Raw genomic sequence first — 112874 nt, forward strand, 5'->3', positions numbered from 1 at the left:
GTGACGACGGTGACCTCGTGGCCGGCGTTGGCCAGGGCGACGGAGAGGGCGTGCACGTGCCGGCCCAGTCCTCCCACCAGCACCGGCGGGTACTCCCAGGACAGCATCAGGATCCGGCGTCGGCCATCGGCAGCGGCGTCACCGGCCGCGGGCCGGGGCGGGTGCGGTCGTGCAGTCGGGACCGGACGGCACAGACCGTCCTGGGTGACCAGTGCGTTGGCGAACTGATCGCCGACCCGCAGGGTCATCGCAATCTTCTCCATCCATTGGAACGTGTGCGGGTGTGCCGGCGCCGACGCCGGCAGGGCATGGTGCGGTTGCTGCGCGTGATGGCAGTGCAGGCCGACGGCCTGGTGGTGCGGAGGAGGTGGTGGCCGACGGCCGGGGTATCGGGGAGAGGCGCCGCGCAGCGGTGCGCGACGGGTCTCGCAGTCAAGCAAACGGCATGGAGCGCGGATTCGCATCCCGGAACCGGCCGGAGGTGACCGAAGACACGGCCGCTGGCGGTACCCGGTCGGTCCGGTCAGCGGCGGGGTGGCGCGGTCGCGTTCAGCGCCGACACAACGCCGGTGTGCGGGGCTGGCTCACCTTCGGCTCCACAGCGGTGCCGCCCCGGGGCGCGGCCGCCGGTGGCGACAGCAGCACGATGCCGGCGCTGGCGGCGCTGGCGGCGACCACCAGCAAGACCATCGCGAGCGGTCCGTCGCTGAAACGTTCGCCGAACAACACCACGCCGATCACGGCCGAGGCGACGGGGTTGGCCAGGGTGACCGTGGCCAGCGGGGCGCCGAGACCACTGCCCCGGTAGGCGAGTTGGGACAACAGCACACCAGCGATGGCCATCGCCGCGATGGCGGGCACCGTCGGGCTGAGCAGGGTGGCGGCTCCGGTGGCTTCGTACTGCCGGGTGACGGCGTGGGTCAGGGCCGAGGCGACCGCGAACGCCACCCCGGCACCGATGGCGTACATCAGGCTACGAGGCACCGTTCGTCGCACCATGGCCGTCCCGGCGATCATGGCGGTCAGCACGAGGGCACTGGCGATGATCAGCGTGGTGGTGTCGGCTGGGTCCATCCCGTCGCCGCTTCCCGGGACGGTCAGCATCAGCAACAGGAGCAACCCGACGATGGTCAGTGCGGCACCGAGCCACTGGCGGTTGGCGACGCGTCGGGCGGTGAACGCGGCCCCGATCGGCAGCGCCAGCACGAGGGTGAGTGCACCGAGTGGCTGTACCACCGACAACGGTCCGTAGGCCAGCGCGGCGACGTGCAGCAGGGCACCAAGGGCGTTGAGCGCGACGGAGAGCCACCAGCGGCGGGCCCGGAGCAGCGCGTGGAGCATCACGCGCCAGGGGGTACTCGCGCCGAGACGTACGGCGAGTCGCTCCTGGACGACCGCGCCGAGGGCGTAGGCGCCGGAGGAGGCCAGCGCGAAGGCGACGGAGATCAGCAGATGGGTCACGACCCGGCCTGTCGGCACGGCAGGTGCGTCATCGCTCCATGATCCCGTATCCGCAGCTTGCCGACCTCGGCCCGGCGGTGGTGGATCGACTCCGTCTCACGCAGTACTCCCCGCGATCAGGTCATCCATCAGGTGGAGGTGGCCATGAGGTGGATCACCCAGTGGTACCGGCAGGTTCAGCGCAACATGATCACAACTGCGACGAGCGCGAGGAGGGCGAGCACTCCGAGGACCGCCTGGAACAGCAGCGCGGGACCGAGATGCGACCGCAGGGTCGGGGTACGCGGGGTGAGGAACTGGCCGGTGGTCAGGTTGACGATCCGTTCGACCCGTGGCGGCAGCTCCGGGTCCTTCTGCCGGCGGACCGTGACCTGAACGTGGTCGGCGGGGTCGAGGGCGCTCTGCGGCACGTGCCCGTGGATCTCCATCTCGCACAACACGCCACTGGTGTCCCGGATGTGCAGCGGGGTGACCAGGTACTCGGGCCCGGTACGAAGGTCCTTCCACTTGCGCCGGGCGGCGGAGGAGCCGCTGCCGGCCAACCGTACGGAGGACAGGGCGGCGCTCAGCGTCCGGATCACCCCGGCGGCGGCGAGGACACCGATCAGTACCGGTTGGCCGACTTTGATCGGCCGTGAGTAGCCGGCTACCAGACGTACCACATGTCCGGTGATGATCGGTCCGGGTCGGTGTGCGGCGCGCTCCGGGAAGAGCTCGGGATCCATCTATCACCACCGAATGTTTGCGCTTGTTCACGCATTGTATCTATGGATCAGCGTGAATGCCATGAATGAATGGGGCTCATGGGGCGATTGTGGGCTTGATCTGCGGTGATTTGGGAGGCAAGCCGGGTATGTCGGCGTGGAGAGGAGGGGGTACTGGCATGGATCTATCATTTCTGCGGCCGCTGTACGCCCGGCCCGGACCGTGGGCGTCGGTCTATCTCGACGCCTCACATGACACCGAGGACGCGGCGGAGGCACTCGAGTTGCGCTGGCGGGCCCTTGCCGCCCAGCTCGGCGACCGGGGTGCCGATCCGGCGACGATCACCGCCCTGGGCTCGTCCGTGCTGCGGCACGTGCCCCGCTCCGGTGAGTACGGCCTGGCGCTGAGCGCCGCCAACGGCGAGGTGGTCCTGCACGACTACCTTCCCGCGCCGCCCCAGCGGGACCTCGCGGCGGTGGGACCGCTTCCGCACGCCATGCCACTGGTCGCCCACCGCGGCGAGGAGATCAGCTGGATTCGGGTGCTGGTCAGCCGGACCGGTGCCGAGATCGACGCGGTCAGTGCCGGTGGTCTGCCCCGGCAGCTGGGCGTCGACGGTTCGGCGACACAGCCGATCCGCAAGGTCAAGCCGGGTGCCTGGTCCCAGGCGCGGTTCCAGCGCGCGGCCGAGACGACCTGGCATCGCAACGCCGGAGAGAGCGCCGCCGCCACCGCGGCGCTCGCTGAGCAGGTGGGCGCGGAGATACTGGTCGTGGCCGGTGACCCGCAGGCACGGCAGTTGCTCATCGGTCGGCTGCCGCAGCACTGGCAGTCACGTACCGTGCAGGCGGATGTCGGATCCCGGGCGGTGGGGGCCGACCCGGAGCCGTTGACCGAGTCGACCATCCGGGCGATAGCCGAGGTGGCGGCCAGGCACACCGATCAGGCGCTGGACCGGTACGGCTCTCAGCACGGTCGTGGCGACGGACTGCCGGCGGTCATCGGTGCCCTGCAACGGGCCCAGGTCGAGACGATGCTGCTGGTCGACGATCCGTCCTCCACGCAGCGGGTGTGGATCGGGCCGGAACCGACCCAGATCGCGCTGGACCCCACCCAGTTGACGGCCATGTCGGTCGCCGAACCGCGTGAGGTGCGCGCCGACGCGGCACTGCTGCGGGCGTTGGCCGCGACCGACGCGGATCTGGTGCTGGTCGGCCAGGAGGCCGAACTGGACGGCGGCGTCGGCGCGGTCCTGCGTTACGCGGACCCGGTCACGGGTTGACCGGTCGTGGGTCCGCTGACCGCGCACCCGTGGAAATTTCGCGGCATTTAGCGCCTATGGATTGGGTTGTGTCGTCACTGGCAGTAAGGTCCGGCGTAGGGAGTGGCGGCCCGGCAAGGGGGGACCTGACCGGCGGCCCGCGCCCTGGATACCGGAACGCGTAGCTCGAAGCCGGATTACCCGGGAGGGGCGGAATGTCCGGACCGAAACGTACTGCGACTCGATCAGAACACGCACTGGAAGACCTGGACGGTGCCGCCCTGTCATACGCTGCCCGGTTCGCCGGTCAGCCGGAAAGCCGGCGTCGAGATCTCCGGGAGGAACTGGTTCAGCTCGCGCTGCCATTCGCCGGTCGGCTGGCCCGCAGGTACCGGGGTCGTGGCGAGCCGTTGGAGGATCTCGAACAGGTGGCTCGACTCGGCCTGGTGAAGGCGGTCGACCGCTACGATCCGGAGCGCGGCTCCTTCACCGCCTATGCGGCGGTGACCATCACCGGTGAGATCAAACGTCACTTCCGTGACCGGACCTGGGGCGTGCACGTACCGCGCCGGCTCCAGGATCTCACCATCGAGGTCAGCCAGGCGACCGCGGTGCTGACCAGCGAACTGTCCAGGTCGCCGACGGTCGCGGAACTGGCGGCGCGCCTGGAGACCTCCGAAGAGGACATCCTGGCCGCGTTGGAATCGGCCGCCGGCTACACCCCGGCCTCGCTCAACGGCCCGGTCGGAGACGACGGTCCGGCCGAACTCGGTGACATGTTCGGTGCCCTCGACGCGGACCTGGAGTCGGTTGACGACCGGCTCACCGTCAGTGGCCTGCTCTACCGGCTGCCTGCCCGGGAACGCCGCATCCTCGCGATGCGCTTCTACGGCAACTACACCCAGTCGGACATCGCCGCCGAGTTCGGCATCTCCCAGATGCACGTTTCACGTCTGCTGTCGCGCACGCTGACCTGGCTGCGTCAGGCGATGCTGACCGACGCCCCACCACGCTGGGAGTCCGGGGGGGTCGGCCAGGGCGACACCGCCGAGACCCTGACGATGTCGGTCGAGCGCACCGCCGGAAAGATTCTGGTCGGAGTCCACGGTGAGCTGGACCGCGACGCCGCCGAGCGGGTGCGCGTCGGGCTGACGGAGGCGGTCTGCACCGCCGGAGACGACGAGGTGCTCGTCGACCTCGACGGAGTGGGGTTCATCGACGCCGCCGGCATTGCCGCGCTGCTGGCCAGCCACGAGGCGGCCCGCCGGGCGACGGTCCGGTTGCGGTTCGCCCGCGCGCAGCCGTACGTACGGCGGAGCCTCACGGTGGCCGGGCTGTCCCCGTTGTTCGGCTGAGCGCACCGGCACCACCGACGACCGACCCGTCCCCCGTTCGAGGGAGAGTCGTTCGCCGTGCCGTCTCGCCAGCGTCTCCACTCGTAACCTGCCCAGCGTGAAGCAACGTGGGAATCGTCTGGTGGCCGCGGTCGTAGCCGGTGCCGTGACGTTCGCCTTCGGCATCTCCGGCGCCGGTGACGACACGTCCAACTCGGGCGCGATCGCCCTGGTCGGGGTGATCGTCGGACTCGTCGTGTTCAGCGCGACCAAACCGAGCGCCGGCAGCAAGAAGTAGCCCGGTGGCCCCGGCGGCGACACCACTGGGGCAGTTCGGATCGCCGGTGGCGGTGGGAATCAGCCCGCCGCCGACGATTCAACCGCTGGTCGCCGTCGCGAGGGACCGGCGGTGCTGACCGAGCGGAGGGCGCTCCTGGACCGACACGTCACTGACCACGATCTCCCGTTCCAGGCTGCTCATCGCGGCCGCGTCTCCCCGCCGGAACTGGGTGAGCAGACTCCCCGGCGGGCGTTCGGAGATCACCCATCCCTTGTGGTAGAGCCGGGACCACGCGGTCAGCAGGATCTGGGCGGACATCCGGCCCAGCGCCTCGGTGCTCTGGTGCCGGTGCCGTCGCTCGCCGAGATCGACCTGGGCGAGCGCGTCGAGGCCACACAGGTCGAGCAGGTCGATCAGCATCGCGGTCTCCACCCCGTACCCCGACACGAACGGGATCTGTTCCAACACCGACCGCCGTCCGGCGTACTCGCCCGCGAGTGGCTGGACGAAACCAGCGAGGTCGGGCCAGAACAGGTTGAACAGCGGTCTGGCCATGATCTCGGTGACCCGGCCACCCGCGTCGGCCTCGACGTCGGTCGAGCGCACCAGCGGGCGGTGGTAGAAGCCCTTGACGAAGGTCACCGAATCGTCGGTGAGCAACGGTCCCAGCAGCCCGGTGACGAACGCCGGCTGAAACTCCCGCAGGTCGGCGTCGACGAAGGCGACCAGGTCGCCGTCGGTCGCGGCCAACCCGGACCACAGTGCGTCGCCCTTGCCTTCCAGCCGAGGTAGTCCGCGGGTCATCTCGTCCTGTCCAACCACTCGGGCGCCGGCCGCGACCGCAACGGCCGCCGTCGCGTCGTGCGACCGGGAATCGACCACCAGTACGTCGTCGACCAGCGGCACCCGCTCCACCAGATGCTCCCGGATCGACCGGACGATCGGACCGACGGTGGACTCCTCATTGCGGGCCGGGAGGACGACACTCACCCGCCGTCCGTCCTTGGCCATGGCCAGCTCCCACGGCGTCCACCGCCCCGCCACGGCGGTACGCCGGGCGGCCCAGTCACCCACCGTGGGAGCGATGGTCGTTCGCGCGTACCCCATGATCCACCCCCGTGCCGACGGTCAAACCGCTACCGGCTACCCGCCGTGACCACGGGTATGCCTGAACGGGGTCGGTGGCACCGCCGCAAGCCACACCGACCCGACGATCCAGGGCCGGGCGGGGCACCGTGCCGTCGGCGCGTCGCGTAGCGTTGACCGTCATGGGTGTGTCGCAGCGTCTGAAGAGTCGGTTCCGGCGTTTCCTCCAGCGGCCGGGCAGCACGGTCGATCTCGCGCCGTTGGCGAAGTTGCTTCCCGCGATCGCCGCGCGCGAGGAGGACCTACGCGCGCTGGACGACGCCGAGCTGACGGAGGCGGCCGCCCGCGCCGTCGAGTTCGTCGACGTCTGCGCCTTGGGGCGCGAGGCGGCTCGCCGGGCCATCGGCGAGCGGCCGTTCGATGAACAGCTGCTCGGTGCGATGTCGCTACTGGCCGGCAAGGTCGCGGAGATGGCCACCGGCGAAGGTAAGACCCTGACCGCCACCGTCGCCGCGTACGGGCACGTGCGTCGGGGCAACGGGCCGGTGCACGTGCTGACGGTCAACGACTACCTGGCGCGTCGTGACGCGGAGTGGATGGCCCCGGTGTACACGCTGCTCGGCCTGTCGGTCGGCTGGGTCACCGAGAGCAGCACCCCCGCGCAGCGGCGCCAGGCGTACCAGCAGGACGTCACCTACGTCTCGGTGAGCGAGGCCGGTTTCGACTTTCTCCGCGACCAGTTGGTGACCGATATCGCCGACCGGGTCCAGCCCGCCATGTCCACGGCGATCGTCGACGAGGCCGACTCGATCCTCATCGACGAGGCGCGGGTGCCGATGGTCCTGGCCGGTGCGGTCGCCGGCGAGCAGGATCCGGTGCACACCGCGGCCGCGCTCGTGCGGGGTCTGCGGCCGGGCCGAGACTTCGACGTCGCCGACGACGGCCGCAGCGTGGCGTTCACCACAGACGGGCTGGCGGCGGTCGAGGCCAAGCTGGACGGCATCGACCTGTACGCCGACGACAACGTGGCCCAACTGTCCGCGGTCCACGTCGCACTGCACGCGCACGCCCTGCTCAAGCGCGACGTCGACTACATCGTCCGGGACGGTGTGGTCGAGTTGGTCGACGAGATGCGTGGGCGGGTGGCACAACGCCGTCGGTGGCCGGACGGTCTGCAGGCCGCGGTCGAAGCCAAGGAGGGGCTCAACGCCACCGCGGAGGGCGAGGTACTCGCCACCATCACCGTGCAGGCCTTCGTGGCGACGTACCGCACGCTGTGTGGGATGACGGCCACCGCGGTCCTGGTCGGCGACCAGTTGCGGGAGTTCTTCAAGCTCGAGGTGGCGGTCATCCCACCGCACACGCCGTGCGTCCGCGTCGACGAGCCGGACCGGATCTACGCCACCCGCGCCGAGAAGGACGAGGCGCTCGTCACCGAGATCAAGGCGGCCCACGCCACCGGCCGGCCGGTGCTGGTCGGCACGCTGGACGTCAAGGAGTCGGAGAGCCTCGCGACGGCGCTCGGCGAGGCGGGGGTGCCCTGCGCGGTACTGAACGCGAAGAACGACGACGAGGAGGCGGCGATCATTGCCGAGGCCGGTGCCCTCGGCACGGTGACGGTCTCCACCCAGATGGCCGGTCGGGGCGTGGACATCCGGCTGGGCGGAAGCGACCAGGCAGACCGTGACCAGGTGGCTGAGCTGGGCGGGCTCCTCGTCATCGGCAGCGGCCGGCACGACAGCCGGCGGGTCGACAACCAGCTGCGCGGCCGGGCCGGCCGTCAGGGTGACCCGGGCGGCTCGATGTTCTTCGTGAGTCTGGAGGACGACCTGGTCGTCCGGCACGCTCCGGATGCGATTCCGCCCTCGCCGAAGATGACTCCCGATGGCATCGTCCAGGACGATCAGGTGGACTTCGCCATCGAGTACGCCCAACGGATCGCCGAGGGTGTCGACTACGAGATCCACCGCAACACCTGGCGGTACAGCGTGGTGATCGAGCAACAGCGCAAGGCGTTGGCCGAGCGGCGCGAGCGGCTGCTCACCACGGAGATCGCCGCGCTGATGCTCATGGAGCGGCTCCCGGACCGCTGTGCCGAGATGGACGAGGACCTGTTGTCCCGGGCGGCGCGGACGATCGCCCTCTACCACTTGGACCGGCTCTGGGCCGAGCACCTCGCGGAGCTGTCCGAGGTCCGGGAGGGCGTGCACCTGCGGGCGCTCGGCCGGCTCGACCCGCTCGACGAGTTCCACCGGTCGGCTGTCCCCGCGTTCAACCAGCTGATCCCGGAGATCGAGGCGCGTACGGTCGCGACGTTCACCGAGACCGAGTTCGACGAGGACTGGCAGCCCGACGACGCGCAGCTGGTACGACCGAGCGCGACCTGGACGTACCTGGTACACGACAACCCGTTCGGGTCCGAGCTGGACCGGCTGATCTCGTCGGTGGGGCGACGCCTCGGCGGCAGCGGCCGGGGCTGAGGCGACCGTCGGAAATCGGGCACGCCAGACGGTGGCCGCCGGTAGGCTCGGCCGGCTGCCGGTGGTTGCCGAGCCTCGCCCGCCGGCGCGGATGACGGGAGTGACGAATGGCTGTGGTACCCGCCGGCACCGGTGGGACGCCTACAGCGGCGGTCGGACCGGTGCTGGCGCCGTGAGCCGGCCCGACCAGGTCGGGAACAGCCGGCTTGCGGTTCTGGAGATCGCCGCGACACTGCGCGAGCTGACTGCCGGGATGATCCGCTGTACGGACTTCGACCAGGCGCTGCAGCATCTCGCCCTGACCACCAGGTTCGCGTTGCCTGGGCTCAGCTACGCCAGTGTCTGTATCCTGCGTGCCGGCCAGCCTGCGTCGGTAGCGGCCTCCGACCCGTTGATCAAGGATCTCGACGAGCTGCAGTACGCGGCGGACGGGCCGGCGATGACCGCGATCAGGGACCGGGAGATCGTGCTCGTCACCTCGCTGGCCGAGACGTCGCGCTGGCCGGACTGGAGTCCGGCGGCGGTCGACGGTGGGATTCGTGCCGTGTTGTGCGCACCGGTCGACGTCGACGACGAAGTGATCGGCTCGATCAATCTCTACGCCGACCGCGACGGTGCTCTCGCTGATGGTGAACAACTCACGGCGATGCTGCTCGCCGAACACGCCGGGCTGCTACTCGGCGCGGTGCGCGACCGTGGGGGTGACCAGCGAGGTTCCGACCTGGCTGGCGACGGTTGGCACGACAGCGACCTGATCGGCCCGGCGATCGGCATCGTGATGACCCAGCGGCGCTGTCGGGCCGGAGAGGCACTCGACGTGCTGCGCGACGCCGCGCAGGCGACCGCGATACCGCTGTCCGAGGTTGCCGAGCGATTGGTCGCCTCGGTGCAACGCCTCGACGGCTGACCGGCTGCTGGCGACGGCGTTTCTCCGGCGCGATACTCGGGTAGTGCCGTTCACCACGACCGGTGTGACCAGTGGGGGAGGCGGGACGGCCGATGCGAGGGCAGTCAGGTGGGTCCGGCCATCCGCTGCAGCCGATGCTGGTCACGCTACCGTTCGGGCTGTTCGTCTGCGCCACGTTGTTCGACGTCTCCGCCGTGGTGGGAGCACCGCGGCTGTTCGGTGAGGTCGGTTACTGGACCGCCGTCGCCGGACTCGCGGCGATGGGGCTGACCACCGCGGTCGGCTTGATCGATCTGTGGGACGAACCGGCCGGGCAGACCAGGTCGGCGCTCGTCCGGTTCAATCTGATCAGTGGCGGGATGGCGGCGGTTTTCCTGATCGTCTGCCTGATCCGCAACTCCAGTCCGACGCCGCAGTCCGGGATCGCGTTGCTGCTGGTCGAGCTCGTCGGGCTTGCCATCGGCGGTCTGGCTCTGCGGTACGGAACGGCCCTGCTGCGCTACGCCGGGGACGCCGCGGCCGCCGGGGAGCGTGCGCCTGTGCTCGACGCGCTCGCCCGGCGGTAGGTGCCCGATCACATGTCGATCAGGTCACGCATTCTGTCGATCTCGATTGCCTGCTCAGCGGCGATCGCGGTGGCGAGTTCCTCGATCGTCAGATCACTGCCGCCGATGAGTACTCGGGTCGACATGTCGACCGCGCCCTGATGGTGCTCGGACATCATTTCGACGAATCGCCGGTCGAACTCGGTTCCTCGGGTGGCGGCCAGTGCCCGGGCGGCCTGCTCGGTCTGCATGCCGGGCATCGTCTGGTGATCGTGGTCGCCGGCGGGCAGGTCCCGCTCCCGCAGCCAGTTCCGTAGGACGTCGATCTCAGCGGACTGGCCAGACCGGATCCGGTCCGCGAAGGCGCGGATCCCGGGGCTGTCGGTGCGGGTGACGGCGAGCGTCGCCAGCTGAACCGCCTGAGTATGGTGTGGAATCATCATCTGGACGTACCAGGTGTCCAGCGAGTTGTACTGCGGCGGGTCGATGGCCACCTGCGAGCCCGGCCGGATCTCGGACTCCTCGCCGGGTCGGCCCGGCAGGATCACCGGCGGATCGCTGCCGGCTCCGGCGGTGGTCGGCCCGGTGGCACCCGGGCCGGTCGCACTGTCGTCGGTGGTCGATCCACTCAGGTGGACGACGGTCGCGACCAGTGCGACCACCACGGTGATCCCGATGGCGGCAGCCAGTCTCCGACGCGTGCTGTGCCGCTGCTGGAGCATGGGCATCCGTTACCTTTCGGTGAGCAAACGTGCCTCATGATTGGCAGTCGTCCGTTGCCGGGCGACGTTGACCGGATGAACCGGTCTTGACGCTTCACGGCCCGCCGCCCCGCCTGCGGATGCAGGTCTTACGGGTCTTACGTAGGCTCCACGTCCTGTTTTTACGTCGCCCGGCAACTCCAGGTCGACGTGCCGCACGAGCGCGGCAAGATTACGTGCCGCGTTGACGTCCCGGTCCAGGGACAGTCCGCACGCGGTGCAGTGGAACACGCGTTCGGCCAACGACAGCTTGGGTTTCACCGTCTCGCAGGCGGAGCACGTCTTGGAGCTGGGGTACCACCGGTCGGCGACGCACAGCGTGCTGCCGTACCAGCCGGTCTTGTAGCCGAGGTGCCGTCGCAGCGTCGCCGGGGCGGCGTCGGTCAGGGACCGGGCCAGCTTGCGGTTGCGGACCATCCCGGCCACGTGGAGGTCCTCGACCACGACCGTGGTGAACCGCTGCGCCAGGCGGGTGGTGAGGTGGTGCCACGAGTCGGCGCGGACGGCCGAGACCGTGGCGTGCAGTCGAGCCACCGCGTCCTGTGCCCGCCGCCACCGGTTGGACGCGGTCCGTTCGCGTCTGGCCTGCGGGTCGTAGGGGCCGATCCGCCGGGCGGCCCGGCGTTGGGCCTTGCCGAGTTTGCGCAACGCGGCCTTGAACGGCGCCGGGTTCGGCACCATCTCACCGGTGGACAGCACCGCCAGATGTTGGATCCCGGCGTCCACCCCGACGACCCGGCCGGCTTTCGGCGCGTGCGCCGGCCGCCTTCCGACCGTGCGTCCGACCGCGACCTGGAACGAGCAGAACCACCTGCCGGCGGTCTCGGTGACCGTGGCGGACAGGATCGTCGCGGTGCCCGCCCGTACCCGGCGGGCCAGCTTGCGGGTCGACTCGTGGGTGCGGACGCGACTCAGGCGGGGCAGCACCACGTGCCGGTGGCCGGGGTCGACCCGGATCGCGCCCGTGGTGAACCGGGCCGACCTACGGCCGTTTTTCTTTTTGGCACGGGGCCAGCCCACCCGGCGGCCCTTGCGGGTGCCGGTGCGTGACGCGTGCCAGTTGCCCAGTGCCGCGGACAGGTTCGCCAGGCCGGTGTTGAACGCCTCCTTGGAACACTCCGCCCACCACGGCGCCACCCACTGCTTGATCTCGTTCCAGGTGCGTCGCAGGTCCGGCAGGGACCAGCCCTGCCACGGCGTCAGGTCCGCCTCGGCCACTGCGTAGCTGGCCTCGGCGGCGCGCTGTGCCTTCACCGCGCTTACCCGCGCCAGCATGTGGTTGTACACGAACCGGGCCGCGCCGGTGTTCCGGCGCAGACCGGCAACCTGTGCGTCACTCGGTTCGAGGGCGAACCGGTACGCCTGCACGGTCCAGCCAGCCGGCGGCTCGTACCGCTTCACGACCCGTCCTCGGCGGTGGCGGCGGCCACGGCACGGCTGGCCCGGTTCGCCGCCGCGCGGCGGCCGTACAGCCGGGCGCAGAACCTGGTGAGGATCTCCGTGACGTCCCGCACGAGGTCGTCGTCCACCTCGGCCGGATCGACCACCACCAGCTGACGGCCCTGCGCGGCCAGCGCCGCCTCAATGTACTCGGCACCGAACCGCGCGAACCGATCCCGGTGCTCGACCACGATCGTCGACACGGCCGGGTCGCGCAGCAGCCCGAGGAACTTCTTGCGCCGCCCGTTCAACGCGGACCCGACCTCGGTCACCACCCGCGCGACGGCCATGTCCCGCTCGGTGGCCCAGGTTGTCACCCGAGCGACCTGCCGGTCCAGGTCGGCCCGCTGGCCGGCCGACGACACCCGGGCGTAGACGGCGACCTGACCCTGCCGGGCGTCGCCGGTCACCTCCACCATGATCGTGCCGGACGGAAGACGCCGAGCGGGCACCGGCATGGTCCCCTCGCGGAACCAGCGGTACGCGGTCTGCGGGTGCACATCGTTACGGCGCGCCCACTCGGCAAGCTTCACCAGACGATACTAACACTCACAAATTCGCATATTTGATCACGGAAGAGAGTGAGCAGTTGTCAGCCCCCGGCGAGAAATGCCGCGATTATATCTGCTCAGCTAGATAGATCGATGTGATGACAGTCACATCGATCGCGGGAACTCGGCGGTATCGTCGTCTCATCATCAATCCCTTTCGAAGGGTGCCGCACATGATCAAACGCTCCCCACAAGGGCCGCGGCAGTTGCGGACCGTTGCGGTGACGGCGATCGCCGTCCTGCTCGGCAGCACCGCGATGGCGACTCCGAGTCACGCCGGAACACCGTTCGATGTCGACTGCACCGACACCACCGACGCGCTGGCGATCGAGCTGTGTCTGGCGCAGCCCAACTCCTCCGCCGTTGACGACCCCGGCCTCGGCGTCGATGAGATCGACAGCAGCCCGAACCTGCGCCAGATCGCCAACCTGCCGAAGTCCGCGCCGTTCGACACCGAGTCCGCACTCAACTCCGACCTGGCCTTCCAGGGCAGGTACGCGTTCGTCGGCAACTACAACGGCTTCGTGATCTACGACATCGCGAACCCGCGTAGGCCCCGGCTGGTGTCGCAGGTGGTCTGTCCGGGCGCGCAGAACGACATCACGGTCCACGGCGACCTGCTCTTCCTGTCGACCGACTCCTCCCGAAGCGACGACTCGTGCGCGAGCGCCTCGCAGTCGGCCTCGGTCAAGGAGTCCTGGGAGGGCATGAAGATCTTCGACATCCGGGACAAGAAGAATCCGCGATACATCAAGTCGGTCGAGACGAACTGTGGATCGCACACGCACACCCTGGTGCCGGCGAAGGACCACCGCTCGGTCTACCTGTACGTCTCCTCGTACAGCCCGTCGGCGAGCTTCCCCGACTGCCAGCCCCCGCACGACCTGATCTCGATCATCAAGGTGCCGTTGCGGAAGCCGACCGACGCGGCGGTGATCGCCACTCCGAACCTCTTCCCGGACGGCGGCAATCCCGGCGGCAACGGCAGCTCCACGACCAGCGGCTGCCACGACATCACCGTGTACCCGCAGAAGGACCTCGCCGCCGGCGCCTGCATGGGCGACGGTGTCCTGCTGGACATCGCCAACCGGGAGGCGCCCCGGGTGATCCATCAGGTCAGGGACACGACCAACTTCGCGTTCTGGCATTCGGCGACGTTCAACAACTCGGGCACGAAGGTGGTGTTCACCGACGAACTCGGGGGCGGTGGCGCGGCGACCTGCAACGCGACGATCGGCCCGGATCGCGGCGCGAACGCGGTCTACGACATTACCGGCAAGGGTGCCTCCCGCACGCTCGTCTTCCGCAGCTACTTCAAGATCCCCCGGACCAACGGTCCGACCGAGAACTGCGTGGCCCACAACGGTTCGCTCATTCCGGTGCTGGGTCGCGACATCATGGTGCAGGCGTGGTACCAGGGCGGCATCTCGGTCTGGGACTTCACCAACTCGGCCGAACCGGTGGAGATCGCCTACTGGGAGCGCGGTCCGGTCTCCGACACCCGGATGGTCACCGGTGGGCCCTGGTCGACCTACTACTACAACGGTCACATCTACTCCAGTGACATCCAGAAGGGCCTGGACGTGCTGGAGATCAAGGACTGGCGTACGGCCAGCGCCAAGCTGGTCCGGATGCCTGAGCTGAACGTGCAGACCCAGTCCTGGTATCTCAGCTGGTGAGTCCGCTGTTCGATCGGTAGCTCGGTACGGTCGGCCCGACCCGCCACCACGATGGCGGGTCGGGCCGACCGGACTCTGGCCGCCGCGTCATCCAGGGCTGCCAGGCGACTGTGACGGTGACCGACACCGGTGGTGTCGGTCGGATTCTTCGGTAGCGGCTCGGCCGGCGCGTTGCCCGCTGGCGTGAGCGCTGAACGGTTCGCCCTACAGCTGACTGCGCTGGAGGATCCGTACCGTCGGGTGTGGTGTGATGGTCCCGAGCACCACACCACCGACCCGTCAGATCGATCCGGTGCGCGGGTCAGGGCGTCGCGCAACTCACCGTCGGCGTCGGGTTGCTCTGCTGCCAACTGGCCAGAAGACCGAAGGTGGTGGCGCCGTTCGGGGCCAGCGTCGCGTTCCATCCGACGTCGGTGGCGGTGACCGTCGCGCCGGTCTGCCTGACGGTGGCGTTCCAGGCCTGGTTCACCTGTTGACCGCCGCTGTACGTGAGTTGAACGGACCATCCGCTGAGCGCGGTGGTGCCGATGTTGCTGACGGTGACCTCGCCCTGGAAACCGCCGGACCACTGGCCGACGACCCGGTAGGCCGCGGCGCACGAACGCTCCACCGGCGGTGCCGTGGTGGGCGGTGCCGTGCTGGGCGGCGTACTGGGACTGGGCTGTCCGCCGGTCAGCGCCGCGGTCAGTGCCGGGTACCACCGGTCGGAGATCTTCTGGTCGCCGGCTGCGTTCGGGTGTACGCCGTCGTAGGTGTCGGTGGTGGTGCTGAAACCGGTCCACTGGTCGACGACGACCACCGGCGACTGGCTGGTGTGCTTGCCGGCGGCCCAGCCCGGCATGGCGGCGTTGAGCGCCGCCACCCGCTGAGCGCACCCCCCGCAGGTGGCGGGGGCCATCGGGATGAGCTGGGCGACCAGCACCGTCATCGCCGGGTTGCTAACGCGCATCTGGTCCACCAGCCGGTCGTACGCCGCCAGGATCGATTCCGTCGTCCGGTTGCTCCACACGTCGTTGGTGCCGAAGTGCATGAGCACCACGTCCGGGCGGGTCGCCGACAGCCAGGTGGGAAGCTGGTTCTGGGCGGCCACGGTGGTGACGAGCGCCCCGCCGTGGCCTTCGTTGTCGCCGTCGTACGGCAGCCCACAGCCCTGTGGACCGAGGGTGCCGACGAAGTCGACGTCGCGGTATCCGGTGTTCTGCAGCTGATTCCACAGGTCGGCACGCCAACAGCCCGGCGAGCCGGTGATGGAGTCACCGAGTGGCATGATCCGGGTCGTGGCGGCAGCGGCGGGTGCGGGTGCGGCGGTGCCGGCCGGGACCGCTCCTACCGCAGCGATGATCGCGGTGAGGCCTGCGGCCAGCGCGCGGGCAAGGCGACGTCGGGGTCTACCGGGCATGGGTCTCTCCTGTCGCGACGATGAGCGGACGGTGCTGTCAGACCTCGGTCCGGTCACCGGCAACGGGTGCGGTACGCCGAGGTTCGGGAGTCCGCGGCCCGGCTCCGCCTACATTGAAGCAATTGGATGCGGTCCGGGCAATGTCGCTGATCTTGTTCCGGCTGGTGTCTCACCTGTCGCCCGGACGTCGAGATGACGGACGGGTGGTTTCGGTCGGCGTCAGCCGAGCAAGGCCGAGATCAGCAGCAGAGTGCCGGCGGTGGCGATGGTGGACAGCACGACGGCATCGCGGGCCAGTCGTTCGCCGCGGTGGTACTGGGTGGCGAAGATGAAGACGTTCTGTGCGGTGGGTAGCGCGGCGGTGACCACTGCGGCGAGTAGCGCCGGCCCGGTCAGGCCCACGCCGTGCCGGCCGATCAGGTACGCCGCGACGGGCTGACCGACGACCTTGAGGGCGACCGCGGTGACGCGTTCCACGGACTGGGCTCCGGCGGCGAGTGGCCGGCTGCCGGGTAGGGACATGCCCAGGGCGAGTAGGGCGAGCGGCACCGCTGCGGCGCCGAGCAGTTCGAAGGGGCGCAGGATCTCGGCTGGCGGATGCCAGTCGGCCAAGGCCACCGCCAGCCCTGCCCCGGACGCGATCATGATCGGGTTGCGCGCCGGCAGCGACAGCAGCCGTCGAGCCGAGGGGCGTCGGCCGCCTGCGGTGAGGTCGAGTACCGCGAACGCCGTCGGGGCGGCGACGAGTACCTGGAACAGCAGGATCGGTGCGACCACCGAGACATCGTTCAGCACGTACGCGGCGACCGGTGTGCCGAGGTTGGCGGCGTTGACGTAGGACGCGCCGAGCGTGCCGATGGCGACCTCGCCGGCGGGCCGGCGCCACCACCAGCCGGCTACCGCAAGGTAGCTCGCGGCGACCACGATGGTACTCAGCAGGTAGACGCCGAACGCCGGGGTGAACACCTGCGCAGGGGTGGTGGTCGACAGGGTGGTGAACAGCAGCGCCGGGGTGGCGATGAGGAACGCCAGGCGGGCGAGAACCGTCGTGGCGTCCGGACCGAGCAACTCGTACCGGCTGATCAGGTACCCGATCAGAGTGACCGACCAGATAGCGGCGAACCCGGCGAGGATGACGCGCATGTGATCATCCTGCCCGGTCGCCGTTAGCACTCAGAACGGGTATTCAGCGCAAGCAATCGATTACGCTATGTTTGTCAATCATCACATTTACGCAACGCCGTCTGGTATTGACCGCGGCCTCCCGGGACGGCAGCATCGGCGCGTACGGGCTCGGGCGCACCAGTGTCTGCTGTGTCCGGTGCAGGCCGCCCTGTCCCAACCGGGACGCCCTCGCGTACGGAGACCAGACGGCTGCGGGAACCCCCACCTCAGCCGGCACTGCCTAGGAGGACCATGTCGGTCAGCCCTGCCTCGCCACGCGCCGGCTGGTCCGCCACGCCGCCATCCGGAGCTGCTCGGCCACCCGCGGCGCCCCGTCGGGGTGCGGGTCCGGTCATGGCGACCGTCACCGTCACCGTGTCTATTCCACTCGCCGCGGGCGAGGGTGCGTTGTCGCCGTCCGCACGGCGGCTGCTGGACGCCGCCCGAGAACTCGTCGAACAGGGCGAGGCGACGGTGCAGCTGCCCCCGGGTGAGCTGTGGCGCGGCGACGTCGAGGCGGTGGACCCGATCGGGGTCGCCGGGGAGCCGGATCAGTTGTTCCTTCGAGCCGCCGCGGCCAGCCGGGGCGAAACGACCGGGCGTACCGCCACGGTCACGGAGCCCGAGCTGCACGTCATGGTCGCCTCGCGGACCGTGCTGCTGGACGGGCAACCGTTGCCACTGACCCGGCTCGAGTTCGACCTGTTGCTGCACCTGGTGCAGAACCCACGCCGGGTGTACACCCGGATGCAACTGCTCGCCGCGGTGTGGGGTTACGAACACACCGGCGTTCGCACCGTCGACGTCCACATCCGCCGACTACGGGTCAAAGTCGGAGAAACGCCGCTGGTCACCACGGTCTACGGAGTTGGCTACCGGCTCGCCGACGAGGTGCGGGCCACCATCGATCCGGCCGGCTGACCTGGCACGGACCGATCGGCGGATCGGAGCGGTTTGCCGGCCGGTATCCCCGGGTAAGACGCGATCTTCGCGGCGGATCGCCGATCGGCTCGTTCATGCCGGTGGCCGGCACGCCGTACTCGATCTGAAGGGGGATGGGCGCATGCTGATGCATGACGTGGAACAGCGGGCCGGTCTGGGCACCGCGGTCGCCGCCGACAGCGACCGGATTCGTACCGCGTTGACCAGTCGGTACGAGGAGCTCACTGCCGAGTACGAGCAGGCGATCACGCAGAGCCAGCTGCTGCGGCTGATCGAGGGGGGCGACACCGCTGGCGACGATCAGGTCGACAGCGGTACCAAGACCGCCGAGCGGGACGCCGCGCAGTCGCTCATCCGGACCATCCTGGAACGCCGTACCCAGTTCGAGCACGCGCTCGCCCGACTCGCCGCCGGTGACTACGGACACTGCGAGGGCTGCGCCGCCCCGATCCCGCTGGAGCGGCTGGAGATCTATCCGGCGGCCACCACCTGTGTCACCTGCAAGGCCTCGCGGGAGCGGCGGACGGCCTGACCCGCCAACATGGCGCTCCCGCGTCGGAGTCCGAGCGGTGCTCGCGGCAGACGTCAACGACGGCGCTCACCCGGCAGGAATGGTCACGTTCATCCTCGACCGGGCGATGATGGGTGCGCCTTCCCCCCCGTACTTGAACACGTCGAACACGAACCGGGGGTACTAGCATGGCGACCGCCCAGCTTTCCGCGATCGACAAGACCGTGGACAAGACGAACACGCTGCTCAGGGAGATCGAGCAGGAATTCGGTTGGCCGGCGCACCGGCGCCAGCAGTCCTACGCCGCGCTCGCGGCCGTGCTGCACGCGTTGCGTGACCGGCTGCCGTTGGCTGAAGTGGTGCAGTTGGGAGCACAATTCCCGACGTTGGTGCGGGGGCTCTACTACGAAGGCTGGGACCCGGCCACGACGCCAGCTAAGCTCGACCGCGCCGGGTTCGTGGCCCGGGTCCGTCGGAACTTCCAGTACGACGTGGAAGGCGGTGCCGAGCAGGTGGTCGTGACTGTGAGTCAGGTGCTGCGGCGACACGTCAGCGCCGGTGAATGGCGCGACGTCCAGGCCACCCTGTCGGCGGACCTACGCGGACTGATAGCTGCCTGACGCCACCGTCCGCGCGGTGGCCGGTACGGGCGGTCGGCGTGCCGGCACCCGGTCGGCGCCAGCGGGTGCGCTCACCGCAGCGTTACCCGCGTGGTCAGCCTGCGGCGGTGGTCGACCTGACGGTACGGGCCCACCAGCCGTAGCGGAACCTGGTAGCGGGTCGCGGTGCTCGACGTGGCGAGCCGCAGGCGCAGGTCGCCGGGCTCGACGATCCGACGCCCGTCGCGACCGGTGAAACAGGACAGGTCGGCGGACACGTCGAACTCGACCTGGCGGGCCTGACCCGGTTCGAGCGAGACCCGGGCGTACCCGATCAGCCGGGCGACCGGGCGGGTCACCTGAGCAACCGGATCGTGGAGGTACAACTGGACGATCTCGTCGCCGGCCCGGTCGCCGGTGTTGCGGACCTCGACCGATACGCGAACCGCACCGTCGGTGCCGATCTCGACCGCAGCGGTGTCGTCGGGATCCGCCGCCGAGCCGTCGACGAGCGGTGGTGACCACTCGAACGACGTGTAGGACAACCCGTGTCCGAACGGGAATAGCGGGCTGGGGTCGACCTTGCTCACCTCGGTCTGGTGGCCCAGCGGCGGGCTCAAATAGCTGGCCGGCTGCCCACCGGGCAGCTGTGGCACGGCGATCGGTAGCCGGCCCGACGGGCAGACCCGGCCGCTGAGTACCCCGGCGACCGCCGGGCCGCCCTCCGCACCGGGGAAGAACGCCTGGACCACTGCGGCGAGCCGGTCGGCGTAGCGGCCCAGCGCGTACGGCCGCCCTGCCAGCAGCACGAGCACCACCGGCGTGCCGGTGGCGACCAGCGCCTCGACGAGCTCGCCCTGCCGCCCGGGAAGCTCCAGGTCGGTGGCGTCGCAGCCTTCTCCGGAGGTGCCGTTTCCGAACAAGCCGGCCCGGTCACCGACCACAGCCACGCAGACGTCGGCACGGGCGGCGGTGTCTGCGGCCACCACCATGCCCGGGGTGTCCTGCCCGTCCACCGGGCCGGTGGAGACATGGTCGATCTGTGCGTCGGGCAGCTCGGCGCGCAGCGCGGCGAGGACGGTCCGCATGTGAGGGTCGCCGGCAGCGGCAGCCGGGGTGGTGCCGACGTGGCCGGGGAAGGTGTAGCAGCCGAGCAGGCCGGTGACCGAGTCAGCCAGCGGCCCGACCACGGCGACCCGCGCCTGTGGTGGCAGTGGCAGACTGCCGTCGTTGGCCAGCAGCACCACCGATTCCTCGGCGAGTCGGCGGGCCAGTGCCCGGTTCGCCGGCGAATCGAGGTCGATGTGCGCCGCGCCGTCGTTGACGAGCGCGGGTGGCGTCGGATTCCAGTGCGGATCGAGCAGTCCGAGTTCGCACTTCTGGCGGAGCACCCGGGTGACCGCCCGGTCGATCACGGACTGCGGCACCGCGCCCGCACGGACCGCTTCGACGAGCGGGCTCCCGTAGCAGCGGACCGCCGGGAGCTCGACATCGACCCCGGCGGTGAGCGCCAGCGCGGCCGCGCCGGACGGGCCGTCGGCCACCCGGTGCAGCAATTCGAGGAAAGACACGCCGAAGTAGTCGGCCACCACCGTGCCGGTGAATCCCCACCGCCCGCGCAACAGGTCGGTGAGCAGCCCGCCGTCCGCAGCCGCCGGGACACCGTCGACTTCGGCATAGGAGTGCATCACCGAGCGGGCTCCGCCGTCGCGTACCGCCATCTCGAACGGGGGGAGCAGTACGTCGGCGAATTCCCGCGGGCCGACCGAGACCGGGCCGAAGTTGCGGCCGGCGCGCGAGGCCGAATATCCGGCGAAGTGCTTCAACGTCGCCACGATGCCCGTCGACTCCAGACCCCGCACATACGCCGTGCCGATCGTCGCGACGAGGTAGGGATCCTCGCCGATGGTCTCCTCGGTCCGGCCCCAGCGTGGGTCCCGGGCGACGTCGAGCACCGGTGCCAGGCCCTGGTGCACTCCGACCGCGCGCATGTCCTGTCCGATCCGGGTGGCCATCTGCGTCACCAGGTCCGGGTCGAAGCTGGCACCCCAGGCGAGTGGTGTCGGGTAGACGGTGGCCCCCCAGGTCATGAAGCCGGTGAGACATTCCTCGTGTACCAGCGCCGGGATGCCGAACCGGTTGCCGGCGACGATTTCGGCCTGCAGCCGGGCCAGCGTGTGGGCTCCGTCGGTAGGGGTCACCGCGGCGGTGCCGAATGGTCGGGTCAGCTGGCCCAGCCCGGTGTGCAACAGATCAGCCCAGTCGACCGTGTCGTCGACCAGATCGTGCTGCAGGGGGGCCATGTCGTCGACCGTGGCGTTCGCGCCTCGCCAGAAGCTGTACAACTGTGCGATCTTCTCTGCCAACGACATCCGATGGAGAAGGTCGAAGACCCGTTCGTCGACCGGGAGGCCGGGATCGCGCCAGGGAGCGGACCCGGACCCGGTTCCGCCTGCTGCCGGACCGGTCGCACCGCCCGGATGGCGAGCCAGGCCGATGCTGGTCACGCTGACGTCCGGGGCGTGGTCCTTGCTGCTCACAGGCAGTCTCCTGTCGGTCGTCGCCGGCCAGCCTGGTCCCTGCACCCCCGGGCCACCCGACCATGCTTTCCGCCATGTTTCCGGAAATTTGCGGTCTCGTCGAGGTCCATCGGTCGACAACTTGCGGGCATTGTCCCCGGGTATGATCGCGCCGTTGGGCATACTGGGGCACTAGTGGTGGGGCCGGCCCGCCCGGGTGTGGCAGCTGGAATTTCGGAACAGTTCCGCAAGGTGTCGGTGGCGGGTCGAGGCGGGAGGCGACGGCCCGGTGGCGCTGCGGTCGATGCCGGTCGCTCTTTCCTGCGGCAAGATATGCCCGGAGCCGACGTGCCGTCGCCGGACCGTCCGGCACACCTACGGCCGTACCCTGGAGCCTCGACGAAGGAGCTGCCGTGACGGTCGACGAAGGACGCAGGATCACGATCACCGCGATCGCCCAGGAAGCGGGCGTCTCGGTGCCGACCGTGTCGCGGGTGCTCAATGGCCGCAATGATGTCGCACCGCAGACCCGCGAGCGGGTCGAGGAACTACTGCGCCGGCACGGCTACCGGCGGCGGGCCACCCGGTCACGGGCTGGCGCCAGCCTCATCGACCTCGTCTTCAACGACCTCGACAGCCCCTGGGCGGTGGAGATAATCCGAGGAGTGGAGGACGTCGCCCACGCGGCGGGCGTCGGCACCGTGGTGTCGGCCATCCACCGCCGGTCCACCTCGACCCGCCAGTGGCTGCAGAATCTGCGCACCAGGGCGACAGACGGGGTCATCCTGGTCACCAGTGAGTTGGCACCACCACTGCACACCGAGCTCCGCCGGCTCAACGTGCCGATGGTCCTGGTCGACCCCGCTGGCGTTCCGAGCCTGGACATTCCCACCATCGGCGCCACCAACTGGGCAGGCGGGCTGCGGGCGACCGAGCACCTGATCGCACTGGGGCACCGGCAGATCGGCTTCATCGCCGGCCCGCCCCGGCTGCTGTGCAGCCGGGCCCGCCTCGATGGGTACCGGGCGGCACTGGAAGCGGCGGAGCTTCCACTGCGCTCGGAGTACGTCGTCCCCGGCGACTTCTATCACGATTCCGGCTTCGGCGGGGCCGCCGCCCTGCTGGCACTCGATGACCGGCCGACCGCGATCTTCGCCTCCAGCGACCAGATGGCCCTCGGGGCCTATGAAGCACTGCGCCAACGTGGCCTGCGGGTGCCCGACGACGTCAGCGTGATCGGGTTCGACGACCTGCCGGAGGTACGGTGGTCGTCGCCGCCGCTGACCACCGTGCGCCAGCCGTTGGCTGAGATGGGCCTGCTGGCGGCTCGAACGGTGCTGCGGCTGGCGCAGGGCGAGCCGCTGGACACCCCACGGGTGGAACTCGCCACCGAACTGGTCGTGCGCGACAGCTGCGCGCCGTTGCGAGGTTAGTGGCAGTCCCTGGCGGGTACCGGTGTCGGGCACGATCGCACCGTCGCACGGACCGGCGGGCGTCGACCAACCCGCAGGGGGCAGCATGAAACTCGACGACGACGACATTCGTAGCACCGGGTCGGCCAGCGGGCATGGTCCTGCCGACGGCGGGGCCAATCCGGCTGGTCACGATGGCGGTGCCGACGGCGAGGCCGCACCGGCGGCGGAGGAAGGTATGGCCGACGGCGGGGCCAATCCGGCTGGTCACGATGGCGGTGCCGACGGCGGGGCCGGGCCCAAGGCCCGGGAAGGTATGGCCGACGGCGGGGCCAATCCGGCTGGTCACGACGGCGGTGCCGACGGCGGGGCCAACCGGCGTTGATCGATCGCACCGACCTGTCCTCCGGTACGCCGGGCGGCGTGACCCACCGCCCGGCGTTGGCCCGCTGCGTCGCGATGGAACCGGCGAAGTTCGCCGCCGCGCACTGGGGTCGGGCCCCGCTGCTGTCCCGGGCAGGCGACCTGGCCAACCCGGCCGGGTTCACCGATCTGCTCGATCGGGCCGCCGCCGACGAGTTGCTCAGCCGCCGCGGGCTGCGTACCCCGTTCCTCCGGATCGCTCACGACGGTGAGGTACTGGCGGAGGCGATGTACACCGGCAGTGGTGGCGCCGGTGCCGAGATAAGCGACCAGGTCCTGGATGAACGGGTGCTGAGCCGGTACGCCGATGGGGCCACCCTCGTCCTGCAGGGTCTGCACCGGCTCTGGCCGCCGATCGTCGACTTCACCGGTGAGCTCGCCGGCGTACTGGGACAACCGCTTCAGGTCAATGCCTACCTCACGCCTGCCGGCAACCAGGGTTTCGCCACCCACTACGACACCCACGACGTGTTCGTCCTGCAGGTCCAGGGTCGGAAGCGGTGGCGCGTCCACGAGCCGGTGCTGACGGACCCGTTGCCCCGGCAGACCTGGTCGGGGCGGGCTGACGAGGTGGCCGCCCAGGCCGACTCCGCACCAGCGTTGGACACCGTTCTCGAACCCGGCGACACGCTCTACCTGCCCCGCGGGTGGCTGCACAGCGCCGCCGCCCAGCAGGATGCTTCGCTGCACCTCACCGTCGGAGTACGGGCATGGACCCGGTTCACCCTGGTGGAGACGCTGCTGGACCTGGCGGTGGACGATCCGCGGCTACGCGCGTCGCTGCCCTTTGGCGTCGACGTGAGTGACCCGGCCGGGATCGAGCCCGAGGCGACCGAGACGATCGCCGCGCTGCGCGACTGGCTGAACACCGTGACGTCGCAGCGGATCGCCGCGGAACTACGCCGTCGGAGCTGGTCGGCCACCCGTCCGGCCCCGCTGCGCCCCTTGGAACAGGCCGAACTGATCCGCGATCTGACCGCCGACAACCGGATCACCCGCCGGCCGGGGCTGCGCTGGCGGCTGTCGGCACAACCCGACGGTCCGGTCGACCTTCAGGTGTTCGACCGTACGATCAGCTTTCCGTCGCAGTGCGTCCCAGCGCTGCGGGCCGTGCTGGAGTCCCCCGGCGTGCGGGTCGGTGACCTGCCGGGCCTCGACGGCGACGCGGACCGGTTGGTGCTCGCGCGTCGGCTGCTGCGCGAAGCGATCGCTGTCGGCGGCTGAGCACCGCCGGGTCGCGATGGCCGCGCCGGCGGTCCCGCGCGCCGACCAGCTAGCGCAACAGTACGACCAGCGTCGCCGTCGTCACCAGACCGGCGACCAGGACCACCGCGACACTGCGGATGTCCAGCACCGCGTGCCGGCGGTCGGCGAGCAGCTTCGCCGGCGCCAACCCGAACAGCGGTCCGAGTAGCGTGACGACCAGCGCGATCACCGGCATGCCGACCGCCAGATCGCCGCCGTGATGCTCGCCCGTCCACCGGGCCGCGGCCGCGAACCCGAACGCGGCGGCCGCACCGGCCGTGCCGAACAGCGCGAGAGCAGGGTGGGCCGTCCGGGGCAGCGGTTCGGCCTCGACTGACCGCTCCACCAGCTCTCGGGCCGCCGTCAGCCACCGGTCCGCCTGGTCCGGGCTGGCCGCGCCGGGGCCCGACGTCGGCGCCGGCACCCCGCCGAACCGATCGGCCCTCGGGCCGAGTCGATGAGCGAACTCGGCCCAGATGGTGGCTGCTTCCCGGTCGACCTCTTCCACCTCGAGGCCCGCCTCAGCCCGAGCCTGACTCAGGTCGGCCAGTTGCGCCTCCGCGCGCTCCACCGCCGCCTGGGCGCTGGCGCAGCGGTCGGCGTACCAGTGCTGGGCCTCGTCGCGGCGGGCCTGCAGCCCGGCGGCGAGTTCAGCCAACCGGCGGATCAGCACGGGGTAGGAATCAGCCATCAGGACAGGCCGTACGGGATGACGACCTCGGCGCTACGGTGCACCGTCCGGTCGAAGTACAGCGCCCGCCACGGCCGTGGATACCAGGCCGGCCCACCGGCGCGGGGATACAGCGGCGGTCCGAGCTCGGAGCCGTGTACGTCCAGCGCCACCCAGGCGCCGATCTGATCGGTTCGGGAACCGATCCCGCCCAGATCGTCGCGGAGCCGGGCCACCCCACGCCACCAGCCCAGCACGTGGGTGTGCCGTTCCGGCCCCAGATGCAGCACCCGCCGCAGCCGGTCGAGCCCCGATCTGCCGGCAACCTTCACCGCCAGGCGACCTGCGGCTGCGTCCACCGCGTACAGCACCAGGAAATGCGGCCGCACCGGGCCGTCGGGCATGTCGGCCGACAGCCGGTCGGTGGTATCGGCCAGCAGCCCGGACACGGTGTCGAGGTCGTACAGACCGGTTCCGGCCGGCAACTCCGCGTGCAGGCGCCGGGCGGCGGCCTCCGCGTCCGGGTCGAGGCAGACCAGGTCGAACCGGGCGGTGCCGGGCGGGTACTGGCGGGCCAGTGACCGGGCTGCGGCGTCGAGGAGCGCGCAGGCCTCGTCCACCCGGGTACCGAGCACCGCCAGGTTGCGCCCCGGTGCGCGCGCCAGACCCAACCGGGCGGAGCGGGCCAGCACGTCGATCGTCTCGCCCAGCAACGCCACCGGCTCGCGAGGGGCGCCGTCGGCCGCGGACAGGCCCAGATAGTCGGGCGCCTCGGTCAACCGGGGCACCGCGTCACCGTCGAACAAGCGCGGCGCGGAGAGTCCCTCCGGGCGTCGCCGCCACAGCCGGTGCTGCAACTCCTGCCAGGTGTCCCGATCGCTGGCGGCCGGAATCCGGACGATCCGGTTCGCCTCGGCCGCGCCCGACTCGGAGTTGACCACCGCGTGATGGCGCGGTAGCGCCTCAGCCGCCATGTTCGTCTCCGGCAGGATCCGCCGGGCCTTGGGCAACGCGATCCGCAACGCGAACTGGGCGACCAACGCGGTACGCCCCCACAGCGCCTGGATGCCGGAGACGTCCTGGGAGGCGAGGATCAGGTGGATGCCCTGAGAGCGGCCGCGTCTGGCCAGATCCTCCAACAGCGTCGCGGCCTCGGTGGCCAGCGCATCGTTGCCGGAGAGCAGCACCTGGAACTCGTCGATCACCGCGACGATTCGAGGCCACCGTCCATCTGGGTCCTCCGCCCGCAGCTCCGCCAGCTTCGTGACCTCGTGCCGCTTGGCAGCGTCGGCGCGTCGCCGCAGCTGCGCCCCGAGGAAGTGCAGCATCGCCAGGCCGAACTCCCGGTCGGTGTTGACGTTCACCCCGACCAACCTGACGTGCGGCAGGAAACTCGGGTCCCGGCGTCCGGGGGCGAACCGGGCGAACGACACACCTTCCTTGAAGTCCAGCAGGTAGAACTCCAACTCGGCGGGGGAGTACCGGGCTGCGAGGGCGCCGATCCACGCGTAGATCAGATTGGTCTTTCCGGTGCCGGACGGGCCGCCGATCAGCGCGTGCGGCGGGTAGTCGCTCAGGGTGACCTGCACCGGTCGCCCCTGCGGGCTGTCGCCCACCGGAGCGGTGATCCCGGTCGTCGCCACCTCGGTCCACTCCTGCTCAGGCAGCAGGTCGGTGAAGACCGCCGGCGTCGGTCCGGCTGATATCGCGGCGGCGATCGTCCGGCAGGTACGGGTGACCAACTCTGCCGGCGGCGGCGGATCCAGCCGGACCGGCAACTGGGGATAGCCGCTGACCCTGGCGACGCCAGCGGAGACCGAGATGGTGGTCACCGTCGGGCTCGGCCCGAGCACGATCCCTCGAACGAGCAGGTGGACCCCGCAGGCAGCGCCGGCCCTGGCGATCCGGTCGAGTTGCGCGCGTTCGTGCCGGGACAGCTCCTCACCTGGGCTGCCCAGCAGTACGGCGATCCGCCACGGCTCCGGCCGTCGCCCGGTGGCCGTCGCCAGCTCCCGTAGCGACCCGTACTCGCCGGCCAGCACCGTCTCGTTGATCCGCCGGACGTGATCGACCAGGTCGTCCAGGTGGCGGCTCAACCCACCGGGGCCGGCGAAGGTCAGCAGGCCCGGCCCGGCCAGCGGGGCGAAGCCAGCCAGACCACCGCCGAGCCGTTCCGGGTCGTATCCGGTCAACCGGACCGCGCCGGGGGTGGCCCGGCCGAGCACCCGTAACAGCAGCGCGGAGATCACCGCGTCGCAGCCTGCCCGGTCGTCGCCGTCCAACACGACGTGTCCTTGGTCCAGCAGCGGCACCAGTGCGGCGATGGCCGGGCCGTCGGCCAGCCCGGTCAGCCCGATCCGGGTCAGGCCCGGCGGTTCCGCCCGCCCGGCCGGGGTGGGTCGCCAGTCAGGCCAGTCCAGCGTGGCTGCTCCCGGTGCCGCCGCTGCCACGGCGACGACCGCCTGCCGCGCCACCGACTCGATCTCGTCCTGATATCGCTTGGCGAGCTCGGCCAACCGCTGGTCACGGTGCGCCGCCGCACGGTGCGGTACCTGGTCGGCGGCCCGTCGAACTCGTTTCAGCTGCTGCTCCGCGGCGGCGAGATCCGCCTCGACCAGGTCGAGGCGGTACCGGGCCACCGCCCGGGCCTGGCCGAGTGCCCGCCGGACCCTGGCGATCAGCTCGGTCCGCGCGTCAGGCATCGGGTCCCCGGCGAGCGGATGGCTGCTCCGGGTGCAGGGTCTGCGGGTCCCGATCGAGTAGCTGGAGCAGCACCCCGGTGAGGACCGCCCCGGCCACCGCTGAGTCCGCCGGGTGCGGCGGCGATGGCGGGTCGGCGCCGCGATCGGCGTTCGCCGCGCCACCGGCCCGCTCGTCGACCGGCACCCGGCACGTTCGAGCGAGCAGAGTGTCCAGCACCTGCTCTGGCATGCCTGGTAGCAGCTCACGCACCCGGCCGGAGGTGACGGTGCTGAGCCTGCGCAGGTCTTCGGCGCGCGGTTCGTGGTCGAGCAGGTCACCGGTGAGCCGGCGCAGCACCGGCGGCGTGATCGCGGCCAGATCCAGGCCGGTGGGCGCGGCTACGGCGGCCAGTTCGCGCCGTAGCCCGTCGCGGTCGGTCCGCCGGACCGCCGCGGCCACCCGCCGCAGCAGGTCCGCGGTGTCGGACGCGGCCTGCTCGGACGCGGCGGCATCGGTCGGTTCGAGGTCGGTCAGCTCCGCGACCCGGGTCGCCCACCAGTTGCCGAGCCGCCCGGCGGTGGCCCCGGCGGCCGGGCCACCGCCGGGCGGCCGAGCGGTCTCGTCGCGGCGCTCCAGCGCCGCCCGCCAGGAGTCGTCCGCCGGCGCCGAGCCGTCGACCCCGATCGCCGCCAGGTAGTCGGCGACCGACTGCGCGGCGACCCGCAGTGCATGCCCGGCCTGCTCCGCGTGTTCGGTGGCGCCGGCGAGTTGCGGGACCGCCAGTGGATCGGCGGACTCCTGGCGTATCCAGATGAGCAGGTCGGTCGCGGCACGCAGCCGTTGCACCGCCACGGCGATCTGTCCCACCGGCAGGTCGTCGGCGGTGGCCCGGACCCGCGCGGCGAGGTTCTCGACGAGGGACACGCCTGGCTACAGGGTCGCGGAGTAGGTCTGGGCCTGCTCGACGGCGGCGAGGGTGGCGGCCAGGCACTCCTCAAGCTCGCTACTCGCCTGGAACAGTGCGGCCTGGGCGGCACCGACCGCCTCGTGGCCGCTGCCCTCGAACGCCGCAGCGAGACTCTGCTGGGCCTCGGCGATCTTCTCGCTGGCGGCCTGGACGGCAGCCTGGCCTTCCGACACCTGCATGACCGCGGCTTCGATGGCGGACTTGACCTCGGCGACACTCGCCACGGGCGAAACCTCCTCGGGGGCTGGAAGGCTCTATTAGAGCCTACCGCCGGTGGGAGATTGCTGCCCGGCTGTCCGATCCCACCGAGGGCTCGGCGGTTCAGCCCGCCGTCGGGCATGCCAGACCCGCGGTGAGCTGGGTTCCTGTGCTGCGCGGATCAGGTCTTCAGTCTGAATACCGGTCAGAAGTCCGACAACTGATCGATCGGTGGCGGGTCGTCGAACTGCCGGGTCAGCCAGCGGGGGCCGCGCACCTCGGCACCCGCCGCCGTCACCCGGGCCCGTAGCCGCCGGTCAGCGGTGACCACCACGACCGCCAGCCCCGCCGATCGGGCGCAACTGGCGGCGAGGTCCACGATCAGGTCGTCGCCCGACGCGACTGCTGCCTCGACCCGGACCCCGGTGGCGCTGGGCAGGGCGCCGGCGGCCCCCTCGACCACGAGGACCACCTCGACCGGAGGCGCCAGGCCCGGCAGCCCCCGGTCGGCGAGCACAGCGAGCCGGTCACGTAGCCGTACCGCCGCAGCGAGCCGATCCCGCCACCATCCGTCCGGCCGGGAGCCGACCACGTTGGCGCCATCGACGACGAGCACAGTTCCCATCCGGCAAGCCTGCCAGTGTCCATCGCGGTCCGGGTGCGGGGCGGCACCGGTCCGGCGCAGGTTTGTGCCGGCCGGCTCCGGGTAGCCACTGGCGGGTCACGGCCGGCGACCCGGCGAGGGGGCACGAGTATGAGTGACGGACCGTACGGCCCGGGCGGGCTGGGCACCGACCCGTGGGAAGATCTGCTGGCCCGGTTTCTCACCGGCGGCGAACCACGGTTGCCGGTACACCGCGTCGACATCACCCGCCTGATGAGCGCGGACGCCCGGGACCTGCTGACCGCGGCCGCCCGGCGGGCTGCCCAGTCTGGCACCAGCGATCTCGACACCGACCACCTGCTGTGGGCAGCGCTGCAGCGTGAGCCGCTGCGGGAGCTGGTGCGCAAGGCCGGGGCGGACCCGAAGGGTCTGCTCGCCGAGCTGGGCGGACCGGCCGCCGGGCGAGGCGAGGTCCCGGCGAACCTTTCGCTGACCCCGGCGGCCAAACGTGCGCTGCTCGACGCGCACCAGCTGTCCCGGGCCACCGGAGCGACATACATCGGGCCCGAGCACGTGCTGATGGCGTTGGCGGTGAACCCGGAGTCGGCGGCGGGGCGGATGCTCGCCGCTGGGCACGTCGAGCCACGGTCGCTCCAGGACGCCAGCGCCGAACGTGGGGGCAGCGCCAAGGCCCGTCCCGCCAGGAAGACCCCGACCCTCGACCAGTACGGCCAGGATCTGACCGAGCTGGCCAGCCAGGGTGCGATCGACCCGGTCATCGGGCGGGCCGACGAGATCGAGCAGGCGGTGGAGATCCTGTCTCGGCGTACGAAGAACAACCCGGTGCTGATCGGCGAGGCCGGTGTCGGCAAGACCGCGATCGTCGAAGGTCTCGCCCAGCGGATCATCGATGGCGAGGTGCCGCAGACCCTCGCGGGTAAGCGGGTGGTGCAGCTGGATCTGGCCGGTCTCATCGCCGGTACCCGCTACCGCGGCGATTTCGAGGAACGGTTGAAGAAGGTCATCGACGAGATTCGTGGTCACGGCGACGATCTGATCGTGTTTCTCGACGAGCTGCACACGTTGGTCGGTGCCGGTGGTGGCGGTGCCGAAGGCTCGATGGACGCCAGCAACATGCTCAAGCCGGCGTTGGCCCGGGGCGATCTGCGGGTGGTGGGTGCCACCACGCTCGACGAGTACCGGCGCAACATCGAGAAGGACGCAGCCCTGGCCAGGCGGTTCCAGCCGGTGCTGGTGCCCGAGCCGAGCGTCGAGGACACCATCGCGATCCTGCACGGACTACGGGACCGCTACGAGGCCCATCATCAGGTGCGGTTCCTTGACGACGCGCTGATGTCGGCGGCCGAACTCGCCGACCGCTACATCAGCGACCGCTTCCTGCCGGACAAGGCGATCGACCTGATCGACCAGGCCGGGGCCCGGGTGCGGTTACGGACCCGGATGCCCGCCGCCGACGTACGCGAGCTGGAACGTGACCTGGAGCAGTTGCACCGGGACAAGGCCCAGGCCGTCGCCGACGAACAGTACGAACGTGCCTCGAACCTGCGCGACCAACTGGTCGAGGTACAGGGGCGGATCGAAGCCGCGCGCAGCCCGGACGGGGCCAGGGTGCCGCAGGTCGGCGTCGAGGAGATCGCCGAGGTGGTGTCCCGGGCGACCGGGATTCCGGTGAACCAACTCACCGAGGAGGAGCGGGACCGGTTGCTGCGGCTGGAGGGCGAGCTGCATCAGCGCGTGGTGGGGCAGGACGACGCGGTCACCGCGGTCGCCGAGGCGGTTCGCCGGTCCCGCGCCGGGCTGGGCGATCCCGACCGCCCGGTCGGCAGCTTCCTGTTCCTCGGCCCCACCGGGGTGGGCAAGACCGAACTGGCGCGGGCCCTGGCCGCGGTGCTGTTCGGCGACGCCGACCGCATGGTCCGTCTGGACATGAGCGAGTTCCAGGAGCGGCACACCGTCAGTCGCCTGGTCGGCGCGCCGCCGGGCTACGTCGGCTACGAGGAGGCGGGGCAGCTCACCGAGGCGGTCCGGCGTCGACCGTACGCGGTGGTGCTGCTCGACGAGATCGAGAAGGCACACCCCGACGTGTTCAACGTCCTGCTGCAACTCATCGACGAGGGACGGTTGACCGACAGCCAGGGCAGGACGGTCAACTTCCGCAACGTAGTGCTGATCATGACGAGCAACGTCGGCTCGGAGTTGATCACCAGCGGTGGCCGCAGCGTGGGCTTCGGCGGTGCGGACGACGCCAGCCTGGACGACGACCTGCGGGCCCGGATGCTGCGCCGTCTGCAGGAGGACTTCCGGCCGGAGTTCCTCAACCGGATCGACGAGATCATCATCTTCCGGCAGCTGGCGGCGCCGCAGTTGCGTAAGATCACCGATCTGCTGTTGGAGGAGACCCGCCGGCGCCTGCACGCCCAGAACATCTCGGTGGAGGTCACCGACCCGGCCACCGACTGGATTGCCGAGGCCGGTTACCAGCCTGAGTTCGGTGCCCGTCCGATGCGCCGCACCATTCAGCGTGAGGTCGACAACCGGCTGTCCCGGATGCTTCTCGACGGTGCGCTCGCCGCTGGACAGCTGGTCACCATCGACGCCCGCGACGGCGAACTGCGGTTCGACGTCGCGGACGGTGCCGCTGCCGGTCGCGATCCGGCCGCGGCCGCCGTCGGGCGGTGAACTGATTCGCCTGTCGGACACTGACCAAGCGAGGAGGTTGTCAATGGCGGCACATCGGCGTACCGATACCAGCAGCGACCAGTTGTGGGAGGAGTTCCACCGCTATGTGAACGTCACTTCGGAGCAGCTGCGTGACTGGCTGCTGACCGAGGCGTCCGGGGAGCAGGCCTTCGTCGGACCCGGCACCGACCTGCCGCAACCCGGTGGCGCGGTACTGGCGGTGCTCGGCAAGCGGCGGGTGGATCTGACCGGCTCGGATCGGCAGGTGATGACGCAGGTCGTCGACGAGATCCGCGGTCTGCTCGACCACCGGCCACCGGCCGGCGCGGCGGACGACCGGTGGCGGCGGGCGCTGCTGGACCTGGGACACGATCCGCTACGGGCCGACGCCGACACCGCCGGCTGAGTACTGCGCACCGGCGGCGGGTACCCCTGCGGGTACCCGCCGCCGCTGCGATGGCGCATCGGACCAGAATGCCGTCGGGTCAGGGCGCAGACGTCACGGTCGGGTGATGCCCAGCGAGTAGCTGCCCGACCCGCTGTACGCGTGGACCACGTACCGGTAGTAGCCCGAGGAACCGCTGTAGGTCAACGTCTCGTCCGGACCGGGGCTGGTGCCGCTGGCCACGCTCACCCAGCTGGCACCGCTCCAACGCTGCAGGTAGACATCGAAGTCGCGGCTGGTGGGCCCGTCCAGACATGCCCGGTGGGTCCCCGCGCTGGCGGTGAAGTAGGTGCCGTTGGGCTGGATCTGGGTGCCGCCCGAGGAGAGAGTCCCGGTGTAGGTGTTCTGGTACCCGCTGCAGGTGTCACCGCCCGGCGGCGGGGTGGTCGGCGGCGGGGGGCCGCCGCTGCCGGTACGCAAGGTGAGGCCGTACACCGACAGGATCTCGTTGACCGGCTGGAAGTAGGTGGTGCCACCGACCGAGCAGTTGCCCGAGCCACCGGACGTGACGCCCTGCGCCTGCTGGCCGGAGAGCCACGATCCGCCGGAGTCACCGGGCTCGGCGCAGGCGTTGGTCCTGGTCAGTCCGGAAACGCTGCCCTGCGGGTAGTTCACCGTGGAGTTCTTGGCCTGGATTGTGCCGCAGCGCCAGCCGGTGGTCGATCCGGAGCGGCAGACCGAGGCACCGACCGCTGCCTCAGCCGATCCGGCGACCGTGACGTTGCCGCCGCTGTAGTTGTTCACCCACGGCTGAGGTGTCCAGCGCGAGTTGGTCTGCACCCAGGCGTAGTCGTTGCCGGGGAACGACGACCCCCGGAAGCTGCCCTGGGACACCTGGTTGTAGCCCTGGGTCGCGGTGCCGACCGTGCCGCAGTGCCCGGCGGTGACGAAACCACCGGTCACCGAGAAGCCGACCGAGCAGCGGCCGCCCATGTAGTAGGCGTCCCCGCCACGGACGTCGTACAGCGTGGTCGGGGTCTCGGCGGTGCGCACCACCCGTACCGCCTCGGCCGCCGCGCCGCTGCCGGCGACGAACGCCTCGGCCGTGGTGGTGCCGCCCCTGGCCAGCACCACCACGGTGTTGGTGGTGACGTCGACGTACCAGCCGGCTACCGCTTCGGCCGGTGCCTTGCTCGCGGTCCGGTCCAGCTGTGCCTTGACCCGGTCCAGGTCGGCCTCGCTGCGGCTGACCACCTTGGCTTTCGCGCCGGCGGAGGTCACGGCGGCCGCTTCGGCGGCGTCGGTGACCGCCACGGTCAGGGTGGCGCCGTCGGGAGACAGCCACGCCCCGCCGAAGTCGGCACCCAGGGTGGCGCGCAGCATCGCTTCCCGCTTGTTGGCGCTGGCCTCCTTGGCCATCCGAATTCGTGCCTGGTCAGCGGTCAGGCCGAGGTCACGCTGCATCGCGGCGAGCATTGCGGGTGCGGCCGCGTCGGCGGCTGGCTGACCGACCGGTCCGGTGTTGGGCGCCGCCGTCGCCGGCAGCGCGGCGAATCCGGCCACGCCGAGTGGCAGTATGGCGGCCGCGGCGGCCGCGATCAGTGCTCGTCTCATGTCATGTGCTCCCCAGACAGATTGACGCGACGACCTACGGTCGGGTCGCCAGGATCACCTGGTGGCCCTGAGCCGTAGGCACGGACACCTCGGCGGCGCGCTACCGAGATGGACACCCCGGATGCCGGATGGCCGCTGTTCATGGAGCGCCGTCAGGCTCCGGGTGTCGGCCCTTCGGCGCAACGCCGAGTGCTGTCAATTTAAGGGCGATCTATGTCAGCAGGCAGATATCAACTGACTCATATCGTGACAGCGGCGGCAGGTCCCCCGGGTGTCGCCGGCGTGGCGGTCAGACTCTGCGCACCGAACCCGGGATTGTCGGCGAGCCAGCCGAGATACTGGGGGTTGCGGGTCAGCGAGTCGTTGTACGCCGCGGTCGCGTGGGCGAGCACCCGGTCGGCGAGCGCGGCAGCGGTGGCGTCCGGGTGCCAGCCCAGCAGTAGCCGCCAGCGCAGCGGCGCATCGGCCAACGGCCGGGTCACCAGACCGCTGATCGGCCGGAACGTCGCCTGACACAGCGCGATCGCCTCACCCGACTCGACCAGGTCCACGCAGCCTCGGATATCGGTCTCGTACATCTTGCGTGGCGTGAAGCCGGACCGCGCGCAGGCGGCGGCGAAGCAGTCGCCGAAGCAGCCGTCGCCGGGCGCGGCGACCCATTGCTCCTCCGCCAGCATCCCCAACTCGATCTGGCTGTGCTGTGCCATCGGATGGGATTCCGGCAACAGCACGAAGATCGCGTCGACGGCGACCGGTCGCCAGGCCAGGCCGAACTCCCCGGACGGGGTGGAGTCGCCGCATACCCCGGTCAATGCATAGTCCAGCCGGCCGCCGAGCACCATCTGGGCCAGTTCGTCGACGTACCACGACGCGTAGGTGCTGATCTGTGCCTGCGGCTGGTCGGCCGCCAGCCGGTGCACCAGCCCGCCGAGGATCGGGCTGTTCACCCCACCTAGTCGGAAGCGACTTATCATGCTGCCGGTGCCCGCCAGCCGAGCGGCCTCGTCCTGGAGCCCTTTCATCGCCGGCAGCAGTACTCGGGCGCGGGCCAGAACCAGTTCACCCAGTGCGGTGGGTCGCGCGCCGCGTCGGTCGCGTTCGAACAGCGGACCGCCGAGCGTTCGCTCGATCCGCTGCAGTTGTGCGGTGAGTGCCGGTTGGGCGAGGCCCAACATGGAGGCAGCCTTGGTCACGCTGCCGGTTTCGGCGATGGCGCAGACCACCCGCAGGTGCCGCAGCTCCAGGTTCATAACGTGACGGTAGGACCAGAACGGGATCGACGGGAAGACCTTCGAAGCGGGAAACGTTCCCGGACATCAATGTGAAACATCTCCGAACGGACGCGAAGATCAACGTAACGACCTGAGTCAATCACTTTCAGTGATTCGGCGGCCCGGCCAGCTCCGCGCTCGGGTCCGTCGCCGGCGGGTCGTACCGTCGCGGGTCAACGATCTCCGCCCGAGGAATCCCGACGTTGCTCACCGGGCGACGGAGACAGGTCCTGCGGGTAGGTGGTCCGGCCGGTGACCAGGTCTCGGACCTTGTCCACCAGCCCGAGCGCCGGCGCCGCGACCCGGTTCCACGGCGGCTGCTCCGGAGCGCGTGGATGCGGGCGGGTGGGCGCGGCCTCCTCGGCGATCGCCGCCCGGTTGCCGAGGCGGATCAGCTCCTCGGCCGTCGCGGCGGTTCGCAACCGGGGCAGCAGCTCGCTCTCAGTGAACTGCCGGTGCCGGTGCCACGCGGCAGGCATCTCGGGCGTACCGCCGGCAGCGTCGGCGGGTGATCCGGCCAGGGCGGCGTGCAGCTGCCGGTCGGTACGGATGCCCGCCCGAGCCAGGTCCGCGCCCTCGGGCAGCGCGGCCCGCACCGCGGGGTAGAGGTACTGCTCCTCCGCGGACAGATGTCTGGAGATCATCGCCACCAGAACGTCGGACATCGCCCGGCGCCGCGCCGGATCGGCCTCACCGGCGACGGCGGTACGGAGTCGGTCGATCGCCCGGTGCTCGTCGAGTAGCAGGCTGACCAGGTCGGTACCGCCCGGGTCGTGGTTCGGATCCTCTTCGCCCAGCGACGGGATCGGGGGGAGTCCCACCGACACGGCTGCCTCCTCATGCCTGTTCGGGAGCCCACGCACCCGGTCCGCGTACGCGAATCCGCCGTACCGCCGGCAGCGATACCCAACCACCGACCCGTGCCAAACACGTGCCGGACCGTGGAGATGGCGGCGGGACTGGGTCGATGACGGGCGGACTGGTAAGAAGAAGCGCATGAGTTCACTCCCCGCGTCGCCGGCACCCACCGACGAGGTCGTGCGGATCTGCCGTGATCTGCTGCGCATCGACACCACCAACACCGGGGATCCGCTCACCAGCGCCGGTGAACGCCTCGCCGCCGAGTACGTCGCGGGCCAGCTCGCCGAGGTCGGGGTGCCCAGCACGATCGTCGAGTCCGCCCCGGGCAGAGCGAGCCTCGTGGCGCGCATCGCCGGGACGGACCCGGGCCGGGGAGCGCTGCTGGTCCACGGGCACCTCGACGTGGTCCCGGCCGACCCGGCCGAATGGTCGGTACCGCCGTTCGCTGGCGAACTGCGTGACGGGTACCTGTGGGGCCGGGGCGCGATCGACATGAAGGACTTCGACGCCATGGTGCTCGCCGTCGTGCGTGACTGGCAGCGGACCGGGGTGCGTCCGCCCCGCGACATCGTGCTGGCCTTCACCGCCGACGAGGAGGCCGGCGGCCGGTACGGGGCGCACTACCTGGTGCAGCAGCACCGTGACCTGTTCGACGGCTGCACGGAGGCGATCGGCGAGGTCGGCGGATTCTCCTACACGGTCAGTGACGACCTGCGGCTGTACCTGATCGAGACGGCAGAAAAGGGGATCAACTGGCTGCGCCTGCACACCCGCGGCCGACCCGGGCACGGCTCGATGGTGCACGACGACAACGCGGTCACCGCCCTGTGCGAGGCGGTAGCCCGGGTCGGCCGCCACCAGTTCCCGATCGTGGTGACCCCGACCGTGCGCGATTTCCTGGCAGAGGTCTCCGATCTGCTCGGCATCGGGTTCGACCCGGCCGATCCGGAACTGACGATCGCCAAACTCGGGCCGATCGCGAACATCATCGGTGCCACGATCCGCAACACCGCCAACCCGACCCGGCTGCAGGCCGGCTACAAGGAAAACGTCATCCCCGGTCGGGCCAGCGCCACGATCGACTGCCGGGTGCTACCCGGCCAGGAGGCGCCGTTCCTGGCCGAGCTGCGGGAACTGGTCGGCCCGGATGTGGAGATCGAGCACGTGGAGCGGCAGCCAGCCATCGAGACCACCTTCGACGGCGCGCTGGTCGACGCGATGGCCGCCGCGCTGCGCCACGTCGACCCCGGTGCCCGGGTGGTGCCGTACATGCTCTCCGGCGGCACCGACGCCAAGGCGTTCCGGCAAATCGGCATCCGCTGTTTCGGGTTCGCTCCGTTGCGGCTGCCGGCCGAGTTGAATTTCTCCGCACTGTTCCATGGCATCGACGAGCGGGTCCCGGTCGAGGGACTACAGTTCGGCGTGCACGTGCTCGACCGCTTCCTGAGACAGAGCTGACCACCGGTACCCCGCCGGCCGGCCGGCCCTTCGGCCCGCCCGCCCGGCGTCACGCCTGCGGCCGGACCGCTGGCGGCGCCGGCCCCCATCGACTGTGAAGGGAACCACATCCGTGACCGACCAGCACGCCGCACTCGACGCCGCGTTGGAAGAGGTGTTCCACGCGGCCCGAGCACATCTGGCCACGGTCAAGGCCGCGCAGGGCCGGATCGACGACGATGCCGTCTGGCAGGCGTACGTGACCCTGAACAACGCCTCGTACGCCTACGACGAACTGCTCCTGGACGCGTTCGGTGAAGTCACCCCCTGGGACGTCGAGTCGATCGACCCGCAGGAGGCCGACGAACGGTTCGGTGTCGGCGCCGGCGGAGTCGACGGCACCGAACCGGACGACCCGTACCCGCAGGTGGTCTCGGTGCGACAGCGGCGCGACTACCGGGTGCCGTCGGTGGCCGCGTTGATCCGCATCGCCGAGGCCGCCCGCCGGCAGAGCACGCCCGCGGCGGAGGAACCGGATCCGGTCAACGGAGTGGGCGAAGCGGTGCTGGAGCTGCTGCAGGCCGGGGACGGAGCACTCGGGGCCCTGGACATCCCCGAGCTGGACCCCCTCGACGGGGTCGTCATGGTGCACGAGGTCGGCACCGCGCTGGACCCGGACGCCTTCGACGACGGCGACGTCGACGGGCCGTTCCGCTCGGCACCCGGTGACGAGATCGTCGGACGCCTCGACGAACACGCCTACCTGCCGGACGAACTCGACGACAGTGAGACCTCGGACGCGCAACCGCCGCGCTGATCCGGCCGGAACCCGGCCGGCGTGTCCCGCGTCACACGGACAGCCCGGGTTGCGGCTGTTTCGCCACCTTGCGCCGAAGCATCACCTGGCGCGTCCCGTCGCGAAACAGCCGCACCCGAGCCAGTTCCCAGCCGGAGAATTCGGCCTGGATGGCCAACTGCGCGGCGGCGGTCAACCGGTCGACGTTCGGCGGCAACCGCAGTGGCGCGTACTCGTAGTCCATGGCACCCATCCTGCCGGGCGGTCCCGTCACCCGTCACGTTCCGGATAGCCGACCGGCGGCGCGGAGACGTCGTCGAGCGCCCGGGCGATCTCGACCGGCAGGTTCATGCGTTCGACTTGGAGCGCACCCATCAACTGCCCCGCGGTCCGCGCGCCCAGGACCGGCGCGGTCACCCCGGGCCGGTCGCGTACCCAGGCCAGCGCCACCTCCAGCGGGGCCACGCCGAGCCCGGCGGCCGCGGTCGACACCGCCTCCACGATGCTGGAGCACCGGGGCTCCAGATAGCCGGCGACGAACCGTTCCAGGTGGGCCGAGGCGGCCCGGGAGTCGACCGGGCGGCCGTGCCGGTACTTGCCGGTCAGCACCCCCCTGCCCAGCGGGGACCACGCCAGCACCCCGAGTCCGAGCTCCGCGCAGGCGGGCAGCACCTCCCGCTCCACGCCGCGCTGGAGCAGCGAGTACTCCACCTGGACCGCGACCACCGCGGCACGTCCGGGCATCGCCGCCTGCCACGCCGTCGCCTGGGCGGTCTGCCAGCCGCTGAAGTTCGACACGCCGACGTAGCGCACCCGGCCGCTGCTCACCGCGTGGTCGAGCGCGCTGAGGGTCTCCTCCAGCGGCGTCTGCGGGTCGTAGCCATGTACCTGCCACAGATCCACGTACTCGGTGCCGAGCCGGCGCAACGAGGCGTCGAGGGTGCGCAGCAGATGCCAGCGGGAGGTGTCGCGCCGCCGGTGTCCACCCGGCCGTAACCCGGCCTTGGTGGCGATCACCAGGTCTTCACGTGGCACCATGCTGTCCAGTAGTGAACCGATGACCGTCTCGGCGTCACCGTCGCCGTAGACGTCGGCGGTGTCGATGAGGTTGCCACCCGCGTCGAGGTAACTCTTCAACTGTGCCGCGGCGTCGTCGGCGTCGGTGTCCCGGCCCCAGGTCATGGTACCGAGCGCGAGCCGGGAAACCGCCAGCCCGCTGCGGCCGAGCGGTCGCTGCTGCATAGGTGCACCTTATTCAGAACCTGCCGGTACCGATATCCTCACTCTCGACCGCCTCGTCGGCCTGCCCGGATGGTGCCCGGTCGGCGAGTCGTCCCAGCCGGTCGTTCAACGGCGGTGGACGATTGCGTACCCTGGTGCGGCTTGCCACCCGGCTGATGCCAGGCGGGTGCCGTGGATACCCCGTGACCGGGGGATGGGGGATGACTGGGCGTGCGACTCGGACTCAGCCTTGGTTACCTTACGTCGACCAGTTCACCAGCGGACCACCTCGCGCTGGCCAGGGAAGCCGATCGGCTCGGGTACGCGGTCGTCTGGGCAGCCGAGGCGTACGGATCCGACTCCCCGAGCGTGCTGGCCTGGCTCGCCGGCCAGACCGAACGAATCGACGTCGGCGCGGCGGTGATGCAGATTCCGGCACGGACCCCGGCGGCGACCGCGATGACCGCGGCGACCATCGACACGCTGTCCGGTGGTCGGTTCCGGCTGGGCCTCGGTGTGTCCGGTCCGCAGGTTTCCGAGGGCTGGCACGGCGTACGGTTCGGCCAGCCGCTGGCCCGGACCCGCGAGTACGTCGACATCGTCCGTGCCGCGATCGGCCGCCAGCGGGTGGAGTACGCCGGAACGCACTACCCGCTGCCGCTGCCCGACGGACCAGGCAAGGCGCTGAAGCTCAACTTCCGGCCGCCGCGGGCGCAGGTCCCGATCTACCTGGCCGCGGTCGGCCCGCGCAACCTGGAACTGGCCGGCGAGATCGCCGACGGCTGGCTGGCCATCTTCTACTGCCCGGAGACCGCCGCAGAGCAGTTGGCCAGGATCGCCGCCGGCCGTGCCCGGGCCGGGCGGGAACTCGTCGGCTTCGACGTGGTGCCGACCGTCCCGGTGGTGGTCGGTGCGGACGTCGCTGCCTGCGCGGACCAGGTGCGCGGCTACGCGTCGCTCTACCTGGGCGGGATGGGCAGCCGGACCCAGAACTTCTACCATCAACTGGCCACCCGGATGGGATTCGGTACAGCTGCCGACGAGGTACAGGATCACTTCCTGGCCGGGCGGATGCGGGAGGCCGCGGCGGCCGTGCCGGTCGAGTTCATCGACCGTACGTCGTTGTTGGGGCCGCCCGAGCGGATCGCGCGGCGGATGGCCGAGTACGCCGCGGCCGGGGCGACGACCCTGTCGGTCAGTCTGTTCGACGGTGACACGCAGGCTCGGGTGGCGACGCTGCGGACGGTGGCGCAGGCGTTGGAAGCGGCCGGGGTGGGGCGGTGATGAGCTGGATCGAGATCATCGTGCTGGGCGTGGTGCAGGGGCTCACCGAGTTCCTGCCGGTCAGTTCGTCGGCACATCTGCGGATCACCTCGGCGTTGTTCTTCGACGCCGACGCCGGGGCCTCGTTCACCGCCGTCACCCAGCTGGGGACCGAGGCGGCGGTGCTGCTCTACTTCGCCAAGGACATCTGGCGGATCGCGAAGATCTGGGTCGTGGGTATCTGGGACTCGTCGGTGCGCGGCGACCCCGACTACCGGATGGGCTGGTACGTCATCGTCGGGTCGATCCCGATCGGCCTGATCGGTTTCCTGTTCAAGGATCAGATCCGTAGCGGCCTGCGGAACCTGTGGATAACCGCCACCGTGCTGATCGTGTTCGCCCTGTTCCTCGCGTTCGCGGAGTACTGGGGTCGGCAGACCCGGACGCTGGAGCGTCTCACCATGCGCGACGGCGTGGTGATGGGCTTCGCTCAGGCGATGGCGCTCATCCCGGGGGTGTCCCGCTCCGGTGGCACGTTGACCGCCGGCCTGTTCCTGAACCTCACCCGGGAGGCCGCCGCCCGGTTCTCCTTCCTGCTGGCTATCCCGGCGGTGGTGATGTCCGGGGTGTTCAGCCTGCCCGACGTGTTCAACCCGGAAGGCCGGGCACCGACGATCGCCCAGATGGTGGTGGCTACCGTCATCGCGTTCGCCGTCGGGTACGCCGCGATCGCCTGGCTGCTGCGCTATGTCGCGCACCACACCTTGTACGCGTTCGTGCTCTATCGGGTGGCGCTGGGCACGCTCGTGATGGCGCTGCTGCTCACCGGCACCATCTCGGCGACCTGAGCGGAGCCACCGGTGCGGTGCGGGGCGCAGCCGCCGTAGGCTGGCCCGGTGGCGACGTTGGTGCTTCTGCGACACGGCCGTACGACGGCCAATGCCGAGGGTGGCCTGGCCGGACGGCAGCCGGTTGAGTTGGACGAGACCGGCCAGGCCCAGGCCCGCTCGGTCGGTGCCCGGCTGGCTGCGGTGCCATGGGCGCAGGTGGTCAGCAGTCCGTTGGTCCGCTGCCGGCAGACCCTCGGTTTGGCCCTGCCGGAGGTGACGCCGGCTCTGGAGGATGGCCTGATCGAGTGCGGCTACGGCCAATGGGAGGGCCAGGCGTTGTCGGCTCTGGCCAAGCAGCCGCTGTGGCGGGTCGTTCAGGAACATCCGAGTGCGGCGGTGTTCCCCGGCGGCGAGGCCTTGTCGGCGGTGTCCTCGCGGGCGGTGGCGGCGGTCCGCCGCTGGGACGCGGTGGTCGAGGCCGAGCGGGGGCCGGAGGCGGTCTGGCTGGCGTGTACCCACGGCGATGTGATCAAGGCCATCGTCGCTGACGCCCTCGGCCTGCACCTGGACCTGTTCCAGCGGATCGTGGCCGATCCGGCGTCACTGACCCTGATCCGCTACACCCAGACGCGACCGTTCCTACTGCGACTCAACGACACCGGCACCGACCTGGCCGGGCTGGTCCCGTCGCCGCACGGCCGGTCGGGCCGGCGCGGTCAGTTGCCGGACTCCGACGCCGCCGTCGGTGGCGGCGCGGGCAGCGCCACCGACGGGGACCGGCGATGACGCGGGCCCGGCGGCGCAATCGGGTTGGTGCGTTACCGGATCGACCCGAGGGCCCGATAGGGTCGAAGGCATGACCCACCAGGTACATGCCTTCGAGCCGCCGGAGCGGTTCGTCGCGGGGACCGTGGGGCCGCCGGGGGACCGCATGTTCTTCCTTCAGGCCCGGGGCGGCGGCCGCGTGGTCAGTGTGGCCCTGGAAAAGGTCCAGGTGTCGCTGCTGGCTGAGAAGCTCGAGGAGTTGCTCGCCGAGGCGCAGCGCCGGTTCGGTGTCGACGTGCCCGAGGCCCCGACCAGCCAGTCGGACAACGAACCGTTGGAGACGCCGGTCGACGAGGAGTTCCGGGTCGGAACGCTCGGCCTCGCCTTCGACGTCGACACGGCCACCGTGGTGATCGAGGCGATCGCCGCCGGCGAGCAGGACTCGGACGCGGACAGTGACGACGACACCGTCGCGGGCCTGCTCGACGAGGGCGACGAGGACGATGACGAGGTCGACGCCGGCCTGGACCGGCTGCGGGTACGGCTGACGCCGGCCGCGGCCCGGGGCTTCATCGACCGGGCGCGTCGGGTGGTCGCCGCCGGCCGTCCACCATGTCCGCTCTGCGGCCAGCCGTTGGACCCGCGCGGCCACCTGTGTCCCCGACACAACGGCTATCACCGCTGAGTCCGATGGAGTCCGGTGAGCGATCGACGGTGTCGCAGGCGCCCGACGTGCTGCGTCTGCTGCATGCCGGCTCGGTGGAGTTGGAAGGGCAGTTGATCGACGCCTCCAACACGACGCTGCGCGCGACCCTCAGCGCCGATGGCATGACGGCCCGGTGCGTCTACAAACCGATCCGTGGCGAGCGTCCACTATGGGACTTCCCGGACGGTACCCTGGCCGGCCGGGAGGTCGCCGCGTACCTGGTGGCGCGGGCACTCGACTGGCCGCTGGTGCCGCCGACGATTCTGCGGGACGGTCCGTTCGGTCCCGGCGCCTGCCAGTTGTGGATCGAGGAACCGGCCGAGTCGAGTGCCCTGGTGGGCTTCGTGCCGGCCGAGCAGGTGCCGGCCGACTGGCTGCCGATCGCCGCCGCGCGGGATCCCGCCGGGAATGCTTACGCCCTGGGACATGCCGACGACTCCCGGCTCGCCCGAATGGCGGTGTTCGACGCGCTCGTCAACAACGCCGATCGCAAAGGCGGACACATCCTCACCGGTCCTGACGGGCAGGCGTACGGCGTCGACCACGGGCTGTGCTTCCACGTCGACGAGAAGCTGCGGACCGTGCTGTGGGGGTGGGCGGGTCGGCCGTTGCCAGAGCAGGTCGGCCCGGCCCTGACCCGGCTGCGTTCGGCGCTGGCCGGGCGGCTGCGTGACGAGTTGGCCGACCTGCTGACGGTGGCCGAGGTCGCCGCTCTGGACCACCGTGCCGAGCGGCTGCTCGACGCCGGTCACTTCCCGCCGCCGCCGGACGACCGCAGCGCCATCCCGTGGCCGCCGATGTGATCCGCTCGGCAGCCACCGGGCCTGTCACTGGTGGATAGGGTGGCGCTATGGATTCCTGGACCGGCCATGAGGTGCCCCGGCTGCCCGGCACCGGCACGCCACTGGCGCTGTTCGATTCCGCCCGGCAGGCCGTGGCGCCCACCCGCCCGGCGAGCCCGGCGACGATGTACGTCTGCGGGATCACCCCGTACGACGCCACCCACCTCGGTCATGCGGCGACCATGATCACGTTTGACCTGGTGCAGCGGATGTGGCGTGACTCCGGGCATCAGGTGAAGTATGTCCAGAACGTCACTGACGTCGACGACCCCCTGCTGGAGCGGGCCACCCGTGACGGCGAGGACTGGGTGGTCCTCGCGATGCGTGAGACGGCGCTGTTCCGGGAGGACATGGAAGCCCTGCGGATCATCCCGCCGGACCACTACGTCGGTGCGGTCGAGTCGATCCCGGCCATCGCCGAGCAGATCCGTACCTTGATCGACAGCGGTGCGGCGTACCGCTTGACCGACGGCACTGGCGACATCTACTTCGATGTATCCTCGGCATCAGGTTTCGGTTCCGAATCCAACCTGTCCCGCGACCAGATGCTCGCCTTCGCCGCCGAGCGCGGCGGCGACCCGCGCCGGCCTGGCAAGCGGGACGCCCTCGACCCGCTGTTGTGGCGGGGAGCCCGCGATGGCGAGCCGGCCTGGGAGGGCGGCCCGCTCGGCCCGGGCCGGCCGGGCTGGCACATCGAGTGCGCGGTCATCGCCCTGGGACTGCTGGGCGATCAGATCGATCTCCAGGGTGGCGGCAACGACCTCATCTTCCCGCACCACGAGTGCTCCGCGGCCCACGCCGAGGTGCTGACCGGGCAGGCACCCTTCGCCGCGCACTACGTACACGCCGGCATGATCGGACTCAACGGCGAGAAGATGTCCAAGTCGCGCGGCAACCTGGTGTTCGTCTCCCGGATGCGGGGCGACGGGGTCGCGCCGATGGCCCTGCGCCTGGCGCTGATCGCCGGCCACTACCGGTCCGACCGGCAGTGGACCGACGACACTCTGAAGACCGGCCAGCAGCGCCTGCACCGGTGGCGCTCGGCCGCCCGGGCCGCCGGCGGCCCGGGCGGTGCCGACCTGCTCGCGGCGGTGCGCGGACGACTCGCCGACGACCTGGATACGCCCGGTGCGCTCGCGGCGATCGACGAATGGGCCGACCAGGCTCTCGCCGGGGTCGCTCCGGACCCGCACGCGCCAAGCCTGATGGCAGACGTCTGCGACGCGTTGCTCGGAGTCCGGGTCCGCGATTGAGTCGACGACCTGCCCTGCGGATGGTCCCGGACCTCCGCGGAGCAGGCCTGCTCGGGTGTCACCTCAGGTGGCGGCGCAGCTCAGTGACTGGGCAGCCGGGGTACCACTGGCAGATCCAAGTAGGCCGAAGGTGGTGCTCGCCCCGGCGCTGAGGCTGCCGTTGTAGCCGACGTTGCGGGCGGCGACGGTCGAGGCGCTGCTGGTGATGGTGGCGTTCCACGCCTGGGTCACCTGCTGCCCGCCGGGATTGGTCCAACTGACAGTCCAGCCGCTGATCGCTGTCGATCCAGCGCTCACCCGGACCTCGGCCTGGAAACCGCCCTGCCAGGTAGCGACGACCGAGAAGGCGGCGGCGCAGCTTCCTTGTCCCGGAGCTGGCGTGCCGGGGGCGGGAGTCGTGGGCGCGGGTGTGGTCGGTGCCGGTCCCGGGGTCGTGGGTGCTGGCGCGGGTGTGGTCGGTGGCGGCGTGGCTCCCGTCCCACCGAAGTTCACGTCGCTGCAGAAGTAGTAGGTCTGGTCGGCGTGGCTGGCCTTCCAGATCAGGTAGACGATGTGCCGGCCGGTACGACCCGGCGCGCTCACCGGGATGTCGACCGAGACCCCGTTGAGATTGGGGTTGTTGGTCCGGGTACCCGCGCCGGGGGCCGCGCCGCCGGTGGTCCGGACCAGCTCCAGATCGCTCCAGCGCAGCCGCTGGGTGAGTGGGTCGAACCCTTGTCGGGTGACGTAGACCAGGTGGTAGTCCGCACCGTGCAACGCTTGGTCGTGGTAGGTGGCGGTGAAGTTGTTGTCGACGTCGACCGCCCGCCAGTCACCGGGCACGTCGAGCGAGGCGTAGCGGGTGCCGCCGGTGTTTCCGGCGCTGCACAGCTGTCCATCGGGGATGTGCGCCTGGTGCTGACCGTTGACGCCGTCGATGTAGAGGCTGTTCCAGTTCCACATCGCGGTGGAGTCGGCCTGCCAGGCCTGCCAGCACATCGGGTCCTCGGTCGCCATCCGTGGGTTCTGGAAGTCGTTCGCCCAGCGTTCGTAGCAGCCGTAGTTGCGTGACGGAGGGTCGATCGACGAGCCGTGAGCGGTCGCGATGTCGGCGAGGGCGGTGGTCAGCAGCAGCGTGGCGGCCGCCGCGATCGTGAGCGCCCGCCGGGCGGGTGGCCAGACGGCGGTCGGGTGGGAAGACATGTTTGCTCCGGTCGACTCGACGGTGGGTAGCGGCGACCTGGGACAGAGGTGTTCCGCTGGAAACGGTCGCCGGTTGCCCGGGTCCCGGCGCCTGCCGCGCGACCCTCGCGACGGTCCCGGTTCTGAGATTCACACAAATCGATATCGGGTGTCAATAGTTCGGATGCAAAACAAAGTAAAGTGCGAGAACTGGCCGGTCAGCCCAGCACCAGCCCTGGATCTGGGTCCGCATCCGGCACGGGTGCCGGGATTTGATACTCCTCGGTGAGGGTGGTGACCGGGCCGGGCCAGGTCGCCTGGGCGACCTCTATCGGACGCCGGTCGGCGTCGTACGCCACGTGCAGCAGGTGCAGCACCGGGGTGTCCGGACGGATCCGCAGGGTCTGCGCCTCCTCCCGGCTCGGCTGGCGGGCGCTGAGTACGTCGCGTGCCCAGGTGTAGCGGCGGTCGGTCACCTCTTCGACCTCCTGGTACAGCGGCCGGCCGAAGGGCTCGGCTCGTTCCAGGCTGGTGCCGGCGGCATCGGCGACTCGGAGCCAGGAGGCGCCGACCTCCACCGGAGAGTCATCCGTGCGTACCAGATGGCGGCGCACTACCAGCTCGGTCCCGTCGGGCACTCCGAAGGCGTCGGCGACCTCCGGCGGCGCCGGTGCCCGGCCGACCTCGGTCAGCTGCTGTCGGTACCGCGCGGCCAGATCGGCGTGGTAGCCCCGGTGGCGTCCGTACCTGCCCCGGGCCAGCCGGTTGAGTCGGCGCCGGGTGCCGCGGACGAACGTCCCCGATCCGGGCTTGGTGATGAGCAGGCCTTCGACACGGAGCTGGTCGACGGTGCGTTGTACGGTCTGCTTCGCCACCCCGTACATGTCGGCGAGGGCGGGGATGGCAGGCAACCGCTCACCCGGTGCCCAGTCGCCTCGCCGGATTCGCTCCCGCAACTGATCTGCGATCTGACGGTGCGGAACCTCGGCCGCACCTGGATTCACGTGCTGCATGACATCTCCTCAATGGCAAACACCTAGCATCCTAGGACGCGCTAGCGGGTGTGTCCAGCCGGCGTGCCGACCAAGAACAGGGCCAGCCGAATCGAAACCCGCAAGAGGTGACCGGCCGACCGCTGTGTCGTCAGGATCGCCCGCTCACCTCTTGCGCGCGATCAGCGCCCCGTTCGCCCCGGGGGCGTCGAAAGTAACCGTACGGATCGAGCCGAAACCCGTGTCCGCCAGCCAGTCGGCGTACTCGGTCTCCGAGTAGTTTCGTCCGCCTACGGTCTCCACCAGCATGTTCATCCCCATCAGTGCCGCCTCTGGCGGCCCGGTGCGGTCCGGGTTCAGCAGCAGTTCCGAGATCACGACTGACCCGCCGGGCGGCAGCGCCTCGTGGCAGCGGGCGAGTATCCGCCGGTTGGTCGGCTCGTTCCAGTCGTGCAGGATCATGCTGAGCAGCAGCACGTCGTGTCCCAGCGGCAGCGTTTCGTCGGTGAAGAAGTCACCCGCGATGGTGTCTATCCGGTCGCTCAGGCCAGCGCTGGCGGCCTTCTCGGCAGCGATCGGCACGACGTGCGGCAGGTCGTAGACGGTCGCCCGCAGGTGCGGGAAGCGTCGGCAGAGTTCGATCGGGTACGCCCCGGAACCCCCGCCCACGTCGAGCAGCCGCTGGTGGGCGCCGAAGTCGTAGGCTTCGCCGAGCGCGCGGGCCGTGAAGAGCGACGTCGCGTACATCGCCTCCCAGAAGAGGCCGAGCATCTGCGGGTCGACGTTGGCGAATATCGAGTCTTGATCGCCCGGCTCCCAGGTCAGCGGCCGATCGTTGCGCAGCGCCTCACCGATGCGGTGCCATGGCAGATAGGTCCGCTCGTCGCAGTACCGGACCTGCCCGCCAAAGTAGTACGGGCGGCCCGCCACGAGGAACTCCTCGGCGACGGGGGAGTTGCGGTAGCCCTTCCCTCCTGGCCCCTTCTCGAGCAGCCCGAGTGAGGCACAGGCGGCCAGTAGTGTGTCCGCCGGTCGTTCGGCCAGGCCGTACCGGTCGCACAGCTCGTCGACCGTGATGGTGCGTCCGCCGGCCAGGCTGGTGAACAGGTCAAGCTCGACAGCGGCGGCGAGCGTTTTGAAGCTCCAGAAACCGGTCACCAGACGCATAAGAGGGGTGGGGGTTAGCATCCGGACATTTTCCGGTAAACAACCGTCCGGCCTATCGAGCTGTCAGTTAGCCGATAGAACCGTTCGGCTGACCGTTCGGTCAGTCACCAGGAGCCGGCCGTCGGTCCCGCCGATCCACCCCGTCGGCGTAGGTATTTTTCAAACTCCTGGGCGATCTCGTCGCCGGTCAGTGGCTGAATTCCGGCGTCGCCGACGCGTTCCTCCAGCTCACGTACGTACTCACCGAGCTCGGCGTCCTGCTCGGCGGTGGTCCGCACCCGGGCCTCCCACTTGGCGGCCTCCTCGGCCAGATCGGCCATCGGGACGGGCAGATCGAGTACATCCTCCACGCGGTGCAGCAGTGCCAGTGTCGCCTTTGGACATGGCGGGTTGTTGGCGTAGTGCGGGACGTGCACCCAGAAGGACACCGCGTCGACCTCCGCGTGGCCGCAGGCGTCCTGCAGCACCCCGACGATCCCGGTCGGTCCGTCGTAGCGGGTCGGAATGAGCGCGAGGCGCTCGGCAGCCTCCTTGTCGGACGCGGTGCCACTGATCGGCAGCGGCCGGGTGTACGGAACGTCGGCCAGCAGCGCACCCAGCAGTACCACCCGGTTGACCTCCAGGCTGTGGCACAACTCCAGCACCTGTTCGCAGAAGGTTCGCCACCGCATGCTGGGTTCGATGCCCCGGATCAGCACGACGTCGCGGTCGGTGCCCTCCGGGCTGGCAACCATGAACTTGGTGGTCGGCCATTGGACACGGCGGGTCTCGCCGTCGGACATCGCGATGGTGGGCCGGCTGACCTGGAAGTCGTAGAAGTCCTCCGGGTCGAGCGCCGCGACCTCACGCGCCTGCCAGACATCCTCCAGGTGTTCGACCGCCGCGGTCGACGCGTCCGCGGCGTCGTTCCAACCTTCGAACGCCGCGATCGCCACCGGGGACCGGAGGATCGGAAGCCCGTCGAACTCGGTCACCACGCCTCCTCGACGAGCGGGCGCCGTGGGACATCCCCGGCTGGCTGGATGGGTTGGCGACACCTGCTGGCGGGATACTTGTCGTGCCTCACCCCGCCAGCCTACGTGCCGGCTGCCGACTCGGCCGGATGGCCGCGCCGGCACCGCCGCCTGGCGGGTGATCCACCGGCCGTCTTGGTACGTGTTGTGGAACTGGGGGAGCATGGACCACAGGCGGGCCGCGCATCCGTGTCGCTGTCCGACCGTGGCGTGAGGAGGACCGGAGAATGGATCAGCCCGGCGAGCGAGTCTGGAGCCGGACCCGGCTGGTGGCGCTGTGCGCGGCCCTCGTCGCGGCAGCCGCCTGCGCGGTGTCCCCGCTGCCCGAGGGGCAGCAAGGGGAACGGAACCAGCCTGCCGTGCCCGGCGGCGTGGCCACCGGTCCCGACGGCGAGGAACTGCTGGAAGGTACGGACACGGTGGAGGAGTTCGAGCAGGACATCGCCGGTGCCGAGACTCTCGCCGACCGGTACTGGGAACAGCGGTTCGCCGGGACCGGTACGTCGTTTCGGCCCATCGGGCAGGCGGTCGCCTACTACCGGGACGGCGAGTTGGGCTGCGGCGACCAGCTGATCCCGCGCAACAATGCGGTCTACTGCCTGGCCGGCGACACCGAGTTCATCGCCTACGACGCGAACTGGGCATACGACGTGTTCCAGGCAGTCGGCGACTCCTTCCTGTTCTACCTGATCGGGCACGAGTACGCGCATGGCATCCAGGTTCGGCTGGAGCTGGAGTACGCGTTCAGCATCGAACGTGAGCTTGCCGCTGACTGCCTGGCCGGTGCGTACCTCGGCGACTCGGTGCGCGAGGGCACGTTGCGACTCGACGACGGGGACCTGGACGAGTTCCAGTTGGGGCTGGAGGCGGTCGCGGACGACCCGGACCAGCCATGGTTCGAGGAGGGGTCGCACGGCACTGCCGAGCAGCGGATCGCGGCGTTCTTCAGGGGCTACGACGGGTCACTGGCCGGTTGCGATCTGACGTGACCGCCGGCGGGGTGATCGGCCGGAAGACGGATCAGGCAGGATCGGCGCGGGAGCCTGCGTCTGACCAGGGAGGTCCAGTTGAGCATCCGGATGCCTGCGGCCGTGCTGTTCGACATGGATGGCACGTTGATCGACAGCGAGAAGTTGTGGGACGTGGCTCTGAACGAACTCGCGGCCCACTACGGCGGGCGACTGTCCGCCTCTGCCCGGCTCGCCATGGTCGGTTCCGACCTGACCACCAGCATGTGTCTGTTGCATGACGATCTCGGCCAGCCATGGCGTGACGGACGCGCCGGTGCCGAGTGGCTGACGCGCCGGGTGGCCGAGCTGTTCGCCGTCGGTATCGAGTGGCGTCCCGGTGCCGCCGGCCTGCTGCGGGCGGTCCGGTCGGCGGGGTTGCCCACCGCCCTGGTCACGTCTACCGAACGTGGGTTGGTGGAGGTGGCGCTGCGGACGTTGGGCCGGCACCACTTCGACGTGATTGTCTGCGGAGACGAGGTGCCGGCGACGAAGCCGGACCCGGCACCCTATCTGGCCGCGGTGGCCGCCCTCGGTGTGCCGGCCGGGCGGTGCGTCGCGGTCGAGGACTCGCCGGCGGGGGTGGCCAGCGCCCACGCCGCAGGGGCGGCGGTACTGGCGGTGCCGGCCGAGGTGATGCTGACTGTGCCGGCGGGCGTCGCACTGCGGACGACGCTGGCCGGGCTGACGGTCGAGGATCTGGCCGCGCTGGTGCTGGCGAGTGGTGCCGGGCATCCGGTGACCGCGACCTGACCCCGTGCGTCGTGGGGTCCGGTTGGATCCCACGACGCACGGGAACCGGCAGCTACTCGTAGGCGATCGCCTGCAGCACGTTCAACCGCGATGCCCGCCATGCCGGCCACCAGGCGGCCACCACACCGGCCAACCCGGCCGCGACGACGAACCCGACCAGCTGACCGTACGGGATGCTCACCACAGAGAGCACGTCCTGGCTCTTCATCGCGTACGAGGCCGCCAGACCGAGTGCCACGCCGAGTCCGACGCCGAGCAGGCAGCCGAAGACCGCTATCAGCAGGGACTCGACGCGCACCATGCGGCGCACCTGCCGCCGGCTCATCCCGACCGCCCGCAGCAGACCGAGCTCGCGGGTCCGTTCGTAGATGCTCAGTACCAGTGTGTTCACGATACCGATGAACGCCACCAGCACAGCGAGGGCGAGCAGTACGTAGAAGATGCCGAGCAAGGTGTCGACCAACTGGTTCTGCTGCTCGACGAAGCTGCTGCGGTCACCCACCGTCACCAGTGGGTAGTCGGCCATCAGGGCCTCGGTCTCGGCGACGATCCCGGCGACGTCGGCATCTGGCGCGACGCTGACGAACCCCTGGTACGCCAGCGGGCCGGCGAAGTACTGCACCTGCGACGTCGGCAGGATCAGCCCTGCGGTCAGGGCGGTGCGGTAGATGCCGACGATCTCGTACGACCGTTCGCCGCCCCGTGGCATGTCGATGTTGATCTCGTCGCCGACGGCCCAACCGTTGGTCTCGGCGGTGTTGACGTCCACGACGGCCTCGCCGTCACCGGCGTCCAGCCGGCCCTGTTCGGTCTCGAACGCGAACGTCGAGCCGGCCTGTGCCAGGTCGGTGGCGGAGACCAGCTGGTTCGGCTGGTCGTCGGCGGTCAGGATCGTGAAGTGGTAGGCGACCGTGCCGGTCACCCCGTCGATCTCGGCGACGTCGTCGAGCCGCTGCGGGTCGAAACCCTCCCGGCCGGTCGGCAGTTGCTGCCCGCCGGTCAGGATGATGATCTCAGCGCCGAGCCCGTTGTCCACCAGGTCGGTGGTGGTGGCCTTCAACGACGCGCCGATCACCGCGATGGTGCTGACCAAGGTGACGCCGATCATCAGCGCGGCGGCGGTCACCGCCGTCCGGCGCGGATTGCGCAAGGTGTTGCGCCGGCCGAGGGCGGTGGCGGTGCCCCAGCTGACCAGGCGTCCGATGGCACCGGCGACCGGCCGGGTCAGCGCCGGTGACAACAAGGCGACGCCGATGATCGACAGCAGCACTCCGCCGCCGAGGGCGATCGCGGTCAACCCTGGTACGCCGGTGAGCCCGGCGGCCAGCCCGACCGCGCCGATCGCGGTGACCACCGCGCCGGTGACGGTGAGCCCGGTGAGCGACTTGTCCGGCCGGACCACGTCACGCATCGCGGCGATCGGCGGCACCGATGAGGCGCGGATCGCCGGGACCAATGCTGCGACCACGGTCATCAGGACGCCGACCAGGTAGGACGCAGCCACTGCCACCGGTGAGATGATCAGCCCGCCGGCCGGCAGCGACAGCGCGCTGACTGCCAGGTACTGCAGGCCGGCGGCGACGCCGATGCCGGCGGCGAGACCGAGGGTGGATGCGATCACCCCGACGACCACTGCCTCGACGAGCACCGTCGAGGTGACCTGGCCCCAACTGGCACCCAGCGCCCGTAGCAGCGCCAGTTCGCGGGCGCGTTGGGCGACCAGGATGTTGAACGTGTTGAAGATCAGGAACATCCCGACCAGTAGGGCGACCAACGCGAACCCGAGGAAGAACCAGTTGACGAAGGTCAACAGCTGGGTGAACTGGGATGCCTGTTGGTCGGCGACCTCCGCGCCGGTGAGCGCCTCGAATCCGGTGGGCAACTCGTCGGCGACGATCCGCTTGAGTTCCTCGTCGGCGATGCCGGTGGCGGCGGTCAGTTGCGCCGTGCCGAACACCCCGGCCTCGCCGTAGAACAACAGCTGGGCCTGGGGCACAGTGAAGGCCACCAGGGTCTCACCGCCGAGAGTGGCTCGCCCGCCGCTGTACTCCAGCAGACCGACCACGTCGTACTCGCTCGTCTCGTAGGCGCTGGAGACGTAGACCCGCAGTCGGTCGCCGACGCTCACCCCGGCCTGCTCGGCGGTCAGCCGGGTCACCGCGACCTCGTTGTCCGCGGTGGGGCCGCGCCCCTGGGCCACCTGCAACAGCGGGTCGTCGCCACCGTCGTCGGCGAATCCGATGCCCAGCTGTGGAGCTTGGCTGGGCACCGCCTTGCCGTCGTCGGCCCGGAACGGGATCACTCCGGTCGCGCTGGCGTCGCCGGTCACCGCTGCCACACCGTCGAGTGCGGCGAGCCGGTTCAGGTCGGCCTCGGTCAGCAGTGGCGGTTCGGCCTGCGCGTTGGCGGACTCGGTGGCCTGCACCTGCACCGCGACGTCGGCGTTGACGGTCTGGAACAGCTGCTCGAAGCGGTTGCTGAGGCTGTCGGTGAGCACCGTGGCGCTCGAGACGAACAACACCCCCAGGATGATCGCCACCCCGGAGAGCACCAGCCGGAGTTTGCGCGAGAGCAGGCTCTTCAACGTCGCGCGCAGCATCAGGCGTGCTCCTGCCCGGCGATCGCCACGACGTCGAGGTTTTTCAGCTGGTCGAGAACGGTCTCGGCGGTGGGCTCGAGCAGTTCGGTGACGATGTGTCCGTCGGCGAGGAAGACGACGCGGTCGGCGTAGGAGGCGGCGACGGGGTCGTGGGTGACCATGACGATGGTCTGGCCGTGGTCGCGCACCGAGTTGCGGAGGAAGCCGAGGACGTCGGCGCCGGCGCGGGAGTCGAGGTTGCCGGTGGGTTCGTCGGCGAAGATGACGTCGGGGCGGGCGACGAGGGCGCGGGCGCAGGCGACGCGTTGTTGTTGTCCGCCGGAGAGTTGGGTGGGTCGGTGATGGAGGCGGTCGCGTAGTCCGACGGTGTCGATGACGGTGTCGAACCAGGTGGAGTCTGGTTTGCGGCCGGCGATGGACAGGGGGAGCAGGATGTTCTCTTCGGCGGTGAGGGTCGGTAGGAGGTTGAACTGTTGGAAGATGAAGCCGACTTTGTCGCGGCGGAGTTTGGTCAGTCCGGTGTCGTTGAGGCCGGTGACGGTGGTGTCGCCGATGGTGATGGTGCCGCGGGTGACGGAGTCGAGGCCAGCGAGGCAGTGCATGAGGGTGGATTTGCCGGAGCCGGATGGGCCCATGATGGCGGTGAAGCGGCTGCGTTGGAGGTCGAGGCTGACTCCGTGCAGGGCGATGACCTGTGCCTCGCCGGAGCCGTACACCTTCCAAACGTCCACCGCACGGGCCGCCTGGCCTGTCACCGTCGTCGTCACGTCTACCACCGTTCTCAGCGTTGTCGTCTGCTGCAACGGTAGGTTCCGGAGTACCCGGATCCCTCGTGCCCGGGAACGGTTTGCTGCCTGGTCCGGGCATGAGCGCCTCTCCAACCTGAGAAGGATCTCAGCTGGCTCGCGATCCGCCGCACGGCCGACCCGGACTACCACCCCCGGCGGCGCGGCGCCTCAGCTACCGGGTCGGACCAGCCCGGATTCGTAGGCGAGCACCACCGCCTGGACCCGGTCGCGTAGTCCGAGTTTGGTCAGCACGTGTCCGACATGGGTCTTGATCGTGGTCTCGCTCACCGACAGCACGGCCGCGATCTCCGCGTTGGACATTCCCCGGGCCATTTGTAGGAGGACCTCGCGTTCCCGTTCGGTCAGTACGCTCAACGTCTTCGGCGTCGCCGCGTCGGGGTCCGGTAGCGCCAGTGCGAACTTGTCCAGCAGCCGGCGCAGGATCCGGGGAGCAACGACCGCTTCGCCGACCGCCACCGTGCGGATCGCGGCGACCAGGTCCTCGGCTGGGACGTCCTTGGCGAGGAAGCCACTGGCGCCCGCCCGTAGCGCGCCGACGACGTACTCGTCCAGGTCGAAGGTGGTCAGGATGAGCACCCGCACCGGAAGTCGGGCGTCGACGATCGCCCGGGTGGCGGCGACACCGTCCATCCGGGGCATCCGGATGTCCATCAGCACCACGTCCGGCAGCAGCCGCCGGGCCAGGTCGACGGCTTCGGCACCGTCGCCGGCCTCACCGACGATGTCGAGGTCGTCCTCGGCGCCGAGCACCATCCGGAAGCCGGTGCGCAGCAGCGGCTGGTCGTCGGCCAGCAGTATCCGCACCGGTCGTGCGGCCGGCTGCGCGATCGTGGGCTCGGTCACGGGGCTCCTTCTCGGGTGGCCGCGCCCAACTGCTCCATCGGCAGTTTGGCGTAGATGCGAAAGCCGCCGCCGGGGCGTGGGCCGGTTCGCAGCGTGCCACCGTACAGGGCGACCCGCTCACGCATCCCGACCAGTCCGTGGCCCACCTGGGTGTGTTCGGGCGCCGGACCCCGGCCGGTGTCGAACACCTCCACGATCAGCCAGTAGATGCCGAAACTGAGCCGGACCTCCGCGGTCGCCGCCCCGGCGTGTTTGAGCGCGTTGGTGAGGGCTTCCTGGACGATCCGGTACAGCGTCAGCGTCACCCCCGGGTCGAGGTCGCCGGGTACCCCGTCGACCCGTAGCGTCACCGGTAGACCGGCCTCGCGGATCTGTTCGACCAGTGACTCGATACCGCCGAGACCGGGCTGAGGGGCGAGGTCCGCGCTGGCAGGTTCGGTGTCGGTCCGCAACACGTCGAGCAGTCGCCGCATCTCCCGCAGGGTGCTGCGGCTGGTTTCGGCGATCGTGCCGAGCGCCTCGTCGGCGGCGTCGGGGTCGCGGCGCAGCACCCGTCGGGCGCCGGTGGCCAGTACACCCATCACACTGACGTGGTGGGCGACCACGTCGTGCAGTTCGCGGGCGATGCGCCGTCGTTCGTCCGCGACAGCCTGTTCGGCGGCGGCCCGCTGGTTCTCCTCGGCCACCCTGGCGCGTTGGGCCAGCGCCAGGGTCGACGACCGCCGGGCGTGCACGGTACGCCCGATGAAGAAGCAGACCAGCGCGGTCGAGCCGTTGACGAACAGTACGTACGCCAGGGAGAGCCCGGGAAGTTCCGGGGTCGCCGGTCCCAGCGCGCCGGCGACCAGGGCGGGCAGCCAGAGCAGGACGGTGGCGAGGACCGACGGGCGCAGCCGTAGCCAGGCCGCCGCGGTGTAGGTCAGGATGATCAGGGTGATCGCCAGGCCCGTCGGCTGGTGTCCGGTCGCCGCCGGGACGACCACCATGACGGCGCTGAACAGCACCGCCGGCCATAGCAGCACGCGGCGAAGTGCGACGGGTACGGCCGCGATCAGGCTCCAGGCGATGATCGCCGGCCAGCTGAGGCCGCTGTCGAACTCCGCGGGACTGGTCGCGGAGAGCAGCAGGTCGACCAGGACGACCCCGGCAGCAAGCAGACCGTCTTGCAGCAGCAGCAGCGTCGGCGTCGACGAGTCGGGGCCGACGGCCCGGATGATCCGCCACCACCGGGATGTGCGCTGCCGGGGCGTACCCAGCGAGGTGGCAACCATGAGGTGACGGTAACCGCTGCGCCGGGCGTTGTACCGCCTGCCACGGCCTGAACCGGTCTCCTCCTTCAGGAGGAGACCGACTCGTTCGCCGGTTCGGGGAACGGTGGCGGGGTACCGCCGTACTGCGGGCAGTAGGCCTGATAGCTGCACCAGTCGCAGAGCCGGCTCGGTTTGGGCCGGAAGTCGCGGTTCTCGGTGGCCTGTACGATCGCCCGCCAGAGCGCCAGGACGGTGCGTTCGAAGCGTTCCAGCTCCTCGGCGTCCGGTGTGTAGTCGCAGATCTCGGCGTCGCGCAGATACAACAGCCGCAGCACGCGGGGGACGACCCCGCGGGTGCGCCACAGCACCAGCGCGTAGAACTTCAGCTGGAACAGCGCCCTGGACTCGAACGCCTCGCGGGGCGCGCCGCCGGTCTTGTAGTCGACCACCCGTAGGTCACCGGCGGGGGAGACGTCGAGCCGGTCGATGTAGCCACGGATCAGCAACTCGCCGTCCACCACCGCGTTGACCAGGCTCTCCCGCTCTGCGGGCTCCAACCTGCGGGGGTCTTCGATGGTGAAGTAGCCCGACAGCAGTTCGCGGGCGACCGCCAGGAAGGTGTCGAGGTCCGGGCGGGGCGAGGCGTGCCCGGCCGGCTGGTCGCTGCTGTCCGCCGCTGCCGCCGGCGAGGAGCCGTCGGACACGAGGTCGGCCAGCGTCGGGTCGGCGGCGGCCAGCCGTTGCCAGGCAGGTGCGACCAGGTCGGCGGCGGCCGCGGGGGTGCGCTGCGCGGCGGGCAGGTCGAACAGTTGTTCGAGTACGGCGTGCACCAGGGTGCCCCGGGCTTGCTCGGCCGTGGTGCGCTCGGGCAGCCGGTCGATGCTGCGTAGGCGGTAGAGCAGCGGGCAGGTCTTGAAGTCGGCCGCCCGCGAGGGCGACAGGGTGGCCTGTCGTGGTGGCTCGACGTCGGGCAGCCCGTCTGGGCCGATCGTCATGAGTCGTACCGTTTCCGCCGTCATAGCTGGCAGGTTATGGCACGGGTGTGACGGCGAGCCGGGCGGTGGTTGCGGAAACCGTGCGCGGCGGGCCGCACGGCGTTCCGTAGCATCAACCTGATGGAGGACACCGCACAGCGTTCCGGATCCCGGCCCGACCGGCGGCCCGGAATCAGTCTCGGCCGGGTCCTCGGGTTCCCGGTGTATCTCAACGCGTCGGTGCTGCTGCTCGCGATCCTGGTCACCGTGCTGTACGGCCAGTTCGTCCGGACCCAGCTGGACGTGCCGCCGGCGGCCCGGTACGCGGTGGGGTTCGGGTTCGTGGTCTGCCTGCTCGGCTCGGTGCTGCTGCACGAGTTGGGCCACGCGTTGACCGCCCGCCGCTACGGGATGGGGGTGCGTGGGATCACCCTGGAGATGCTCGGCGGGTACACGGAGATGGACCGGGACGCCCCGACCCCGAAAGTCGATCTGCTGGTGGCGTTGGCCGGACCGGCGGTGTCCCTGGTCCTGGGGCTCGTCGCCGTGGTGGTCACCCTGTTGCTGCCCGACCGTACGTTGATCAACCAGTTGGCGTTCCAGTTGGCGGTGGCGAATCTGCTGGTAGCGGTCTTCAACTCGTTGCCGGGGCTGCCGTTGGACGGTGGCCGGGCGTTGCGGGCGGCAATCTGGGCGATGACCCGGGACCGGCACATCGGCACCGAGGCCGCTGGCTGGGTGGGGCGGGCGGTGGCCGCCGGCACCGCCGGCCTCGTGGTGCTGCTGACGGTCGCCGACATCCTGTCGCCGTTCGGTCTCGTCTTCATGTTGCTGGTCGCGTTCACCCTCTGGCAGGGCGCCGGCCAGTCGATCCGGGTCGCCCGCATCGGCCGGCGGTTCCCGCTGATCGACCTGGCGGCGCTGGCCCGGCCGATCTTCACCGTGCCCAGCGGGACCCCGTTGGCGGAGGCGCAACGCCGCGGCGCCGATGCCGTCGCGGCACCGGGTCGCGGCGAGCCCGCGCTGGGGGTGGCAGACTCGGCGGGTCGATTGGTGGCGCTGGTCGACCGGGCCGCGGCCGCGGCCGTTCCGCCGGCGCGCCGGCCGTGGGTCGCGGTGGACACCGTCGCCCGGGGCGTCGACGGGGTACGGCGGATCCCACTGGGGCTCGCCGGTGAACACGTGGTACGCACGGTGCAGGAACACCCGGGCGCGCAGTACCTGGTGACCAGGGACGAAGATGTGGTCGGTGTGCTGCATGTCGCCGATCTGGCGCAGCTGTTGGAACCGAACCGAAAGATGAGCCTGTGACCCCTCCGCCGACCGTCGTCGTTGCCGGCGATGTCTCCACCACGCCGATCTCTGCCCGGCGTGGTCCGTTCCAGCCGGGTGACCGGGTGCAGTTGACCGATCCGAAAGGCCGGATGCACACCATCACCCTGGCACCCGGACGTTCCTTCCACACCCACCGGGGGGCGCTGGAGCACGACGCGCTCATCGGTTCGCCCGACGGCAGCGTGGTGACCTCCGCCGGCGGCACCGCGTACCTGGCGCTGCGCCCGCTGCTGTCCGACTACGTACTGGGGATGCCGCGCGGCGCCCAGGTGATCTACCCGAAGGACGCCGCGCAGATCGTCGCCATGGGCGATGTCTTCCCCGGCGCGCGGGTGCTCGAGGCCGGCGCCGGCTCGGGTGCGCTGACCTGTTCACTGCTGCGGGCCGTCGGCCCCGGCGGTGAGGTGCACTCCTACGAGATGCGGGCGGATTTCGCCGACATCGCGCGGGCGAACGTGGAGTCCTTCTTCGGTGGGCCGCACCCGGCCTGGCGGTTGCACGTCGGAGATGTCGCGAGCTGTGGGCAGGTCGGGTTCGACCGCATCGTCCTGGACATGCTGACGCCGTGGGAGGCGCTGGAGCTGGTGGCGCGGGCGTTGGTGCCCGGCGGGGTCTTCGTCGGGTACGTGGCGACCACGCCGCAGCTGAGTGAACTGGTCGAGGCGTTGCGAGAGCACGGGGGCTTCACCGAGCCCAGAGCGTGGGAATCGCTGGTGCGGGACTGGCATGTGGACGGGCTCGCCGTGCGTCCGGATCATCGGATGATCGGGCACACCGCGTTCCTGGTGTCCACCCGCCGGCTGGCGCCGGGGGTCACCGCCCCACCGAGGCGGCGCAAACCCAGCAAGGGTGCCGAGGCGTACGCACAGCGTCGTCGTGAGCGTGACGCGTCCGCACCGGCGGACGCAGGCGTCGGCCCTACCAGCGGCGGCGAGCCGTCCTCGCCTGTCGAGTACGGGCCGGTCGGGACGGAGGCGGAGTGAGCCGTCCGGCGTTCGGGGGTGGCGAGTTGCCGGCTGTCTTCCCCGACTGGTCGCCGTACGTCGACCTCGACGCGGCCGCCCGGGCGTATCTGCGTGACCCGGATGTCGCGTTGGAGGCGCTCGGTGGCGTGCTGGCCGGCGCCGAGGTGCTGGCGTTCACCCTGGAGAGGTTCGTCAACGAGGTCAACGGGGTCTGGCAGGAGGTGGCGGTGTGCGACGGGAGCAGGATGGTGCTCTGGCACGGCGAGGATGTCCCGCCCGGTGACGGACCGGTCGGTTCGATGACCTCGTCGCTGCGGGTGGTGCCGCTGTCGACGGTGACCGAGGTCGGCTGCCGACGGCGGTTGACCCGTACCCCGTCGGGCGGTATCCGGGTCGACAGCGTCGATGTGTACCTGTTGCTGAGTTCGCAGGACGAGACCCAGCCGGACGAGCAGATCGGGCCACGGCACGACGCGCTGCGGTTCGGCAAGACCCTCGACGACGGGGGTTCGGGGCAGATCGGGCGTCTTGAGGAGTTTGCCCGAGTCGTTGCCGCCGTGGTGGGCCGTCCCCTACTGTGATTCAGACAACTCAACGTCCGGCAGTTGGCCGGCCCGGCACCTGGTGCCGGGGGGAATGGATCAGTCGGCGTCCGGGCCGGCCACCTCGGTCTGGTCGTCGGCGCGGACCACGTGGATGCACTCGCCCGGGCAGTCCTTCGCCGCGTCGATCACGTCCAGTCGTAGCCGGGCCGGCACGTCCACCCGGACGCCCTCGGCGACCTGCAGCTCCCCGTCGGCGTCCTTGACGTAGGCGAGCCCGTCGATGTCGAACTCGAAGACGTCTCGGGCGTACTGCACACACAGCCCGTCGCCGGTGCAGAGGTCCTGGTCGACCCAGACCTGCAGCTGCGCCTCGGTCGGGCCTGGTTCGCCCGCTTGTCCGGCAGGCCGGGTCTCGGTCGGGGTCGTCACGGCGTGCCTCCCTGGTTCGTGCCCGCACTCGACGTCCGACGGTACCCGACACGCCGCGACACCGTGTCGGGAGCCCACCGGAGGGCCTGCGTCGTGAACAATGCGATCAACGTTGTGGGACGACTGTGTTGCGTGGGTTCGAAACGTCGGGCAAACAGCTAGTGTTATGGCAGAACGTTTTAGCCCCCGGGGAGGTGGGACGTGGCACGCAGCGACGACGCGGACTCGCGCGCCGCACGGTGGGAGAAGGAGACCCACGATCTCTCCACCCAGGTCGCGTTTCTTCAAGAGGAACTCGCTCTGGTGCGGCGCAAGTTGACCGAAAGCCCCCGACACGTCCGGCAGCTCGAGGAACGGCTCGCGGCAGCGCAGGCGCAGCTGGCTCGGCTGACCGAGAACAACGAACGGCTCGTCGCCACCCTGAAGGAGGCGCGGGCCCAGATCGTCACGCTCAAGGAGGAGATCGACCGGCTGGCGCAACCACCCAGCGGGTACGGCGTCTTCCTGGCCCGACACGCCGACGGCACGGTGGACGTGTTCACCGGTGGCCGCAAGCTGCGGGTGGCGCTCTCGCCGTCGTTGGACGCCGAGGAGCTTCAACGCGGCCAGGAGGTCCTGCTCAACGACGCGCTCAACGTGGTCGACGCGTTCGGCTACGAGCGGGTCGGTGAGGTGGTGATGCTCAAGGAGCTCCTCGACAATCCGACCGGTGAGCCGAGTGATCGGGCGCTGGTCATCTCACACGCCGACGAGGAGCGGGTGGTTCATCTGGCGGAGACGCTGGTGGGCTCCGCGCTGCGCGCGGGTGACTCGCTGATGATCGAGCCCCGGTCGGCGTACGCCTACGAGCGGATTCCGAAGAGCGAGGTCGAGGAGCTGGTCCTGGAGGAGGTGCCGGACGTCGACTACACCGACATCGGCGGCCTGCACTCCCAGATCGAGCAGATCCGCGACGCCGTCGAGTTGCCGTTCCTGCATGCGGAGCTGTTCCGCGAGCACCAGCTGCGTCCACCGAAGGGCATCCTGCTCTACGGGCCGCCTGGTTGCGGCAAGACCCTGATCGCCAAGGCGGTGGCCAACTCGCTGGCCAAGAAGATCGCCGAGCGGCGGGGGGAGGAGAAGCACACCAGCTTCTTCCTGAACATCAAGGGTCCCGAGCTGCTCAACAAGTACGTCGGCGAGACCGAGCGGCACATCCGGCTGATCTTCCAGCGCGCCAGGGAGAAGGCCGGCGAGGGCACCCCGGTGATCGTCTTCTTCGACGAGATGGACTCGGTCTTCCGGACCAGGGGCTCCGGTGTCTCCTCTGACGTGGAGAACACCATCGTCCCGCAGCTGCTCAGCGAGATCGACGGGGTCGAAGGCCTGGAGAACGTGATCGTCATCGGTGCCTCCAACCGGGAGGACATGATCGATCCGGCGATCCTGCGTCCCGGGCGCCTCGACGTCAAGATCAAGATTGAGCGGCCGGACGCGGAGGCGGCCAAGGACATCTTCTCCAAGTACATCCTCACCGGGCTGCCGCTGCATCCCGACGATCTCGCCGAGCACGGCCGCGACCCACAGGCCACCGTCGCGGCGATGATCGACGCCACGGTGTTGCGGATGTACTCGGAGACCGACGAGAACCGTTTCCTGGAGGTCACCTACGCCAACGGTGACAAGGAGGTCCTCTACTTCAAGGACTTCAACTCCGGAGCGATGATCCAGAACATCGTCGACCGCGGCAAGAAGATGGCGATCAAGGAGTTCCTCACCTCCGGGCGCAAGGGGCTGCGCCTACAGCACCTGCTCGACGCGTGCGTCGACGAGTTCCGCGAGAACGAAGACCTGCCGAACACCACCAACCCGGACGACTGGGCACGAATCTCCGGCAAGAAGGGGGAGCGGATCGTCTACATCCGCACCCTCGTCTCCGGGGGCAAGGGCGCCGAGGCCGGACGGTCGATCGAGACAGCCAGCAACACAGGCCAGTACCTCTGACGCCGGACCCTCGGTGGACCCGGGCCGGACCGGGCCCGGGTCCGCCGAGGGGGGACAGCCGGACCCGGGCCGGATCGGACTCCGGCCCGGTCCCCGATCCGTCACCGTGACGACCGCACCGCCCGCACCGCCCGCCACGTCCGGATCCGTCGGTGCGCGGACTACGCTCGACATGCACGGGCACCGACGGAAGCGATGAGGTAACGGCATGAGTGTGCGGCGGATCATGGGCTCCGAGGTGGAGTACGGCATCTCCGTGCCGGGCCAGCCCGGAGCCAACCCGATGGTCACCTCGTCGCAGGTGGTCAACGCGTACGGTGCCCGACCCGAGCTGAACCGCGGTGGCCGGGCCAGGTGGGACTACGAGGAGGAGTCTCCGTTGCGCGACGCGCGCGGGTTCACCTACTCCGGCGCCGCCTACGACCCCGCTGAGACCCTCGCCGACGAGGACCTGGGCCTCGCCAACGTCATCCTCACCAACGGGGCACGGCTCTACGTCGACCACGCCCACCCCGAGTACTCCACCCCCGAGGTGACCAACCCCCGTGACCTCGTCCGCTGGGACAAGGCGGGGGAGCGGGTGATGGCGGAGGCGGCCCGCCGGGCGGCGACGATCCCCGGTACCCACCCGATCCAGCTCTACAAGAACAACACCGACAACAAGGGCGCCAGCTACGGCGCACACGAGAACTACCTGATGCGCCGGCAGACGCCGTTCGCCGACATCGTGACCCATCTCACGCCGTTCTTCGTCACCCGGCAGATCATCTGCGGGGCGGGCCGGGTCGGGATCGGACAGGACGGCTCCCACTCCGGGTTCCAGGTCTCCCAGCGGGCCGACTTCTTCGAGGTCGAGGTGGGCCTGGAGACCACCCTGAAGCGGCCGATCATCAACACCCGCGACGAACCCCACGCCGACGCCGACAAGTACCGCCGGCTGCATGTCATCATCGGTGACGCCAACCTTTCGGAGATCTCCACCTACCTCAAGGTCGGCACCACCTCGTTGATCCTGTCGATGATCGAGGAGAAGGCACTCGGCGCGGACCTCGGCATCGCCGATCCGGTGGCCGAGCTCAAGGCCGTCAGCCACGACCCCTCCCTGACGCATCTGATGCGACTGCGCGACGGTCGCCGGCTGACCGCGCTCGACCTGCAGTGGGCTTTCTACGAGCGGGCCAGCGTCTTCGTCGCCGACCGGTACGGCGACGACGTCGACGAGGCCACCGCGGACGTCCTGCGGCGCTGGGAGGGCGTACTGGACCGACTTGGCCGCGACGTGATGTCCTGCGCCCAGGAACTGGACTGGGTCGCCAAGCTGCGGCTGCTGGAGGGCTACCGGGAACGGGAAGGGCTGACCTGGGCTTCACCCAAGCTGCATCTGGTCGATCTGCAGTACGCCGACGTACGCCCGGAGAAAGGCCTCTACCACCGCCTGGTGAGTCGTGGGGCGATGCGCACGCTGCTCGGCGACGCGGACACCCGCAGCGCGATGGTCGAGCCGCCGGAGGACACCCGGGCGTACTTCCGCGGACGGTGCCTGGCGCGGTACGCCTCCGAGGTGGTCGCCGCCAGCTGGGACTCGGTCATCTTCGACATTGGCCGCGAATCCCTGGTCCGGGTGCCGATGATGGAGCCCGAACGCGGCACCCGGGCGCACGTGGGCGCACTGTTCGACCGCTGCGCCAGCGCCAAGGACCTGCTCGAGGCGATCACCAACAGTTGACCGATCGAGTGGGGGGCGGCCAACGCGGTTCGCTACGCGCGAACGTGGCCGGCGCTGTCCCGATCCGTCGCCCCCGCGAGGTAAGTTTCACCCAGGCGATCGTTGAGGAGGCACCTGATGGCAACCCGTGACAGCGGCGGTCAGTCCCAGTCTGGCAAGACCCGCCGCGCCGAGGAGGTCGACGAGGTCGTCACCGAGGCCGATCCCGAAGCCGCCCAGCGGCACGCGGAGATCACCGAGGACGTCGACGATCTGCTCGACGAGATCGACTCGGTTCTGGAGGAGAACGCGGAGGAGTTCGTCCGTGGCTACGTCCAGAAGGGCGGCGAGTAGCCGCCGATCGGCGGCGATGATCGCACCCGCCGGGTGCGCACGCTAGTCTGCTTCAACTACACCAACGGCCCAGGGAACCCTGTGGCTGGCTGGTCAGGACGATCACGTTCGGCAGAGAGGGACCACGTGGCAGCGGGATTCGATCCATCCGGACGCCTTCCGGACGTGTTTACCAACGCGGGGACGTCATCCTTCACCCAGTTCCTGGCGACAGCTGCGCCGGATCTGCTGCCGGGGCGCCGCCCGCTCCCGCCGGGCCTTTCCGCGGACGTGGCGCCGCACGCGACCACGATCGTGACCATCGTCACCGCCGAGGGCGTGGTGATGGCCGGTGACCGGCGCGCGACCATGGGCAACCTGATCGCCAACCGCGACATCGAGAAGGTACATCCCGCCGACGCCTACTCGCTGATCGGAATCGCCGGCACTGCTGGTATCGGCATCGAGCTGATGCGACTGTTCCAGGTGGAGTTGGAGCACTACGAGAAGATGGAGGGCGCGGTGCTCTCCCTGGACGGCAAGGCGAACCGTCTCGCGTCCATGATCCGCAACAACCTCGGTGCCGCCCTGCAGGGCCTGGCCGTCGTGCCGCTGTTCGCCGGGTACGACCTCGCCGCCACCGACCCCGCCAAGGCAGGTCGGATCTTCAGCTTCGACGTCACCGGCGGGCCGTACGAGACCACCGGCTACGACGCGATCGGCTCCGGCTCGCTGTTCGCCAAGGCTGCGCTGAAGAAGCGGTACCGGTCCGGGCTGAGTAGTGCGGAGGCGGTCCGGCTCGCCGTGGAGGCACTCTACGACGCGGCCGACGACGACACGGCCACCGGCGGGCCGGATCTGACCCGCCGGATCTTCCCGGTCGTGATGACCGCGACCGCCGCCGGCACCCACCGGCTCACCGACGCGGAGTCGGCCGATACCGCTGAGGCCGTCGTCGCCGCGCGCACCGAGAATCCAGGCGGCTGAGCGGTCCCGCGCCGACCGTCCGTCCGCTGTCGTCGATCCACCTGGCCGAAGGAGAGCCGCCGCCGTGGCAATGCAGTTCTACGCCTCGCCCGAGCAGATCATGCGGGACCGTTCCGAGTTGGCCCGCAAGGGCATCGCCCGGGGTCGCAGCGCACTCGTGCTGAGCTACGAGGGTGGGGTCCTGTTCGTCGCGGAGAACCTGTCCAGCGCTCTGCACAAGGTCAGCGAGATCTACGACCGCATCGGCTTCGCCGCGGTCGGACGGTACAACGAATTCGAGAACCTGCGCCGGGCCGGGGTACGCATGGCAGACCTCAACGGTCTGAGCTACGACCGCCGCGACGTGACCGGCCGAGCGTTGGCCAACGCCTATGCGCAGACCCTGGGGGCCATCTTCACCGAGCAGTCCAAGCCGTTCGAAGTCGAGATCTGCGTCGCCGAGGTGGGGTTGGACTCCGCCGCCGATGAGATCTACCGGTTGACCTACGACGGTTCGGTCACCGACGAGCCTGGATGTATGGCGATGGGCGGCCACGCCGAGACGATCGCCGGCACGCTGAAGGCCGACCATCGGGCCGACATGTCCCTGGCGGAAGCGATCGAGCTCGCGGTGCGTTCGTTGGCTGCGGTCGGCAGCGAGAACGGTGCGGCGCGAAGCATCTCCGCGAATCAACTGGAGGTGGCGGTGCTCGACCGCCGCCGCCGAGGGCGTACCTTCCGCCGCATCACCGGCGCCGCCCTGACCGCGCTGTTGGACGGGGAGCCCAGCGGCACGCCCGCCCCGGCCGCCGAATCGCGGACCGGCGACGCCCGCGCCGCCGGTCCGCGGCTGCCCGAGTCGGTGCCGGACAAGCCGACCTCATCCGCCGCGTCAGCGGACCTGGAGGACGCCGCCGGCTCCACCGACACCGACGAGGGCTGAACCAGCCGCCGCCCGGTACCGGCTTTGGCGATCAGCTCGCCCGGTACCGGGCACGCATCGAGGACGAACAACGCGACGCGTGCCAATCGCCGGGCCCTGCGGTCAGACCCACCGACGGATCAGCCGCCAGTACGCTGCCATCGCGGCGTTGAACACCGGGGTACCCGGCGGGTTGATCAGCGGGGTGTCCAACCGGTCGGTGAGCACCCGCATCCAGACCCGGTCCGAAACGGTCCGCTCGGCTCGCAATCGCGCCCGTCGCTGCCGAAGATGCCCGCGATGCTGCCAGAGCCACCGGTAGCCGCGCAGTTTGTCCGGCAACCAGCCTTGTCTGGCCGCTAGCGCCACCATCGCGAACTCCAGTACGAGCAGTGGCGGGCCGAGCAGCACCAGGGATCTGGCCCCCCACAGGGTGACGACAAACATCACCCGGTTCCGTTCCACCAGGTAGAACTTGAAGCTGTTGCGGCTGAACTCGTAGCGGTGCAGGGCCACCGCATCGGGCACGTTCACCACCCGCAGTCCGACCCGCCACGTCCGGATCGACAGGTCCGCGTCCTCGTGGTACGCGAAGTAGTGCGGGTCGAAACCACCCAGGCGGTCCCAGTGCGCCCGCCGAGTGACCAGACAGGCACCCATCGCCCCGGCGGTCTCGGTCGGCTCGGTGCGGGTCTCCCGTTCCCGGAAGCCACCGACCCAGCTCAGGCCGAGTACGTGCACCTCGTTCCCGCGCGAGTTGAGCAGGTCCGGTTCGTCGGCCAGCCGGACGGCGCCGGCGGCGATGCCGACGCCGGGATCGGCGAGCTCCTCCACCAGCCGGGCCAGTGCGGTCGGCTCGACGACCGCATCACCGTTGATCAGCGCGACGTACTCGCCGACGGACGCGGCGACGCCGACGTTGCAGCCGGCGGAGAAGCCGACGTTGTGGCCTTCACCGACCACCGTGACTCCGGCCGCGCCGCGCAGTTGCTCGACGTCGTCGGTGGTGCAGCCGTTGTCGACCAGCACCACGTCGACCTCGACCTTGACCGACGCCAGCAACGCCTCCACCGACCGGCGGAGCAAGGGCTCGGCACCCCAGGCCAGCACCACCGCGCTCACCCGCGGTAGGCCGGCCGAATCCGTCTCGCGGCTCGTTTCCTGCATGTCGGATTCTCCTGCGGAGGTGGGAAACAGCCGCAGGCCGACTCGGCGGTCATGCGGTGAACTGCGGGTCGTGCAGTGCGGCGCAGAGCATGCCTTGCCAGTCTTGCATGGCGGGCAGCCCGGCGAGTGCCCAACGCTGATGCCCGAGAACCGAATACGTCGGCCGGGCGGCGGGGCGAGGAAACCGGTCGCTGCTGGTGGGCCGAACACGTCGCGGGTCGAGCCCGCGCAGCGCGAACGCCTCCCGGGCCAACCCGTACCAGGTCGTCTGCCCGCTCGCGGTGCCGTGGTAGACGCCGGCCGGTGCGGTGCCGGCCAGGGCGGACCGGGCCAGCGCGACCAGCCGCTCGGCGAGGGCGTACGACCAGGTCGGTTGACCGTGTTGGTCGTCGACGACGTCGAGGTGGGTCCGTTCGCCGGCGAGCCGCAGCATGGTGGCGACGAAGTTGGGGCCGTGCGCCCCGTACAGCCAGGCGGTGCGCACCACGTAGCCGTGCCGGGGCAGCAGCTGCGCGATCGCCTGTTCGCCGGCGAGCTTGCTGCGACCGTACGCGTTGACCGGGTCCGTCGGTGCGTCCTCCGGATACGGTGCTTCTCCGTTGCCGGCGAACACGTAGTCGGTGGAGACGTGGACCAGGATCGCCCCCCGTTCGGCGCAGGCCCGGGCGAGATGAGCCACCCCGGTGCCGTTGACCGCCGTGGCGGCGGGCTCGGCGGACTCCGCGCCGTCCACATCGGTCCACGCCGCGGCGTTGAACACCACGTCGTGTCCGTCGACGGCGGCAGCCACTGCGGCCGGGTCGGTGACGTCCAGGTCGGCGCGGGTCAGCGCGGTGACGGACACCTTCTCCGGCTGTTCGTCGAGCACATCGAGCAGGTCTCGGCCGAGCATCCCGCCGGCGCCGGCGACCAGCCACCGATTCATGGCGCTCACGGGGTGGCAGGCTTCTTGAGCGGTTCCCACCACGCACGGTTCTCCTGGTACCAGCGCACCGTTTCGGCGAGCCCTTCGTCGAGGGTGACGCTGGGCGCGTAGCCCAGCTCACGGGAGATCTTGCCGATGCCGAGCGAGTACCGCCGGTCGTGGCCCTTGCGGTCGGTGACCGGGACCACCCGGTCCCAGCCGACCCCGCAGGCCTGCAGGAGCAGACCGGTCAGTTCCTTGTTGGTGAGTTCGGTGCCGCCGCCGATGTGGTAGACCTCGCCGGCGCGTCCGCCCGCCGCCACCAGTGCGATTCCCACGCAGTGATCCCGTACGTGCAGCCAGTCACGAATGTTGCCGCCGTCGCCGTACAGCGGCACGGTGCCGCCGTCGAGCAGGTTCGTGACGAACAGCGGGACGACCTTCTCCGGGAACTGGTACGGCCCGTAGTTGTTGGAGCAGCGGGTCACCACCACGTTCGTGCCGTGGGTGCGGTGGTACGCGAGGGCGAGCAGGTCGGAGCCGGCCTTGGAGGCCGAGTACGGCGAGTTCGGCGACAGTGGCCAGTCCTCGGTCCAGGACCCGTGCTCGATCGACCCGTACACCTCGTCGGTGGAGACGTGGACGAACCTGTCGATGTCGTGCCGCATCGCCGCGTCGAGCAGCGTCTGGGTGCCCGCCACGTTGGTGGTGACGAACTCGGCGGCGCCGGCGATCGACCGGTCGACGTGCGATTCGGCGGCGAAGTGCACCACCATGTCGTGACCGGGCAGCGCCTGGTCGACGGCGGCAGCGTCGCAGATGTCGGCCTGGATGAAGCTCAGCCGCGGGTCGTCGCGGACCGGGTCCAGGTTGGCGAGGTTGCCGGAGTAGGTCAATTTGTCCAGCACGGTGACCGCGCTGGGGGTGATGGCCGCAGCAGTCGGGCGGGTCAGCAGCATCCGGACGAATTCGGAACCGATGAAGCCGGCACCGCCGGTGACGAGTATCCTCACGGGTCCCGGAGTCTACGCGACCATGTCGTAGTCGGTCCGTGGACTGTCGGTTGTCCGCTCCAACGTGAACCGGATGTTCGCCCGCCCCGCCTCGGTGGAGCTGCCCGTCGGCCGGCGGGGGATCGATGTCGAAACAATCGACGGTCGTGATCTCCAATCGACTTACCCGATGTCGGACGAAGGTACCGATCCTGCCGCCACCCCTCGCGATGGCCGGTCGGTGGCCGTCACGCCCGGTAGGCTCCCGCCGTGCGTGGAATCCTCCTTGCCGGTGGCACCGGGTCGCGGCTGTGGCCGATCACCCGCGCGGTGTCGAAGCAGCTCATGCCGGTCTTCGACAAGCCGATGATCTACTATCCGCTCTCCACCCTCGTCATGTCCGGCGTCCGGGAGATCCTGGTCGTGACCACGCCGGAGGACCAACCGCAGTTCCAGCGGTTGCTCGGCGACGGCTCGCAGTTCGGGCTGCGGTTGGCCTACCGGGCGCAGCCGCGGCCGGAAGGAATCGCGCAGGCGTTCGTGCTGGGCGCGGACTTCATCGGAGACGAGGCGGTCGCGCTGATCCTCGGCGACAACATCTTCCACGGTGTCGGACTGGGTCGGCAGCTGTCCGACCACGGTCGCCTCGACGGCGGCCTGATCTTCGCCTACCAGGTGGCGAACCCGCAGGAGTACGGCGTGGTCGACTTCGACGCCGACGGTCGGGTGTTGTCGATCGAGGAGAAGCCACTACGGCCGCGGTCGCGGTACGCGGTGCCGGGGCTGTACTTCTACGACAACCGGGTGGTCGAGATCGCCGCTGATCTGACGCCCAGCGCACGCGGGGAGCTGGAGATCACCGCCGTCAACGAGGCGTACCGGCGGGCCGGGCAGCTGTCGGTGACGGTGCTGGACCGGGGGACCGCCTGGCTGGACACCGGAACCTTCACCTCGATGATGCAGGCGGCGGAGTTCGTCCGGGTCATCGAGGAACGTCAGGGCATGAAGATCGGCTGTATCGAGGAGGTCGCCTGGCGGGCCGGGCTCATCGACGACAACCAGCTGCGAGCGCTGGCCGAGCCGCTGGCCAAGAGCGGATACGGCGGCTATCTGCAGGGGCTGCTGGACGATCGGTACGACCGGCGGCCGGACCCGGTCGACGTCGGCGAGGAGGTCGGATGAAAATTCGGGAACTGGAGATCCAGGGCGCGTGGGAGATCACCCCGCAGCAGCACGGTGATCCGCGTGGACTGTTCATGGAGTGGTACCGGGTCGACCAGCTGACGCAGGCGGTGGGCCATCCGCTGCGGCTGGCCCAGGGCAACCTGTCGGTGTCCCAGCGGGGCGTGGTCCGTGGCATCCACTTCGCCGACGTGCCGCCCGGGCAGGCCAAGTACGTCACCTGTGTGCGTGGGGCGGTGGTCGACGTGATCGTGGATCTGCGGGTCGGATCACCGACGTTCGGCAGCTGGGCGGCGGTCGAACTGGACGACGTGGACCGGCGCGCGGTCTACCTCAGCGAAGGTCTCGGACACGGCTTCTGCGCGATGACCGACGACGCCACCCTGAGCTATCTCTGCTCGACCGTGTACAACCCGCAGGCCGAACACGCGGTGCATCCATGTGATCCGGACCTGGCCATCGAGTGGCCGGTCGGGGCACCGCAGTTGTCCGCGCGCGACGACGCCGCTCCGACGCTGGCCACAGTGCGCGCCGGAGGTCTGCTGCCGGACTACCAGCGTTGTCGCGACTTCGGGGCGCGGCTGGATGCCGGAGAACTACCGTACGCTCCGCAGGAGTGACCCAGCGCGAACCGGGATCTGTCGGGCATCCCCGGCGCCGTCGTCGGACGAACATCGCCCGACAGGTCGTCCGAGACTGACCACGGACCGTCCCGGGCGGCTAATGTCTGGTCATGGAACGGCGAATCTTCGGGCTCGAGACCGAGTACGGTGTCACCTGCACCTACCGTGGCCAGCGACGGTTGTCGCCGGACGAGGTGGCGCGCTACCTGTTCCGCCGGGTGGTCTCCTGGGGGCGGTCCAGCAACGTCTTTCTCCGCAACGGTGCCCGGCTCTACCTCGATGTCGGGTCGCACCCGGAGTACGCCACCCCGGAGTGCGACTCGGTCACCGACCTGGTAGCCCATGACCGGGCCGGTGAGCGGATCCTGGAAGGCCTGCTGATCGACGCGGAGAAGCGGCTGCACGACGAGGGGATCGCCGGCGAGATCTACCTGTTCAAGAACAACACCGATTCGGCCGGAAACTCGTACGGCTGTCACGAGAACTACCTCGTCTCCCGGCACGGCGAGTTCGGCCGGCTGGCCGACGTGCTGATCCCGTTCCTGGTCACCCGGCAGTTGATCTGTGGCGCCGGCAAGGTGCTGCAGACGCCTCGTGGCGCGGTGTACTGCCTGTCACAACGGGCCGAGCACATCTGGGAGGGCGTGTCGTCGGCGACGACCCGGTCCCGGCCGATCATCAACACCCGCGACGAACCGCACGCCGACGCCGAGCGGTACCGCCGGCTGCACGTCATCGTCGGCGACTCCAACATGAACGAAGTGACGACCCTGCTGAAAGTCGGTAGCGCGGACATCGTCCTGCGGATGATCGAGGCAGGGGTCGTGATGCGGGATCTCTCGCTGGAGAACCCGATCCGGGCGATCCGGGAGGTGTCGCACGACATCACCGGTCGACGCAAGATCCGGCTCGCCTCCAACAAGGAAGTCAGCGCGTTGGAGATCCAGCAGGAGTACCTGGCCCGGGCGACCGAGTTCGTCGAGCGTCGCGGTGGCGACCAGACCGCGAAACGGGTGGTCGAGCTGTGGGGCCGGGTGTTGAGCGCGGTGGAGTCCGGCGACCTGGACCCGGTCGCCCGGGAAATCGACTGGGTGACGAAGTTGAAGCTGATCGAGCGCTACCAGCGCAAGCACGACCTGCCGCTGTCGCATCCGCGGGTCGCCCAGCTGGACCTCGCCTACCACGACCTGCGGCGTGGTCGTGGGCTGTACGCGTTGCTCGAACGGCGTGGCGAGGTCGACCGGATCGCCAGCAACCTGGAGATCTTCGAGGCGAAGGAGACACCGCCACAGACCACCCGGGCCCGGTTGCGTGGCGAGTTCATCCGCCACGCCCAGGAGAAGCGGCGCGACTTCACCGTCGACTGGGTGCACCTGAAGCTGAACGACCAGGCGCAGCGGACGGTGCTGTGCAAGGACCCGTTCCGGGCCTACGACGAACGGGTGGAGCGACTGATCGCCAGCATGTGACGGTACGCTCGCGGCGTTATGGCTGACTCATCCCGCGACCCTGAAGCCCGCACCGGCGAGCCTGGTGTCGATCCGCCTGCCGTTGGGCATCAGGGGCCCGGCGGTCAGCCGTGGAGCCCGTTTCCGAAGTCGGAGACCTGGCTGGAGCGCCGTCGCACCAAGATCGCCGAGGAGATCGCCCGCAACCGGCGTGGCGAGTACACCGTGCCGACCTGGGTGCTGGCCACGGCGCTCGGTCTGATCCTGGCGGCCTGGGCCGTCCTGATCATCGTCAGCTGACCGCCGCCGGCCGGTCACCCTTCGCGGGTGCCCGTCCGGTCGACCAGCGTCGCCGCGTAGCGTCCAGCCGCCGCGCAGGCCACGAAGTAGGCGTGGTCGCCGGCGAGATCCCGACCCATCGTGCGCAGCGGCACCGGGCTGGCCCGCAGCGCCGCGTCCAGGCCGTCCGTCGCCACCCGTACCACCCGGTGGCGCCCCACCGGCGCGGCCAGCCCCGCCAGCGCGGCGTCGACCTCGGCGGCGATCTGCGCCGGCAGCTCCGTCGGCACCACCAGGTCGGCCGGTGTCAGCGCCACCCGGCCGTACGCGGTCACGCTGTGGTGCGACACGCCGCGGTGGCGGGGCCGTGGGTCGGCGGCGGAGATCCGTAGCGCGCCGATCGGTCGGCCCCCGAGTACCGCGGCGGCGTTGACCGCCTCACCGACCGCGACGCCGGAGAATCCCCACCGGGTGCCGGTGCCCAGGTTCCCGGGGCCCTGGCAGAGCACCGTCACGTCGGCGTGCAACACGTGCCGGGCCGCCAGCAGTCCGCTGTGGGTGGTGGTGGCCTCCAGATCGCCGCCGAAACACTGTCCGACGGTGACCGTGCCCACGATCGTCGCGGCCAGTCCGGCGAGCGTGCGGGAGAATCCGGCCGGCAGTGCGCCACCGTCGGTCATCACGTACGCGATCCGCAGCCCGGGCCGGTCGGCGAGCGCCCCGACGACGATCGCCGGCAGCGCCGAGTGCAGGTCGGCGGTGACCACCGGCATGCCGGTCAGGTCCTCGGCCTCGGCGAGTACCCGCCGGTGCGGCGAGGCCTCCTCGTCGACCCCGCAGACGATGGCCTGCAGTGGGGTGTAGCGTGCCTTCACCAGGTGCCCGTCGTCGCGGTCGGCGCCGCCCGGCGGGTCGACCGGTAGCCGGTCCGGGATCGCCACCACCAGCGCGTACCCGCCGGTACCCAGCCCCATCAGCAGCGCTCCGACGTTGAGCAGCACCCGGTCGCCGGGCTCGGGTTCGCCGACGAGTCGCGGATAGGCCAGTGCCCGGGTCGGCCCGTCGTCGATCGCGACGTCCAACTCGACCGCGTCCCGCCAGCGTCGCCGGATTCCGGTCACCGTGCCACTACGCCATCGCACCATGTCGGGCACGGTAACCAACACGGCGCGACGCCAGCCGGGCGGGCCTTCGGTGCCGCGCCGACACTGCTAGCGTCGTGCCGTGTCCCGCAACCGGACCGAGCGCCTGGTCAATCTGGTGATCTGCCTGTTGTCGACGCGGCGGTTCCTGACCGCCGCGCAGATCGCCGCGACCGTACCCGGCTACGAACACGATCCGACCGACGGCCGTGACCACGAAGCGTTCCAGCGCAAGTTCGAACGCGACAAGGCTGAGCTGCGAGAACTCGGCGTACCGCTGGAGACCGGCACGGCCAGCGCCTTCGACAGCGAGCCCGGCTACCGGATCGCCCGCCGCGACTACGCGCTGCCCGACATTCCGTTGGAGCCGCAGGAGGCCGCCGCGGTCGGGATCGCGGCGCGGCTGTGGCAGCACGCCGGCCTGGCCGCTGCCGCATCGTCCGGGCTGGCCAAGCTGCGTGCCGCCGGTGTCGACGTGGATCCGCACGCCACTCTCGGAGTGGAGCCGGTGGTGACCGTGGACCCGGCGTTCGCCGCGCTCACGGCCGCCGCCCGCGACCGGCGGCCGGTCAGCTTCGACTACCGGGTACCCAGCGGCGACGCGCCCACCCACCGCCGGGTGCAGCCCTGGGGGGTGGCCTGCTGGCGGGGCCGCTGGTACGTCGTTGGGCACGACCGGGACCGGCAGGCGACCCGCTGCTTCCGGCTGTCCCGGGTCGTCGGTCCGGTGCGTGTCACCGGCCGGCCCGGTGACTACACCCCACCTGCCGACGTCGACCTGCTGAGTCACGTCGCGCGCTGGTCCGGTCCGGTGGAGCGCACCGGGCTGGCCACCGTGCTGGCCCGGCCGGGCCGGGCCGCGGGGCTACGCCGTTCGGCGGAGACCTGCGCCACCGGTCCGGACGGCGACCGGCTGACGCTGCGGTACGCCGAGGCGGAAGGCCTCGCCGGGCAGTTGGCCGGCTACGGCGCGGACGTGCGGGTGCTCGACCCACCGGAGGTACGCGAACTGGTGATCCAACGGCTGAAGGAAATCGTCGCGGCACACGAACCGGAGGCACCTGCGTGACCACGACGAAGTCGACCGGGTCACGGGCGTCGGCCGACCGGCTCGCCCGGCTGCTGAACCTGGTGCCGTACCTGCTCGCCCGACCGGGCGTGGACATCGCCCAGGCCGCTGCGGACCTGGGCACGACCGGCCGTCAGCTGCGGGAGGATCTGGAACTGCTGTGGGTGTGCGGCCTGCCCGGCTACGGGCCGGGTGACCTGATCGACATGGCGTTCGACGGTGATCGGGTGACCATCACCTACGACGCCGGGATCGACCGGCCGCTGCGACTCACCCCGGACGAGGCGCTGGCGCTGGTGGTGGCGCTGCGGATGCTCGCCGAGACGCCGGGTCTGGCCAGCCGCGAGGCCGTCGAGCGGGCGCTGGCCAAGATCGAGGACGCGGCGGGGGAGGTGGCCGGCACGCCGGTCGCGGTGGGGCTGCCCGGCGACGTGGCCCGGTTGGACGGGCTGCGGGCGGCGACGCAGAGCGGTCGGGCGGTGCGGATCACCTACTACACGGCTGCCCGCGACGAGACCTCCGAGCGGGTCGTCGACCCGATCCGGATGTTGATGATCGGTGGCCGGGGCTACCTGGAGGCATGGTGCCGACGGGCCGAAGCGGTCCGGTTGTTCCGGGCCGACCGGATCGACGCCATGGTCGAGCTGGACGAGGCCGCTGTCGTACCTGCGCGGGCGTCCCGGTACGAACCTCGGGAAGCGGCTTTCCAACCCACCCCGGACCTGCCGGCGGTCACCCTGCGGATCGGTCGCGGTGGCCGGTGGATCACCGAGTACTACCCGTGCGACGAGGTCCGCCCCGAACCGAACGGCGAGTGGCTGGTCACGTTGCGGGTGACGGACCTGGCCTGGGCTCGGCGGTTCGTGCTCGGCCTCGGCCCGGAGGTGACGGTCGTCGCCCCGGCCGAGTTGGTCGCCGAGGTCCATGACGCGGCGGCGGCCGCGTTGGCGGCGTACGCGGTCCCCGCCGCCACCCCAGCGGGTCCGTCCGGTTCCGGATAGTCTGCTCGGATGCTGACCTGGATCCTCCTTGCCGTGGCGGGGTGCGCCCTGCTGGTCCTCGTCCTGGCGGTCCGTGCGGTGCTGGTGCGCCTGCCGGCCCTGCGCCGGGCGGTCCTGGCGCTGCAGCGCCGGCAGGCGCAGGTGGAGGCGTTGGCGACGCAGGCGCAGCGGCTGCAGTCGCGGGTCGAGGCGTTGGAACGCAGCCTGGCCGAGGGCGAGCGTCGCCGTACCCTCGCCCGCCCGGGCCGGCCGGGCTGACCTCGCGGCCCATGCCGACCTGGCCTGTTCAGTCAGTGCCAGCGGTGGGCACCGAAGCGGTGGGACCCGCGTTGTTGACGGGTCAGTTGACCGTGGTTGAGACTGCACCGACCAGGCCAGATTGACCCGGTCTGGCAGGTGGCGGACCCAGCGAACGCACGTACGATGGGCAGGTCACCACCCGACGCACCGACTGGAGCTATGCCATGCATGCCCTGCGACCGTGGCACATCGCCGTCCTCGTGGTCGTGCTGATCCTGCTGTTCGGCGCCAAGCGGCTGCCGGACGCGGCGCGGTCACTCGGCCGTTCCCTGCGGATCATCAAGGCCGAGACCAAGAGCCTGGCCGACGACGACAAGGACCTCGCCGAGAAGGCCGACGCCCAGCACGGCCGCGCGCCGTACCAGGCCGAGCCGATCATCGAGCCGACCAGCGTGCATCAGCCCGGCTACCAGCCACCTGCGGCTGCCGAGCAGCCGCAGCGCGTCCGCGACGCGAACTGACCGGAGAGGTCGCCTCCGGTGGGCTTCGCCCTGCGCCGGCGCGGTCCGAGCAAGTTCGACCGCGCCTCCGACGGCTCGATGACGCTGATCGAGCACTTCCGTGAGCTGCGTACCCGGCTGTTCTGGGCCGCGCTGGCGATCGTCTTCGGTCTGATCGTCGGTTACTTCCTGGCGGATCCGGCGTACCATCTACTCAAGCAGCCGTACTGCAAGCTGCCCGGCACCGGCGAGGTGACCGCGGACGGCAGCTGCCGGGACTTCCTGCAGCTGTCACCGGCGGACGGCCTCGTTCTCAAGCTGAAGCTGGCGCTCTGGATCGGCCTGATCGTCGGCGGCCCGGTCTGGCTCTACCAGCTCTGGGCCTTCATCGCGCCCGGGTTGCACCGTCACGAACGCAAGTGGGCCTACGTCTTCGTCTCGATCGCGGCGCCGCTGTTCGTCGCCGGCGCGGCACTGGCCTACTTCGTGGTCGACAAGGGCCTGGCGTTCCTGCTCGAGATGGGTGTCACCGGGTTGTCCACCCAACTCGAGGTGACCCGCTACATCTCGTTCGTGACGACGATGCTCCTGCTGTTCGGAGTCGCGTTCGAGTTCCCGCTGGTGCTGTTGATGCTCAACTTCACCGGTGTGGTCAGTGCCCGCCAGCTGCTCGGCTGGTGGCGGGTGGTGGTTTTCATCTGCTTCGCATTCGCCGCCATCGCCACGCCGGACCCGGGTCCGTTCGGGATGACCCTGCTGGCCGGGTGCCTGGCGCTGCTGTACTTCGTCGCGGTCGGAGTGGCGTTCCTCAACGACAAGCGGCGCGGCCGGGGCAAGGAGATGTACGCCGGGGTCGACGACGACGAGGCGTCGCCGCTGGACGACGATCCGCAGCCGGTGTCGGTCGCGGACCGCACCGAGACACCCGCCCCGATCGTGTCGACGGAACCGGTGCCGAAGCCGTTGCCGATCGAGCGTCGCTACGACGACATGACGTGAGTACCGCGACCGCACCGGACGGGACCCCGGCCGGTGCGGTCGCGGTGCTGGCTAATCCGGTGGCCGGCCGGGGCCGGCGCACCGGACTGCTGCCGACGGTCTGCGACCTGCTCGCCGGCACCGGCCGCCCGGTGCACCTGCTCGCCGCGAGCAGCGCCGCCGAGGCATCGGATGCCTGCCGGGCAGCGGTGGCCGGTGCGGCGGCCGCGCTGGTCACCGTCGGCGGCGACGGCACCGTGCACGCGGCACTGCAGGCGTTGGCCGGCACGGGTGTCCCGCTGGGGCCGGTGCCGACGGGCACCGGCAACGACTTCGCCGCCGCCACCGGCTTCCCGACCGATCCGATCGCGGCGGTGACGCTGATCGCCGACGCGCTGCGCACCGGCCGGGAGCATCGGGTCGATCTGGCCCGGGTCAGCGCGGCGGGCCGGCCGGACCACTGGTACGGCGCGGTGCTGGCCGCCGGGTTCGACGCGATCGTCAACGAGCGCGCCAACCGGATGCGGTGGCCGTCCGGCCCGAGCCGCTACGACCTCGCCATCCTGATCGAGCTGGCCCGGCTGCGGGCCCGCCGCTATCGCGTGACGCTCGACGGCGAACCGTACGAACTCGACGCGGTGCTGGTCGCGGTCGGCAACTGTGCCAGCTACGGCGGTGGGATGCGGGTCTGCCCGGCGGCGGATCCGACGGACGGGCTGCTCGACGTGGTGGTCGCCGGTCCGGTCGGACGGGGCACCCTGATCCGGATCAAGCCCCGGGTCTACCGGGGCAGTCACCTTGACCACCCGCAGGTGCGCGGATTCCGTGCCCGCCAGGTCACCCTCGATGCGGCCGGGGTGGTCGGCTATGCCGACGGGGAACGGCTGGGGCCACTGCCGGTGACGGTCACCGCCGTGCCGGGCGCGCTGCGGCTGCTGCGCTGACACGTGCCGGATCGGCAACGACCCGGGCCGCGTCAGCCGATCAGGTTTCGGGCCCTCCGGTGGCCAGGTCGAGCACGGCGGCCAGGCCATTGGCCCGGCCGGCGTCGGCCGCCGGCAGGACCAGGGTGGCGCATCCCGCCCGTACCGCGCCGGCGTCGGCCGGGGTGTCGCCGACCATCAGGGTGCGTTCCGGGTCGGCCCGCAGCATCCCGCAGGCCCGTAGGAAGATCGCCGGGTCGGGCTTGCAACGGCCGACCTCGAACGACAGTGCCCAGGCGTCGACCAGGTCGGCCAGCCCCCAGGCCGCGAAGTGCGGCCGGATGTCAAAGCCGACGTTGCTGACCACCGCCACCGGCACCCCGGCGGTGTGCAGGGTGCGCAACGTCGCTGCGGTGTCCGCGTACGGCAGCCAGCCGTCGGGGACGAGCAGCCGCTCGTAGAGGGCGTCGGCCAGCCCGGTCACACCGCTGTCGACGGTAGCCGCCAGCCCGGTGTACGCCGCCCGGTGCGCCTCGGGGTACAGGTCACGGTCGGCCCACACCTCGGCCAAGGGCGGCGGCACCCGGTGGGGCGGCGGTCCGCCGGCCCGGCCGGCGGTCAACAGCCGGTCCGCGAGCACGGTGGCCCGGCCCCGGTCGAGGGTGACACCGCACGCCTCGGCACTGCGAGTCACCCACCGGACGGAGTCCTCCACCTGGGCGAGGGTGCCATGGAAATCGAACAGCACGGCCTCGACGGGGCGCAGCCGGGGCCGGTCGGGTGGTTCGTGCACCCATGCACCCTACCGAGGTGGGCTCGCGGCCCTGCGGGTTGCCCTGAGTGGGACGTAACCGGTCGGCTGTGATTAATCTTGCGGTATGTCGAGCCCCGCCGAGCGGTACGCAGCGGCGCGCCGCCGGGCCGCGCAGGCCTCCACCTTTCCCGCGCTCGAGGAGTTCGCCCTCGATCTCGGGTTCGATCTGGACGATTTCCAGCGGTCGGCCTGCCAGGCTCTCGAACGGGGCAGCGGTGTGCTGGTCTGCGCCCCGACCGGTGCGGGCAAGACAGTGGTCGGTGAGTTCGCCGTCCATCTGGCGTTGCGGGGCGGGTCGCCGACCCCGCACGGTGTCCGCCGCAAGTGCTTCTACACCACCCCGATCAAGGCGTTGTCCAACCAGAAGTACCACGACCTGGTGGCCCGGTACGGTGCCGCCCAGGTGGGGCTACTGACCGGCGACAACGCGATCAACGGCGACGCGCCGGTGGTGGTGATGACCACCGAGGTGCTGCGCAACATGCTCTACGCCGGCTCGGCCACCCTCGACGGGCTCGCGTACGTGGTGATGGACGAGGTCCACTACCTCGCCGACCGGTTCCGGGGTGCGGTCTGGGAGGAGGTGATCATCCATCTCCCGCCATCGGTCACACTGGTGTCGCTGTCGGCCACGGTCTCCAACGCGGAGGAGTTCGCCGACTGGCTGGTCACCGTCCGTGGCGAGACCGAGGTGGTGGTCAGCGAGCACCGTCCGGTACCTCTGTGGCAGCACATGCTGGTGGGCCGGCGGATGTTCGACCTGTTCCATGACGCCGACGCGGCCCGCAAGCACGACGTACATCCTGAGCTGCTGCGGTACAGCCGGGAGATGCTGCGGCGGCTGGAGCTCGGCGACGGCCGTACGCAGGGGCCCGGTTGGGGCCGGTCCGGTGGTCGCGGCCCGCGCTGGCGGCCACCGGCCCGCGCCGACGTGATCGAGCGGCTCGACCGTGACGGGCTGCTGCCGGCGATCGTGTTCGTGTTCAGCCGGGCCGGCTGTGACGCCGCCGTCGCGCAGTGCCTGGCGGCCGGGCTGCGGTTGACCACGCCGGAGGAGCGCGTCGAGATCCGTCGGGTGGCCGAGTCGAGGCTGGCCAGCCTGCCGGCGGAGGATCTGTCGGTGCTCGGCTACTGGGGCTGGCTCGAGGGTCTGGAGCGGGGGTTGGCGGCGCACCACGCCGGCATGCTGCCGGCGTTCAAGGAGGTCGTCGAGGATCTGTTCGTCCGGGGTCTGATCAAGGCGGTGTTCGCCACCGAGACGCTCGCCCTGGGGATCAACATGCCGGCCCGGTGTGTGGTGCTGGAGCGGCTGGTCAAGTACAATGGCGAAGCGCACGTCGATCTGACACCGGGCGAGTACACCCAGCTCACCGGGCGGGCCGGTCGGCGCGGCATCGACGTGGAGGGCCACGCGGTGGTGGTCTGGTCACCGGAGGTCGACCCGCGGCACGTCGCCGGGCTGGCGTCGACCCGTACCTACCCGCTGCGGTCGAGTTTCCGCCCGTCGTACAACATGGCGGTCAACCTGGTCGGCTCGGTCGGCGCGGACGCCGCCCGTGAGCTGCTGGAGTCGTCGTTCGCCCAGTTCCAGGCGGACCGGTCGGTGGTCGGCCTGGCGCGGCAGGTGCAGCACAACACCGAGACGATCGAGGCGTACGGCGCCGAGGTGAGCTGCCACCTGGGCGACTTCGACGAGTACTTCGACCTGCGGGTGGCGATCGCCGACCGGGAGCGTGAGGTGGCCCGCCGCAGCCAGCATCAACGGCGGGCCGCGGCGGCCGAATCGCTGGAGCGGTTGCGGGTCGGCGACGTCATCCGGGTGCCTTCAGGCCGGCGCGCCGGCCTGGCGGTGGTGCTGGACCCGAGCACGGGTGGGTTCGGCGAGCCTCGGCCACTGGTGCTGACCCAGGATCGGTGGGCGGGCCGGGTCGCGGCCAGTGACTTCACGTCGCCGGCCGAGGTACTGGCCCGAGTGCGGGTGCCCAAGAATTTCAATCACCGGTCCACGGCGGCCCGCCGGGATCTCGCGGCAGCGGTGGCCGGCACCGGGCTGGCCCGCCACGGCGGCCGTCGCCGGGGCCGTGGGGGCGGTGACGGGACGGACGATCGGGTCGAACAGTTGCGGGCCGAGCTGCGCCGGCACCCCTGCCACAGCTGTCCGGACCGGGAGGAGCACGCCCGGTGGGCGGAGCGTCGCCGCCGGCTGGCCCGCGACACCGACGAGCTGCGTTCCCGGGTGTCGGGGCGCACCGGATCGTTGACCCGGACCTTCGACCGGGTCTGCGGGCTGCTCACCGATCGTGGCTATCTGACGCCCGAGGGTACGGTCAGCGACGCGGGTCGGATGCTGGCCCGGATCTGGACGGAGACCGACCTGCTGGTAGCCGAATGTCTGCGCGGGGGGATCTGGGACAGGCTCGGCCCGGCGGAGTTGGCCGCTGCCGTCTCGGTGCTGGTGTACGAGGCCCGCCGGGACGTCGACGAGCGGGCGGCGATGCCGCGTGGGGCGGTCACCGAAGCGGTGGACGCCACCACGCAGATCTGGGCCGGGCTGGAAGCCGACGAGGCCGCCGCGGGCCTGGAGTCCACCCGGGAGCCGGATCTGGGCTTCGTCTGGCCGGTGTACCGGTGGGCGCGGGGCGAGCCGTTGGCGAAGGTGCTGGCCAGCGGGGACAGCCTGGACGGGGAGATGCCGGCGGGAGACTTCGTCCGGTGGGCACGTCAGGTCGCCGACATGCTCGGACAACTGGCCCAGGCGCGGGGCAGCTCACCGCAGCTGGCGAAGACCGCGGCACAGGCGGTGACCGCGTTGCAGCGCGGGGTGCTGGCCTTCCATATCGTCACCTGACGCTCAGTAGGCGCTCAAACGCAGATCGTGTCGAAACGCGCGATCTGCTGCCCCGACACGTCACGATGTGAAAACGGTCCGACGAAACAACCGAACGTTCGCTTGCGGAGCGCGTTTTGGCTGCTCACGATCATTCCCGGGGACTTACCAGCCGGTTGCTGGGGCTTGAGGGGGCGGACGTGGCAGAGATCAACCATTTCGAGTACGGCTTCATCACACCGACGCTGAGCTACGCGTTGTCGGTGCTCGGTTCCTTCCTGGGACTGATCTGTGCCGTACGGGTACGTGAGTCGACCACCCCGGGGCGGCGTACCTGGTGGCTGGTGCTCGCCGCCTTCGCCATCGGCGGCACCGCGATCTGGACCATGCACTTCATGGCGATGCTGGGCTTCGCCGTGGCGGGTACCCAGATCCGGTACGACATCGGGATCACCATCGCCAGCGCGGTGCTCGCGATCGCCGCCGTCGCGATCGGGCTGTTCCTGGTCGGCTTCGGTCGACCGTCGTTGCTGAAGATCCTGTCCGGCGGGGTGCTCACCGGGCTGGGAGTGGCCGCGATGCACTACACCGGAATGGCCGCGATGCGGCTGCACGGTGACATCGGCTACGACCCGGGCCGCGTGGCTCTGTCGATCCTGATCGCGGTGGTCGCGGCGACCGTGGCGCTGTGGCTGGCGGTCACCGTCCGGCGCCCACTGGCGATGACCGGATCGGCGCTGCTGATGGGCGTCGCCGTCAACGGGATGCACTTCACCGGGATGACCGCCATGTCGGTGCACCTGCACGAGCCGACCGGGTTGCTCACCGGCGCCACGGCGGCGACCCTGCTGGTGCCGATCGGCGTGGCGGTGCTGCTCGTGGTGATCGGTCTGGTGTACGCGGTGCTGTCCGCCCCCACCGAGGAGGACCGGGCGGCGGCGGCGTACCTGGATGCGCGGATCGCGCAGCGCACGGCGGCGCCGGCGGCGCCACCGGCCGCGCCGGCACGAGCGAACGGCTTCACCCCGATGCGCAGCGGCTCGACCGCCGGCAGCGACCGGAACACGCCGAGTGGCTCAGGCGGGTTCAACGGTTTCAATCCCTGATCCGCCGTCGTCCGGCACTGCCTTGTCGGGGTCGCGGTCAGCGGCGTCCGGTTCCGGGTCGCGGGCCATCGCGTCGACCATCCGCCGGCAGGACCCGGCCAGGTTCCACCGGGCGGCGAGTCTCATGAGTTCCTGCGAGTCGGCCGGTGCGGCCGGCAGCCGTACGGGTGGGGCGGCCAGCTCCACGTCCCGGGCGACGCGGACCACCCTCGGCGCGACCGACAGGTAGTCGTGGGCGGCGGCGAGCCGGGCGCGTAGTCCGGCAGCGAAGCCAGCATGTGGGTCGTCGAGCGCCGCGACCAGGCTGGCGAGGTCGCCGTAACGTTCGAGTAGCCGGGCGGCGGTCTTGGCGCCGACCCCGGGTACGCCGGGCAGCCCGTCGCTGGGATCGCCGCGCAACGCCGCGAAATCGGCGTACGCGGCGGCTGGCACGCCGAAGCGGGCCCGGACGGCGGCGTCGTCGCAGTCGTCCAGCCTGGCCACGCCCCGGCCGATGTAGAGCAGCCGGACCGGGTGGTCGTCGTCGACGAGTTGGAACAGGTCACGGTCACCGGAGACCACCTCGACCGGACCGGCCTGTCGGGTGGCGAGGGTGCCCAGCACGTCGTCGGCTTCGTAGCCGGTGGCGCCGATGGCCGGCACACCGAGCGCGGCCAGTACCTCCAACAGCACCGGGATCTGTGCGCTGAGGCTGTCGGGCACGATCTCGCCGCCGTCCGGTGCCAGCCGGTGCGCCTTGTAGGTGGGCAGCAACTCGACCCGCCAGGCGGGGCGCCAGTCGTGGTCGAGCGCGCAGATCAGCGCACCCGGTCGGCGTCTGGTGATCAGTGCGGCCAGCATGTCGAGGAAGCCCCGTACCGCGTTGACCGGCTCGCCGGCGTCGGTACGGGCAGCGGCCTCGGGCACGCCGAAGAAGGCCCGGAAGTACAGGCCGGGGGCGTCGACGGCGAGCAGGGGGAGTTGTCGGGTCACGCCGTCGAGCCTCGCATACACCGGTGACACCGCCGCGTCAGCCGGCGGGATGTCCGGCGCGGCGCGGTCTGGTGCGGCAGGCTGCCGACATGAGCTTCCTGCCTGGCCTGGAGCTGAGCCGGCGATTCCACCACGAGGTGGTGGCGCCGGTGCTCACCGCCCGGTTCCCGGGGTTGCGGTACGCGGCGGCCCGGATGGACAGTGGTTCGGAGCTGTTCGGCTACGACACACCCCGGTCCCGGGATCATGACTGGGGTCCGCGGGTGCAGATCCTGCTGGCCGGTGCGGACGCCGGCCTGGTCGACGAGGTGCTGGCCGCGGTCGGCCGGGAGCTGCCGGCGACGTTTCAGGGGGTGCCGACCAGGTTCGCTCCGGACGCCGACCGCAGCCTCGGCGTGCCGGCGTGCGACGGACCCCGGCACGGGGTGACGGTCCTCGAGGTGGGTGACTGGTGCCGACGGGCGCTCGGCTTCGATCCGCTGGACGGCGTGGGCCTGCTGGACTGGCTCGCGGCACCGACCCAGCGGTTGGCCGAGTTCACCGGCGGTGACGTGTTCCATGACGGGTTGCCGGCTGGACCGGCGTGCGGCACGGCCGACCCGAACCAGGTCGGCGGGCTCGGCGTACGACGTGCCCGGTTGGCCTGGTATCCACCTGACGTCTGGCGGTACGTGCTGGCCGGTGGCTGGTCGCGGGTAGCGGGCGAGGAGCCTTTCGTCGGCCGGTGCGGCGAGGTGGACGACGATGTCGGCGGCCGGGTGATCGCCGCCCGGCTCGTCCGTGACCTGATGCGGCTCACGCTGCTGCTGGACCGTCGTTATCCACCGTACGGCAAGTGGTTGGGGACCGCCTTCGCCGGATCGTCCGACCATGATGGCCTCGCCACGGTGCTCGCCGGCGTGCTGGGCGCCGTCGACCCGCGCGTCCGGCAACGACAGCTGTGCCGGGCGTACGAGCTGGTGGCGGTGCGGACCAATCGTCTCGGTCTGGCCGGTCCGGTGGAGCCGACGGTGCGTCCGTTTCACGACCGGCCGTTCCTGGTGCTCGACGCCGGCCGGTTCGTTCGCGCGTTGCGGGGTTCGATCGAAGAGGCCGGATTGCGGGGGCTTCCGTTGCTGGGCGGGGTGGATCAGTTCGTCGATCATCCCGCGTTGCTGACCGACGCCGGCTGGACCAGAGCGGTGGTGTCGGGTGCGTTGGGACTGCCGCCGACACCACCTACCAAACGAACGTTAAGCTGATTTCGTGTCGATGTGGCACCGCCGGCCGTCACCACGATCGGCGCCGAACCGCTCATCACCCCTGGAGCGCCGTCATGATCATCGACCGTGTCCTGCCGACCCCCGAGGCGCACGACCTGATCGAGCTGACCACCGAGCTGGCCGACCGGGAGCTCGCCGGTCGGGTTGACGACTTCGAACACCGTGGGGAGTTTCCTCGCGAGGTGATCCGGACCCTGGGCCGCGCCGGCCTGCTCGGCCTGCCGTTCGCCGAGGCCGACGGCGGGGGTGGTCAGCCGTACGAGGTCTATCTGCAGGTGCTGGAGGTCCTGGCGAGCCGCTGGTTGGCCGTCGCCGAGGCGGTCAGCGTGCATACGCTGTCCTGCTATCCGGTGGCCGAGTTCGGCACGTCTCGGCAGCGCAAGTCGTTGCCGGAGATGCTCGGCGGCGAGCTGCTCGGGGCGTACTGCCTCAGCGAGCCGCAGGGCGGGTCGGACGCGGCGGCGTTGACGACCCGGGCGGTCCGCGACGGCGACGATCTCGTGGTGTCGGGTACGAAGGCGTGGATCACCCACGCGGCGGTGGCGGACTTCTACAACGTGTTCTGCCGCACGGGTGGGCCGGGACGGGACGGCGTCTCCTGCCTGTTGATCCCGGCGGGCACCGCCGGGGTGTGTCCGCAGCAGGCCGAGCGGACGATGGGGCTGCGGTCGTCGCCCGTCGCCCAGTTGATCTTCGACGACGCCCGGGTGCCGGCGGACCAGCTGGTGGGCGACGCCGGCCAGGGCTTCGCGGTCGCGATGGCGGCGCTGGCGGCGGGGCGTCTGGGGATCGCCGCGTGTGCGGTGGGGCTGGCTCAGGCGGCGCTGGACCACGCGGTGGGTCATGCCCGTGAGCGTGAACAGTTCGGCCGTCGGATCATCGACCTGCAGGGTCTGGGGTTCATGCTGGCGGACATGGCCACCCAGGTCTCGGCGGCGCGGGCGATGACGTTGGCGGCGGCGCGGTTGCGCGACGCCGGGCGGCCGTACGCGACCGAGTCGGCGAAGGCGAAACTGTTCGCCACGGATGTCGCGATGCGGGTCACGGTGGACGCGGTCCAGGTGCTCGGCGGGTACGGCTACGTCTCGGACAATCCGGTCGAGCGCTACCTGCGTGAGGCGAAGGTGCTGCAGATCGTCGAGGGCACCAACCAGATTCAGCGGGTGGTGATCTCCCGTGCGTTGGCCCGGGGCTGACACCGTCGGCGTCCGGTCTGGCGTACGGACGGGTATCGCTGTCGCACCGGGGACCCGACGGCGGTAGGTTTCTCGCCGTGGAGGAGACCGATCGGGCAATCGTCGCCGCGTTGACCACGGACGGCCGGGTGTCCTACACCGATCTGGCCGAGCGGGTCGGCCTGTCGGTGTCCGCCGTGCATCAGCGGGTACGGCGGCTGGAACAGCGGGGCGTCGTCAAGGGCTACAGCGCACGGGTGTCGTACGAGGCGGTGGGTCTGCCGTTGAGCGCGTTCGTCGCGATCCGGCCGCTGGATCCGTCCCAGCCCGATGACGCGCCGGAGCGGCTGTCACATCTGGCCGAGATCGACTCCTGCTATTCGGTGGCGGGGGAGGACTTCTATCTGCTGCTGGTCAGGGTGGTGAGCCCGGCGGATCTGGAGCGGTTGTTGCAGGAGATCCGCACCGCCGCCAACGTGACGACACGGACCACAGTGGTGCTTTCTACGCCGTACGAGTCACGGCCGCCCAAGTTGACCTGACGTTGATCTTGCCTGCGGCACCGCGACCCTCCGTGCTGACATCCTAGGACGCTGTACAGAGTGTGCGACCCGCCAACGACACAAGACCTCCATCGGGCATCGCTGCTGGTTTGATCCGCTCGGACCTGGGCATTGAGGAAGGCACGGGCGGACACGGTGCCGGCCGCTATCCCGGAGGAGTGATCGACCATGGGCATGACCGACAAGGCACGCAATAAGGCCGACGAACTCAAGGGCCAGGCGAAGGAGCGCTACGGCGCCGCGACCGACAACGAGCAGTTGCAGGCGGAGGGTGCGACGGAGGCCGGCAAGGCGCGGACGAAGCAGGCCGGGGAGCACGCCAAGGAAGCTGGCCGCAACGTCAAGGATGCCTTCAGCGGCTGACCTGTCTTTAGACCACCATCGGGGCTGTGGGTCACTTCGCGAAGTGACCCACAGCCCCGATGCTTGATCGTGGTGGGCGTCAGGTCATCCGTGCGAGGCGGTGAGGGTCCGCGACCACCATTGTCTTCCGGAGTCGGGCAGGGTGTCGATCGGATCGTAGTACGGGTAGCGCCGATCGAGTGAGTCGTCGCTGTCCAGCGAGGTGCGGTAGTTCTTGGTCCAGTAGGAGATGCCGTGCTCCCGGTCGTACTCGGTGAGCATGTGTACCCACCGCTTCCCCACCAGAGGCACGTCGCACACGATCCGCGGGGTGGCATAGCCGGGCAGGTAGCCCATGATGTCGTGCTGGAGTTGCTGTGCGGCCCAGACGGGGACCCGCCAGTGTTCGGCGTTGGGGATCATGTCGCACAGGTAGAAGTAGTAGGGCAGGATGCCTGCTTCGCCCTGGAGTGCGAAGCAGAGGTCGAGCAGGGTGCCCGGATCGGCGTTGACGTCGCGCATCAGAACTCCCTGGTTGCGTACGTCCCGGACTCCGGCGTCCAGCGCGGCCTGGGCCGCCTGGGCGACCAGTGGGGTCAGTGACTGCTGATGGTTGACGTGCGTGTGGATGGCGAGGTTGACCCCGCGGTCGGCGGCTACCCGGGCGACTCGTTCGAGGCCCGCGACGACCTCGGGCTGCAACCAGTGCTGGGGTAGGCCCATGAGTGCCTTCGTCGCGAGCCGGATGTCGCGGATGGTGTCGATTTCCAGTAGCTGCTGCAGGTAGGTCTCAAGGTGCCGCCACGGCAGGTTGGCGACGTCGCCGCCGGAGACGACCACGTCACGTACACCGGGATGGGACCGCAGGTAGTCGAGTTGGGCCTGGTAGCGGGCGGTCGGTTTGAGGGTGAGTCGCAGTTTGTCGATTGTGGGTGTGGAGTTGCCGACCAGGTCCATCCGGGTGCAGTGCCCGCAGTACTGCGGGCAGGTGGCGAGCAGTTCGGCAAGCACCTTGGTGGGGTAGCGGTGGGTGAGACCTTCGGCTACCCACATGTCGTGTTCGTGGAGCGAGTCGCGGCTGGCGTACGGATGCGACGGCCAGTCGGTGCGGCGATCGCTGGCCAGCGGGAGCATGTACCGCCGGACGGGGTCGGCGCGCAGGGTGTCGGTGTCCGGTGCCGCCGCCGGGACCATCGTGTTGATCATCTGGGGGGTGATCAGCATGGACATGGTCGCGTGGTGGTTCTGGTCGGCGGTGAGGTCGGCGTAGAAGGCGTCGTCGACGAGGTCGCCCAGGACGGCGTGGAGTTGGCCGATGTTCTTGACGCAGTGCGCTCGCTGCCACTGCGCGCTGTGCCACTGGTCGATGGTGACGTGGCGCCAGCCAGGTAGGCGAGTCCAGTCGGGTTCGACGAGCGGGCGCCGGCGGTACTCGTACGGCTGAGCGGCGGTGACCGGCGTGGTGCCTGCCGAGATGGGTTGCGGCATCGGTCCTCCTGGCCGGTTCGCCTCGACGGACGCTCCGGAGGTAGCTGGATATTCTTTCGAAGAGTCACTATTCTGCCGTAAGTCTTCCTGTTCCGTCAGGCCTGAAGTTGGGTTCTGTTGGTCTGGCTTCCTAGCGGATCGGTCTGGCTGCCTAGCGGAGGAGGTGCGCGGTGACGTCACCGGTCGGACTGCACCGGGTGTTGGAGCCGGTCGGGGTGTTGCCGCAGGCGGCGTGGCGGTTGAACGTCGACCCGCGCGTCGGGGCCGACGAGATCCGGATCCGGGTCGAGCGGCTCAACTTGGACGCGGCCAGCTTCCGGCAGTTGCGGGAGAAGCACGGTGGGGTCGGCCCGGAGATCAGGGCAGAGGTGCTGGACATAATCGGGCGGCGGGGCAAGATGCACAACCCGGTGACCGGGTCCGGTGGGATGCTGATCGGCACGGTCGAGGCGGTCGGCCCGATGGCGACCGCTGGAGTGCGGGTGGGTGACCGGGTGGCGAGCCTGGTCTCGTTGACGTTGACGCCGTTGGCGGTCACGGACGGCCTGGCCGGTTGGCGTGGTGACAGCGAGCAGGTTCCGTGTGAGGGCCATGCCATCCTCTTCGGCCGTACGGTGGTCGCGGTCCTGCCGCCCGACCTGCCGGAGCCGCTGGCGTTGGCGGTGCTGGACGTGTGTGGCGCCCCGGCGCTGACCGACCGGGTGGTGCGTGCGCAACTGCCGGCGGATCCCCGGGTCGGGGTCCGGGTCGCGGTGCTCGGTGGTGCCGGCAAGAGCGGTTCGTTGGCGTTGGCCGCGGCGCGGCGGGCGGGTGCCGGCCGTACGGTGGCGGTGGTGCCGACCGGGTCGGAGCGGGACCGGTTGGTGAGTGCCGGCCTGGCCGCGGCGACGGTGGTCGCGGACGCCCGGGACCCGGTGGCGGTGTCGGCTGCGGTACGGGCGGCGTTGGGGTCGGCGGCCGATGTGACGGTGGTCTGTGTCGACGTCGCGGGGTGTGAGCATGGTGCGGTGCTGGCCACGGCGGACGGCGGAACAGTGGTCTTCTTCTCGATGGCGACGAGTTTTTCTGCGGCGGCGTTGGGTGCCGAGGGGTTGGCGGCGGATGTGACGTTGCTGGTGGGAAATGGGTTCGTGCCGGGGCATGCGGAGTTGGCGCTGCGGTTGTTGACTTCTGAGCCGGGCGTGCGAGGTCTGTTCGAGGCCCGCCTCACGGCAGACTGAACGTCATGACGACTCGGGTGATGGTTGGCGGGGCGGATCGGGTCGATCTGCCGGCGGTGTTGTACCGGGGTGGCAGGTTGTACTGCCCGGCGCAGCCGGGGGCGACGGCGTTGCTGGTGCGGGCGGGCCGGATCGCCTGGCTGGGGCTGGACGCGGATGCTCCTCGCGCGGACGTGGTGGTGGAGTTGGGCGGCGCGGTGGTGACGCCGGCGTTCGTCGACGCGCATGTGCATGCGACGGACACCGGTCTGGTCTTGTCCGGCCTGGGTCTGTCGGGGGTGCGGTCGGCGGACGAGTTGTTGGACCGGCTGGCCGGGTTCGCGGCGGGGTTGCCGGCGGAGGCGGTGGTGTTGGGGCACGGGTGGGACGAGTCGACGTGGCGGCGTCCGGTGCCGCCGGACGCTCGGCGGTTGTCGGTCGCGGCGGGTGGGCGGCGGGTGTATCTGTCGCAGGCGTCGATCCATTCGGCGTTGGTGTCGTCGGCGTTGGTGTCGTCGGCGATGTTGGCGGCGGCGCCGGGGTTGTCGGCCGATGGTGATGGCTGGGTGCGGGGCGAGGAGCACCACGCGGTGCGGGCGGTGGCGTTCGGGTCGTTGGGGTCGGCGCAGCGGGCGGCGGCGCAGCGGGCGGCGTTGTCGGCTGCGGCGGGGCTCGGGATCGCTGCGGTGCACGAGTGTGGTGGGCCGGGGACGTCGTCGGAGGCGGACTTCACCGGGGTGTTGGCGCTGTCGGGTGACGGGTTGCCGGAGGTGTACGGCTACTGGGGCGAGTTGTTGGGGGCGGCGCGGGCGCGGGAGCTGGGTGCGGTGGCCGCGGGTGGTGATCTGTACGCGGATGGGGCGTTGGGTTCGCGTACGGCGTTCGTGTCGCAGCCGTACTCCGACGGTGGGGGTTGCGGGACGGCTTTCCTGGACGCCGGTCAGGTGGCGGCGCATCTGGTGGATTGTGTCGGGTCCGGGTTGCAGGGTGGGTTCCACGCGATCGGCGACGCGGCGGTGGCGGCGGTGGCGGACGGTTTCGCGTTGGCCGCCGGTGAGGTGGGTGTGGAGCGGCTGCGGGCGGGTCGGCACCGGGTGGAGCACGTGGAGATGGTGGACAAGAGGGTGATCGCGGCGTTCGTGGAGTTCGGCGTGGTGGCGAGTGTGCAGCCGGCGTTCGACCGGTTGTGGGGTGGGGAGAGCCAGATGTACGCGGCCCGGTTGGGGGTGGGTCGGTCGTTGGCGTCGAATCCGTTCGCTGCGTTGCACGGGGTGGGGGTCCCGTTGGCGTTCGGGTCGGACTCGCCGGTGACGCCGTTGGATCCCTGGGGGACGGTGCGGGCCGCGGTGTCGCATTTCAATCCGTCGTCGAGGTTGGGGGTGCGGTCGGCGTTCGCCGCGCATACCCGTGGTGGGTGGCGGGCGTTGCCGCCGGGGGTGGTGCAGACGTCGCAGGAGGGTGTGTTGGCGTTGGGGGCGGCGGCGACGTTCGCGGTGTGGTCGGCGCCGGCGGGGGTGTCGGCGGATGGGTTGCCGGTGTTGGTGGCGGACGATCCGGCGTTGCGGGGGCCGGCTGATCCGACGCCGTTGCCGCGGTGTCTGCGGACGGTGTCGCGGGGGCGGGAGATCTTCGTGGCGTCGGATCTGGGCGAGCCGGTGGGTGTGCGGTGAGTGGTCTGCTGGGGCTGGATCCTGCGCTGGTTGCGCGGGCGCGGGAGTTGGCGGCGCGCGCTGGGGCACCGGTGGTGGAGTTGGCGCGGTCGCGTACGACGGTGTCGGTGGAGCGGGCGGTGTTGCGGGTGATGGGGGTCGCCGGGGCGGACGCGGAGGGCATTCCGTGGGTGAACCGGCTGGTGGATGTGGTGGCCGAGCAGGTGGGGTTGGGCCACGGGGTGGCGGTGCCGGTGTGTGACGCGGTGCTGCGTTCAGGGGTGGACCGGGTCGACGCGGCGGCGTTGACGGGGTTGGCGCAGGAGGCGGCGGCGGGGGCGGTGCGGTTCGAGGTGCCGGCGGGTGGAGCAGGGGAGGCGGCTCGGGGGTGGGCACGGTCGTTGGCGGCGGCGGGGGTGGCGCGGATCGACCGGCAGCGGGTGGAGCGGGAGCGGTTGGTGGGGCGGTGGGGGGATCCGCCGCGTCGGCCGTGGGTGTATCTGATCGTGGCCACGGGGGACATCCACGAGGACATTCCGCAGGCGCAGGAGGCTGCTCGGGCGGGTGCGGATGTGGTGGCGGTGATTCGGTCGACTGGGCAGTCGTTGCTGGACTACGTGCCGGAGGGGGCGACCCGGGAGGGTTTCGCGGGGACGTATGCGACGCAGGAGAACTTTCGTCTGATGCGGGCGGCGTTGGACGAGGTTTCGGGTGAGGTGGGGCGTTATGTTCGGTTGACGAATTACGCGTCCGGGTTGTGTATGCCGGAGATGGCGGTGCTGGCGGGTCTGGAGCGGCTGGACATGATGTTGAACGATTCGATGTACGGGATTCTGTTCCGGGACATAAATCCCGTTCGGACTTTCGTGGATCAGCGATTTTCGCGTCAGGTGCACGCGCGGGCCGGGATCATCATCAACACGGGGGAGGACAACTATCTCACGACGGCTGATGCGGTGGATGCTGCGCATACGGTGACGGTGTCGCAGTTGCTGAACGAGTATTTCGCCCGGGAGGCGGGACTGGCGGACTGGCAGTTGGGGTTGGGGCATGCCTTTGAGATAGATCCGTTGGTTCCGGAGTCGTTCCGGCTGGAGTTGGCGCATGCGTTGTTGGCGCGGGAGTTGTTTCCGGAGGCGCCGTTGAAGTGGATGCCTCCGACCCGGCACATGACGGGGGATGTGTTCCGGGGAAATCTGTTGAACGGGTTCTTCAATTTGGCGGGGGTGTTGACCGGGCAGGGGATCCTGCTGGTGGGGATGATGACGGAGGCGGTGGCGACGCCGTGGCTCAGTGATCGGGCCATCGCTTTGCAGAACGTGCGGTACGTGTTGGGTGCGGCGGGTGGGCTGGCGGAGGATTTCGTGCCGGCTCCGGATGGGTTCATCGTGCGGCGGGCTGGTCAGGTGTTGGGCGAGGCGGTGGCTCTGTTGGGTCGGGTCGTCGACGATTCGCTGTTGACGGCGATCGCCCAGGGCACGTTCGGGGTGATGCGTCGGCCGGCGGATGGCGGCAAGGGTCGTGACGGGGTGGTGGTGCAGGCGGGCGACTATCTCAACCCGGTGTCGGAGTTGCTGGAGGCTGCCGCTGACGTCCGGGTCGGTGCTGGCCGTGGGTGAGGTCGTGCGCCCGTACGGGGACACGACGGGTGACGGGATGGTGCAGTTGTCGTTCACGCTGCCGGTGCCGCACGACAAGCGGGCCGAGGGCGCGGCGCTGCTGTTGGCGGGGAAGATGGGCGTCGATCCGGCGATGGTGGTGCACGCGGCGCCGGTGAGGGTGGGGTTCACGTTCTTCGTGGTGTATGGCCGGGTTGGTCATCTGGTGGACATGTCGGCGGTGCGGGTGGTGGAGCGGGATTTCCCGTTGTTGGGGGCGGCGGAGGTCAACGCGGCGGTGCGGTCGGGTCTGGGGCGGCGGTTGTCGGTGGTGGGGGCGTGTATCGGTACGGACGCGCACACGGTCGGTATCGATGCGATCTTGAATGTGAAGGGGATCGCGGGTGAGAAGGGCCTGGAGTACTACCGGGAGTTCGTGGTGACGAACATGGGGGCGCAGGTGCCGGTGGCGGAACTGGTGGAGGAGGCGGTGCGGGTGGGCGCGGACGCGGTGCTGGTGTCTCAGGTGGTGTCGCAGCGGGACGCACATCTGCACAATGTGCGGGAGTTGTCGGCGGCGTTCCGGGAGGCGGTGCCGGCGTCGCGGCGTCCGTTGCTGGTGGTGGGTGGCCCGAGGTTCGATGAGCTGATGGCCGCCGGGTTGGGGGTGGATCGGATCTTCGGCCGTGGGGCGACGCCGCGTGAGGTGGCGAGCTATCTGGTGCATGCGGTGTTGGCGAAGACGCGGGGGGTGCCGTCGTGAGCGCGGTGGTGGGGTTGTCGGTGACGCACCGGCGGTACGTGCCGTACGGGCATGCGCATTACGCCGGTGGTCTGGTCGACGGGGCGTACGTCCTCGGGTTGTTCGGTGACGTGGCGACGGAGTTGTGTATCCGGGGTGACGGTGACGAGGGGCTGTTCGCCGGTTATGAGCAGGTGCGGTTCGTGGCGCCGGTGCGGGCTGGTGACGTGGTGCAGGCGTGCGGCACGGTGACGCGGGTGGGGACCCGGAGTCGGACGGTGCGGTTCGAGTGTCTGGTGGTGTGTCGGGGGTGTCCGGAGGTGTCGGTGTCGGCGGCAGGGGTGGTGACGCCGCCGTTGGTGGCGGTCACCGCGGTGGGCACGGTGGTGGTGCCGGCGGTGGGTGAGGCTGGGTGAGTGTGGTGGTCTGCGCCGACGTGGGGTCGACGTTCACCAAGGCGGTGGTGGTCGATTCGGCGGACGGGGTGTTGCTGGGGGCGGCGGCGTGTCCGACGACGGTGGGGGGTGACGTGTGGGACGGGTTGGCGGCGGCGGTGCGCGCGGCGGGCGCGGCGGTGTCGGGTGGGGCGGAGTCGGGTGGGGTGGAGTCGGTGCCGTGGCTGGTGTGTTCGTCGGCCGGTGGGGGTCTGCGGTTGGCGGTGGTGGGCTATGAGCCGTTGGTGACGGCGCGGGCCGGGGTGCGGGTGGGGTTGTCGGCGGGGGCGCAGGTGGTGTCGGTGGTGGCTGGGCTGCTCGACGCGGCGGGGTTGGCGCTGCTGCGGGAGTCACGGCCGGATGTGGTGTTGCTGGTTGGCGGCACGGACGGTGGGGACGCGCAGGTGTTGCTGCACAACGCGGGCTCGCTGGCGGCGGCCGGGTTGGCGGTGCCGGTGGTGGTGGCGGGCAACGTGGTGGCGTGTCCGGCGGCGGTGGCGACGCTGGCCGGTGCGGGGGTGGCGGTGACGGCCGCCGGCAACGTGCTGCCGAGGTTGGGGGTGTTGGCACCGGGGTCGGCCCGGGCGGCGGTGCGTGAGGTCTTTCTGCGGTCGGTGATCGGCGGTGGACGTTTGTCGGTCGACGGGCGGTTCGGCCAGGTGGTGCGGGCGGCGACTCCGGATGCGGTGTTGTCCGGGGTGGCGTTGCTGGCGGGTTGCGCGAAGGCTGATCTGCTGGTGGTCGATGTGGGTGGTGCGACGACGGATGTGTATTCGGTGGTGGGTGCGGATTCGCAGCCGGCGGCGGATGAGCCGGTGGTCGGGGTGCCGGTGGCGGGCTGGTGGGATCAGTCGCGCACCGTCGAGGGGGACCTCGGGGTTCGGGCCGGGGCGGGTGGGGTGGTGGCTGCGGCGGTCGCGGAACGGCTGATCGGGCCGGAGCAGGCGGCGGCGTTGGCGGGGCCGGCGGCGGCACGGGTGGCGGATCCGGGCCTGGTCGCGGTCGACGAGGCTGCCCGGTCGGTGGATCTGCGGTTGGTGGAGTTGGCAGCCTTGGTGGCGGTGCGGCGGCATGCGCGGGCGCAGGAGGAGTTGCCGGGCAGTGGCCGGGATCTGCGGCGGGTCCGGTGGCTGGTTGGCTCGGGTGGGGTGTTGCGGCGGGTGGGCGTGGCCGCGGCAGTCGACGTGTTGCGCTCGGTGGCCGGCGACCGGGCGGGTGGTTGGCTGGTGCCGAGGGCGGCGGTGCCAGTGGTCGATTCGGTGTACGTGTTGGCGGCGGCGGGGCTGTTGTCGGTGGATTATCCGGGGGCGGCGGCGGGTCTGTTGCGGCGGTACGTGTTGGCGGGGCGGTAGGGCCGTCGTGGCGGGTGACGCGCCGGGGTCGTTGGACGCGCCGGTGCGACACGCCGACGGGGGGCTGCGACGCCCTGGGGCGGGTTGACAGCACGGGGGGTCGCCCGCGTACCGTCTTTGAGTCCTACCACGGGAAGCGGCTGTTGTTCGCTTCGTTTCTTCGTCCGCTGGCCGAGCGACGGTGTGTCGCAGTGCGGTGTACCGCATGTGGGCTGACCACAGGGGGTTTCCGCATCGGCCAGGTCCAGCGGGCGAGGGTCGGCGAGGCGGCGCGGACCGGCCGCGACTTTCCGGTGTGTGGGCAGGTGGTCGTGCGGGGCCAGTAGACAACGGCCCGCCGGGGGCAGCCAGTTCCCGGTCGGTCGGTCCGAAGGTCGCCGTACGGGTGTCCTGCCGCACCGGCGGGGGAGGGGCCTGGGAGCGCGGGGCACGGCCGATCGGCCGTGCCCCGATTTCTCTTTCTTCCACGTGGGGCGGTCGTCGGCGTGTCGTCGTCGGGGCTGCGTGCCGGTAGCCTTCGTCGGACGTGTCGGTTGGCTGCCGTGGTCGGTGGCCTCGGTGGGGTGGGGCTCGACGTGGCGATGGTGGATGAGGTGCGGGCCGCGTCCCGGCCGGGTTCGGTGCCGGTGGTGGCCGGTGGTGCCGCGGTGGGGTTGCCGTGGGCGGTGGGGCTGGCTGTGTTGTCGGGTGTGGCGCTGCTGGTGGCGTTTCCGCCGTACGGCTGGTGGTGGGCGGCGCCGGTGGGGGTGGCGGCGTTGGCGGTGGCGGTGCACCGTCGTCGGCTGCGGGCGGGCGCCGGGTTGGGTTTCGTCGCGGGGGTGGTGTTCTTCGCACCGTTGTTGAGTTGGACGAATCTGCACACGGGGAGTCTGCCGTGGGTGTTGTTGTCGGGTTTGCAGGCCAGTTACCTGGCGTTGTTGGGGGCGGTCGCGGCTTTCGTCTCGCCAGTGGTGGATCGACGGAGGTTGGTGGCGTGGCCGCTGGTGACCGGGTTGTTGTGGGTGGGGCAGGAGGCGTTGCGGGGTCGGACCCCGTTCGGGGGTTTTCCGTGGGGGCGGTTGGCGTTCAGTCAGGGTGATTCGCCGGCGTTGCCGTGGGCTTCGGTGGGTGGGGCTCCGCTGGTGACGTTCGTGGTGGCGGTCTGCGGTGGGGTGTTGGCGGCGGCGATGTGGCGGCGGTGGCGGTGGCGGTGGGGGCCGGGGTTGGTGCCGGCGGTCGGCGGGATGCTCGTCGCGGCGGGTCTGTTGGCGGTGGGTGCGTTGGTTCCCCTCGGTGGCGGGTCGTCGGGGTCGGTCACGGTGGCGATCGTGCAGGGCAATGTGCCGCGGATGGGGTTGGACTTCAACGCGCAGCGGCGGGCGGTGCTGGACAACCATGTGCAGGGAACGCTGCGGTTGGCGTCTCGGGTGGCGGCGGGTGAGGTGCCGGCGCCGGACCTGGTGGTGTGGCCGGAGAACGCCAGTGACGTGGATCCGTTGCAGGACGCCCAGGCGGCGGCGAGCATCGACGAGGCGGCGACGGCGATCGGGGTGCCGATCCTGGTGGGGGCGTTGTCGTACGGTCCGGCGGCCGGTGAGGTACGTAACGTGAGCCTGGTGTGGGAGCCGGGTTCGGCGGGCGATGTCGAGCAGGTGTATGTGAAGCGGCATCCGGTGCCGTTCGCGGAGTATGTGCCGATGCGGCGGCTGGCGCGTATGGTCACGAAACAGGTGGATCTGGTCCGGGCCGACTTTGTCGCTGGTTCGTCGCCGGGTGTATTGCGGCTGGGGTCGGTGTCGGTCAGCGGCATCATCTGTTTCGAGGTGGCATACGACGGTCTGGTTCGGGACACGGTGACCGGTGGCGCGCAGGTGTTGGCGGTGCAGACCAACAACGCGACGTTCGATGTGGCGGAGGCTGGTCAGCAGTTGGCGATGGTGCGGTTGCGGGCGGTGGAGCATGGCCGGGACGGTCTGATGGTGTCAACCGTTGGCATATCGGCGTTTGTCGATCAGAATGGGCGGGTGTCGCAGCCGACCGAGTTCAACACCGCGGCTGCCGTGGTGAGTGAGTTGGAGCTGGGGGCGACGCGTACTCTTGCGACTCGGGCAGGTGTCTGGCCCGAGATGGTGTTGGTGGTTCTCGCCGGCGCTGTCGTCGCTGTGGCGGTATGGCTGCGGCGGCGGGTGGCCGGCTCAGTTACGGAGGCACGGTGAGCGAGGCAGTGTCGGCGGGCGACGGAGCGGAGGGCTACCCGGGGGTCCGTCGGGTGCTGGTGGTGATCCCCACCTACAACGAGGCGGACAACGTTCGGTCGATCACCGAGCGGGTCCGTGCTGCGGTGCCGCAGGCCGACGTGCTGATCGCCGACGACAACTCACCGGACGGGACGGGAGCGCTGGCGGACGAGCTGGCTGCCGCCGATGGTCAGGTCTTCGTGTTGCACCGGCCGGGTAAGCAGGGTCTGGGTGCGGCGTACGTGGCGGGCTTCGGCTGGGCGGGGCAGCGCGGCTATGACGCGGTGGTGGAGATGGACGCCGACGGGTCGCATGCGCCTGAGCAGTTGCCACGGCTGTTGGATGCGGCTCGTGGGGCCGACGTGGTGATCGGGTCGCGGTGGGTCTCCGGCGGTGAGGTGCTGAACTGGCCGCGGCACCGGTGGCTGGTGTCACAGTGCGGCAATCTGTACACGCGGCTGGCGCTCGGGATGCCGGTGCGTGATGCGACGGGCGGGTACCGGGTGTACCGGCTCGCCGTCCTCGACAAGATCGACTACGCGAGCGTGTCGTCGCAGGGCTATTCGTTCCAGGTGGAGTTGACCTGGCGGGCGTACCGCGAGGGTTTCCGGATCGTCGAGGTCCCGATCACGTTCGCGGAGCGGGAGCAGGGTGCCAGCAAGATGAACGCCTCGATCGTGCGTGAGGCGCTGTGGCGGGTGACCGTCTGGGGGGTTCGGGCCCGCCGTGACGGGCTGACCGGTCGGCGGCGGGACACGTCGGCGGCGCGCTGGCCGTGACGGCGGGCCGTGTCACACTTGGACAGGTGAGGCCACGCCACGTATGCGGGAGGTGACATGCGCCGGGGAGTGCGGTTGATCCCGCTGGCGCTGGCGGCGGGGCTGGCGCTGGAGATCGTCGTTTTCGTGCTGTTGGTACAGCAGATCGGCATCGGTTGGGCGGCGCTGCTGGTGTTGGTGGCGTCGCTGGCCGGGATGATGCTGCTGCGGCGTGAGGGGATGCGTGCTTGGCGTAGTTTCCGGGCGGCGGCCCAGGCCGGGCGACCGCCGGGTGAGCAGGTCAGCGACGGACTGCTGGGCTTGGTCGCCGGGTTGATGTTGGCGATTCCGGGCCTGGTCAGCGGGGTGTTCGGCACGGTGCTGGCGGTGCCGCCGGTGCGCCGGCTGGTGCGGCGACGTATTCAGGTGGCGGCGGAGCGCCGGATGCCGTCGTCGATGGCAGGTGACGTGTTCGGGCCGCGACGGGTGCGGGTGTACCCACCATCGGGGCGGGCCGCCGCGGCGGATGCTGACGGTACCGCCGATGCCGGCTCGGCGGCGGGATCGCCCGGTGCCGGTTCGGCCATCGAAGGGGAGATCGTCGACCCCCGGTGATTCTTGGGCTGACATCACAGGACCCTGACAGCCGAGATGGCCGTCAGGGTCCTGTGTCCGTTTCGGGACGTCTGCGTGCCGTTCATCATGGGCGCAGAGCCTTGGCGGCGAGGTTCACACACCGCCGCGGCGGTTGCGGACCTCCTGCAGGCGTTCGGCGAGGATGTCCTCGAGTTCGGCGATGGACCGCCGCTCCAGCAGCATGTCCCAGTGGGTGCGCGGAGGTTTGGCCTTCTTCTGCTCTGGTTCGCTGCCGTCGACCAGCCGCGCGACGCTGCCGTCGAACTTGCATTCCCAGGTCACCGGGACCTCAGCGTCGACGGCGAACGGGACCTCGAACTGGTGGCCCTTGGCGCAGAGGTACTCGCGGGTCTGGCGCGGCGCGAGCTCCGTGTTGCGGTCGGACTCGTAGCTGACTGCTCCCAGACGGCTTCCGCGCAGCATGCGCTCGCCCATGATCGGCTTTCCCCTCGGTCGTGGTGCTGGTCTTCAGGTGTAACGATGAGCGCGGGGTGGTCGATTCCCGCAGTCGGTGGCGCTGCCCGGCGACAGTGCGCCAGGGCTGGACGTATGCGAGCGTATCCGGCCGATGCCCGCTGATGCCGTGCCACCTGACGGTGGTACCACCGTCGTCCCGGTGAAACGTCGTGTTAACGAAGTTTGGCACACCGACGCCCGGGCGGGTGCGATGTAGGTCACTGTCCGGCCGGGGTGGTCGAGCCTGGCGGGTGGTGAGTGCCGGCGCTGCTGCTGAGTGCGGCGACGGCGGTGGCGAGGTCGCCGACCTGGCGGGACAGTTCGGCGGTACGGGTCAGGGCGGCGTCCCGTTCCGCTCGGACGGCGTCGAGCGCGGCTGTCAACTCGACGATCCTGGCCTGGCACTGATCGGCCTGCCGGGTCGCTGTGTCGGCGGCCGCCCGGGCCTGGACGATGTCGGCGCGGGCGGTGTCGGCGTACCGCTGCGACTGCTCGGCGTCGGCCCTGGTGCGCTGCAGTTCGGCGCGTAGCGCGTCGGCCTGGCCGTGCGCGGCGTCGGCGTCGGCGGCCGCCTGGTCGGCCCGGGACTGTGCGAGGCGCCGCTGGTGCTCGGCCTGTTCCCGTACCGCGTCGGCGGCCTCGGCGGCGGCGGTGGCATCAGTGACGGCTACCCGGGCGGCGGCGATGTCGCGGGTCAGCTCGTCGATCATCCGGCGGTCCTCGTCGCGTCGCGTCCGCGCAGTCTCCAGTTCGGCGCGGGCGGCGTCGCGATCCGCTTCGGCCTGCTGTCGCAGCGCGTCGGCGGTGCCGGCGCGCTGGTCGGCGGCGACCTGTCCGGCCTGCGCCGCGTCGGCCTGACGACGGGCGGCCTGTGCGGCCTCGGCGGCGGCGTGGGCCCGTGCCTCGGCGGCCGCTGCCTCGGCGGCGGCCGCCGAGGCAGCCTGGTGGGCGCGGGCGGCGGCTGCCGTGGCGGTGTCGGCGGCCTGGCGGGCCTCGTCGCGTTCAGTCTGGGCGCCGGCGAGGGTCGCTGCGGCTTCGGCCCGGACCTCGGCGATGCTGCGTTCCACGCCGGCGGGGGAGAGTTCGGCGTGCAGCGTCTCGGCGAGGGTGCCGACCATCTGGTCGAGCCGGTCGACGAGTTCCCAGCTGCGGGCGACCTGCCCGGCGAGACCGGGTGCGTCGCGTCGGCGCATCCGGTTGGCGCGCGACGCCCGCTGGCAGGCACCGTCGTTGTCCCGGCAGTAGCGGAAGGGTCGGCCGGCCGCGGCCCGCTGCGGCACCGGCGTGCCGCAGTGTGCGCAGGGCCGGGTCGCGTGGTCGGGGGCCGGAAGCGGCGGGGTGTCCATCGCCGCGCAAGTGTAGTGGTCGGTCCCAGGAGCACTTGGCGTGGCCGGACCCGTGGAGGATGTTCTCCACGACCGCGAGCTGCCGTACGTCGAGAAGATCGACGGTCAGCTCCTCGCGGAGTTCGCGAGGGTCGCCGGCGTGAAGTGACTCTGGCGGGAGCGGCCCGTGCCCTGGAGCGCCCTCACCCGGCACCCAAGGCGGCGACGAAGTGTCCGAGCGCGTCCGCCGACGCCTGCGGCAGGAACAGGGAGGGCTCCACCAGTTCCAACTCCAGGACGCGTGGCAGGCCCTGGTCGTCGCGTACGAGATCGACACGGGCGTAGAGCGGAACGCCGAACCGGGCCGCCACGACGTCGACGGCCTTCTGGGCTACCACGATCTGTTCGGCGTCGGCAACGTGTGGTGCGTTGGTCTCATCCGCGAACAGGTCGTCGATCGTGCCGGCGCGGGGCAGCACCACCCGTTTGTTCGCAGCGTGGCTGTACCTGCCGGCGAAGAAGACGAGCGGCCATTCGCCGTCGATGGCCACCGAGCTCAGTAGTGGCTGGACCAGCACGCTGACACCGGCCTTCTGTAATCTGCGCACGTGTACGCGCGCCATGTCGTGCTGGGTCGGCCCGTACGAGGCAACGCCGCGGCTGCCCGCGCCGACCGCCGGCTTCACCACGAAGTCCCCGACGGGAAAGTGTGGACGGTCTCCCGGCTCCATGAACGTGGTTTCCGTGACGGGTACGCCGGCCCGGTCGAGGTCGGCGAGGTAGCGCTTGTCCAGGTTCCACCGCAGCATCGGTGACGGGTTGCGGAGGTCCGTCACCTGTTCCACGGTCTCCAGCCAGGTCAGGAACTGTCCGAGCCGCTGGGCGTAGTCCCAGGTCGAACGCACAACGGTCCGGTCGTAGTCGGCCCACCGCACAGCGGGGTCGTCCCACACCACCACATCAACGGCGATTCCTGCGCGCTGCAGCGCGGGCACGGCCAGCGGTTCGTCGGCGTCGCGTCCACGAGCATCCCGAGCGGAGACCCACGCCAGCCGAGTGGTCACGACCCTGATCTTACGAGGCGGGCAAAGCTCGCGGGGGACCTCCTGCCGTACCGGGAACCCCACCGACGCCAATTATCGTATTGTCGTAAATGACAATACGATAATTATCCGGACCGCGTGGCCCGCCTAGGTTCGAACACCATAATGACAGTTATGTGACAACAACACACTAGCTGTATGGTGTAGTCGTGGGTGACGACCAGGTGCTCTGCCGGAAGTGCGGGGAGACGAAGCCGCGCAAGGCCTTCTACGACCAGCTGCACTCGGCACTGCCCCGCAGGCCGTGCAAGGCCTGCATCTCGACGTACAAGCGTGATCGCTACGCGGTCACGGACGGCGACCGCGTCTCACACGCGCAGGTCCTGCGCGAGAAGTACGACCTGACATCCGCGCGGTACGAGACGATGCTGGCCGAGCAGCAGGGGCGGTGCGCGATCTGCGGTCAGCTGGAGACCGCCCGTGGGCGTGGCGGGGCACCTCGGCGCCTGGCAGTGGACCACGACAAGCGCAGCGGAGCCGTCCGGCGGTTGCTCTGTCACCGCTGCAACCTGGTGACGTCGGCGGTCGAGGAGAATCCAGCCCTGTTGGACAAGGTGCGGGCATATCTGCAAGAGCACGCTTGACGTCCTGGCGGCGGCGATGAGCGCGCCACCGACCGGGAGCTGACGACTCGCGCCACCACCACCACGGCCGGTAACCGGTTGCCCAGCCGTGGCGGACGGGCGCAGGATCGCGCAATGTCGATGAAAACGTTCGACGAGCTGATCGCCGAGGGGTCGGCCGTACCGGTGGACGGATGGGACTTCTCCTGGTTCACCGGCCGGGCCACCGAACAGCGGCCACCCTGGGGGTACGCGGACCTGTTGGGCCGTCAAATGGCCGGTGCCCGGCGGGCGGTGGATCTGCAGACCGGCGGCGGCGAGGTGCTGGCCGGCATCGCGTCGGCACCGCTGCTGCTGGTGGCGACCGAGGGCTGGCCGCCGAACGCGGCGCTCGGCGGCCGGGTGCTCCGCAGCGCCGAGGACGCCGATCTGCCGTTCGTCGACGGCTGTTTTGACCTGGTGACCAGCCGGCATCCGACCGTGGTGCGCTGGCCGGAGGTGGCCCGGGTGCTGGCGCCCGGCGGCACGTACCTGTCCCAGCAGGTCGGCCCGGACTCGGTGGGTGAGTTGCGGGACTTCCTGACCGGTCCGCAGCCGGTCCGCGACGACCAGCGACCGGAGTGGATCCGCGCGGCGGCGACCGGCGCCGGGCTGCGGGTCGTCGACCTGCGGCCACCACGCTACGGATGGAGTTCTTCGACATCGCCGCGGTGGTCGTGTTCCTGCGCAAGGTGGTCTGGACGGTGCCGGGGTTCACCGTCGAACGGTTCCGGGACCGGTTGGCGGCGCTGCATCGGCGGATCGCAACGGACGGGGTCTTCGTGGCGCACGCGCGTCGGGTGCTCGTACAGGCCTGCCGACCTCGCTGAGCTGCCGCCCGACGCCGGCGCGCCGAACCGGGCCAGGTAGTGCCAGACGCGTTTGAGGTCCTGCGGGTCGTGGCTGCCGGTCCGGGCGGCGTCGCCGATGATCCGTGGGGTGAGCCAGCCGTCCACGGCGATGCGGGCACCGAGCTCGGCGTAGCGGGGTCCCCGGTAGGCGGCGGTGCGGCGCAGGTCGGCCACGTCGAGTCGGAAGCCCGGATGCCACCGCACCGGGCAGGGCAGCCGGCGGCTCGCGGTCTCGACCGGGCTGCCCCGGTAGGACGCGTCGAGTACCAGCGCGGTGACGTCGCGGTCGAGCCGGACCGGCCCGTGCACGTGGGCCTCGACGTAGTGGTCGAGCGGATCGGCGGGGGTGTCGGCGTCGGCCAGGTCGATCAGGTCGCAGCGGGCGGCGACGCCGAACGATGTCGGCGCGAAGACGCTGTCCGGGTAGCAGAAGGTGCACCGGGCCAGCACGGCGCCGGTCAGCAGCAGATAGCTCGACCCGAACCGGGGTGCGCCGCCGCGGGGCCGCCGCCGGTGGTCGAGTGCGCCGTACACCGGTCGCTCGTGTGGGTCCGCGTCGTCGTAGGCGCCGCCGAACATGCGGCTCTCCCAGCGCCAGCGGTCCCCGCCGGGGTGTGCGGTGAGGCCGCCGTTGCTGATCGCGGTGGCGAACTGGGACAGGTATCGGCCGTCGTCGGCGAGCGCCTCGATGACCGTCCGTCCACCAACCGGCCGGTCGGGGTGGAAGTTCAGGGTGACCGGCAGGGTCGGGTCCAGCGCGGGGCCGGCGCAGCGGGCCGCCACGTACCGCACGGCCCGCTGCGGTGGTGACGACGACACGTTCGCCATTGTTGCCGACAGCCTGGGTGCGTGGCGACGGCCGGGTACGCGGACGGAGTCGTGCCGGCACGCACGAGTACGTGTAACCCCACAGATATAACCACACTGGGGTTACACGTACTAGGATGGTCTTCCTGCCACACCACCAGAGGAGGCGACCGTGATGCCCAAGATCAACGTCTACCTGCCCGACGACCTCGCCGACGCGGTCCGCGACACCGGCGTGCCGGTGTCGGCGGTCTGCCAACGCGCACTGGAGCAGGCCGTCCGCCGGATCACCGCGATCCGCGACACCGCGCTGGCCGATCTGGACGCCGAGCAGTTGGCGGCCAGGCTGCCCCAGCTGACCGCGCGGACCCGCGACGTGCTGCTGCTGGCCCGGGCACAGGCACAGTCCGCCGACGTGTCGCAGGTCGGCACCGGCCATCTCCTGGCGGCGATGCTCGACGAGGGCGACAACCTCGGGCTACGGGTCCTGCGGGCCGTGGAGGTGCAGCCGGCACAGGTCACGGCCGCGCTTGCCGCAGCGGCACCGGAGCCGGCCGGGCCGGCGGATGTGGCGATGCGGTTCAGCGGCACCGGCGCGAACGCCCTCGAGCTCGCGGTGACCGAGGCGACGTCGTTCGGACACAACTACGTCGGCTGTGAGCACCTGCTGCTCGGTCTCATCGCCGAGCCGGACGGTGTCGCCGGCCAGGTGCTGCGCGGGCTGGGCGTCGAGCTGAAGTCGACCCGGCGGGCGGTCGCCGCGGCCCTGGCCGGGTACGTGCATCTGCGCGCCCAGTCCGCGACCTCGACCGGCGCCGGGGCTGCCGCCACACCGGCCGGAGCCGACCCGGTGACGGCGGTCACGGCGCTGATCCGCCGTGAGCTTGCGCCGATCACCCAGCGGTTGACGCAGTTGGAGGAGCGCATCGCCGCCGGGTGACCCGGCGGCCAGGTGGCCGGACGTCGTCAGTCCAGCAGCGCGGCCGCCCAGTCGGCTTCCCTCGCGCCGATGTGGTCGGCGTCGCGACGCCAGATGTCGCCGTGTCCCTCGCGCCAGAGCCGCGACCACGGCGGTACGCCGGCGGCGGACTGCGCGGCGAGGAAGTCGTGCATCGACCGGGTCCGGCGGGCCAGCAGCGGGACGAGGTCACGGCGCTGGCCTTCGTCGAGTCCGTACGCGTCGGCGAGGATCCGGAGCCGGCGGGCGGCGTCGGGCCGTTGCCAGGGTCGATGAACGCCCACGCCGCGCCGACGACCAGGTTCCAGGGCGCGAGGTCGTGGTGGATGACCAGGTCTGCGCCCTCTGGTGGGATGAGCCGCTGCCACACCGCGTCCGCTGGCGGGCTGAAGGTGGCGGCGGCATCGTGCAGGTCACGGACCAGTTTTCCGACGCGGCGCAGCGCGGCGTCGGGATCGAGCAGGTCGAACCGGTCCGGCCAGGGCACCACCCCGGTACGTAGGTCAGCACCTCGCGTCCCTCGGCGTCGATGCCGAGCGGGTGTGGCGCCCCCTCGTATCCGACGTCCCCCAGGTGGGTGAGGAAGGTGTGCACGGTGGGGGTCCACGGTCCGGCCGGCCGGCGGACGGTGTCGCCGACGCGGGACTCGTCGACCGGTTTGTCACGTGGGTGAGTCAACTTGACGACGCCGAGAGTTGCGCGCTATAGCTATAGATAAGTTGAGTCTCAGGGGCTCAACTTATGGGAGAGGTCCGCACCGTGAGGAGGTCCGACAATGTTGATGCGCACCGACCCGTTTCGTGAGATCGACCGGATCGCGGAGCAGTTCTTCGGCACCGCGGCCCGGCCGGCCGTCATGCACATGGACGCCTACCGCGACGGCGACTGGTTCTACGCCGCGTTCGACCTGCCCGGCGTCGACCCGGACAGCATCGAGTGCACGGTGGAGCGCAACGTGCTCACCGTGCGCGCCCAGCGGCAGCGCCCCGGCGGGGAGAAGGTCGAGCTGGTCGCCGCCGAACGCCCGATGGGCACCTTCACCCGGCAACTGTTCCTCGGCGACACCCTCGACACCGACAAGATCGAGGCCGGCTACGAGGCGGGGGTACTGACACTGCGCATCCCGGTGGCCGAGCGCGCCAAGCCCCGCCGGGTGGCGGTCACCGTCGCCGACGACAGCCGCCGACAGCTCAGCAACTGACACCACCATTCATTCATCGGCCCCCGCCCGGCGGCACCGCCGGGCGGGGGACAAGCCCGAAACCGGTCGCGGCATCGCGGTCCAGGCGGCATCCTGGACCGGCAGGTGTCCCGACGCAGCGGAGCCCGACCTTCCATGTGAGCCGCAGGACGCACCAGACCGCCACCCGACCTGCGCGGTAGTCACGGAAGGAGAACAGGGATGATCGATCCCCGGCTCGGTGGGCGCGTCGCCATCGTCACCGGTGCCAACCAGGGCATCGGTGCGGCGATCGCGCTCGCCCTGGCCACCCAGGGCGCGGCGGTGCTCGCCACGTACCTGCGGATGGACCCGGCGCCCTACGCCGACGATCCGTCGTTTCCGGCCCAGTACGGTCGTGCCCGGGCCCAGGGCGCACAGAGCGTCGTCGAGCGGATCATGGCCGCCGGCGGCAAGGCGCTCGCTGTGGAGGCCGACCTGGCCGACCCGGCTACCCCGGCCCGGCTGTTCGACGAGGCCGCTGCCTCGTTCGGGCCGGTCGACATCCTGGTCAACAACGCCAGCGGCTGGCTCAGTGACACGTTCCGGCCGGACATCCGTGACCGGTTCGGTCGTCCGTTGGCCCCGGTTGACGCGGGCACCTTCGACCGGCAGTTCGCCGTCGATGCCCGGGCTCCGGCGCTGATGATCGCCGAGTTCGCCCGCCGGCACCTGGCCCGCAAGGCGACCTGGGGGCGGATCGTCGGGCTGAGCTCGGGCGGCCCGCACGGTTTCCCCGAGGAGGTCTCCTACGGTGCGGCCAAGGCCGCCCAGGAGAACTACACGATGTCGGCCGCCGCCGAACTCGCCCCGTACGGGGTGACCGCCAACATCGTCGTCCCGCCGGTCACCGACACCGGCTGGGTGACCCCGGAGGTCGCCGAGCAGGTCACCGGGTCGAGTCCGCTGAGCCGGATCGCCCGGCCGGAGGACGTAGCCGAGGTCGTCACGCTGCTCGCCGCACATCAGGCCCGCTACGTCACCGGGCAGGTCGTGCGGATGTCCTGAGCCCGGTGCCGCCGCCGGCCACCGACGTCGTCCGGCTGACCGACCCTCGGAAAATGATCACCACGCGGCGTTTCGACGGTGCGTCGCGGCGGCGGCTCAGGCATCCTGCTGCGATGAGTCGCCCCACCGCGTCCGGCCTCATCCCCCGCCAGAACGGCCGCGGCGTGGCCGCCAGCGCCACCCCGGTCGACTTCACCGATGCGTGGCTGCGTAACCGCCGGCTGTCCGAGCACACCCGGGCGGCGTACCGCCGTGACGTGACCGCCTGGCTGACCTGGTGCGCCGGCATCGACATGGACCCGCTGCGGGCGACCTTCCTCGATCTCAACGAGTACGCCCGGACCCTCGAAGCCACAGTAGACTCCCGCAGTGGCCGGCTGCTGACACCGGCGACGGTGGCCCGCAAACTGTCCGCCCTGTCCAGCTGGTACGCGTTCCTGGTGCGGCTGCGCGCGGTGCCGGCCAACCCGGTCACCGACGCCGACCGGCCCCGGATCAACCGGGATCACTCGGCCACCATCGGCCTGACCCCCGAACAGGTCGACGCGCTGTTCGTGGCGGCCCGCGCCGACCACCGGCCCAGCGGCCCCCGCAACCTCGCGGTGCTCGCGCTGCTGGCCGATCTCGGGCTGCGGGTCGGGGAGCTGGTCTCGGTCGACGTGGCCGACGTCGGTCACGAACGCGGGCACCGCAGCGTCCGGTTCGTCGGCAAGGGTGGCCGGTCGCGGCGGCGGGCGCTGGCCCCGGACACCGCCGCGACCCTCGACGCGTACCTGGCGGGGCGGGCCCGCGCCGCCGGGGTGCCGGTCGACGAACTCGACGGTCCGCTGCTGGTCACCGCCACCGGCGCCAGGCTCGACCGGCACGCCGTGTTCCGGCTGGTCCGCCGGCTGGCCCGGGACGCCGGACTACCAGCGTGGGACCGGCTGTCGCCGCACTCGTTGCGGCACGCGTTCGCCACCACCGCCCGCGCCGAGGGCGTGGCGCTGGAAGACGTGCAGGACGCGATGGGCCACGCGGATCCGCGTACCACCCGCCGCTACGACCGGGACCGGCACAACCTGGACCGCGACCCGGCGTACCGGATCGCGGCCGCGCGGGCGGCCCGCGGCGCGGCGGGCTGACCGGCTCCGCCGTGCTCAGCCGGCGTCGCGGTGCTGGTCGCCGTGGGCGCGCAGCGAACCGGCGTGGGCGCGGGCGCTCGGGTCCCGGTGGACCTTGATCAGGCTGGCGATGACCGTGACCGTCAGGATCACCAGGATCAGGCCCAGCGACACCGGGGTCTCCACTTCGGGCACCCGGTCGTCGAGGGTGTGACCCCAGTGCAGGATCAGCTTGACGCCGATCAGTGCCAGGATCAACGCCAGTCCGGTCGACAGGTAGACCAGCCGGTCCAGCAGGCCCTTCACCAGGAAGAACAACGCCCGCAGCCCGATCAGGGCGAAGGCGTTGGCGGTGAAGACGATGTACGGCTCCTGGGTGATGCCGAACACGGCGGGGATGGAGTCGAGGGCGAACAGCAGGTCGGTGCTGCCGATCGCGATCAGCACGATGAACAGCGGCGTGACGACCCGCCGTCCGTCGATGCGGGTGACCAGTTTGCCGTCGACGTAGTCCGGGGTGACCGGCAACACCCGGCGGGTGGCGCGGACCAGCACGTTGTCGTCGACCTGCGGGTCCTCGTCGCGGTGGCGGAACAACTGGACGGCGGTGAAGATCAGCAGCAGGCCGAAGATCAGGAACATGAACGAGAACAGGTTCAGTAGGGTGGCGCCGGCGGCGATGAAGATGGCCCGCATGACCAGCGCCGCGATGATGCCGAAGGTCAGCACCTTGTGCTGGTGTTCCTCCGGCACGGCGAAGGTGCCGATGATGATGACGAAGACGAACAGGTTGTCGACCGACAGGCTCTTCTCCACCAGGTAACCGGCGAAGTACTCGGTGCCGTAGCCGCCGCCGGCCCAGGCCATGAAGATCAGCCCGAAGACGAGGGCGACCGCAACGTAGAACACCGACCAGCCGACCGCCTCGCCGAAGCCGACGGCGTGTGGGCGCCACGCCGCCACCGCGAGGTCGAACGCGAGCAGCGCGACGATGACGACGATCGTGACGGCCCAGACCAGCAGGCTGACATCCAACGAACCCATGGCATTGATCGTGCACCCCGAGGCGGCGGGGCGCGCGCCGACACACAGCTTTCCCAGATGAAGTAGCTTCATCGTCACCGAACGTGGTGGCTGGTCGGGGTCAGGGCAGGCAGGCGTACGCGTCGGCGGCACCGGCCTCGACGGCCGGGGCGAACCGGTCGAACGGATCGGCCCGCAGCGTCCGGGCGGCACCGCGCCCGGTGTGCCGCCAGGTGCCGACGATCCGGCCGGCGGCGACCACGGTCGGGCGGAACACGCCGTTGCCGCCGGGGACGATCCGTTGCGCGTAGGCCGGGTCGAGCACCGCGTCGCGATCCCGATAGCCAAGGACGAACTCGTCGAAACCGGGCAGTAACAGCACCCCGTCGGCCTGCTCCCGTGCCCCGGCGAGCCGGTCGGCGACCTGTGGGCAGCGGAAATGGTCGACGCCGTCGACGACGACCCGCTCCAACCGCGGCGCGGCGATCGCCAGCCCGGCCCGGGCGTCTGCGGCGAGCAGCTGCGCCCAGCGGACGAAGTCACGTACGGTTGCCGGCCCGTGGCCCTGGAAGTAGCGCAGCGCCAACTCGCCGAGCGCCTCGTCGCGGGTCAGCCGGCGCGGCGCGCGGATCCATTCGTCGACCAGCGCGATCGCCGGCCGGCCGTCGACCAGCGGCCCCAAGCACAGCGTTGCGGTCTGTGCCAGCTGCCACAGCAGGTGGTAGCCGCGTTGCCCGTCGGTGGCCACCCCCGCCGCGTCCCAGGCAGCCAGCAGCGCGTCACGGCGCAGTCGCCGACCGCCCTGCAGCGCCGCCACCGCCACCTCGTGGGCCCGGTCGAACATTGCGTCGTCGAGGCCGAGCGCGGCGCGGCGCGCCGCCGCGCCGGCCAGCACCCGGGGGGTGCCCAACGCCAGCAGCCAGCCGAGGTCCTCGGCGGCGACCGCGTGCAGGGTGCCGCGCAGCGGCCACGACACGACGACGTCGCCGGCGTCGAACGCCGCTGCGACGTCGGTGCGGCTCCGGCCACGGGTCCGCAACGCGATCGACACGACGACGCCGGGGAAGTCCTGCGCCTGCATCGCCGTCAGGTGGCGTACCGCGCCGGTCGCGGTGCCGTCGGCGCCGACGAGGCGCTGCGCGGCCAGCCGTAGCCGCCCGATCTGTGATCCTGCGTTCACCGGCCCACCGTACGGGCCGGCACCGACACGTCACGGCCGGCGGTGCCCTGCGGTGTTCCGCTGAGAGCGTGACGGCCTTCCGCCCGACCGCGCCGGGCGGCACAGTGGCCGGTATGCGGTTGCTGATGCTGGGCGGTA

General features: G+C 70.6%; 107 protein-coding genes and 3 pseudogenes (1 of these 110 running past the window's edge). 66 read left to right on the forward strand and 44 right to left on the reverse strand.

Annotation, left to right across the window (positions count from 1 at the left end; translation table 11 throughout):
- The 3 genes from ACFHVL_RS06770 to ACFHVL_RS06780 form a co-directional block, all read right to left on the reverse strand.
- On the reverse strand, window positions 1-263 hold a 263-nt coding region (locus tag ACFHVL_RS06770), incomplete at its 3' end, for a glycogen/starch synthase (RefSeq protein WP_416626262.1).
- Window positions 264-549: 286 nt separating this feature from the next.
- Window positions 550-1461, reverse strand: a complete 912-nt coding sequence (locus ACFHVL_RS06775; protein WP_416626264.1) for a DMT family transporter — start codon at window positions 1459-1461, stop codon at window positions 550-552.
- Window positions 1462-1637: 176 nt separating this feature from the next.
- Window positions 1638-2186 carry a hypothetical protein gene (locus ACFHVL_RS06780; protein ID WP_416626265.1) on the reverse strand — a complete coding sequence of 183 codons (549 nt, stop codon included), beginning with the start codon at window positions 2184-2186 and terminating at the stop codon, window positions 1638-1640.
- A 158-nt stretch (window positions 2187-2344) separates the two neighbouring features.
- On the opposite strand from ACFHVL_RS06780, the gene ACFHVL_RS06785 reads away from it, so the two are divergent.
- The 3 genes from ACFHVL_RS06785 to ACFHVL_RS06795 all read left to right on the forward strand — a co-directional run bounded on the left by ACFHVL_RS06785 (window position 2345) and on the right by ACFHVL_RS06795 (window position 5059).
- Complete coding sequence (locus tag ACFHVL_RS06785) at window positions 2345-3448, forward strand: Vms1/Ankzf1 family peptidyl-tRNA hydrolase (protein WP_416626266.1); 1104 nt, start codon at window positions 2345-2347, stop codon at window positions 3446-3448.
- A 194-nt stretch (window positions 3449-3642) separates the two neighbouring features.
- Window positions 3643-4782: a SigB/SigF/SigG family RNA polymerase sigma factor gene (locus tag ACFHVL_RS06790; RefSeq protein WP_416626268.1), complete on the forward strand. Its 1140-nt coding sequence runs from the start codon at window positions 3643-3645 to the stop codon at window positions 4780-4782.
- Window positions 4783-4879: 97 nt separating this feature from the next.
- Window positions 4880-5059 (forward strand): hypothetical protein, encoded by a 180-nt coding sequence (locus tag ACFHVL_RS06795; RefSeq protein WP_416626270.1) that lies wholly within the window; start codon window positions 4880-4882, stop codon window positions 5057-5059.
- Between the two features lie 78 nt (window positions 5060-5137).
- Here the strand turns inward: ACFHVL_RS06795 and ACFHVL_RS06800 are convergent, their stop codons facing one another.
- A complete protein-coding gene (locus ACFHVL_RS06800; RefSeq protein ID WP_416626272.1) occupies window positions 5138-6148 on the reverse strand; it encodes a glucosyl-3-phosphoglycerate synthase in 1011 nt (336 codons plus the stop codon).
- A gap of 161 nt (window positions 6149-6309) precedes the next feature.
- Here ACFHVL_RS06800 and secA2 point away from each other — a divergent pair, with 161 nt between their 5' ends.
- The 3 genes from secA2 (at window position 6310) to ACFHVL_RS06815 (ending at window position 10080) form a co-directional block, all read left to right on the forward strand.
- Window positions 6310-8607 carry an accessory Sec system translocase SecA2 gene (secA2, locus tag ACFHVL_RS06805; RefSeq protein ID WP_416626274.1) on the forward strand — a complete coding sequence of 766 codons (2298 nt, stop codon included), beginning with the start codon at window positions 6310-6312 and terminating at the stop codon, window positions 8605-8607.
- Between the two features lie 172 nt (window positions 8608-8779).
- A complete protein-coding gene (locus ACFHVL_RS06810) occupies window positions 8780-9514 on the forward strand; it encodes a GAF and ANTAR domain-containing protein (RefSeq protein WP_416626276.1) in 735 nt (244 codons plus the stop codon).
- A gap of 92 nt (window positions 9515-9606) precedes the next feature.
- The gene (locus ACFHVL_RS06815; RefSeq protein ID WP_416626277.1) at window positions 9607-10080 is read left to right on the forward strand and encodes a DUF2231 domain-containing protein; all 474 of its coding nucleotides are present in this window, start codon (window positions 9607-9609) and stop codon (window positions 10078-10080) included.
- Window positions 10081-10088: 8 nt separating this feature from the next.
- On the opposite strand, the gene ACFHVL_RS06820 is transcribed toward ACFHVL_RS06815, so the two are convergent.
- Genes ACFHVL_RS06820 through ACFHVL_RS06830 form a run of 3 tightly spaced genes read right to left on the reverse strand, consistent with a single transcriptional unit; the run spans window position 10089 to window position 12793 of the window.
- On the reverse strand, window positions 10089-10787 hold the full coding sequence (locus ACFHVL_RS06820) for a DUF305 domain-containing protein (protein ID WP_416626278.1): 699 nt from the start codon (window positions 10785-10787) through the stop codon (window positions 10089-10091).
- A 3-nt stretch (window positions 10788-10790) separates the two neighbouring features.
- Entirely contained in the window at window positions 10791-12221 is a 1431-nt protein-coding gene (gene tnpB, locus ACFHVL_RS06825; RefSeq protein WP_416626280.1) for an IS607 family element RNA-guided endonuclease TnpB, read from the reverse strand.
- Entirely contained in the window at window positions 12218-12793 is a 576-nt protein-coding gene (locus ACFHVL_RS06830; protein ID WP_416626281.1) for an IS607 family transposase, read from the reverse strand. The genes tnpB and ACFHVL_RS06830 overlap by 4 nt, the downstream gene beginning before the upstream one ends.
- 191 nt (window positions 12794-12984) lie before the next feature.
- On the opposite strand from ACFHVL_RS06830, the gene ACFHVL_RS06835 reads away from it, so the two are divergent.
- Window positions 12985-14490, forward strand: a complete 1506-nt coding sequence (locus tag ACFHVL_RS06835) for an LVIVD repeat-containing protein (protein WP_416626282.1) — start codon at window positions 12985-12987, stop codon at window positions 14488-14490.
- A 301-nt stretch (window positions 14491-14791) separates the two neighbouring features.
- Here the strand turns inward: ACFHVL_RS06835 and ACFHVL_RS06840 are convergent, their stop codons facing one another.
- Window positions 14792-15889, reverse strand: coding sequence for a cellulose binding domain-containing protein (locus ACFHVL_RS06840; RefSeq protein WP_416626284.1), 1098 nt, complete (start codon window positions 15887-15889; stop codon window positions 14792-14794).
- Between the two features lie 219 nt (window positions 15890-16108).
- On the reverse strand, window positions 16109-17032 hold the full coding sequence (locus ACFHVL_RS06845) for an AEC family transporter (RefSeq protein ID WP_416626285.1): 924 nt from the start codon (window positions 17030-17032) through the stop codon (window positions 16109-16111).
- A gap of 375 nt (window positions 17033-17407) precedes the next feature.
- Here ACFHVL_RS06845 and ACFHVL_RS06850 point away from each other — a divergent pair, with 375 nt between their 5' ends.
- The 3 genes from ACFHVL_RS06850 to ACFHVL_RS06860 all read left to right on the forward strand — a co-directional run bounded on the left by ACFHVL_RS06850 (window position 17408) and on the right by ACFHVL_RS06860 (window position 19126).
- Window positions 17408-17974 (forward strand): winged helix-turn-helix domain-containing protein, encoded by a 567-nt coding sequence (locus ACFHVL_RS06850; protein ID WP_416626286.1) that lies wholly within the window; start codon window positions 17408-17410, stop codon window positions 17972-17974.
- Window positions 17975-18122: 148 nt separating this feature from the next.
- The gene (locus ACFHVL_RS06855) at window positions 18123-18527 is read left to right on the forward strand and encodes a TraR/DksA family transcriptional regulator (RefSeq protein ID WP_416626438.1); all 405 of its coding nucleotides are present in this window, start codon (window positions 18123-18125) and stop codon (window positions 18525-18527) included.
- Between the two features lie 167 nt (window positions 18528-18694).
- Window positions 18695-19126 carry a DUF2267 domain-containing protein gene (locus ACFHVL_RS06860; protein ID WP_416626288.1) on the forward strand — a complete coding sequence of 144 codons (432 nt, stop codon included), beginning with the start codon at window positions 18695-18697 and terminating at the stop codon, window positions 19124-19126.
- Window positions 19127-19197: 71 nt separating this feature from the next.
- Here the strand turns inward: ACFHVL_RS06860 and ACFHVL_RS06865 are convergent, their stop codons facing one another.
- Window positions 19198-21645 (reverse strand): glycoside hydrolase family 3 N-terminal domain-containing protein, encoded by a 2448-nt coding sequence (locus tag ACFHVL_RS06865; RefSeq protein WP_416626290.1) that lies wholly within the window; start codon window positions 21643-21645, stop codon window positions 19198-19200.
- A gap of 392 nt (window positions 21646-22037) precedes the next feature.
- Between ACFHVL_RS06865 and ACFHVL_RS06870 the strand changes: the two genes are divergently transcribed.
- From ACFHVL_RS06870 to ACFHVL_RS06880, 3 genes are all read left to right on the forward strand, one after another.
- The gene (locus ACFHVL_RS06870; RefSeq protein ID WP_416626291.1) at window positions 22038-23057 is read left to right on the forward strand and encodes a LacI family DNA-binding transcriptional regulator; all 1020 of its coding nucleotides are present in this window, start codon (window positions 22038-22040) and stop codon (window positions 23055-23057) included.
- A gap of 85 nt (window positions 23058-23142) precedes the next feature.
- Window positions 23143-23421 carry a BatC protein gene (locus ACFHVL_RS06875; RefSeq protein WP_416626293.1) on the forward strand — a complete coding sequence of 93 codons (279 nt, stop codon included), beginning with the start codon at window positions 23143-23145 and terminating at the stop codon, window positions 23419-23421.
- On the forward strand, window positions 23418-24683 hold the full coding sequence (locus tag ACFHVL_RS06880) for a cupin domain-containing protein (RefSeq protein WP_416626294.1): 1266 nt from the start codon (window positions 23418-23420) through the stop codon (window positions 24681-24683). The genes ACFHVL_RS06875 and ACFHVL_RS06880 overlap by 4 nt, the downstream gene beginning before the upstream one ends.
- Window positions 24684-24732: 49 nt before the next feature.
- Here the strand turns inward: ACFHVL_RS06880 and ACFHVL_RS06885 are convergent, their stop codons facing one another.
- From ACFHVL_RS06885 to ACFHVL_RS06905, 5 genes are all read right to left on the reverse strand, one after another.
- Window positions 24733-25395, reverse strand: coding sequence for a hypothetical protein (locus ACFHVL_RS06885; RefSeq protein WP_416626296.1), 663 nt, complete (start codon window positions 25393-25395; stop codon window positions 24733-24735).
- Window positions 25395-28076: an FtsK/SpoIIIE domain-containing protein gene (locus ACFHVL_RS06890; protein WP_416626297.1), complete on the reverse strand. Its 2682-nt coding sequence runs from the start codon at window positions 28074-28076 to the stop codon at window positions 25395-25397. Before ACFHVL_RS06890 ends, ACFHVL_RS06885 begins: the two co-directional genes overlap by 1 nt.
- Window positions 28069-28980 (reverse strand): hypothetical protein, encoded by a 912-nt coding sequence (locus ACFHVL_RS06895; RefSeq protein ID WP_416626299.1) that lies wholly within the window; start codon window positions 28978-28980, stop codon window positions 28069-28071. The genes ACFHVL_RS06890 and ACFHVL_RS06895 overlap by 8 nt, the downstream gene beginning before the upstream one ends.
- A 6-nt stretch (window positions 28981-28986) precedes the next feature.
- Complete coding sequence (locus ACFHVL_RS06900; RefSeq protein WP_416626301.1) at window positions 28987-29247, reverse strand: hypothetical protein; 261 nt, start codon at window positions 29245-29247, stop codon at window positions 28987-28989.
- Window positions 29248-29426: 179 nt separating this feature from the next.
- Window positions 29427-29846 (reverse strand): hypothetical protein, encoded by a 420-nt coding sequence (locus ACFHVL_RS06905; protein ID WP_416626302.1) that lies wholly within the window; start codon window positions 29844-29846, stop codon window positions 29427-29429.
- A 129-nt stretch (window positions 29847-29975) separates the two neighbouring features.
- On the opposite strand from ACFHVL_RS06905, the gene ACFHVL_RS06910 reads away from it, so the two are divergent.
- Window positions 29976-32525, forward strand: coding sequence for an ATP-dependent Clp protease ATP-binding subunit (locus ACFHVL_RS06910; protein ID WP_416626304.1), 2550 nt, complete (start codon window positions 29976-29978; stop codon window positions 32523-32525).
- Window positions 32526-32568: 43 nt separating this feature from the next.
- Window positions 32569-32931: a DUF3140 domain-containing protein gene (locus ACFHVL_RS06915; RefSeq protein ID WP_416626306.1), complete on the forward strand. Its 363-nt coding sequence runs from the start codon at window positions 32569-32571 to the stop codon at window positions 32929-32931.
- Window positions 32932-33024: 93 nt separating this feature from the next.
- Here ACFHVL_RS06915 and ACFHVL_RS06920 read toward each other — a convergent pair whose 3' ends face one another.
- The 3 genes from ACFHVL_RS06920 to ACFHVL_RS06930 form a co-directional block, all read right to left on the reverse strand.
- Complete coding sequence (locus ACFHVL_RS06920) at window positions 33025-34524, reverse strand: S1 family peptidase (protein WP_416626308.1); 1500 nt, start codon at window positions 34522-34524, stop codon at window positions 33025-33027.
- A 239-nt stretch (window positions 34525-34763) separates the two neighbouring features.
- Window positions 34764-35774: a LysR family transcriptional regulator gene (locus ACFHVL_RS06925; RefSeq protein WP_416626310.1), complete on the reverse strand. Its 1011-nt coding sequence runs from the start codon at window positions 35772-35774 to the stop codon at window positions 34764-34766.
- A gap of 194 nt (window positions 35775-35968) precedes the next feature.
- Window positions 35969-36622, reverse strand: coding sequence for a hemerythrin domain-containing protein (locus tag ACFHVL_RS06930; protein WP_416626311.1), 654 nt, complete (start codon window positions 36620-36622; stop codon window positions 35969-35971).
- Window positions 36623-36791: 169 nt separating this feature from the next.
- Here ACFHVL_RS06930 and ACFHVL_RS06935 point away from each other — a divergent pair, with 169 nt between their 5' ends.
- Both ACFHVL_RS06935 and ACFHVL_RS06940 read left to right on the forward strand, forming a co-directional pair.
- Window positions 36792-38114 (forward strand): M20/M25/M40 family metallo-hydrolase, encoded by a 1323-nt coding sequence (locus ACFHVL_RS06935; RefSeq protein WP_416626312.1) that lies wholly within the window; start codon window positions 36792-36794, stop codon window positions 38112-38114.
- A gap of 112 nt (window positions 38115-38226) precedes the next feature.
- Entirely contained in the window at window positions 38227-38910 is a 684-nt protein-coding gene (locus ACFHVL_RS06940; RefSeq protein WP_416626313.1) for a hypothetical protein, read from the forward strand.
- 31 nt (window positions 38911-38941) lie between these two features.
- Here ACFHVL_RS06940 and ACFHVL_RS06945 read toward each other — a convergent pair whose 3' ends face one another.
- Window positions 38942-39133, reverse strand: coding sequence for a DUF5703 family protein (locus ACFHVL_RS06945; RefSeq protein WP_326553718.1), 192 nt, complete (start codon window positions 39131-39133; stop codon window positions 38942-38944).
- 26 nt (window positions 39134-39159) lie between these two features.
- A complete protein-coding gene (locus tag ACFHVL_RS06950; RefSeq protein ID WP_416626315.1) occupies window positions 39160-40131 on the reverse strand; it encodes an aldo/keto reductase in 972 nt (323 codons plus the stop codon).
- A 210-nt stretch (window positions 40132-40341) separates the two neighbouring features.
- Here ACFHVL_RS06950 and ACFHVL_RS06955 point away from each other — a divergent pair, with 210 nt between their 5' ends.
- From ACFHVL_RS06955 to mshC, 6 genes are all read left to right on the forward strand, one after another.
- Entirely contained in the window at window positions 40342-41394 is a 1053-nt protein-coding gene (locus ACFHVL_RS06955; protein ID WP_416626317.1) for an LLM class F420-dependent oxidoreductase, read from the forward strand.
- Window positions 41394-42221 carry an undecaprenyl-diphosphate phosphatase gene (locus ACFHVL_RS06960; protein ID WP_416626319.1) on the forward strand — a complete coding sequence of 276 codons (828 nt, stop codon included), beginning with the start codon at window positions 41394-41396 and terminating at the stop codon, window positions 42219-42221. The genes ACFHVL_RS06955 and ACFHVL_RS06960 overlap by 1 nt, the downstream gene beginning before the upstream one ends.
- A gap of 48 nt (window positions 42222-42269) precedes the next feature.
- The gene (locus ACFHVL_RS06965) at window positions 42270-42989 is read left to right on the forward strand and encodes an MSMEG_4193 family putative phosphomutase (RefSeq protein WP_416626320.1); all 720 of its coding nucleotides are present in this window, start codon (window positions 42270-42272) and stop codon (window positions 42987-42989) included.
- A 70-nt stretch (window positions 42990-43059) separates the two neighbouring features.
- Entirely contained in the window at window positions 43060-43653 is a 594-nt protein-coding gene (locus ACFHVL_RS06970) for a DUF3090 domain-containing protein (RefSeq protein WP_416626321.1), read from the forward strand.
- A 5-nt stretch (window positions 43654-43658) separates the two neighbouring features.
- On the forward strand, window positions 43659-44477 hold the full coding sequence (locus ACFHVL_RS06975) for an SCO1664 family protein (RefSeq protein WP_416626322.1): 819 nt from the start codon (window positions 43659-43661) through the stop codon (window positions 44475-44477).
- Window positions 44478-44524: 47 nt separating this feature from the next.
- Window positions 44525-45769, forward strand: a complete 1245-nt coding sequence (mshC, locus tag ACFHVL_RS06980; protein ID WP_416626323.1) for a cysteine--1-D-myo-inosityl 2-amino-2-deoxy-alpha-D-glucopyranoside ligase — start codon at window positions 44525-44527, stop codon at window positions 45767-45769.
- Window positions 45770-45832: 63 nt separating this feature from the next.
- Here the strand turns inward: mshC and ACFHVL_RS06985 are convergent, their stop codons facing one another.
- The 4 genes from ACFHVL_RS06985 to ACFHVL_RS07000 form a co-directional block, all read right to left on the reverse strand.
- On the reverse strand, window positions 45833-46951 hold the full coding sequence (locus ACFHVL_RS06985) for a lytic polysaccharide monooxygenase auxiliary activity family 9 protein (RefSeq protein WP_416626324.1): 1119 nt from the start codon (window positions 46949-46951) through the stop codon (window positions 45833-45835).
- A gap of 197 nt (window positions 46952-47148) precedes the next feature.
- Complete coding sequence (locus ACFHVL_RS06990; RefSeq protein WP_416626326.1) at window positions 47149-47943, reverse strand: GntR family transcriptional regulator; 795 nt, start codon at window positions 47941-47943, stop codon at window positions 47149-47151.
- A gap of 144 nt (window positions 47944-48087) precedes the next feature.
- Window positions 48088-49110: a methyltransferase gene (locus ACFHVL_RS06995; RefSeq protein WP_416626328.1), complete on the reverse strand. Its 1023-nt coding sequence runs from the start codon at window positions 49108-49110 to the stop codon at window positions 48088-48090.
- Window positions 49111-49193: 83 nt separating this feature from the next.
- A complete protein-coding gene (locus tag ACFHVL_RS07000) occupies window positions 49194-50063 on the reverse strand; it encodes a PAC2 family protein (RefSeq protein ID WP_416626329.1) in 870 nt (289 codons plus the stop codon).
- A gap of 266 nt (window positions 50064-50329) precedes the next feature.
- On the opposite strand from ACFHVL_RS07000, the gene ACFHVL_RS07005 reads away from it, so the two are divergent.
- Both ACFHVL_RS07005 and ACFHVL_RS07010 read left to right on the forward strand, forming a co-directional pair.
- A complete protein-coding gene (locus ACFHVL_RS07005; RefSeq protein WP_416626330.1) occupies window positions 50330-51091 on the forward strand; it encodes a neutral zinc metallopeptidase in 762 nt (253 codons plus the stop codon).
- A gap of 102 nt (window positions 51092-51193) precedes the next feature.
- Complete coding sequence (locus ACFHVL_RS07010) at window positions 51194-51862, forward strand: HAD family hydrolase (RefSeq protein ID WP_416626440.1); 669 nt, start codon at window positions 51194-51196, stop codon at window positions 51860-51862.
- Window positions 51863-51914: 52 nt separating this feature from the next.
- Here the strand turns inward: ACFHVL_RS07010 and ACFHVL_RS07015 are convergent, their stop codons facing one another.
- From ACFHVL_RS07015 to ACFHVL_RS07035, 5 genes are all read right to left on the reverse strand, one after another.
- On the reverse strand, window positions 51915-54461 hold the full coding sequence (locus tag ACFHVL_RS07015) for an ABC transporter permease (protein ID WP_416626332.1): 2547 nt from the start codon (window positions 54459-54461) through the stop codon (window positions 51915-51917).
- Window positions 54461-55228: an ABC transporter ATP-binding protein gene (locus ACFHVL_RS07020; protein WP_416626334.1), complete on the reverse strand. Its 768-nt coding sequence runs from the start codon at window positions 55226-55228 to the stop codon at window positions 54461-54463. The genes ACFHVL_RS07015 and ACFHVL_RS07020 overlap by 1 nt, the downstream gene beginning before the upstream one ends.
- A 189-nt stretch (window positions 55229-55417) precedes the next feature.
- Complete coding sequence (locus ACFHVL_RS07025; RefSeq protein ID WP_416626336.1) at window positions 55418-56113, reverse strand: response regulator; 696 nt, start codon at window positions 56111-56113, stop codon at window positions 55418-55420.
- Entirely contained in the window at window positions 56110-57384 is a 1275-nt protein-coding gene (locus ACFHVL_RS07030) for a sensor histidine kinase (protein ID WP_416626338.1), read from the reverse strand. The genes ACFHVL_RS07025 and ACFHVL_RS07030 overlap by 4 nt, the downstream gene beginning before the upstream one ends.
- Before the next feature lie 65 nt (window positions 57385-57449).
- Entirely contained in the window at window positions 57450-58358 is a 909-nt protein-coding gene (locus ACFHVL_RS07035) for a PD-(D/E)XK nuclease family protein (protein WP_416626340.1), read from the reverse strand.
- Between the two features lie 120 nt (window positions 58359-58478).
- Between ACFHVL_RS07035 and ACFHVL_RS07040 the strand changes: the two genes are divergently transcribed.
- The 3 genes from ACFHVL_RS07040 to ACFHVL_RS07050 are packed head-to-tail and all read left to right on the forward strand — an operon-like array spanning window position 58479 to window position 61218.
- Window positions 58479-59648 carry a site-2 protease family protein gene (locus tag ACFHVL_RS07040; RefSeq protein WP_416626342.1) on the forward strand — a complete coding sequence of 390 codons (1170 nt, stop codon included), beginning with the start codon at window positions 58479-58481 and terminating at the stop codon, window positions 59646-59648.
- Window positions 59645-60655 (forward strand): tRNA (adenine-N1)-methyltransferase, encoded by a 1011-nt coding sequence (locus tag ACFHVL_RS07045; protein WP_416626343.1) that lies wholly within the window; start codon window positions 59645-59647, stop codon window positions 60653-60655. Before ACFHVL_RS07040 ends, ACFHVL_RS07045 begins: the two co-directional genes overlap by 4 nt.
- Window positions 60652-61218: a hypothetical protein gene (locus tag ACFHVL_RS07050; RefSeq protein WP_416626344.1), complete on the forward strand. Its 567-nt coding sequence runs from the start codon at window positions 60652-60654 to the stop codon at window positions 61216-61218. Before ACFHVL_RS07045 ends, ACFHVL_RS07050 begins: the two co-directional genes overlap by 4 nt.
- Window positions 61219-61278: 60 nt before the next feature.
- Here the strand turns inward: ACFHVL_RS07050 and ACFHVL_RS07055 are convergent, their stop codons facing one another.
- Window positions 61279-61545 (reverse strand): ferredoxin, encoded by a 267-nt coding sequence (locus tag ACFHVL_RS07055; protein ID WP_416626441.1) that lies wholly within the window; start codon window positions 61543-61545, stop codon window positions 61279-61281.
- A 267-nt stretch (window positions 61546-61812) separates the two neighbouring features.
- On the opposite strand from ACFHVL_RS07055, the gene arc reads away from it, so the two are divergent.
- The 5 genes from arc (at window position 61813) to prcA (ending at window position 67541) form a co-directional block, all read left to right on the forward strand.
- Complete coding sequence (gene arc, locus ACFHVL_RS07060; protein WP_326553697.1) at window positions 61813-63594, forward strand: proteasome ATPase; 1782 nt, start codon at window positions 61813-61815, stop codon at window positions 63592-63594.
- Between the two features lie 208 nt (window positions 63595-63802).
- Window positions 63803-65320: a depupylase/deamidase Dop gene (gene dop, locus ACFHVL_RS07065; protein ID WP_416626345.1), complete on the forward strand. Its 1518-nt coding sequence runs from the start codon at window positions 63803-63805 to the stop codon at window positions 65318-65320.
- A 117-nt stretch (window positions 65321-65437) separates the two neighbouring features.
- A complete protein-coding gene (locus ACFHVL_RS07070) occupies window positions 65438-65653 on the forward strand; it encodes a ubiquitin-like protein Pup (RefSeq protein ID WP_326553696.1) in 216 nt (71 codons plus the stop codon).
- A gap of 126 nt (window positions 65654-65779) precedes the next feature.
- Window positions 65780-66619 (forward strand): proteasome subunit beta, encoded by an 840-nt coding sequence (gene prcB / locus ACFHVL_RS07075; RefSeq protein ID WP_416626346.1) that lies wholly within the window; start codon window positions 65780-65782, stop codon window positions 66617-66619.
- Between the two features lie 64 nt (window positions 66620-66683).
- Window positions 66684-67541: a proteasome subunit alpha gene (prcA, locus tag ACFHVL_RS07080; protein WP_416626347.1), complete on the forward strand. Its 858-nt coding sequence runs from the start codon at window positions 66684-66686 to the stop codon at window positions 67539-67541.
- Window positions 67542-67643: 102 nt separating this feature from the next.
- Here the strand turns inward: prcA and ACFHVL_RS07085 are convergent, their stop codons facing one another.
- Genes ACFHVL_RS07085 through rfbB form a run of 3 tightly spaced genes read right to left on the reverse strand, consistent with a single transcriptional unit; the run spans window position 67644 to window position 70604 of the window.
- Entirely contained in the window at window positions 67644-68687 is a 1044-nt protein-coding gene (locus ACFHVL_RS07085; RefSeq protein ID WP_416626349.1) for a glycosyltransferase family 2 protein, read from the reverse strand.
- 49 nt (window positions 68688-68736) lie between these two features.
- Complete coding sequence (rfbD, locus tag ACFHVL_RS07090) at window positions 68737-69612, reverse strand: dTDP-4-dehydrorhamnose reductase (RefSeq protein WP_416626443.1); 876 nt, start codon at window positions 69610-69612, stop codon at window positions 68737-68739.
- Between the two features lie 5 nt (window positions 69613-69617).
- Window positions 69618-70604 carry a dTDP-glucose 4,6-dehydratase gene (gene rfbB, locus ACFHVL_RS07095; RefSeq protein ID WP_416626350.1) on the reverse strand — a complete coding sequence of 329 codons (987 nt, stop codon included), beginning with the start codon at window positions 70602-70604 and terminating at the stop codon, window positions 69618-69620.
- A 249-nt stretch (window positions 70605-70853) separates the two neighbouring features.
- Between rfbB and rfbA the strand changes: the two genes are divergently transcribed.
- The 4 genes from rfbA (at window position 70854) to ACFHVL_RS07115 (ending at window position 74136) form a co-directional block, all read left to right on the forward strand.
- A complete protein-coding gene (gene rfbA, locus ACFHVL_RS07100) occupies window positions 70854-71765 on the forward strand; it encodes a glucose-1-phosphate thymidylyltransferase RfbA (protein ID WP_416626352.1) in 912 nt (303 codons plus the stop codon).
- Window positions 71762-72385 (forward strand): dTDP-4-dehydrorhamnose 3,5-epimerase, encoded by a 624-nt coding sequence (rfbC, locus tag ACFHVL_RS07105; RefSeq protein WP_416626354.1) that lies wholly within the window; start codon window positions 71762-71764, stop codon window positions 72383-72385. Before rfbA ends, rfbC begins: the two co-directional genes overlap by 4 nt.
- Window positions 72386-72498: 113 nt before the next feature.
- Window positions 72499-73857 (forward strand): Pup--protein ligase, encoded by a 1359-nt coding sequence (gene pafA / locus ACFHVL_RS07110; RefSeq protein ID WP_416626355.1) that lies wholly within the window; start codon window positions 72499-72501, stop codon window positions 73855-73857.
- Between the two features lie 18 nt (window positions 73858-73875).
- On the forward strand, window positions 73876-74136 hold the full coding sequence (locus ACFHVL_RS07115) for a hypothetical protein (RefSeq protein WP_416626453.1): 261 nt from the start codon (window positions 73876-73878) through the stop codon (window positions 74134-74136).
- A 14-nt stretch (window positions 74137-74150) separates the two neighbouring features.
- On the opposite strand, the gene ACFHVL_RS07120 is transcribed toward ACFHVL_RS07115, so the two are convergent.
- Entirely contained in the window at window positions 74151-75260 is a 1110-nt protein-coding gene (locus tag ACFHVL_RS07120) for a DUF3866 family protein (protein ID WP_416626357.1), read from the reverse strand.
- Between the two features lie 79 nt (window positions 75261-75339).
- Between ACFHVL_RS07120 and ACFHVL_RS07125 the strand changes: the two genes are divergently transcribed.
- The 6 genes from ACFHVL_RS07125 (at window position 75340) to ACFHVL_RS07150 (ending at window position 79989) form a co-directional block, all read left to right on the forward strand.
- On the forward strand, window positions 75340-76326 hold the full coding sequence (locus ACFHVL_RS07125; RefSeq protein WP_416626359.1) for a helix-turn-helix transcriptional regulator: 987 nt from the start codon (window positions 75340-75342) through the stop codon (window positions 76324-76326).
- Window positions 76323-77327 carry a helix-turn-helix transcriptional regulator gene (locus ACFHVL_RS07130; protein WP_416626360.1) on the forward strand — a complete coding sequence of 335 codons (1005 nt, stop codon included), beginning with the start codon at window positions 76323-76325 and terminating at the stop codon, window positions 77325-77327. The genes ACFHVL_RS07125 and ACFHVL_RS07130 overlap by 4 nt, the downstream gene beginning before the upstream one ends.
- Window positions 77328-77336: 9 nt before the next feature.
- On the forward strand, window positions 77337-77585 hold the full coding sequence (locus tag ACFHVL_RS07135) for a hypothetical protein (protein WP_416626362.1): 249 nt from the start codon (window positions 77337-77339) through the stop codon (window positions 77583-77585).
- Window positions 77586-77791: 206 nt separating this feature from the next.
- Window positions 77792-78088 (forward strand): Sec-independent protein translocase subunit TatA, encoded by a 297-nt coding sequence (gene tatA / locus ACFHVL_RS07140; protein WP_326553682.1) that lies wholly within the window; start codon window positions 77792-77794, stop codon window positions 78086-78088.
- A gap of 18 nt (window positions 78089-78106) precedes the next feature.
- Window positions 78107-79066, forward strand: a complete 960-nt coding sequence (gene tatC / locus ACFHVL_RS07145; protein ID WP_416626364.1) for a twin-arginine translocase subunit TatC — start codon at window positions 78107-78109, stop codon at window positions 79064-79066.
- Window positions 79063-79989, forward strand: coding sequence for a diacylglycerol kinase family protein (locus ACFHVL_RS07150; RefSeq protein ID WP_416626366.1), 927 nt, complete (start codon window positions 79063-79065; stop codon window positions 79987-79989). Before tatC ends, ACFHVL_RS07150 begins: the two co-directional genes overlap by 4 nt.
- A 40-nt stretch (window positions 79990-80029) precedes the next feature.
- On the opposite strand, the gene ACFHVL_RS07155 is transcribed toward ACFHVL_RS07150, so the two are convergent.
- A complete protein-coding gene (locus tag ACFHVL_RS07155; RefSeq protein ID WP_416626368.1) occupies window positions 80030-80761 on the reverse strand; it encodes an HAD family hydrolase in 732 nt (243 codons plus the stop codon).
- 85 nt (window positions 80762-80846) lie between these two features.
- On the opposite strand from ACFHVL_RS07155, the gene ACFHVL_RS07160 reads away from it, so the two are divergent.
- A complete protein-coding gene (locus tag ACFHVL_RS07160) occupies window positions 80847-83630 on the forward strand; it encodes a DEAD/DEAH box helicase (protein ID WP_416626370.1) in 2784 nt (927 codons plus the stop codon).
- A 179-nt stretch (window positions 83631-83809) separates the two neighbouring features.
- Entirely contained in the window at window positions 83810-84715 is a 906-nt protein-coding gene (locus ACFHVL_RS07165; RefSeq protein ID WP_416626371.1) for an MHYT domain-containing protein, read from the forward strand.
- A 63-nt stretch (window positions 84716-84778) separates the two neighbouring features.
- On the opposite strand, the pseudogene ACFHVL_RS07170 reads toward ACFHVL_RS07165, so the two are convergent.
- Window positions 84779-85717: pseudogene (locus tag ACFHVL_RS07170) on the reverse strand (5'-3' exonuclease); the annotation flags it as partial.
- Between the two features lie 59 nt (window positions 85718-85776).
- On the opposite strand from ACFHVL_RS07170, the gene ACFHVL_RS07175 reads away from it, so the two are divergent.
- The 4 genes from ACFHVL_RS07175 to ACFHVL_RS07190 all read left to right on the forward strand — a co-directional run bounded on the left by ACFHVL_RS07175 (window position 85777) and on the right by ACFHVL_RS07190 (window position 89050).
- Window positions 85777-86928 carry a DUF4037 domain-containing protein gene (locus ACFHVL_RS07175; protein WP_416626373.1) on the forward strand — a complete coding sequence of 384 codons (1152 nt, stop codon included), beginning with the start codon at window positions 85777-85779 and terminating at the stop codon, window positions 86926-86928.
- Between the two features lie 74 nt (window positions 86929-87002).
- A complete protein-coding gene (locus tag ACFHVL_RS07180) occupies window positions 87003-88145 on the forward strand; it encodes an acyl-CoA dehydrogenase family protein (protein WP_416626375.1) in 1143 nt (380 codons plus the stop codon).
- Between the two features lie 77 nt (window positions 88146-88222).
- Window positions 88223-88666, forward strand: a complete 444-nt coding sequence (locus ACFHVL_RS07185; RefSeq protein WP_326553673.1) for an Lrp/AsnC family transcriptional regulator — start codon at window positions 88223-88225, stop codon at window positions 88664-88666.
- A 189-nt stretch (window positions 88667-88855) separates the two neighbouring features.
- Window positions 88856-89050 carry a CsbD family protein gene (locus ACFHVL_RS07190; RefSeq protein ID WP_326553672.1) on the forward strand — a complete coding sequence of 65 codons (195 nt, stop codon included), beginning with the start codon at window positions 88856-88858 and terminating at the stop codon, window positions 89048-89050.
- 84 nt (window positions 89051-89134) lie between these two features.
- Here ACFHVL_RS07190 and ACFHVL_RS07195 read toward each other — a convergent pair whose 3' ends face one another.
- Complete coding sequence (locus ACFHVL_RS07195) at window positions 89135-90517, reverse strand: KamA family radical SAM protein (protein WP_416626378.1); 1383 nt, start codon at window positions 90515-90517, stop codon at window positions 89135-89137.
- Between the two features lie 170 nt (window positions 90518-90687).
- Between ACFHVL_RS07195 and ACFHVL_RS07200 the strand changes: the two genes are divergently transcribed.
- The 9 genes from ACFHVL_RS07200 (at window position 90688) to ACFHVL_RS07240 (ending at window position 101080) form a co-directional block, all read left to right on the forward strand.
- Window positions 90688-91737, forward strand: a complete 1050-nt coding sequence (locus ACFHVL_RS07200; RefSeq protein WP_416626379.1) for a zinc-binding alcohol dehydrogenase — start codon at window positions 90688-90690, stop codon at window positions 91735-91737.
- 5 nt (window positions 91738-91742) lie between these two features.
- Window positions 91743-93386 carry an amidohydrolase gene (locus tag ACFHVL_RS07205; RefSeq protein WP_416626380.1) on the forward strand — a complete coding sequence of 548 codons (1644 nt, stop codon included), beginning with the start codon at window positions 91743-91745 and terminating at the stop codon, window positions 93384-93386.
- A complete protein-coding gene (locus tag ACFHVL_RS07210; RefSeq protein WP_416626381.1) occupies window positions 93383-94984 on the forward strand; it encodes a lysine 5,6-aminomutase subunit alpha in 1602 nt (533 codons plus the stop codon). Before ACFHVL_RS07205 ends, ACFHVL_RS07210 begins: the two co-directional genes overlap by 4 nt.
- The gene (locus ACFHVL_RS07215; protein WP_416626382.1) at window positions 94977-95726 is read left to right on the forward strand and encodes an OAM dimerization domain-containing protein; all 750 of its coding nucleotides are present in this window, start codon (window positions 94977-94979) and stop codon (window positions 95724-95726) included. Before ACFHVL_RS07210 ends, ACFHVL_RS07215 begins: the two co-directional genes overlap by 8 nt.
- Window positions 95723-96121, forward strand: a complete 399-nt coding sequence (locus ACFHVL_RS07220; protein WP_416626384.1) for a hotdog domain-containing protein — start codon at window positions 95723-95725, stop codon at window positions 96119-96121. The genes ACFHVL_RS07215 and ACFHVL_RS07220 overlap by 4 nt, the downstream gene beginning before the upstream one ends.
- On the forward strand, window positions 96118-97491 hold the full coding sequence (locus ACFHVL_RS07225; RefSeq protein ID WP_416626386.1) for a glutamate mutase L: 1374 nt from the start codon (window positions 96118-96120) through the stop codon (window positions 97489-97491). Before ACFHVL_RS07220 ends, ACFHVL_RS07225 begins: the two co-directional genes overlap by 4 nt.
- A 581-nt stretch (window positions 97492-98072) precedes the next feature.
- Window positions 98073-99686: an apolipoprotein N-acyltransferase gene (gene lnt, locus ACFHVL_RS07230; RefSeq protein ID WP_416626445.1), complete on the forward strand. Its 1614-nt coding sequence runs from the start codon at window positions 98073-98075 to the stop codon at window positions 99684-99686.
- Window positions 99683-100486 (forward strand): polyprenol monophosphomannose synthase, encoded by an 804-nt coding sequence (locus ACFHVL_RS07235; protein ID WP_416626387.1) that lies wholly within the window; start codon window positions 99683-99685, stop codon window positions 100484-100486. The genes lnt and ACFHVL_RS07235 overlap by 4 nt, the downstream gene beginning before the upstream one ends.
- A 57-nt stretch (window positions 100487-100543) precedes the next feature.
- On the forward strand, window positions 100544-101080 hold the full coding sequence (locus ACFHVL_RS07240) for an FxsA family protein (RefSeq protein ID WP_416626388.1): 537 nt from the start codon (window positions 100544-100546) through the stop codon (window positions 101078-101080).
- 114 nt (window positions 101081-101194) lie between these two features.
- Here ACFHVL_RS07240 and ACFHVL_RS07245 read toward each other — a convergent pair whose 3' ends face one another.
- The 3 genes from ACFHVL_RS07245 to ACFHVL_RS07255 form a co-directional block, all read right to left on the reverse strand.
- The gene (locus ACFHVL_RS07245; RefSeq protein WP_123601539.1) at window positions 101195-101536 is read right to left on the reverse strand and encodes an RNA polymerase-binding protein RbpA; all 342 of its coding nucleotides are present in this window, start codon (window positions 101534-101536) and stop codon (window positions 101195-101197) included.
- A 239-nt stretch (window positions 101537-101775) separates the two neighbouring features.
- Entirely contained in the window at window positions 101776-102903 is a 1128-nt protein-coding gene (locus ACFHVL_RS07250; RefSeq protein ID WP_416626390.1) for a serine/threonine protein kinase, read from the reverse strand.
- A 182-nt stretch (window positions 102904-103085) separates the two neighbouring features.
- Window positions 103086-103946, reverse strand: coding sequence for an ATP-grasp domain-containing protein (locus ACFHVL_RS07255; RefSeq protein ID WP_416626391.1), 861 nt, complete (start codon window positions 103944-103946; stop codon window positions 103086-103088).
- A 188-nt stretch (window positions 103947-104134) separates the two neighbouring features.
- Between ACFHVL_RS07255 and ACFHVL_RS07260 the strand changes: the two genes are divergently transcribed.
- Both ACFHVL_RS07260 and ACFHVL_RS07265 read left to right on the forward strand, forming a co-directional pair.
- Window positions 104135-104569: an endonuclease domain-containing protein gene (locus tag ACFHVL_RS07260; RefSeq protein WP_416626392.1), complete on the forward strand. Its 435-nt coding sequence runs from the start codon at window positions 104135-104137 to the stop codon at window positions 104567-104569.
- A gap of 120 nt (window positions 104570-104689) precedes the next feature.
- Window positions 104690-105417: pseudogene (locus ACFHVL_RS07265) on the forward strand (class I SAM-dependent methyltransferase).
- Between the two features lie 111 nt (window positions 105418-105528).
- On the opposite strand, the pseudogene ACFHVL_RS07270 reads toward ACFHVL_RS07265, so the two are convergent.
- Window positions 105529-106266: pseudogene (locus ACFHVL_RS07270) on the reverse strand (DUF3626 domain-containing protein); the annotation flags it as partial.
- A gap of 154 nt (window positions 106267-106420) precedes the next feature.
- Between ACFHVL_RS07270 and ACFHVL_RS07275 the strand changes: the two are divergent.
- The gene (locus ACFHVL_RS07275) at window positions 106421-107185 is read left to right on the forward strand and encodes a Clp protease N-terminal domain-containing protein (RefSeq protein ID WP_416626447.1); all 765 of its coding nucleotides are present in this window, start codon (window positions 106421-106423) and stop codon (window positions 107183-107185) included.
- 26 nt (window positions 107186-107211) lie between these two features.
- Here ACFHVL_RS07275 and ACFHVL_RS07280 read toward each other — a convergent pair whose 3' ends face one another.
- The gene (locus ACFHVL_RS07280) at window positions 107212-107487 is read right to left on the reverse strand and encodes a hypothetical protein (RefSeq protein ID WP_416626394.1); all 276 of its coding nucleotides are present in this window, start codon (window positions 107485-107487) and stop codon (window positions 107212-107214) included.
- Between the two features lie 38 nt (window positions 107488-107525).
- Here ACFHVL_RS07280 and ACFHVL_RS07285 point away from each other — a divergent pair, with 38 nt between their 5' ends.
- The 4 genes from ACFHVL_RS07285 to ACFHVL_RS07300 all read left to right on the forward strand — a co-directional run bounded on the left by ACFHVL_RS07285 (window position 107526) and on the right by ACFHVL_RS07300 (window position 110554).
- Window positions 107526-107705, forward strand: coding sequence for a hypothetical protein (locus tag ACFHVL_RS07285; protein ID WP_416626395.1), 180 nt, complete (start codon window positions 107526-107528; stop codon window positions 107703-107705).
- A gap of 273 nt (window positions 107706-107978) precedes the next feature.
- Window positions 107979-108404 carry an Hsp20/alpha crystallin family protein gene (locus ACFHVL_RS07290; RefSeq protein ID WP_416626396.1) on the forward strand — a complete coding sequence of 142 codons (426 nt, stop codon included), beginning with the start codon at window positions 107979-107981 and terminating at the stop codon, window positions 108402-108404.
- Between the two features lie 201 nt (window positions 108405-108605).
- Window positions 108606-109430: an SDR family NAD(P)-dependent oxidoreductase gene (locus ACFHVL_RS07295; RefSeq protein ID WP_416626398.1), complete on the forward strand. Its 825-nt coding sequence runs from the start codon at window positions 108606-108608 to the stop codon at window positions 109428-109430.
- A 113-nt stretch (window positions 109431-109543) separates the two neighbouring features.
- A complete protein-coding gene (locus ACFHVL_RS07300; protein WP_416626400.1) occupies window positions 109544-110554 on the forward strand; it encodes a tyrosine-type recombinase/integrase in 1011 nt (336 codons plus the stop codon).
- Between the two features lie 15 nt (window positions 110555-110569).
- Here the strand turns inward: ACFHVL_RS07300 and ACFHVL_RS07305 are convergent, their stop codons facing one another.
- Together ACFHVL_RS07305 and ACFHVL_RS07310 are read right to left on the reverse strand one after the other, a co-directional pair.
- Window positions 110570-111577, reverse strand: coding sequence for a TerC family protein (locus tag ACFHVL_RS07305; protein ID WP_416626401.1), 1008 nt, complete (start codon window positions 111575-111577; stop codon window positions 110570-110572).
- A 100-nt stretch (window positions 111578-111677) separates the two neighbouring features.
- Complete coding sequence (locus tag ACFHVL_RS07310; protein ID WP_416626403.1) at window positions 111678-112736, reverse strand: winged helix DNA-binding domain-containing protein; 1059 nt, start codon at window positions 112734-112736, stop codon at window positions 111678-111680.
- A 113-nt stretch (window positions 112737-112849) separates the two neighbouring features.
- On the opposite strand from ACFHVL_RS07310, the gene ACFHVL_RS07315 reads away from it, so the two are divergent.
- Window positions 112850-112874, forward strand: partial view of a reductase gene (locus ACFHVL_RS07315; protein WP_416626404.1) — the start only. It continues 974 nt past the right edge of the window; only the first 25 of its 999 coding nucleotides appear in the window; the start codon lies at window positions 112850-112852; the stop codon falls past the right edge of the window.

Origin of the sequence: Micromonospora sp. LOL_023 (assembly GCF_048060115.1) — a bacterium.
GTDB lineage: Bacteria > Actinomycetota > Actinomycetes > Mycobacteriales > Micromonosporaceae > Micromonospora_E.

What these genes read in the sequence shown, in the direction of transcription:
- ACFHVL_RS07085 (WP_416626349.1), bottom strand. Translation starts at nt 68,687, where the DNA reads ATGCAGGAAACGAGCCGCGAGACGGATTCGGCCGGCCTACCGCGGGTG.
- ACFHVL_RS06985 (WP_416626324.1), bottom strand. Translation starts at nt 46,951, where the DNA reads ATGTCTTCCCACCCGACCGCCGTCTGGCCACCCGCCCGGCGGGCGCTC.
- ACFHVL_RS06835 (WP_416626282.1), top strand. Translation starts at nt 12,985, where the DNA reads ATGATCAAACGCTCCCCACAAGGGCCGCGGCAGTTGCGGACCGTTGCG.
- lnt (WP_416626445.1), top strand. Translation starts at nt 98,073, where the DNA reads ATGGTGGATGAGGTGCGGGCCGCGTCCCGGCCGGGTTCGGTGCCGGTG.
- ACFHVL_RS07250 (WP_416626390.1), bottom strand. Translation starts at nt 102,903, where the DNA reads ATGGACACCCCGCCGCTTCCGGCCCCCGACCACGCGACCCGGCCCTGC.
- ACFHVL_RS07175 (WP_416626373.1), top strand. Translation starts at nt 85,777, where the DNA reads ATGAGCTTCCTGCCTGGCCTGGAGCTGAGCCGGCGATTCCACCACGAG.
- ACFHVL_RS07190 (WP_326553672.1), top strand. Translation starts at nt 88,856, where the DNA reads ATGGGCATGACCGACAAGGCACGCAATAAGGCCGACGAACTCAAGGGC.
- ACFHVL_RS07035 (WP_416626340.1), bottom strand. Translation starts at nt 58,358, where the DNA reads ATGACGATCGGCCCAGACGGGCTGCCCGACGTCGAGCCACCACGACAG.
- ACFHVL_RS07275 (WP_416626447.1), top strand. Translation starts at nt 106,421, where the DNA reads ATGCCCAAGATCAACGTCTACCTGCCCGACGACCTCGCCGACGCGGTC.
- ACFHVL_RS07015 (WP_416626332.1), bottom strand. Translation starts at nt 54,461, where the DNA reads ATGCTGCGCGCGACGTTGAAGAGCCTGCTCTCGCGCAAACTCCGGCTG.
- ACFHVL_RS06960 (WP_416626319.1), top strand. Translation starts at nt 41,394, where the DNA reads ATGAGCTGGATCGAGATCATCGTGCTGGGCGTGGTGCAGGGGCTCACC.
- ACFHVL_RS06815 (WP_416626277.1), top strand. Translation starts at nt 9,607, where the DNA reads ATGCGAGGGCAGTCAGGTGGGTCCGGCCATCCGCTGCAGCCGATGCTG.
- ACFHVL_RS06905 (WP_416626302.1), bottom strand. Translation starts at nt 29,846, where the DNA reads ATGGGAACTGTGCTCGTCGTCGATGGCGCCAACGTGGTCGGCTCCCGG.
- ACFHVL_RS07040 (WP_416626342.1), top strand. Translation starts at nt 58,479, where the DNA reads ATGGAGGACACCGCACAGCGTTCCGGATCCCGGCCCGACCGGCGGCCC.
- ACFHVL_RS07160 (WP_416626370.1), top strand. Translation starts at nt 80,847, where the DNA reads ATGTCGAGCCCCGCCGAGCGGTACGCAGCGGCGCGCCGCCGGGCCGCG.
- ACFHVL_RS06840 (WP_416626284.1), bottom strand. Translation starts at nt 15,889, where the DNA reads ATGCCCGGTAGACCCCGACGTCGCCTTGCCCGCGCGCTGGCCGCAGGC.
- ACFHVL_RS07205 (WP_416626380.1), top strand. Translation starts at nt 91,743, where the DNA reads ATGACGACTCGGGTGATGGTTGGCGGGGCGGATCGGGTCGATCTGCCG.
- ACFHVL_RS06950 (WP_416626315.1), bottom strand. Translation starts at nt 40,131, where the DNA reads ATGCAGCAGCGACCGCTCGGCCGCAGCGGGCTGGCGGTTTCCCGGCTC.
- ACFHVL_RS07115 (WP_416626453.1), top strand. Translation starts at nt 73,876, where the DNA reads ATGGCTGACTCATCCCGCGACCCTGAAGCCCGCACCGGCGAGCCTGGT.
- pafA (WP_416626355.1), top strand. Translation starts at nt 72,499, where the DNA reads ATGGAACGGCGAATCTTCGGGCTCGAGACCGAGTACGGTGTCACCTGC.
- ACFHVL_RS07030 (WP_416626338.1), bottom strand. Translation starts at nt 57,384, where the DNA reads ATGGTTGCCACCTCGCTGGGTACGCCCCGGCAGCGCACATCCCGGTGG.
- dop (WP_416626345.1), top strand. Translation starts at nt 63,803, where the DNA reads ATGAGTGTGCGGCGGATCATGGGCTCCGAGGTGGAGTACGGCATCTCC.
- ACFHVL_RS06975 (WP_416626322.1), top strand. Translation starts at nt 43,659, where the DNA reads ATGGAGTCCGGTGAGCGATCGACGGTGTCGCAGGCGCCCGACGTGCTG.
- ACFHVL_RS06800 (WP_416626272.1), bottom strand. Translation starts at nt 6,148, where the DNA reads ATGGGGTACGCGCGAACGACCATCGCTCCCACGGTGGGTGACTGGGCC.
- ACFHVL_RS06790 (WP_416626268.1), top strand. Translation starts at nt 3,643, where the DNA reads ATGTCCGGACCGAAACGTACTGCGACTCGATCAGAACACGCACTGGAA.
- ACFHVL_RS06885 (WP_416626296.1), bottom strand. Translation starts at nt 25,395, where the DNA reads ATGGCTGATTCCTACCCCGTGCTGATCCGCCGGTTGGCTGAACTCGCC.
- ACFHVL_RS07005 (WP_416626330.1), top strand. Translation starts at nt 50,330, where the DNA reads ATGGATCAGCCCGGCGAGCGAGTCTGGAGCCGGACCCGGCTGGTGGCG.
- ACFHVL_RS07245 (WP_123601539.1), bottom strand. Translation starts at nt 101,536, where the DNA reads ATGGGCGAGCGCATGCTGCGCGGAAGCCGTCTGGGAGCAGTCAGCTAC.
- ACFHVL_RS07070 (WP_326553696.1), top strand. Translation starts at nt 65,438, where the DNA reads ATGGCAACCCGTGACAGCGGCGGTCAGTCCCAGTCTGGCAAGACCCGC.
- ACFHVL_RS06820 (WP_416626278.1), bottom strand. Translation starts at nt 10,787, where the DNA reads ATGCCCATGCTCCAGCAGCGGCACAGCACGCGTCGGAGACTGGCTGCC.
- ACFHVL_RS06910 (WP_416626304.1), top strand. Translation starts at nt 29,976, where the DNA reads ATGAGTGACGGACCGTACGGCCCGGGCGGGCTGGGCACCGACCCGTGG.
- ACFHVL_RS06935 (WP_416626312.1), top strand. Translation starts at nt 36,792, where the DNA reads ATGAGTTCACTCCCCGCGTCGCCGGCACCCACCGACGAGGTCGTGCGG.
- rfbD (WP_416626443.1), bottom strand. Translation starts at nt 69,612, where the DNA reads ATGAATCGGTGGCTGGTCGCCGGCGCCGGCGGGATGCTCGGCCGAGAC.
- ACFHVL_RS06945 (WP_326553718.1), bottom strand. Translation starts at nt 39,133, where the DNA reads ATGGACTACGAGTACGCGCCACTGCGGTTGCCGCCGAACGTCGACCGG.
- ACFHVL_RS06855 (WP_416626438.1), top strand. Translation starts at nt 18,123, where the DNA reads ATGCATGACGTGGAACAGCGGGCCGGTCTGGGCACCGCGGTCGCCGCC.
- ACFHVL_RS06785 (WP_416626266.1), top strand. Translation starts at nt 2,345, where the DNA reads ATGGATCTATCATTTCTGCGGCCGCTGTACGCCCGGCCCGGACCGTGG.
- mshC (WP_416626323.1), top strand. Translation starts at nt 44,525, where the DNA reads ATGGATTCCTGGACCGGCCATGAGGTGCCCCGGCTGCCCGGCACCGGC.
- ACFHVL_RS06850 (WP_416626286.1), top strand. Translation starts at nt 17,408, where the DNA reads ATGGCGACCGTCACCGTCACCGTGTCTATTCCACTCGCCGCGGGCGAG.
- ACFHVL_RS07290 (WP_416626396.1), top strand. Translation starts at nt 107,979, where the DNA reads ATGTTGATGCGCACCGACCCGTTTCGTGAGATCGACCGGATCGCGGAG.
- ACFHVL_RS06970 (WP_416626321.1), top strand. Translation starts at nt 43,060, where the DNA reads ATGACCCACCAGGTACATGCCTTCGAGCCGCCGGAGCGGTTCGTCGCG.
- ACFHVL_RS06860 (WP_416626288.1), top strand. Translation starts at nt 18,695, where the DNA reads ATGGCGACCGCCCAGCTTTCCGCGATCGACAAGACCGTGGACAAGACG.
- rfbC (WP_416626354.1), top strand. Translation starts at nt 71,762, where the DNA reads ATGAAAATTCGGGAACTGGAGATCCAGGGCGCGTGGGAGATCACCCCG.
- ACFHVL_RS06920 (WP_416626308.1), bottom strand. Translation starts at nt 34,524, where the DNA reads ATGAGACGAGCACTGATCGCGGCCGCCGCGGCCGCCATACTGCCACTC.
- ACFHVL_RS07295 (WP_416626398.1), top strand. Translation starts at nt 108,606, where the DNA reads ATGATCGATCCCCGGCTCGGTGGGCGCGTCGCCATCGTCACCGGTGCC.
- ACFHVL_RS07305 (WP_416626401.1), bottom strand. Translation starts at nt 111,577, where the DNA reads ATGGGTTCGTTGGATGTCAGCCTGCTGGTCTGGGCCGTCACGATCGTC.
- ACFHVL_RS06890 (WP_416626297.1), bottom strand. Translation starts at nt 28,076, where the DNA reads ATGCCTGACGCGCGGACCGAGCTGATCGCCAGGGTCCGGCGGGCACTC.
- ACFHVL_RS07240 (WP_416626388.1), top strand. Translation starts at nt 100,544, where the DNA reads ATGCGCCGGGGAGTGCGGTTGATCCCGCTGGCGCTGGCGGCGGGGCTG.
- ACFHVL_RS06995 (WP_416626328.1), bottom strand. Translation starts at nt 49,110, where the DNA reads ATGCTAACCCCCACCCCTCTTATGCGTCTGGTGACCGGTTTCTGGAGC.
- tatA (WP_326553682.1), top strand. Translation starts at nt 77,792, where the DNA reads ATGCATGCCCTGCGACCGTGGCACATCGCCGTCCTCGTGGTCGTGCTG.
- ACFHVL_RS06875 (WP_416626293.1), top strand. Translation starts at nt 23,143, where the DNA reads ATGAAACTCGACGACGACGACATTCGTAGCACCGGGTCGGCCAGCGGG.
- ACFHVL_RS06990 (WP_416626326.1), bottom strand. Translation starts at nt 47,943, where the DNA reads ATGCAGCACGTGAATCCAGGTGCGGCCGAGGTTCCGCACCGTCAGATC.
- ACFHVL_RS06780 (WP_416626265.1), bottom strand. Translation starts at nt 2,186, where the DNA reads ATGGATCCCGAGCTCTTCCCGGAGCGCGCCGCACACCGACCCGGACCG.
- ACFHVL_RS06845 (WP_416626285.1), bottom strand. Translation starts at nt 17,032, where the DNA reads ATGCGCGTCATCCTCGCCGGGTTCGCCGCTATCTGGTCGGTCACTCTG.
- ACFHVL_RS07180 (WP_416626375.1), top strand. Translation starts at nt 87,003, where the DNA reads ATGATCATCGACCGTGTCCTGCCGACCCCCGAGGCGCACGACCTGATC.
- ACFHVL_RS06925 (WP_416626310.1), bottom strand. Translation starts at nt 35,774, where the DNA reads ATGAACCTGGAGCTGCGGCACCTGCGGGTGGTCTGCGCCATCGCCGAA.
- ACFHVL_RS07300 (WP_416626400.1), top strand. Translation starts at nt 109,544, where the DNA reads ATGAGTCGCCCCACCGCGTCCGGCCTCATCCCCCGCCAGAACGGCCGC.
- ACFHVL_RS07195 (WP_416626378.1), bottom strand. Translation starts at nt 90,517, where the DNA reads ATGCCGCAACCCATCTCGGCAGGCACCACGCCGGTCACCGCCGCTCAG.
- ACFHVL_RS06915 (WP_416626306.1), top strand. Translation starts at nt 32,569, where the DNA reads ATGGCGGCACATCGGCGTACCGATACCAGCAGCGACCAGTTGTGGGAG.
- ACFHVL_RS07135 (WP_416626362.1), top strand. Translation starts at nt 77,337, where the DNA reads ATGCTGACCTGGATCCTCCTTGCCGTGGCGGGGTGCGCCCTGCTGGTC.
- secA2 (WP_416626274.1), top strand. Translation starts at nt 6,310, where the DNA reads ATGGGTGTGTCGCAGCGTCTGAAGAGTCGGTTCCGGCGTTTCCTCCAG.
- ACFHVL_RS07120 (WP_416626357.1), bottom strand. Translation starts at nt 75,260, where the DNA reads ATGGTGCGATGGCGTAGTGGCACGGTGACCGGAATCCGGCGACGCTGG.